We start from the raw sequence: 115,343 nt of genomic DNA, 5'->3' as shown, positions 1-115,343 counted from the left end.
TGAGATCGCTACCCTCGGCGGGGACGCTGGGCAGCAACCTGGTAAACGGGTTAGAAGTCAGCACGATGAAGAGCAGAAACCCGGTACTGATCCAGCCCATCACGGCCAATACGCGAGCATGCATGTCGCGCGGCAAGCGCCTCGAGAAAACGCTGACGGCGAATCCCCAGGTCGCCAAAATCAGCACCCACAAGAGTATCGAGCCCTCATGGCTACCCCAGACGGCACTGAGTTTGTAGTACCACGGCAAGTGCGAGTTAGAGTTTTGGACAACGTAGGCGACGCTGAAGTCATCCAGCAGAAAGCATGCCATCAGGGAGAAGAAGGCAATCGCCAGGAAAATGAACTGCCCCCAGGCCATGGGTTGAGCAAAAGCCATCCAAAGCGGGCGACGCCAGATAGCGCCAGCCAACGGGACGGTTGCCTGAACCAACGCCAGGGCTAACGCCATCACCATGGCGTAAAACCCCAGCTCGGGAATCATCATCGTCATGCAAACAACTCTTTACTCAGGGAATGCGTGATTCAGGAAGCGCGTTACTCAACCAGTTCCTTGCACAACCGGTTCTTTATACAACACGCCTTTTGCACACAGAACCCACCCACCTGTCGTTATAGGACAACAGTTTGCTAACTAGTATTCTCATGAATCGACGGCCCGACACTCAGTCGCCGTGGTCGAGCCGCATTGAAAATAGCCGTTTGCGGGCACTGCAACATGCTACTGCCAGGGTACGGCCCTATACTGCCAAGCTTATCGTCGGGCTATCGTAGTCCCATCGCCAACGAAGGCTCGACCGCTGCCGGATATAAGCGAGCAGCATGCCACAACGACGCTGATGACGGCAGGTCACTCCTGCATCTCAGGCGCACTACTCTTTCGATCATCCGGTAGTTTCTTGCGTACCCCGGCGACTTGATCGGCCGTCACCTCACCTCCGTGATTGTCCCAGCCACCACGCACGAAGGTAGCCAGTTGTGCGACTTCCTCGTCGGAAAGACGCCAGCCAAAGTCCGGCATCGCCAATGCCTCCGGCTTTTTCGGGGTCGATGGCAGACGCGCGCCGTCCAAGATTACATGGATCAACCCGGTGGGATCATCAGCATTAACCAGGGAGCTGCCGTTCAGCGATGGGAACACTTGCGGGGCCCCGCGGCCATCGGCGAAGTGGCAGGAATTGCAGTTGTCGAGGTAGAGCCGGGCGCCCGGATCCTCGTCAACATCTGCAGCGGTCAACATCTCCTCGGTGCGGGCCGATGACGTTTTTTCCGGCGTGTCCTGCTCATTCACTGTCTGGCGGGATAACGATTTCAGATAGGCTGCAATCGACCGCAGATCCTCATCTTTCATGTGGGACGTGCTGTTGGCGACCACCGATGTCATTTCACCGGCCACGGCGCTGTGCTCGTTACGGCCAGTCGCCAAGTAGTCCACGATGTCATCGGTACTCCACGCCTGGAGACCTTCGTCACCGTCGCCGCCGCCACGGAGATTAGGCGCCCACCAGTTATTCAGCGCTTCACCACTTAGATAGTCGTCGTCGCTATCGCTTAGAGCCTTCTCCTGAAACATCAGACCGCGTGGCGTATGACAGCTACCACAATGCCCGAGTCCCTGGACGAGATAAGCGCCACGCTCGATCGGCTCTGTCGGCTGGTCGGCCGGCTCGAATGCCTCAGCATCGGCGAAGAGCCAGTTCCACAGACTGATACCCCAGCGCTGGTTGAACGGAAAGCTGACATCGCTCTCAGGCGGCTTGTCGGCGACCGGTTCTACCTCCTGCATGAAATAGGCGTAAAGCGCATCGATATCCTCGTCGGAAATCTTCGCGTAAGAGGGATACGGCATCGCCGGGTAGAGGTTGGCGCCATCGGCGCGCTTGCCTTCCCGCAGCGCAGCGGCGAACTCATCACGCGTGTAATCGCCTATCCCGGCGTCCGGATCCGGGGTGATATTGCTCGAAACGATAGTGCCTAACGGGCTTTCAATTTCCAGCCCACCAGCAAATGGCTTATCGTCCGATGCCGTGTGACAGGCCACGCAATCGCCGGCACGCGCCAGGTATTCGCCACGCTGCACCAGGCTCTGCTCGGCAGCACCGCTCGTACTCGCAGCCCCTAGCAACCCAAGACAGGTGAGTGCAGACAGCCAAATTCGATGGGTCATAATGCTCTCCTTAGGCTTGCACGAGTGGTCCAGGATTGGGCAGATACTGCTCACGGATTGCCTTAGCCGCCCAATAGGTCAAGCCACCCACCAGACCCGTTGGGTTATACTGGAGGTTTTGCGGGAAGGCGCTCGCGCCCATCACGAAGACATTGTGCACGTCCCAGCTCTGCAGGTAGCGATTAAGCACGCTAGACTTCGGATCAGTCCCCATGATCGCGCCACCCACGTTATGCGTGGTCTGGTACGGACGCACATCGTACTGGGAATCGAAATCCTTGAACGATAGCTTGTAATCGTCTGGTCCCAACGCCTTGGAGAGCGCATCAATCTTTTGCTTCATGAACTGCGTCATGCGCACGTCGTTGTCCTTCCAGTTGAAGGTCATGCGCATCAGTGGGCGATCGTGGTCATCGGTATAGTTTGGATCGAGATCCAAATAGCAGTCACGGTAGGCCATGTTGCTGCCGTGGGAGCCAATAGTCATGGCATGACCATAGTTTTCATGGACGGCCTGCTTCCAGCCCGCCCCCCAGTTGGGAGACCCCGCTGGCAATGGCATATTGCGGATCGGTTGGCCGTTCGTCATGGCGGCGTTGAGATAAGCCCCACCAATGAAGCCTTCTCGGCCAAAGTCCAACTGCTCGACACCGTAGTCATTGACCACTTCGCCGTTGGCACCTGCTCCGATGAAGGGGTTGAATTCCTTATCTCTAAAGAAGAGCGATGCACCGCCAGTCATTTGGTAGGCGTAATTCTTACCAACCACCCCTGTACCACTTACGGGATCATAAGGCTGGCCAATACCGGACAGCAGCAATAGATGGACGTTGTGTAGCGCATAGGCCCCCATGATGACCAGATCGGCAGGCTGGATCACCTCCTCACCGTTCTCATCGATATAGGTGACGCCCGTCGCCGTTTTGCCGTCGCTGGCGAGATTGACCTTCATCACCTCGCAGTTAGCGCGATACGTAAAGTTATCGCGTTGCTTGAGCGCACCGAGTATGCATGTCTGGGGCGAGGCTTTAGAGTAATTGAGGCAACCGTAGCGTTCGCAAAAACCACAGTAGTTACATGGCGCCAGTTGCATGCCATACGGATTGGTATACGCCTCAGAGGCATTGGCGGCCGGAAGAGGAAAGGGATGGAGGCCCTGATCGGCGGCCATATCACGGAACATCGTGTCGTTAAGCGTGCGCTCCATTGGTGGTAATGGATACTCGTCGGAACGCCAACCCTCGAATGGATTACCTCCCGACTGGAGCTGGCCATTGATATTGCCCGCCTTCCCAGAAATACCGGCGATTTTCTCGAAGAAGTCAAAGTGCGGCTCGAGCTCTTCATAGGAAACGCCAAAGTCTTGGATCGTCATCCCCTCGGGGATAATATCTTTGCCGAAATTCTCCTCGACATAGCTCTTCAAACGCAGCTCCTGAGGCTGCGGTCGCCAGGTGTGACCATTCCAATGCGTTCCAGCACCACCGACGCCATTGCCAGGCAGGAATGAGCCGAGACTACGATAGGGAACGGCGGTATCACCCACGCCATGGCGCACTGTCAGCGTGCTCTTGGCGGGGCGCTGCATCAGCTGATAACGCACGCCATAAGTGAGTTCATCAGCTATCTTGGGATAGGCGAAGTCGGGAACAGTGTCCTGATCGGGGCCACGCTCCAGTGCGAGCACGTCTAACCCCTCTTCCGTCAGTTCCATCCCCATGATCGAGTTGGTCCAGCCCAAGCCGACCAGAACGACATCCACATTCGGATTAGTCTTAGCCATGCTTATCCCCTTTCGCCCGTTAGGCTGACCGGCCCAAGCGGGTAAGTCTTGTCATGTTGATCCACCCATTCACGATAGGAGGCACGCGCTCCCGGAAACCCGATAAATTTCCAGGCCGCCATGTGCTTGTTACCGCCGTGAATCGGATCGGCGAAGTAGCCCTCTTTGGTGTTCTGAAGTAGGAAGGTAAAGAACTGACTAGCAGAAACATCATCGAAAGTGATTTCCTCACTCTCGAGCTGAGTCAATACCTGATCCCGGGTCTGATCATCGAGCGCCGGAAAATCCTTACCGTGGGTCTGCTCGCAGTATCGGCGCGTCGCGGCGATTCCCTTACGATAGACTTCACGCGGCAGCAGCGGCGACTGATAGCCGAACAGGGGCGATACATCTTCATGAAACGGCCCCTTCATGTACCAGTCCGTCGCGTGGCCAAACTTGCCCTCCATCTGCCCATCGATAAAGACCGGGACATTGGTCTCGAGCGCTCCCGGCCCCTTCCCAGTACTCGGGATCAAGCGATCACAAGCAGCGATGATGAAGCGCCACTCATCGGCATCAAAGAAAGTCGGCTGGTACTCTCCAAGATCCGGTGGCGACGTATCAGCGGCAGCTGTCAGCGATACGCCACTCCCTAAGCTGACCGCCGGAATCATCGTCATAGCCCCTTTCATGAAACTTCGACGAGATTCGTTCTCAAGCGTTCCGCTCATGTATCTCCTCCTCCATAGCTCAACCAGTGACGGCATCCAGGCTTTCCTGGAAAACGCTTATTATTTTCAGATAACAGTGTCGAACCATTGGCCCATAGAGCACCACATGCCATAAGTAAAAACAGACTTACACTAATAAACGATAGACACATATAGCATACCCCCATGTTATTAGCAACCAGATATTTAGCGCACTAATATGGCGCATATAAGCTCTTGCATTCTAGTCAGCTTATGGGCATCACTATCAATCAGGATCATCTCGATTAGCACTGACAGTAGCCGGTCACGCCCAGCCAAGCAGTGCCCTCGGCGATGGGATGGCCCCACCCTATCACCTGCTTGACGGCTTCAATCTTGAGTTCTTCGGTGTATCGTTGAAGGCTCACAGAATCTCATGAGGGTCTTCAGTATAAGGACTGGAGGTGTCTAGGAAACTAGGGAAGTTACGGCTAGGCGTACTGCGAAGCGCGCCTCGGGAAAACGCCGATGCCGGCATCGACGACGCCTTTGATCGAGCGCTGCAGGAACTTGAGGCAACTGGCGTCCAACTCGTCGATATTGACTTGCCAGAAGCGGAAGCAGCCGATGCATTGTTTCGCTCGGGCGGGGTAGTGGCCGCAGAGCTAGAGATGTGTCTGTCATTGCGATTGTCGACCTGGTACAAGCGACTGATGCCGCCGCTCGATGGTGCCATGACGCGAGCGTGTGAGTTGTCCCATGACGACTATCGTCAACGCATAAACACATTTCTTCATTTATCAAGCCGAGCGGCAAGACGCCTCGATGAGACGCACATCGATGCATTGGTCTTGCCGACCACACCCTTATCGCCACCGCGTCGAGATACGCTCGCAACACCAGCCGCTTACACTGCGGCGGACGATCGTATACTACGCCACACGGCGTTTCTTAATTATCTTCAGTGGTGTGCCATGAGCCTTCCCGTTGGCCTGGATGCCGTTGGCATGCCGGTAGGGTTACAGTTGGCCATGCCTGGATTCGCCGAAAAACGGCTGTTGGGTGTAGCTGTGGCGATCGAACGCGGACTGGGGCCCCCCTGCCAACGGTTGGGCCTACCGCCCCATCCTTGATACGACGCACAACAATTACATGATGGAGACGCCTTATGTCCTTTGGCCTGTTTTCCCTTTTCCCTCCGCTGCTCGCGATCCTACTGGCGCTGGTGACCCGCAACGTGATTCCCGCGTTATTCTGTGGGGTCTGGCTGGGGGCGACAATGCTCAGTGGCGGCAATCCAGTGACCGGACTTTACGATAGCTTCGCAGATTTCATCATTCCCAGCGTGGGCGATGAGTGGAGTGCCACCGTTCTCATTTACTGCGGCCTGTTTGGAGTGCTAATTACCGTATTGCAGCGAACCGGTGGTGCTCACGCCATCGCCCGCGCCATCGCCTCCAAGGTGGCCTCGCCGCGTGGAGCCCAAGGCGCCACACTGGGATTCGGGGTGCTGATCTTCTTCGAGGACTATTTCAACGCATTGACGGTGGGAAGTGTCATGCGGCCGATCACCGACCGCATGCGCATCTCACGAGAAAAGCTCGCCTACATCGTCGATTCGACCTCGGCGCCAATGTGCCTGTTGGGGCCTGTATCCACCTGGGTGGTGTTCGTGATGGGGCTGATCGGCACCCAGCTTGGTGAGATGGATATGTCGGGGTCCGAGTATCTGATTTACCTTTCGTCGATCTCGCTCAATTTCTATGCCTGGCTGGCGCTGCTGTTGATTCTGGTGATCGTCGTCACGCAGTGGGACTTTGGTCCCATGGCCAAGGCCGAGCAGCGTGCACGGGTAAGTGGCAAGCTGCTGGCGGATGGCGCCCAGCCGCCGTCCGACCGCGAAGCAACCGAAATGATGGGCGTTGCCGAAGAGAGCTCACGCAAGCGCAACATGCTCGTGCCGATCTTGGTGCTGGTGGGGATGATTCCTCCCCTCTTCCTGTGGACCGGCAACTTCCCCGAGAACGATCTGATCACGGCGATGGGAGAAGCCGAGGGCGGCCTATCGATCCTGATCGCTACCTTCCTGGCGGTCAGCGTAGCGCTGGGCATGGGACTGCAACAGCGGCTGTTCGATTTCCGCGAAGCGATGGACCTGGTGGTTACCGGCATCAAGAGCATGACGCTGGTTTACATCATCCTCACCCTGGCCTGGTCAATTGGTAGCGTGACGTCAGAACTGGGCACGGCGGATTATCTTGTCACGCTGGCCCAGGCCGGCATTGCACCGAGCCTGATTCCGGTACTGCTGTTCTTGATCGGTTCGCTCGTCGCGTTCACCACCGGGACCTCTTATGGCACCTTCGCGATCATGATTCCCATCGCCATGCCGGTGGCTGCTGCAATGGACATGTCGTTATCGTTGGCCATTGCCGCCGTACTCAGCGGCGGTATCTTCGGCGATCATTGCTCGCCGATTTCGGACACTACCATCCTCTCCTCGGCCGGCTCTTCGTGTGACCACATCGACCACGTACGGACCCAATTACCCTATGCACTGAGCGCAGGAACATCCGGCATCATCGCCTTCTTCATCGCCGGGCTGACAAACTCAGCCTGGCTAGGGGGGCTCAGCGGGGTGGCCGCACTATTGACGGTAGTGCTTGTGCTGCGTTGGGTATGGGGCCCGAAGGCATCTGCACAGTACGACTCGGCTAGCTGACAATAACCCAGCAGGCGGGGGGATTCTCCCCCGCCTCGCAGGCCCTCGGACACTGGAGCGGCGGTATGGATCCGTATCAAGTTGGTTCCGGCCCACCATACTTGCGCACCATGAAAACGGCATCATCATCGCTCTGATATCGTTTTCATGGACTACATAGATCAATGTCGCCGTAACAAATCGGGCGTCAATTCCTCGACGCATGTCACGCCTAGCAGTGCCATGTTGCGCTCTATTTCAGCGCCAAGCAGTGAAATGGCTTTCTCTACACCGGCCTCACCACCGATGCTGGCCGCATAATTAAAGGGACGCCCTAGAAATACGAAGCTGGCCCCCAACGATAGTGCCTTGAGTACTTGGCTGCCGCGGCGGAAGCTGCCGTCAATCATTACCGGCACAGTGCCCTCAACCGCCTCCAGCACCTCGGACAGCATAGTCAGAGGCGCCACAGTAGCATCGAGCTGACGGCCGCCGTGATTGGAGACAATCAAACCATCTGCCCCAACACTCACAGCACGCCGTGCATCCTCAGGGTGCAGGATACCCTTTACCACCAAGGTCCCTTTCCAGTGCGCCCGAACCCGCTCTAGGATCGACCAGTCAAGATGTCGGCGGCCCGAGAAATCCCGACTGACGTTCTTCGCCAGCACCGGCAAGCCACGGGTCGCAGCGTTATTCTCGAAGTGCGGCACACCATGGCACCATAAAGTCTTCAGGAAAGTCCCGAACAACCACCTGGGTCGGACTAGGCCATCCCGGGCCAAGCGTAAGCTAGGACGCAGTGGCGACGAGAAGCCGGCACGTCGGTGATTCTCAGGATTCGGTGGTACAGCGTAATCCACGGTGATCACCAGCTTGGTAAACCCAGCCCGCTCGACGCGAACTAACAGAGCGTCGATCTCCTCCGGGGTTCCGGGCAGATAGGCCTGGAACCAGTCCGAGCCATCCGGCCCCGTCAGCTCTTCCATGGGAATCAGCGAGGTGCCGCTGACGATCATGGGAACCCCGGCGTCGGATGCCTTCCGTGCCAGCACCCGGTCGCCGCGATAGGCAGTCAGGGCGCTGATGCCCATGGGCGCGATGCCGAATGGGTAGGCATAGCGGCATCCGAAGAGTTCGGTCCCGGTAGACACCTCGGAGACGTTCACCAGCGCCCGCGGCAAAAACATATATTTATCGAAGGCTTCACGGCTGGCTCGGGCAGCATTGCCGTCCTCGGCCACGCTATCCACATAGCCAAATAGCGGTCTTGGCAAATGTCGTTGAGCTGCCTGTTCGAAGTCCTCGAGGCTCAAGATGCGCTCCAAGCGGCGGGCCATCATACCTCCTTGGCTTCAGCGGCGGCCCGTCTCCAGACATCCTCATTGACGGCGGTGCGTGGACCGCTGTTAGTCAATGATCCCATCAGGTTATCGACCGCCAGCTGTGCCATGGCTTCACGGGTTTCATGAGTCGCCGAGCCGATATGCGGTGTGGTTACAACATTGTCCATAGCCACCAATGGTGAATTGGCCGGCAGCGGCTCCTCAGCGAATACATCGAGCCCTGCCGCGCGAATTCTGCCGACGTGTAGAGCCTCAACCAGCGCCGGCTCGTCGACCACCTTTCCTCTTGCCACATTGACCAGCGCCGCCGTAGGCTTCATCCGCGCCAGAGCATCAGCGTCAATCAAGTAGTGGGTATCGTCGTTATAGGGCACGCTCAAACAAACGATATCGGCTTGTTCTAACAACGCCTCAAGACCATGCTGCTTTGCGCCTAGTTCCTGCTCAAGCGCCGGCTTCGGTGAAGCGGCCGTGTAGAGAATAGGCATGCCAAAACCCAGTGCCCCGCGCTTTGCAATGGCCGCACCGATGCGCCCAGCCCCCACGATACCCAGGGTCTTGCCGTGAACATCGACGCCGAAGTGCTCGCGGCCAATATGCTCTCGCCAGTCTCCCTCGCGTACCAGGTCGGCCAGCTCCACCAAGCGTCGCTGAGTGGCCATGATCAGTGCAAAGGCTGTATCGGCGGTGGTTTCGGTAAGTACGTCCGGCGTATTGCATAGCAGAATGCCGCGCCGATTCAGCGCTTCAAGCGGCAAATGGTCATAGCCTACCGAAATGGTGGATATCACCTGTAGTGCTGGGGCTTTGGCCAACATCGCCTCATCGAGATCCAGTTTGCCGCCGATCAGGCCATGGGCTCGCGATAGCGCAGACTGGAAGTCAGCACGGTTTGCCTCGTTTACATCCTCGAAATAGTCGACCTCAGCAACCGTAGAAAGCGCCGCTAGCTGGTCTTCACTGAGTCGTCGTACGGCAATAATACGCCACGGTTTCGTTTGCTCAGCCATGGCTCGCCCCATCCACGCCTTCCATCCGAAAGCCCATCGCTTTAAGCGAAGACACAAGCTCAACAGCGCGCTGGTCGTCCAGCTCTACCAAGGGCGGGCGCAAGCGCCGCCAATCTTCCATTCCCGAGAAATAAGCCGTCGCCGCCTTCATGGCAGGTATCAACTGATGCTCTTCGAACAGATCGCGTACGACATTGAGTCCTTGCTGGCACGCGTCGGCATCCTCCTCCTGCCAGCGCCTTGCCAATTCAACGATGGCCGCCGGATTGACATTAGCGGTGGCACTGATACAGCCAGCCCCACCTGCCCGCAGGGTATCCAGCAGAAAGCGTTCACTACCGGCATACACGGCGAAGTCCTCTCCGCCGAAGCGCTCGACTAAAGCTTGGGTATGAGCCCAGTTACCACCGCTGTCCTTGATGCCGGCGATCACTCCCGGGAAGGCGTTGCGCAGACGTTCGATCAACTCTAACGAGAGCGGCACCTGAGTGACGGGCGGAATATGGTAGAGATAAATTCGCAGACGCGAATCGCAGACGCGATCGATCACTTCGCTATAGTAACGGAACAAGCCCTCGTCACTAACGCCCTTGTAGTAGAACGGCGGTAGCATCAGCACACCGACACAGCCGGCTTCCACCGCCTCGCGGGTCAGCGACACACAGTCACCGATTGCACAGCCCCCAGTGCCGGGCATCACCCGCACGGGATCGACACCGCCCTCCACCAGGGCGCCCAACAGCCCCTGCTTTTCTACCACCGTCATTGAGTTGGCCTCAGAGTTGGTGCCGAACACGGCCAACCCGACCCCATTCGAAGCGAGCCACCGGCAATGCGATACAAAACGTTGCGTATCCGGCGCCAAGTCAGCACTAAAGGGGGTGATTACCGGTGACCAGACATCTCCACTCAATTGGGACATGACATTCTCCTTATTGTTAATGAGGTAATCATTGCCAAGGCTCGATGGCATAGCGCTCAAGCGCCGCCTGGTCGAAGCTGAAACCGAGTCCCGGCGCGGTGGGCAACAACAAATGACCGTCGGCGAACTCCAGCTGGGTATCTACCAGGCGTCGGAAGTTAAGCACCTGATCGTCGGCAAAGAACTCAACCATATTCACGTTGGGTGCCGAAGCCACCAAATGGATATGCAGGTCGTGAAACCAGTGCGGGTATATATCCACGCCGTAGCTGGCGGCGGTTGCCGCAATGCGCCGAAACTCGGTGATACCTCCACATACTGCGGCATCGGTCTGCAGGATCATGGCCGCTTCCTTGTCGAGCAGTTCCTTGAAGCGCCAGCGTCCAGCCTCGATCTCACCGGTGGCCACCGACACCGGGGTACGCTCTGCCAGACGACGATGGTTGTCGATGTCATCGGGACTGAACGGCTCCTCGATCCAAAACGGGTCATAAGGCTCAGCCATACGCATGAAGGCCAGCGCCGACGGCAGGTCCCGCCAGGCATTGTTGGCATCCAGCATCACCTGCACGTTGGGACCCACCGCCTCGCGCACTGCGGCCAGTCGCGCTTCCTCACCAGCCAGATCCTCGCGCCCTACCTTCATCTTGACCGCGGTGAACCCCTGGGACACGTAGTTGGCCATCTCTTCGCCTAGCATCTCGGGCGACTTGCCGTCCAGGTAGTAGCCCCCACTGGCGTAAGCCGGCACGCTATGCGTATCGCTGGCCCCCAGATACTTGTAGAGCGGCAGCTTCGCCGCCCGGGCATTACGATCCCACAGCGCGGTATCCAGGATACTGATCGCGCGCATGACCGAACCGCAGCGGCCGTGCAGCAGCGATTCCTGATACATCGCCTGCCAAAGCGCCTCGGTGGCATGGGCATCGCCCCCCACCAGCACCGGCCGCAGCAGCTCCCTCACCGCGTTCGCCACCAGCGAGCCGGCGTTGTTGCCGCCATAGCAGAAGCCGATGCCCACATGGCCGTCATCGCCAACCACTTCGACCAGCACATAATCGCGCTTGAGAACCTGACGATTGGAAAAGCTCGTGGGGTTATCCAGCGGCACATTGACCGTCCGTGTACGCACCTCGGTTATCGTCGTCATGATAAAATCCTTCGTGTGGGGTAGTGAATCACTCCGTCTTAGTACGGGCGCGCAGCACGCCCCGCAACCAGCGGAAGAACGGGGTCGCCTGCAGCACCGATAAAACGGCGATGCACAACAGCACCACCGCAATGGGGCTGGTCAAAAAGATGCCTAGGTTTTCCTGGCCGATCAGCATCGACTGCTGGTAACTAGTCTCCATGACCGGCCCGAGAATCAGTCCGATTACCATCGGGGCCGGCGATACACCCGCCTTGTTCATCCAGTAACCAAACAGCCCGAAGCCCAGCATCAACCCTACCTCGAACAGGCTGTTGTTGATGGCAAATGCACCTATCACACACAACGTGATAATCGAGCAGGCCACGAAACTGTCAGGCACTTTGGTCACGCTCACACATAGCCGAGTGAACAACAGCCCCATTAGCAATAATCCAACATTGGCGAAGATTACTGCCCAGATGAGGGTATAGGTAACATCGCCATAGTCCGTCAGCAGATTAGGGCCGGGCAGGATACCCTGCACCATCAGCGCGCCCAGCAGGATGGCGGTAGAGGAGCTACCAGGGATCCCCAAGGCAATGGTGGGGATCAAGGCCCCCCCTACCACCGCATTGTTAGCCGCTTCAGGTGCTGCCACCCCAGCGATATCGCCCTTGCCAAAGCGGCTCTTATCCTTGGCGAAGCGCTTGGCCTCGTTATAGGCAAACCAGCTGGCGGTATCACCTCCGGTACCCGGAATCAGGCCGGTGATGATGCCGATACCGCCGGAGCGAAAAATGTTGGGCAACAAGCGGCGAATTTCGCCGAGAGGCGGGACCAACCTGTCGGAGATCTTGCTGGCCACCTTCTGGGTGCCATGGGCATTCTCGATAAGTATCAGTGCCTGCGGGATAGAGAAAAGCCCGATCAGCGCTATGGTGAACTCAATGCCCGAGAACAGGTTAATAATGCCAAAGGTCATCCGCGGCGTGCCGGTGATCTGATCCATGCCTACTGTGCTCACCAGTAACCCCAGAGTCCCGGAAAGCAGACCGCTTACTACCGAGCCCTGTGAAAGCGAACCAATGATAGTGATACCCAATACGGCAATCGCAAACAGCTCGACAGGGCCGAACTTGAGCACCAGTACACCAAGCAACGGCGCCGCTGTAAGCAGCGCAATGCCGCTCATCAGGCCACCGATGAAGGATGAAAAGAGCGAGATCCCTAATGCCTTCCCCGCCTGGCCCTGTTGCGATAGTGGAAAGCCATCAAGAACTGTGGCAGCGGCCGACGGCGTGCCAGGTGTCCGCAATAGAATGGCGGCGATCGAGCCACCATAAGAAGCACCCACATAAAGCGCGGCCAACATGCTGAGTCCCGTGGCGGGATTCATGCCGAAGGTCAAGGGTAGCAATAGTGCCAGCGCCATGGTCGCAGAGAGCCCGGGCATGGCTCCCACGAACAGGCCCAGCAGAGTACCGCCCAGTATCAGAGAAATATTGGTGAACGTAATGACGTTGGTCAGGCCCACCAGAACAAGATTATCCATATGACTAGACTCCAGGAGCCAGCGTCAGGCACCCCCTCCCCGCCCCTACGACGCCTGTTCCAAGCAACGCGGGGCTGGAGATAAGTAATGCCAAAAGTGTCGTTAGGAAAGCAGTGGCGGCAGTAGCGGCATAGGCAGGCCCAGAAAACCGATGAAGACCGAGCACACCACTATGACCAGCAGCACGATGCCTATTGCTGCGAAGCGCCAAGAGACGTACCCGATCATCGCCAACGCCACGACCATGAAGCCTACAGTGGCGATGAGGTACCCCAGCATCGAAATGCTGTAGAGGTAAAGCGCGGCCAGCAGAAAGACCAGCATAGCCTTCCATGGCTTGCTTCGGCTGGCCTGCTCACTAGCGGGCGTCTCCTCTGACGCGGTGTCATCGTGCGTGGGCGGGGCCGCCTCACCGGCTGACGACTGGCGACGACGTATGGTGCTGAATACTTCCTGACCCACCATCGCCACCCCCAACAGGACCACGACAACCGAATAAATCAAGGGTATGTTTGCCGCCTTATCGGGATAGCCCAGCGCATTGACATAGAAGGTAGCTGCCAAGCCAATGGCGAAGATACCCAAGACCAGACGACTTACATTCATCTCACACCCCCTTCTCGGCCACCGTATGTCATTGCCAGCCAGCGTGTCGCCTTACTGGTTAACCTCATCTTTGACCTCTGCCCAGATATCTTCGAACTGCCCTTCCATGTCCTGCATCATCTGGCCGTAGTCGTCACCGGTCTGGATATCGAGATTCAGGGCACGCTCCTGAGCAGTTTTCTGGAACTCTTCGTTTTCCTTGAGGGACTCAAAGGCGGCGATCAGCTCCTTGCGAGCTTCATCAGGAATGCCCGCGGGCGCGCTGTAACCACGTGAAGAGCCAGCCACCACATCGATATCTTTTTCAACCAGAGTGGGTACATCAGGCAGGATATCCAGTCGCTCGCGGGCAAACACCGCCAGTGGCCGCAGGCTGCCCGACTGGATTTGGCCGTAGACGTTGCCAAGGTTGTTGAAGCTGGCATCGATCTTGCCGCCCATGGCCGCCGTGGCTGAAGGTCCATCGCCTTGGAAAGGCACCTTCTGGAAGGATAGGCCGGTCGCTTTTTCAAGCATTATGGTCGAGAAGAAATCATCCCCGCCGACGCCCGAGTTGCCCACTGTAATCTCACCGGGGTGTTCTTTGGCAGCGGTAAAGAAATCCTCCACGGTTTCGTAGGGGCTGTCTTTGGGCACCACGATGATGCCCGGATCAGTGACCACGTTGGCGATCGGAGTCAGCTCGTCGATCGAGTACTGGATGGAATCGTTCATGATGTAGTTCGTCATCAGCATCGGGGTATTGGTGATGCTGATGACGCTGCCATCGTCCGTCGACTCCTTGGCCAGACGGGTCCAGGCGATCCCCCCAGTAGCCCCGGGCAGATACTCATTGACGAATTCCACACCCAGCGACTCTCGCAAGAACGGCTGGGTCAACTGAGCCAAGGCATCGCTGCCTCCACCTGCCTTGAACCCTTGAAGCACCGTGATCTCATCGGCTGCCGAATATTCTGCCTGAGCGGTTCCAGAAAGCATCAGGGCGGATAGCAGAGTAGCGGCGTAAGCTCCACGAATATTCATCGTTATTACCTCAAGTGCTGTTTGTCGTTGTGCTGCACATTGGCGTACAAGTCTTGCTTGCACGAATCAACGTAGTTTGCCATCAATAAGATTGTCAATAATCTTGTCAATCAAATTTATACCGCCTAGTCTAGCCTGCAAGATCCGCATTAACGGACCATCTGATAAGCCGCAAACAAAATAGAGGAAACCGCGATGAGCCAGGACTACAGCAACGGCAACGAACGTCACCGGGAATCGGCTACCGAAAACGCCACCTTGGGCATGTCCAACCGCCTGACCAACTACGGCGACTCGGAGTTCTCGCTGTTCCTGCGCAAGGCTTTCATCAAGGGCATGGGCTATACTGACGATGCCCTCTCCCGCCCGGTCATCGGTATCGCCAACACCTACAGCGGCTACAATGCCTGTCACGGTAACGTCCCTGGACTTGTGGAGAGCGTGAAACGCGGCGTAATGCTCGCTGGCGGCCTACCGGTGGATTTCCCCACCATCACCCTGCACGAATCTTTCGCAAACCCCACCAGCATGTACCTTCGCAACCTCATGGCGCTGGATACTGAGGAGATGATCCGCGCCCAACCCATGGATGCCGTGGTGCTGATTGGCGGCTGCGACAAGACTGTTCCCGCTCAGTTGATGGCCGCCGCCAGCGCCGGGGTCCCGACAGTACAAGTAGTCACCGGCCCCATGCTCTCTGGTTCACACCGTGGTGTACGTGTCGGCGCCTGCACCGACTGCCGCCGTTACTGGGCTGCCTATCGTGGCAAGGACATCGACGAGGCTGAGATCAACGAGGTCAACGACAAGCTAGTCCCTACCGTGGGTACCTGCTCGGTGATGGGCACTGCCAGCACCATGGCCTGCCTGGCCGAAACTCTGGGCATAATGCTGCCTCATAGCGCCACCGCGCCGGCCGTCTATGCTGACCGTCAGCGCATCGCCGAGCAATCCGGTACCCAGGCCGTAGCACTCGCTCGCAGCGGCGTCACTCCAGCTCAGATTCTCACTCCTGAGGCTTTCGAGAATGCCCTGCGCGTGCTGCTATCCTTGGGCGGTTCCACCAACGCTCTGATTCACCTGACTGCCATCGCTGGACGCTTGGGTATCGACATCGACCTTGAAGCTTTCGATCGAATGAGCCAGGAAACCCCTGTGCTGATGGACCTCAAACCATCGGGGGAGGGGTACATGGAGGACCTGCACCGAGCTGGCGGCCTGCCCACTCTGCTCCGCGAGTTAAAACCGCTACTGCACCTGGATGCCATGACCATCAACGGCCACACCTTGGGCGAGAACATCGATGCCGCCGTACATCTCATCGACCAAAAGGTCGTACACCCCAAGGAAAACCCCGTCTACGCCCAAGGCGGTATTGCGGTATTGCATGGCAACCTGGCCCCGGCCGGCGCCATCATCAAGCAGTCGGCCGCCTCGGCCGAGCTGATGGCACATCACGGTCGCGCAGTGGTCTTCACCGGGCTGGAGGACCTCGCCAACCGCATCGACGACCCCGATCTGGACGTACAGGCCAACGATGTGCTGGTACTGCAGAACATCGGGCCCAAGGGCGCGCCTGGCATGCCCGAAGCGGGCTATATCCCGATACCTAAGAAGCTCGCCGCCCAGGGAGTCAAAGACATGGTACGCATCTCTGAAGGACGCATGAGTGGCACCGCCGCAGGTACCGTCGTGCTCCATGTTTCTCCGGAATCCGCCGAGGGCGGCCCGCTAGGACTGGTGCGTGATGGTGATATCATCTCGCTGGACGTCACCAATAACAGCTTGAGCCTAGAGGTGAACGACGCAGAGCTCGATGCTCGACGCCAGACCTTTCAGACCGAGGAGAGCGGCGTCCCGCTGCTTGGCTATCGACGCCTGTTCATGGAGCAGATCCTTCAAGCCGAGCAAGGCTGCGATTTCCGCGCCTGTCGACCGACCCCCACCTGCCGGGTACCGAGACAGCATGAAGCCTGAGGATACGCCTGATACAATTATCTTTCCCTCTGCCCCGCAATAACTGCTGAGGAAGCGACCATGAGCCGAACCGTCCAGCCGTTCATCTCAGGCGATGCCGAGACCCAAGCCTCTATCCCAGCAAACGGTGTCGACGACATCGTAGCCACCGTGGAAGAGGATATCGTGCTCGGCCGCCTGTATCCCCGTGAGCGACTGGTCGAGGAAGCCATGATGGAGCGCTTCGACTGCAAGCGACACGTCGTCCGTCAGGCTCTTTTCCAACTCGAGAGTATCGGCCTGACTGAGCGCATCAAAAACCGTGGCGCTTTTGTCAAAAGCTACCCACCGGAAGAGGTCGAGGAGATCTATGCAATGCGTGAGCTCCTCGAACTGGCTGCGGTGGAAGCGCTGCCCCTACCGGCTCCGCCGGAATGGCTTGCAGAGCTGGAAGAGGTACACCGGCGCCACAGCGAGGCCGTGGATTCCCACGACCTTCGACAGGTGTTTCATATGAACATCGCCTTCCATCGCACACTGTTCCGGGTCTGCGGAAACGCTTATCTCTACGCCACCATCAACGAGTTCGCCCAGAAGGCCCATGGCATCCGTTTTACCGCCATCACCAACCGCGACTCTCTGGCTCAAGCCCGCAGCGAGCATCAGGCCATGATTGATGCTATTCGTGATGAAGACCGCCAACGCCTGGCTGACCTATGTCGCCAGCACCTACTGCCTTCCAAAAACCGCTACTTGGAACTTTATCAACACACGTATTCGTAACCCTAAACCTTGCGACCCCTGGCCCGTTACAATGTATCGAAAAGGGCGTAATACCCACTTGCGACCAGAAGCGGAAGCCTACTGAGCAACGACTGTAGGTTGATGACCTTCAGGCCAAGAATCCCTGGGGAACTTCTTCAGATCACTGAAGTGTGAGTGACTGGTAGGCTAGCGATACGAAACAGCAAGATGTGATCAAATAGACTGGGATAGAGTACAGCGGTTGCCAGCTGCGCTCGGTCCTAAGCTATCAAACGCCAAGGGAGATCGCACTGGTATTTAAAATCCAAAATATCGAGTGAACATAATGCCTCGTGAAGATTCATGGTCCGTCGACGAGATCGAGGCCATCGTCGATACTTACCATCGAATGTTGATCGCGGAATTAAGCCATCAGCGCTACAACAAAGCAGCTCTCAATCGTCAGTTGGTGGAACAATTACCCAAGCGCTCACGTGCTTCCATCGAATTCAAGCACTGCAATATCAGCGCAGTGCTGCGCGATGCCGGCTGCCCATATGTAGCGGGATATAAACCACGAAGTAACTATCAGGCAATCTTGGCAGAATGCGTCGAAAAGCGCTTATTACGTAGTGAGATTGTTGATCGAGCGGCCCTATCGGCGGCAGAACGTCCCGTCATCGACAACACGCCCGAAACGCTCGAAGGCGTAGTCGTTGACCCACCCCAAACGACTCCTCAACTACAAGAAAGTCCGGGCAGTTATGTCGTGAAACGCGACTATCTCGCCCGCGAAGCCCGCAACCGTGAGCTAGGGCACGCAGGCGAATGCTTCGTGCTTGCCTACGAGCGCCAACGGCTGATAGCCGAGGGTGCGCAAAAGCTCGCCGAAGCTGTGGAGCATGTCGCAGCCACCCAGGGCGACGGCATGGGGTTCGATGTTCGTTCTTTCTCTTCTGATGGCAGCGAACGCATGATCGAGGTCAAGACCACCGCCTTCGCCAAGGAGTGCGCCTTCTTTCTCTCACTCAACGAGCTGGACTGTTCAGGTAAAAATGCCGCTCACTATCATCTTTACCGGCTTTTCAACTTCCGCGACCGGCCGAAGATGTTCTGCCTACAAGGCAATCTTCGGGATCATTTATGGCTCGAGCCCGACAGCTATCGGGCCGGAGTGCGTTGATTCCTGAAGATAGCAGCACGAAGATAGCCTGCCGACCTACATCAACCCCTTCCCCTTGTCTACTGTCATCTTGTAGACATTATCGTGACGTAAAGCCGTGGCCAAATTCGACCTCCGACGACAAAGCACGAGAAAGGGTTAAGCCATTCACACCTTCAGGAAGTCACCGGTTTGGGAAACGTGTCCTCCGCCGAGCCGGGTAAGACCCTTGGGGGCGGCGATGCGGAAGAAACATTCTACGACGTCGTATTGGGTGGGCGCGGTCCCCAGAGAGGCGGTGACGAACACCGGTAGGTTGAGCATCAGCCCCCAGAAGGGGGCGTGGATGCCTAACGGGTGCTTCCAAAGAGTAGTGAAGGCCACGGTCACCATGAAGCCAGCAACGATGTCCTCCAGCACGCCCAGCTTGGAGGCGCGCGGCCACAAGAACATGTCGATGAAGGCTAGCATCACCTAGGTGGCGAAGCCCAACCCGTCCAGCAGGATCATCGCTGCCCGGCTCGGCGACGCCAGCGGGCTGATCACCAGCGCCACCAGTGGCAGGATCATTCAGCGCGCCAGTCGCCCGGTGGTGCGTCGGAGAATCCCAGCAAAGGCTGCAGCACGTCCTTGCTCCAAGAGAATGCCACCGAGTGGATAAACGGCTCGCTGACGACCTGCTCGTAGCGCTCATCGAATACGTCCGAGCAGCGCTTCAGAAACAGCATGCCGAAGATATATTCCTTGAACTCGGAGGCATCCATCTTACCGCGCAGGATATCGGCGGCGCTGAAGAGATGGCGTTCGAGCTGGGGGAGGGTCAGTGGCATTCAATAAATCCTGAGAAATTACTTGTCATTCGACAAGCACAATAAGCAATACAAAAAGATGACGGAGCGTTATTCGTCCCGGTTCAAGAGCTCGATATAGGCGCTGTAGGCGAACACCCGGTTGCGTTTCTGGCCGGTCAGTTCCTGCACAATGCCGAGCTGTTTTTCCAACGCGTCCATTACCTTCCCAACGGTGGCTTGAGTCAGCCCGGTTTCTCGATGCAGCGTGGCGATGTTCACCACCGGGTGGCTAAACAGCGCCTCCAGCACTTGGGTCGCCGAGCCGGATAGACGGCCCAGAGCCGAGAGCCGAGCCTTGTCCTGGGTCAGCAACGCATTCAACGCTTGCGCCGTGGCAACGGCATGGTTGGCGGTATCGGCGATGGCATCAACGAAAAAGAGCAACCAGCTTTCCCAATCGCCGGTCAGACGCACGTTTTGGAGGTGCTCGTAGTAGACCTGCCGATGCCGTTTGAAGAAGACCGAGAGATAGAGCAGTGGCTCGGTGAGAATGCCAGCTTGGGTCAGAATCAACGGGATCAGCAGGCGCCCAAGCCGGCCGTTGCCATCCATGAACGGATGAATGGTTTCGAACTGGACATGCGCCAGCGCCGCCTTGATCACCGGTTCCGTCGCCGCCGGCTCGTCGTTGAGAAAGCGCTCGAATGCACTCCAGCAATCAGCGAGCTGGTTGGCCGGTGGTGGTACGAAGGTCGCCTCATCGGCTCGATGGCCGCCAATCCAGACCTGATTTTGACGAAACTCTCCCGGCCGGCGATGCGTGCCTCGCCCGTTAGTCATCAGCTCTTGGTGGAGCTCCAAAATCAAGCGAATGGTGATCGGATGCCCTTCGCGAATGCGCTGAATACCCAGATTGAGCGCACGCACGTAGCAGGAGACTTCCTGAACGTCGTCCATGGGAACGCCGGGAATGCCTTCCATCTCGAAGATCATGAGGTCGCTGAGCGAGGACTGCGTCCCTTCGATCTGCGATGACATCACCGCTTCTTTACGCACGTAGCTGTAAAGAAAAAGCTGCGCATCGGGCAGCAGCGTCGAAATGCCATCCAAACGCCCCAGAGCGACATGCGCCTGTGATAGACGATTCTGAAGCTTGTCATCCAGCGACAACGGCGGAGTGGGCGGCAACGGTGCCGGGACAAAGGCCTGGCAATTCACACCGCCCGCGATGCTGGGAACATGATGACCGGTCAAACCGCGACGCATGAGCGTCCCTCTAGGAAGTTAAAATAACCGATCCCACTATTTCATTTTTGGCTCTAATTTAAAATAGAAATACCTTTAATTTTAACATCCCCGTTGGCGCGATTGGCTGGGTGACGACCTCCAGCGCTTCCCGCTGGCCTAGCGACCGCCCCAAACAGCAAAACAACATAACCACCGACCACCTCCATACAGTCAAAACCACTACCGGCCCTAGACGATTGACGTAGAACCATCCTCATTTTGGCTGTAATCGGCTATCCTTGCGTCCTCGGCTTTGCCGCTGTGACGTAATATCTTTCGATTTCCAAGGATGGTCCTCTTGTCGACTTCCGCAATGCCCCGCCGTGGCGTTCTGACGCTCGTGGCGCTACTACTGGTAGCGCTCAATCTACGCCCGGCACTAACCAGCGTCGCGCCAGTGCTCAGCAGCATCGGTGAGACGCTGGCGCTATCCTCTAGCCTGCAGGGCATTCTGACCACGCTGCCGGTGCTATTTTTGGGGCTCGCAGCGCCGCTGGCGCCACGCATGGTGCGTCGTATCGGGTCGGAGCGCAGTGTGTTCGCCGCACTTCTGATATTGGCGGTGACACTGCTCGTGCGGCCCTATGTCGGCACAGCGGGGCTGTTTCTTGGTACGGCAATCGCTGGCGGCTGTATCGGGATCATCGGGGTGTTGCTGCCGGGCATCGTCAAACGGGACTTCCCTCGCCACGTTAGTATCATGACTGGCTTCTACACCGTGGCGCTCAATCTCGGCGCTTCTGCGGCTGCCGGCACCACGGAGCCGCTGCGTCAGCTATTGGACGGCGCTTGGCAAGGGGCTGCATACAATCCCTGGCAAGGAGCGCTGGCGTTCTGGTTGCTGCCGGCGGTGATCGCCGCCCTATTCTGGCTACCGCAGCTCAAGGGCACCAAGCCTACTCGCGTGCCCGCCCGTCGCGGCGCACGCTTACGTCACGACCCGCTGGCGTGGCAGGTATCGCTATTCATGGGACTGCAATCGTCGCTGGCCTATATCGTGTTCGGTTGGCTGCCGACGATTCTGCAAGATCGCGGGCTAGCGGCGGTTACCGCAGGACTGGCGCTGTCGGTGTCGATCTTGCTGCAGGTGATCACGGCGATTCTGGCACCGTGGATCGGCAGCCGTATGCGCGATCAGCGCGCGGTGCTGATCGGCGTGATGACACTTACCCTGACTGGGCTGCTGGGCTGCCTCTACGCACCTACCGATAGCATCTGGCTGTGGATCGTGGTGCTGGGCCTGGGCCAAGGCGGTACGTTCAGTATGGCGTTGACGCTGCTGGCGCTGCGCGCGCCCGATGCCACTACCGCAGCGAGTCTCTCGGCGATGGCTCAGGGTATCGGCTATACCCTCGCGGCACTGGGGCCGCTGCTGGTCGGCGTGTTGCACGACTGGAGCGGTAGCTGGAACGTGATCGGTTTTCTGGTGAGCGCGATTGCGCTGGGCGCGCTGGCCATGGCGCTAGGCGCCGGTCGCAATCGCCAGGTGGCGTCGACCCAGGGCACGCAGTGATGGAGCGACGCTCCGAGTACGCTGTCGCACTCCAAAGAGGAGGGTATCAAAATCCATAATGAGCATTTTGTTGCTCACGATTTAGCCATGACGCTTACATTAAAGATCTTTCATCAAAACTGATGGCACGATGCCGCCACTCTGTCGACTCCGCCCCCGAGAAAGGGCGACGAGGGCCGGCATCGCTGGGCTACGAGCAATTGATGGAATCGACTGCGATATTCTGCGCACCGAGCGAAGCTTTGTTTGCACAACGCACGACGCCCGGCGCCGTGCTTTAAAAGTTACGCCGCGAGGTCCTGGCCATGAACCAGACCGAGTATGAGGCACTAACTAGAATCAGCCGCCGCACGCTCTCGGATATCGAGACCGACAAAGGCAGCCAGTCGCTCGCGCTCCTGAATAGTGCCTTCAGACCGTTCGGGCTGAGTGTGGGATTACTGCCCAAGAGCCCTGCGCTGAGGCAAAGGCTCTTGAACCGCGATGGATACAGGTCCACGAATGGCCACCGCGTTTGTCACTCCACCCCATAAGCATCCACCCAATCGCCCACCACCACTTCCGTGCAAAGCGGCTGTTGATCGAGCCACTCGGCCAGCGCGAGACGGTCGCTATCAGTCACGTTAGCGTCTTTGCGCGGCAACACGAAAATGTCTAAACAATCCGCATCGATCCCGCCCCCCATGACCAGGCCGCACGCTTCGAGTTGTGCATCCAGAGCATCGAGAAACCACGACGCATCCCCGTGTGCCACGTCCTGCAGACGGCATGACACCGCAAACCCAAGTACCGCGAATTTACCTTTTTCCCGTACTACACCCCCATCTCCCATCCCCGACATAGCGCTTTCTCCACGACGTCCACTCTGGTGGTTTCACTGGCCCATTCCCTGCCGCATCACAAGAATACTTATCTTGCGATGCAGCGGGATGACACAGCTTCTCAATAATTATCGTAAAAAATAAGAAAAAACTTAAGTGTTGCCGAAAAATTAAGCTCATCGAGAAAGCCGTAATTCGAGGAGTGTGGCAACCGCAAGCGACGTACACACGCCACTCGCGGCTTGCCTTATGACGAGGTGGCGGGCTGCTGCAACGCTTCGCGCTTTTCCAGCCAGCGACCGGTGGCGAAGATCGCGATGCCCAACAAGGCGAGCGAGGCGCCCACCAGGCCGGTGGATGACCACGCCAGACCCGCCTTGATGGTCACGCCGGCCAACCAGGCGCCGAGCGCGTTGGCCATGTTGAAAGCGGCGTGATTGAGCGAGGCGGCCATGGTCTGGGCGTCTTCAGCGACGTCCATCAACCGCGTCTGCATGGCGGGGGCGACGGCCATGCTGGTCCCGACCAGCGCTACGAACAAGAAGCCTGTCCACACCGAGTTGGCGGCGAAGTAAAAGCCACCTTGTACGCATGCCACCCACAGCAGGATGATCGGAATGCCGCGCAGGAGGTTCCAGTCGGCGATACGCGCACCGGCGAAATTACCCAGGATGGTGCCCACCCCGAAAATCGCCAGCACCAACGGCCCCAGCGACTCAGCCATGCCGGCCTGCTCGGTAAGCGTGGGCATGACATAACTGAACACTGCGAACATACCGCCGCATCCGAAGCAGGCCACGCCCAGCGTGAACAGCACACGCGGCTTGATCATCGCGCTCAACTCGCGCTTGGGACTGGCCTTATGATCGGCGGGCTGATACGGCACCCATAGGCGCACCATCAGCGCCGTCAGCAGCGCGATGCCGCCCACACCGGCGAAAGCCGCCTGCCAGCCGATCATATTGCCCACCCAGGTAGCCAACGGTGCACCAACCAGAATCGCCACAGTCAGCCCGGTCATGACGCGCGCCACCGCTCGGGCGCGTTGATCGACGGGCACCGCTGCGGCCGCCACCAGCGCCGCGACGCCGAAGTACGCGCCGTGCGGCAGGCCGGCGATGAAGCGTAACCCGACGAAGATACCGAAATGCGGCGCCATGATGCTGGCAAAGTTGCCGAGAGCGAATAGCAGCATAAGCCCGATCAGCAATGCCCGCTTGGGCAGCCGTGCCGCCAGGGCCGAGATGATTGGCGCGCCGACGACGACGCCGAGCGCGTAACTGCTGATGGCATAGCCGACATCGGGAACCGCCACCTGAAGATCGTCAGCAACGCGGCTCATCAATCCCATGATGACGAATTCACCGGTACCGATACCGAAGCCGCCCAGCGCCAGGGCCAACTCCGCCAGGCGTGGGTGAGCGGCGCCAGAAGGCGTCGACGCGTCTGTGGATGCGCTCATGGGCAATTTCCTGTCTTTAAGGTACTGATCGTGAGGAACGTGGCGAGAAGAACGTGCCCCGAAGACAACGTGTCGCGCCCTAATTCGCAACCTGTAGGCCGAAGCGATCAATTATCTCAGATTTAGACTTAAGTCTAAAATACAGGCCCTCTTTTCTCCGTTTATCGACGACGATGCCACATTGCACGCGCTCCGCCGCGTTTGGCCTGATAGGATCGATATAGGATTTCCATGGAGCCATCGCCATGCCCGAGCTGATTCGCCGCCCCTTCGTCTTTCTGCGCCATGGCCAGAGCACCAGTAACCTGAGCCGTCGGATCGCCGGCCAGCGCGATGTCCCTCTCACTGCGCAAGGCGAACAGGAAGCGCGCCAGGCATCGGTGCTGCTCAGCGACGTCGCCTGGCCATTGATCGTCGCCAGCCCCCTGGAGCGTGCCCGACGCACGGCCGAACTCGCCACCGGGCGTGCCCCGCATTGTCTGATCGGTGGGCTCAAGGAACGCCATTGGGGCGAGCACGAAGAGCAGCTCATTCCCGAGACGATGCCTTACCTGCTCTCGCCCGAAGGCGGGGAAAGCTGGGCGGATTTCGTGACCCGCATCATCGCCACGCTCAATGCCCTGCTCGTCGAGCACGAGACGCCACTGATCGTCGGCCATTCCGGGCTGATCCGAGTAATCCGCTATCTCGACAGCGGCACGCCGGAAGGGCCGCGCACCGATAACGCCGTGCCGCAATGGGTGGCGCCATACGGAACACGCGGCTGGGAGATCCGCCCACTGCGTGAGCCAGACATGGCGCACTTGCCGCACCTGTCGACGACAACCTGATGCGCGTCACTCGCGTCCGGCATTGACCGACCACGCCAGCGTCTCGCCGGCTTTAAAGGGCATCAGCGTCTCCCCATGGCCGGCGGTACGCTCGGGCATCGTCCAGGGGCGACGTTCGAGTTCGATCTCCTCATCATTGAGCGGCAGGCCATAGAAGCGCGGCCCGTTCTCCGAGCAGAATGCCGCGAAATGCTCGAGCGCACCTTCCTCTTCGAACACTTCGGCATAGACGGACAGCGACGCCTGGGCGTTGAACACCCCGGCGCAACCGCAGGCCGTTTCCTTGGCGGCGACCACGTGCGGCGCCGAGTCGGTGCCCAGGAAGAATCGCGGATGACCGCTGGCCACCGCCGCGCGCAACGCCCGCTGGTGCTCGGCCCGCTTGAGGATCGGCAGGCAATACAGGTGCGGACGAATACCACCCACCAACATGTCGTTGCGGTTGTGCGCCAGATGCTGCGGCGTCAGCGTTGCGGCCAGGTTGGCATCGCCTTCCAAGACGTATTGCGCGGCGTCACCGGTGGTAATGTGTTCGAACACCACCTTGAGCGCCGGAAAGCGCTGGCGCAGCGGGATCATCACCTCGTCGATGAAATACTTCTCGCGATCGAAGATATCGATCTCGCCGCGCGTGACCTCACCATGTACCAGCAGCGGCATGCCGATCCGCTCCATCACCTCGAGCAGCGGGTAGATGTCCGCGACCTGCTTGACGCCGTGCTGTGAATTGGTGGTGGCATTGGCCGGGTAGAGCTTGGCCGCCGTCAGCAAGCCACTGGCATGACCCGCCTTGAGTGTCTCGGCGGAGACGCTCTCGTTGAGGTAGCAGGTCATCAGCGGCGTGAAATCATGACCCGCCGGCACTGCTTCGAGAATGCGCGCGCGATAGGCCTCGGCTGCCGCCAGCGTGGTGATCGGCGGCATCAGATTGGGCATCACGATGGCCCGTCCATAGACCCGACTGGTGGCGGGCAGTACCAGGCGCATCACGTCGTCGTCGCGCAAGTGAAGATGCCAGTCGTCGGGACGGCGGAGGCGAAGACGGGTGGGGGACTCGGACATGCTCAGGCTCCTGGACGCTGACGGAAAGAACGCTTAACGCACCGCCGTGGCGGCACGCTGACGCTGCAATGATACCAAAGCGATGCCCGCCAGCGCGGCGACACCGATGGCGAATCCCACCCCGGTGGCTTGAAGGCCGACGAGTCGCGCCACTAGACCGATGCCCACCACGGGAATCGAAATCGCCACATAGGCGATCACGAAGAAGGTCGAGGTCACCGCGCCACGCTGATTCAGCGGGCAGGCCGCCGCCACGGCGCCCAGCCCGGCGCGAAAGGCAATGCCCTGACCCAACCCGACGATCAGCGCTCCCAGCAGGAAGACCGCCAGCGTCACCAACGCCAATCCGGCCCCGACGGTCAATGCGCCGACGATCACCACGCCGCATCCCAGCGGCAAGCGATGCGCCTCGGGCAGACGCCCCTGCACGAGCTGTCCCAGGGTCGAGGCGAAGAACACACAGCCAGCCACCAGACCGATCGCCAGCAGGTTCGCATGCCCCAGCACCTGGCTCATGAAGGCTGGTGCGGTGGCGGTGAAAAATCCCAGCACCGCAAAGCCGGCGAACCCAGCGATCACCGCCGGCACGAACACGCCGCGCACCTCGGCGGGCACCTTCAGGCGCTGTATGCGCAGGCGAATCCGGGGCGGGGGCGTCACGGTTTCCGATGCCACGGCGACGCCCAGCACGGCGATCGCCAAAAGCCCCAGATGTACGGCATACGCCAGATGCAACGGCCACACGGCGTATTCACCCAAGGCGCCCGCGACGACCGGTCCCAAACCCAGGCCCCCCATGTTGGCGGCGGTCGCGACGAAGGTCGCCGCGCGCTTCCAAGCCTCGGGCGCCGACTCGACCACGGCCACTGTCGCCGTGCCGGTAAAGATACCAGCCGAGATCCCCGATAACACGCGCCCGGCCAGCAACGTGGAAAGCCCCTCGGACGCCAGGAAGATGACATCGCTAAGCGCCGCTGCCGCCAAACCCGCAAACAGTAGCGGACGGCGCCCCAACTGATCCGACCAGCGTCCGGTGATCAACAGCGCGGCGATGACGCCTACGGCATAGGCGGCGAAGATCACCGTGATGACGAGCTGCGAGAAACCGAAGGTCGCTTGATAGCCCGGATAGAGTGGCGTCGGCAACGTCGTGCCCAGCATGGTCACGAGAAACGCAAAGGCGACCCCGGCAAAACCCAGCCGCGTCGTCGATTCATTGGGTGACATACCCGTAGGGGACATGTAAAAGGTTCCTTGTCAGGTGGCGCGCGCCCTGCGCGATGTCGGCAGGACACAAAGTGTATGCGATAATGCTCGTTTCCCCAGAAGCGGCTCAATCGGACACGCCCCATGCCCACTCAGCTTCCGTCAAAAGGGACACTCTACATCGTCTCGGCGCCTTCCGGCGCGGGCAAGACCAGCCTGGTACGCGCCTTGCTCGAACGCATCGCGGGCATCCAGGTCAGCGTCTCGCACACCACGCGCGACATGCGCCCCGGCGAGCACAACGGCGTCAACTACCACTTCGTCGACGTCACGACCTTCGAGCGCCTGATCGAAAGCGGCGATTTCATCGAGTATGCGCGGGTCTTCGACAACTACTACGGCACCTCGCGGGCCGCCGTGCAGGCCCTGCTCGACGCCGGCCAGGACGTGGTTCTGGAAATCGACTGGCAAGGTGCCCGCCAAGTGCGCGAGGCCTTCGACGAGGCGGTCTCGGTGTTCATCCTGCCGCCTTCCCGGGAAGCACTCCACGCGCGACTTTCGGGGCGCGGCACCGATGACGAGGCAACCATCGCCCGACGCATGCGCGATGCGATCGACGAGATGTCACACTACGCCGAATACGAACACATCATCGTCAACGACACCTTCGCCCATGCGCTCGACGAACTGAGCTGCCTGGTGCATGCCGAGCGCACTCGCGTGACGCGGGCCCGGAAAGCTCACGCGCCACTGCTGGCGGCGCTCTTGTCACGCGTGGAAGACGTCGAGTAGACTCGAAGGTCCTTCCGCAGGTCCGGCTTACGCCGTTTTTATTTCTCGATCAGGGTTCACACTCATGGCACGCGTTACCGTAGAAGATTGCCTCGACAACGTCGATAACCGTTTTCAGTTGGTGATGATCGCCACGCAGCGGTCACGTCAGCTCGCTCGCGGCTCGCGCGATGCCCAACTGGCTTGGGAAAACGATAAACCCACGGTCATGGCACTGCGCGAAATCGCGGCCGGCCTGGTCGATGTCAACGTCCTCGACGAAGTCGTCGATCCGCCCGCTCCCAAGCCGCGTCCCGAGCGAGAGTACAACGACTAAGTTCTCTCAATTCTCGAAGGCGCGCGCTATGTTCACCATCGACGATCTCGCGGACCGTCTCGGCGGCTATCTACCCCCCGAGGAGATTCTGCACGTCAAGCGCGCCTTCTACTACGCCGAGCAGGCCCATGACGGCCAGCGGCGGCGCTCCGGCGAGCCTTACGTCACGCACCCGCTGGCGGTTGCCAATATCCTCGCCAACATGCACATGGACCATCAAAGCCTGATGGCCGCCATGCTGCATGACGTCATCGAAGATACCGGCGTGACCAAGGAAGCGTTGACCCAGCAATTCGGCGACCCCGTGGCCGAACTGGTCGATGGGGTCTCCAAGCTGACCCAGATCACCTTCGAAGACAAGGCAGTCGCCCAGGCGGAGAACTTCCAGAAAATGGTCATGGCGATGTCGCGCGATATTCGGGTGATTATCGTCAAGCTCGCCGACCGCCTGCACAACATGCGCACGCTGGGTGCCCTGCGCCCCGACAAGAAGCGCCGCATTGCTCGCGAGACGCTGGAAATCTACGCACGTATCGCCGGACGCCTGGGTATCAATACCATTCGCGTCGAACTCGAGGATCTTTCCTTCCAGGCGATCCACCCGATGCGCGCCGAGCGCATCAAGCGTGCGGTCACCAAGGCGCGCGGCAATCGCCGCTCGATGATGCGCCAGATTCAGGACAGTCTGCAGAAGTGCCTCGATGACGACGCGCTGGGCGGCAGCGTGGTGGGCCGCCAAAAGCATCTACTGTCGATCTATCGCAAGATGCGCGACCAGCGCAAACCCTTCGCCGAGATGATGGACGTATTCGGGTTTCGCATCATTACCGATGACGTCGACACCTGTTACCGCATTCTCGGCGCGGTGCACAATCTCTATAAGCCGGTGCCGGGGCGCTTTAAAGACTACATCGCCATCCCCAAAGCCAATGGCTATCAGAGCCTGCACACCACGCTGTTCGGCCCCCGAGGAATGCCCATCGAGGTGCAGGTTCGCACCCGCGAGATGGAAGCGATGGCCAACAACGGTATCGCCGCGCATTGGCTTTATAAAGCCGGCCAGACCGAGCGCCCGATCGGCGCCGGCAGCCATGCGCGCGCCCGCGAATGGGTCCGCGGGCTGCTCGAGATGCAGCGCCACGCTGGCAACTCCCTGGAGTTCATAGAACACGTCAAGAACGACCTGTTCCCCGACGATATCTACGTATTCACGCCCAAAGGCGACATCATGGAGCTCCCTGGCGGCGCCACGGCCGTGGACTTTGCCTACAGCGTGCACACTGATATCGGCAACAGCTGCATCGCCTGCCGCATAGACCGCCATCTGGCGCCGCTGTCATCAACCCTGGAAAGCGGCCAGACGCTGGAGATCATCACCGCGCCCGGTGCCCGCCCCAACCTGGCCTGGCTCAACTTCGTGGTCACCGCCAAGGCGCGCTCAGCGATCCGTCACGCCCTCAAGCATCAGCAGCGCACCGAGTCCGTGCAGTTGGGACGGCGCTTGCTCAACCGTGCACTGAGCGCCTTCGAGACCAGCCTCGAGGAGCTGCCCGAGCATCGCTTGACGGCGGTACTCGAAGAACTCGATTTCAGGCACGAGGACGATCTGCTCGAATCGATCGGGCTCGGCACGCGCATGGCCTACGTCATCGCGCGCCGCCTGCTGGAATGTAACGCCCCGGAAACCGCCGAGGAAGTCGCCACGGCGTCGCATTCCGGAATGCCGATCGTGATCAACGGTGCCGAGGGCATGATCATCAGCTTCGCGCGCTGCTGTTATCCGCTGCCCGGCGATCCCATTGTCGGTCATCTTTCGGTCGGCAAGGGAATCGTGGTACACCGCCACGATTGTGGTAACCTGCAGGAACTGCGCGGCGACCCCGACAAGCTGTTCGCTCTGGAGTGGTCGCAGCAGATCGATCAAGATTTCCCGGTGGCGCTGCGCCTGCATGTCGAGACGCGGCGCGGCCTGGTCGCCGAACTGGCCGGCCTGGTGACCGATGCCGGTGCCAATATCGAACGCATCGGCATTGAGGAACGCGATGCACGCCTGTCGATCGTCAACCTGACGTTGGCCGTCCACGACCGCGTGCATCTAGCAAGTATCATGAAACGACTGCGCAACCTGCCCCACGTCGGCAAGATCACTCGCGTTCGCAGTTGACACCATGGCGACCGACCTGCCGCCCACCAGAGCGGCGGGTCGGTCGTTTCGTTTTTACGATGCCCGGCGCGCCCGCCCATGCGGACGCGGCGGCGTCGTTATTTTTGTCCATCGCAATGCGCACACGCATAATGACAAGGAGCCATGCCATGAGTAACAAAGCCGTCATCAATACCGAACAGGCGCCGGCCGCCATCGGACCCTACTCGCAGGCCATCAAGGCCGGCAACACGGTATACATATCCGGGCAGATCCCGCTGGACCCCGGTAACATGGAGCTCGTCGCCGAGGATATCGACACCCAGGCGCGCCAGGTCTTCACCAATCTGCAGGCCGTCTGCCAGGAAGCTGCCGGCTCGCTACAGGACATCGTCAAGCTCAATATCTACCTGACCGATCTTAGCCACTTTGCCGTGGTCAACCAGATCATGGAAGAGTACTTCCAGGCCCCGTATCCGGCCCGCGCAGCAGTCGGCGTCAGGGAACTGCCCAAAGGCAGCCAGGTGGAAGCCGAAGCCGTCATGGTCCTCGGTGATTGAGAGGCGCACCACGCGGCGTGTGTTCTTCGCCGCCTGGCCCGACGCCGCCCTGCGCGAGCGTCTGGCGTCACTGGCGTCGCGCCTCCAACGCCATTGCGGGGGGCGCACGCCGGCTATCGACAACCTGCATCTAACGCTGGGGTTTCTAGGGAATGTGCCCACGGCGGAGATTGCGGCCCTGCAGATATTGACCGAGCGCCTGACGCTGCCTGCGGGCGAGTGGACGCTCGACCGCTACGGTTATTTCTATAAACCGCGCCTGGCATGGCTCGGCGGGCCGCCGACGCCCACATTGAACCTGTGGCGCGCACGTCTTGGCGAGGCCTTGCAAGCCAGTGGCCGGTCACTGCCAGCTTCACATGACTTCCGACCTCACATCACGCTACTGCGCCACACCAAGAAGGCGCCACCCGCAATGCTCGAGGCGCCCGAATGGAATTGGCCGTTGATGCGACTGACGCTAGTCGAGTCGATTCTCGACGGCACGCGGCCCGTCTATCGGGTGCTGGCCGAGAGTTCTGCGACGCCGGCAAACGAGTAGGTTCAAACGGACTCGGGCGCCTGCCGCTGTGCTTCGATCACCTCGGCGTAGCCCTCACGGAAAGTGGGATACTGAAAGCGATAGCCACTGTCGCGCACGCGTGAGTTGTCACAGCGCTTGCTGGCACGTCGCCGCAACGGTGATTGAATGGTCTCGGTGAGCTCGACCTTGAGCTTGCCAGCCATCCATGTCATCACTTCATGCAAAGGCGTCGGCTCGCAGTCACTGGCCAGATAAAGCGCCTCCACCGGCTTGTCATCGAGGCTCAAAGCGATCAAATGCGCCAGCACACCCGCGCAATCGTCGCGATGGATGCGGTTGGAATACATCGGCGGGTTCGCTGCCGCGACGCGCCCTTCCTTGACCTGGCGAATCAATCGATCGCGCCCCGGGCCGTAGATCCCCGAAAAGCGTACCACGGTGCCAGGCATGGAGTGATCGAGCAGCGCTTGTTCGGCCTCGCGCATCAGCAGCCCCGAGAATCCGGTGGGCGCAGTCTCGGAGGTTTCGTCGACCATTTCGCCCGCTTGCTGGGCATAGACGCTGGTCGAGGAGACGAAAAACACGCGCTTGGGCGACGTGGCTCGCGTCTCGAGTTCGCCGAGCACGGCCTTGAGCCCCTTGGGATACGCTTCGGCATAGGCGTTTTCGTCGAAGCGCGCAGCGCTTAGGATATAGACGACGGTATCTGCGTCAGGCAAGCGTGCCAGTGCCGTGGTGTCCGTAACGTCCAGTGCCAAGGCCTCGATGCCGGTTTCCGCGAGCGGCGCGACCTGGCGGCGCACGCCGATCACCCGTTGGCCAGCGTCGATCAGCCGCTTACCTAGCTGGATACCAATGTCGCCGCAACCAATAATCAGAGTCGTTTTCTTCACCTTTCCCTAGCCTCTTGGTAAAAGTCCTTGATAAAAAGTCCTTGGCAAAAAGTCCCTTGCATCGAATACCTTAGTGAATCCATCGCGTGCCCAGGAGGCCCGAAAAGGCCCAGACTATGACTCTAACAGAACTTCGTTATATCGTAACCTTGGCTCAAGAGCACCACTTCGGGCGCGCTGCCGAGCGCTGCTACGTTTCCCAGCCCACACTTTCGGTGGCCGTCAAGAAGTTAGAAGACGAGCTGGGCATCGCCTTGTTCGAGCGTTCCAAATCCACCGTACAGGTCACACCGCTAGGCGAGAAGATCGTCGCTCAGGCGCATCGGGTGCTGGAACAAGCCGGCCTCATCAAGGAAATGGCCACCGAAGGCAAGGACCAACTGGCGAGCCCACTGCGCATCGGGGCGATTTACACCATCGGACCTTACCTGTTTCCGCACCTGATTCCCGAGCTGTCGCATCATGCCCCGCAGATGCCACTGTACATCGAAGAGGGTCTGACGGGGGACTTGCGCCGCAAACTGCGCAGCGGTGAACTGGATGCCGTGATCGTCGCCCTGCCGTTCACCGAGCCGGATGTGCTGACCAAGGCGATTTACGAAGAGCCTTTCGAAGTACTGTTACCCGCCGGCCATCCATGGACACGCAAGACCGCTATCGCCAAGGAAGAGCTGCTCCAGGAAAAGCTGCTGCTGTTGGGCGAGGGACACTGTTTTCGTGACCAGATTCTCGAGGCCTGCCCCGCCATCAACAATCAACTCAACAATCCCGGTAACACCTTGATCGCCGAGGGCGGTTCGCTGGAAACCATTCGCCACATGGTGGCCTCGGGACTGGGCATCACGGTGCTCCCCAAATCGGCCATCGGCACCGGCCATTATGAATCGGGGCTTCTCGAAAGCCGGCCCTTCGCCAATAGCGTGCCCAGCCGTACGGTGGCCATCGCCTGGCGTGCCAGTTTCCCCAGGCCCAAGGCCATCGATGCCCTGACCCAGGCCATCGAGACGTGCCAACAACAGCGTATCCAGGCGGCATGAGCACTGACATGAAGGCTATGGATGCGCCGGTCAGCGAACTCACCGGCGTGGGCGAAGCGCTGGCCGCCAAGCTCGCCCGGCTGGGCATCGCCAGCATCGCCGATATGCTCTTTCACCTGCCATTGCGCTATCAGGACCGTACGCGTATCACGCCTATTGGCACGCTGCGCGCCGGCACCGAAGCCGTGGTCGAGGGCGATATCGCCGCTGCCGATATCGTCAAAGGACGGCGGCGTAGCCTGCTGGTGCGTCTCAAGGATGATTCGGGTATTCTCAGCCTGCGCTTCTTCCACTTCTCGCCCGCACAGCAACAGCAATTCACGCGTGGCCTGCGCGTGCGTGCCTTCGGCGAAGCCCGCGCCGGCGCTACGGGCCTCGAGATCTATCATCCCGAGTACCGTTTGCTGCATCAGGAAGATGCCCCGGTCGAGGAACACCTGACGCCGATCTACCCCACCACCGAGGGGATGACCCAACCACGCCTGCGCGGCCTGGTCCAGCAGGCACTCAAGCAACTCGACGCCGCGCCCGACGCATTGCCGGACTGGATTCCCGGTGCCCTGCGCCAACGCTTTCGCCTGCCGGGGCTGCTCGAGTCGCTGCGCTACCTCCACGAACCACCCCCCGAGGCGCCGGTGGAACGTCTCGCCGAAGGGCGCCATCCGGCCCAGCAACGTCTGGCGCTGGAAGAACTGCTCGCCCATCAGCTCAGCCTGCGACAGGTGCGCCTGCGCATCCAGACCGACAGCGCGCCCGCACTGGGCGGCGGGCGTAGCCTGCAGGCGCGTTTCCTGACCCAGCTGCCATTCTCACTGACCGGCGCGCAGCGCCGTGTCCTCGACGAGATCGGCCACGATCTGGAGCGCGCCACCCCCATGTTGCGCCTGGTCCAGGGCGACGTCGGCTCCGGCAAGACCGTGGTCGCCGCCATGGCAGCACTGGCGGCCATCGCCGGTGACTGTCAGGCGGCCATCATGGCACCTACCGAGATCCTCGCCGAGCAGCATTATCGTAACTTCCGCGATTGGTTCGCGCCGCTGGGCATCGAAGTCGGCTGGTTGTCGGGCAAGCTCAAGGGTAAGGCACGCCTAGATACCAAGGCGGCCATCGCCGATGGCCGTATCCAGGTCGCGGTGGGCACGCACGCGCTGTTTCAGGACGACGTGCACTTTCAGCGCCTGGGCTTGGCAGTCATCGACGAACAGCACCGCTTCGGCGTTCATCAGCGCCTGGCGCTGCGCCAGAAGGGCGAAGCCGGGGGCCTCACGCCGCATCAGTTGATCATGACCGCCACACCGATTCCGCGCACACTGGCGATGAGCGCTTACGCCGATCTCGACCTGTCGATGATCGACGAGTTACCGCCCGGACGCACGCCGGTCAAGACGGTGGCAGTCCCCGACGAGCGTCGCCCCGAGGTGGTCGAGCGCATTCGCCGCGCCTGCGCCGAGGGCCATCAGGCTTACTGGGTGTGCACGCTCATCGAGGAATCCGACGCCTTGACCTGCCAGGCCGCCGAGGCGACTCATGAGCACCTCGGTGAGGCGCTGTCCGACCTGGCCATCGGCCTGGTGCACGGGCGCATGAAAGCGGCGGAAAAAGCCGAGGTAATGGAGACATTCAAGGCAGGTGAGCTGGATCTCCTGATTGCCACCACGGTGATCGAGGTCGGCGTCGACGTGCCCAACGCCAGCTTGATGATCATCGAAAACCCCGAGCGCCTGGGACTCTCGCAGTTGCATCAGCTACGTGGCCGCGTGGGACGCGGCGCCACCGAGAGCTTCTGCGTGCTGCTGTATCATCCGCCGCTATCACAGCACTCGCGGGAACGCCTGGGCGTGATGCGCGATACTACTGATGGCTTTCGTATCGCCGAGAAAGACCTGGAGCTGCGCGGCCCCGGCGAGGTACTCGGCACTCGCCAGACGGGCCTGGCGCAGATGAAGATCGCCGATCTGGAGCGCGACCGTGACCTACTCGACACCATCAGCCCCCTGGCGCGCGCACTGCTCGACGAGGCGCCGGAGGCCGCCACGCCCTTGATCCGCCGTTGGCTAGGCGAAGACGCCGGGCATTACGGGCAGGTATGAGGCCCAGTCGGGCAACACAAGCGCCCCGATCATCATGACGACGCGGGGTCATCCTCGGTCTGACAGGCCTGACGTTCCCACTTGCCTGCCTTGGCCAGCGCCATGATGACCTCGCGGGCAATGGCGCGCTGACTCGGCGGCAAGCCGGCGAAAGCTTCCAGGGTCTCGCGCTCGCGATAACTCAGCGCTTCCCACAGATGATCGCTCTCGTGGACGCGGTGCTGCACCGGTGCACCGAAGCGCAAGGTTGCCGGTGGCACTTTCAGCCAATCGGCGAGAATCACGAGCTTTTCCTGAGTGGGCAGCGTCTCGCCACGCAACCACCGACGTACACCGTGCAGCGTCACTGGGCGCCCCGGATTGCGCAGATTGAACTCGCGCTCCAGCACGGCGGGCTTGGGCGCATAGCCAGCCTGTTGCATGGCCTCGCGCAGGCGTTGGGCAAATTGGGTCTTGGCATCTTCCATGCGTGCACAGTAAGACGTCTCGCCCCCAAGCGACGTAACCACCTCGTTGCTTTTTTGAAGATCGAACAACACTATCGGTCACGTTGCGTGACGTCGATTACCCCCAGATAGCAGTGACTTACCTGCGACGCCGTCATTCACGCGAGGCCTGGGTCGACAAACGCCCCGCCGTCTCGCTCAACGTGACGAGTTGGCGACTGATCAACGCCAGCTGGCTTTGCAGCAAGCGACGTTCATCACACGTTTCTTCTGCGGCGGACGCCTCCAGCAAGCCGGCATGCCGCGTCAGGATGTCCTGGTACGGTTCGACCGTTTCGCCCGCAGCGAGCTGGCGTGCCACGCGCGCCAATGTCTCGGCCACATCATCGGCCGCTGCCGTCACCGCCGTGTTGTCGTCGCCCGCAGCGCCGGCTGCCCCGCGATGGGCGCCCAGTGCCGAGAGATAGCTCAACAGGGTGTGCGAATGCACCAGAAAACGCAGCCCGATATCAGCGTCCTTGCGAAAATGTCCCGGCTCCAGCAGTACGTTGCCCAGCGTCGTGGAAAGCGCCGCATCGGCGTTATGGGCATTGCGCCGTGCCAACCGATAGGCTAGATCATCGCGCTTGCCACGCGCGTACTGGTCGAGGATCGCGCGCAGATAGGCCGCACTGGCTTCGAGTGTCGCTGCCGCCTGGCGGTGCAGCCCGCGCCCTTGCCAATCGGGCAGGATCACCAGCACCGCCAGACCCGCGATGGCGGCGCCCAGCAGGGTATCGAACAGACGCGGCCAGATCAGCACGAAGCCATCGCCGACCTGATTGAAGCAGCACAGCACCATCAGCGTGATGGCGGCCGTCGCGAGCGTGTAGTGATGCGCACGGGTGGCGAAAAAAGCAACGCCGGCGGCCACCGCGATCAATGCCTGGATAGGCTCGGTGGGAAACAGCGTGATCAGCGCCCAACCGGCGACCAGCCCCAGCACCGTGCCCTGGATACGCTGGCGCAGGAAACGCCGCGTGGCGCCGAAATTGGGCCGGCACACGAACACGCTGGTGAGCAGGATCCAGTACCCCTGGGTGGGATGAATCCAGTGCAGCAAGCCATAGCCCACCACCAGCGTCACACTCAAGCGTAGCGCATGGCGAAACACCGGTGACGCCAGGCTGACATGTGCCTGGAGACGTTCGGCGACGTCGCGCAGCCCGCGGGGCGAGCGGTCGAACAGACTGCTGTCCTCGTGATCGGCTCGCGCATCGGGATTGTCGGCACCAGCCAGCTTGTCTTCCAGCGTGGCGAGGTTATCGGCCAAGGCCGACAGCGAGCTCAGCAGGTCACGCCATTCGTCGCGTCCCTGGGCATGCAGGTTGTTCAGGGATGCGTTGAAATCTTCCAGCGCCTGGGCACTGGGACCGTGATCGAAGGGGCGGTCGAGAAGCAACGCACGACTCAAGGCCTTGCAGGCACGCCCTTGCTGATCGAGCAGACGCTGGGCGCGAAAGAGGATATCGTGATGGAAGAATGCCTCGGCCAGTTCCCCATACGGATAATGCGAGGAACTCGCCCGCTCGTGGATGTCCTGCGCGATAAAGTAAAGCCGCAGGTAGCGATTGAGTTTGCGCCCCCCTCGCTGGCCTTCGAGGCGTCGGAAGATCATTTCCTTGCTCTGGTTGAGCGCCGCCACCACGCGGCCATTCTGCTGGGCCAGCGCCAGGCGCTGCTGCTCGATATCCAGCCCTCTCAGCGGCTCGAAAAGCGCCGACTTGAGGCGTAAGTAAACGCCCAGCTCGCGAAAGACATGCGCCAGGCTCAACCTGAGTGGATGGCGCGAAAACAAGGCGCACCACACCACCGAGATCGCCCCGTACCAGGCCGCACCCGAGACCAGCAACAACGGCTCGCGCCACAGCTCGCCCAGCGCCACACCGCCATGCTGCTCGAGACTGATCATGGTGTAGATGGCGAGAATCAGGGTCGCGGTGGCGATGGTCGCATAGCGCTGTCCCACGGCACCAAGCATGGTCATGCCGAAACTCGACACCCCAAGGCCCACTGCAAAGATCGTGGGATGCGCAAACGTCAGCTCCACCGACACTGCGGCGACGGCGAAACACACCAAGGTCACCAACAACGCCTGCAGACGCCCCTGCCAGGTATCGTCGGTCTCCGCCAGGGCACTGGCGATGATGCCCAGGAACAGCGGGATCAACTTGCCCATGTCGTCGAGATACCAGCACAGCGCCATGACGCCGGCCAGAGCGATGAACACACGCAAGCTGTAAGCAAAGGACTCGAGAGTCCAGAGGCGTCTGAGCGGTTGAGTCAACGACGTCGGCAGCATATCTCTCGGTCGGACGATAACAAGCCAGGAAGTCGTACAATGCACGACACTACGACATTAGTATAACGAACCCGACCGAGCCAGGGCGACTTACATCGTGTGGCGGATACTAGCGCAAGTGCTTGAGCAATCCCTGTAGCCGATCCAGGTCGCGCGAATCACCGACCAGACGCAAACGACCGCTTTGCAAACCGTCGAAGAACGCACGCGCGGTGGGGCGCTTGAGAAACGCCACGCCGGCACGGGCATCGCGAAAGCGCAATTCCAGATCAAGATCGATCGGTAAGCTCGGCGCGTCCTCGATGGCCTCGGGGCGCATGCGGTAATGGCGCGCGAGGCTGAGATCCTCGGTGGCGACGCCCCAATCGAAGCGCTGCATGTCCGAGAGCCTTTGCTGAAAACGCGGATTGCGACGTCGAGCACGCTTGAGCATGACACCCAACAGCCACAGCATCAGACGCAGTTTCATGCACGCCTCGCCACTTGGAAAAAGAAGGGAAAGGAGAAGCAATTGCACGGAGCGCCGGTGGATAGATGGCCCGAACACTCCGTGCCATCACTCACTTCACGGCGTCCTTGAGCGCCTTACCGGGCTTGAACGCCACGGTCTTGCTCGCCGGAATGGTCAGCGGCTTGCCCGTCTGCGGATTCTTGCCGGTGCGCGCGGCACGCTCGCGGACGGTGAAGGCACCGAACCCGATCAGCGAGACATCCTGGCCCTTGGAAACGGTACCTGTGATCTCATCGAGAATGACATTAAGGACCTGACTGGCCTTGTCCTTGGAAAGATCAGCACGATCAGCGATCGCCGCAGCGAGTTCTGGCTTGCGCATAAAGCCCTCCTGGTTTGGCAACGAATACGACATCTCTTTGATATCGCTTGTTGTTTTTCAATGAGCGAAACGAGCACCACGCCATCGGCGCAGCGCTGACACTACCCACCTGATGCGCCATACCGGTATCCACCAGCATGACGACCCAAGCTAGGGTAGCAACGGCGGGGCGATCCGCGCCAGCTCGACTTTCCGACGTACGCAAGCCCCTGTCAATGCAAACCCCAGCAAATGGCCGTTTTCATCCTCGGCGAGCGCACTGAGATCGTCGCCCTCGCCCTCGATCCGCCAACGTGCCGGTGCTTGGCGCGGCGGTAGTGACACCACCGGGCACGACGGGGTCTTGACCAATACCGGCCAGGCGCCGTAAGCGACCGGCGTCGACGTCCCGGTCAGGGTCGCCGCCAGCGCCTTGGCGCTGGCCTGCAGCGGTTGCACGTACATGGCGTTGAGCCCCGCCACACAGGCGCAATCACCCAATGCATGGATGCCCGGCTGCGCGCTCGCCAGGTAACGATCCGTCTGGATACCGGACTCGGAAACGGCGAGCCCGGCGGTATCGGCCAGCGCGGTACGCGGCGAGAGGCCGGTGGCAATCAATACCAGATCGGCGGACAACACCTCGCCATCGTCGAGCACCAGCGAGACTGCCTCGTCATCACGATGGAGCTGTGCGAGGCTACGTCCCAGGCGCAGGTCGGCGCCCGCCTTGCCCAGAGCGGTCCCCAGCACCTGGCCCAGCGGCAGCGGCAGAAGACGCGTCAGCGGCGTTTGTTCAGGGGCGACCAGTGCCACGCGATGGCCCCCGGCAAGCAGATCGTCGGCGAACTCGCAGCCCACCAGTCCGGCGCCGACGATCGCCACGCGCGCAGTGCCGCCATGGCGCGACAAGACGGCATGAAAACGCCGATAGTCGTCGAGATCGTTGATGGTGAAGACGCGATCGCGCACGTCGTACGCCACCGTGAAGGGCACGCTGGGCGCTGCCCCGGTGGCCAAGACCAGTTCGCCGTAGGGCAGGCGTTCCGCACCGATGGCCAGCGTCTGCGCTCGCGGGTCGATGGTATCGACCCGCGTGTGCGTACGCATGGTCAGCTGAAGCGCATCGGCCACCTCGAGGGGGGAGCGCATCACCAAACGCTCAGGGTGCATTCCCTTGGCAAAGCCCGTGGACAAAAGCGGTTTCGAATAGTCAGAGCCGCTATCGGCAGTGATCAGAGTGATGGCGCGCCGGGCATCGCGAGCACGTACCTGCCGGGCCAGTCCCAGACCGGCCATGCCGCTGCCGACGATGATCAAAGGGTCGCTCATTGGCGCCTCTTGCTACGCATGAAGAAGGGTGACGACGCGGCGATACGACAGCGCGGACGCTGCAATAACGCATCGTACACGCATGATACACTAATGTACTTTGAGCCTGATCTTACGCATGACACACAACCGTTTCAGCGCTAGCCCACACTGGCTGCCGGCCGCCGCCCAGCGCCCCCGCATGAGCCCCGCTTGGTGGCGTTGGGTAGCTTCGCGCGACTCGCTGACCGCACGCCTGCGCGCTGCCAGCACACAGCCCTTCGGAGTACGGCTGCTCGCTCAGGGAATCAGCCGCCCCCGGCGCGACGAAGCCCGGGCGCTGGGGCTCGACCCCCGGGCCCGTATCTGGCGGCGCGAGGTCATGCTGATGCTGGGCGAAACACCGTGGGTCGCGGCACGTTCGGTGGCCCCGCTAACGTCGCTCCACGGCGTGCGGCTGCAGTCGCTGGGAACACGTTCGCTGGGCAGCTGGTTGTTTCGCCAACCCGGCCTGGAACGCGGCCCTATCGAGATCATTCGGTCGCCGGCTCCCACGCTCGTCACGGCACACGGTCGCGCCGCGCCCTGGGGACGGCGCTCCGTCCTGCGCTTGGGGCGTACATCGATTCTCGTCCAGGAGTTCTTTCTCGACGCCATGGACGCTGACCTCGCGTTGTCATCACGCTAAGCTGACCATTCACGTTTCCACAGGAGAGCCCGATGTCCGCCGATTCATCCGACGCCGCGCGCCCCACCGGCCTGGCCCGCGTGCCGGATTTCCTGCGCCTGACGCGTCTGGACCGCCCCATCGGCACCTGGCTTCTGATGTGGCCGACGCTGTGGGCGCTATGGCTGGCGGCCGAGGGCGTACCCGAGCGCGGCACGCTGCTGATCTTCGTTATCGGCGTGTACGTGATGCGTGCCGCCGGTTGCGTGGTCAACGATTACGCCGACCGACATTTCGATGGCCACGTCAAGCGTACGCGTGACCGGCCATTGGCCACCGGGCGCATCTCCGAGAAGGAAGCCAAGGCCACCTTCACGATACTGGTGGTGATTGCCTTCGGCCTGGTCTGCCTGACCAATCTGCCCACCGTGCTGCTGTCATTCGCGGCGCTGGCGCTGGCGGCCACCTATCCGTTCATGAAGCGCTATACGCATTTCCCGCAGGTAGTGCTGGGGGCGGCCTTCTCGTGGGGTATTCCCATGGCATTCATGGCCATTCAGCACCAGGTACCGCTCGAGGCGTGGTTACTGCTGGCCGCCAACATCGCCTGGACGGTGGCCTACGACACCGAATACGCCATCGTCGACCGCGACGATGACCTCAGGGTAGGGATCAAATCCACGGCGGTCCTGTTCGGCCGCGCCGACCGGTTGATCATCGGGTTGTTGCAGGCCCTGACCGTGGTGCTGCTCGCCTGGATCGGCCTGCGTCTGGCGCTTGGCGGGTTCTTCTGGCTGGGGCTGGCCGCCATGGTGGCGATTTTCGTCTACCAACACTATTTGATTCGTTATCGTGAGCGCGACCCTTGCTTCCGCGCCTTCCTCAACAATCATTGGGCCGGGCTGGTGACCTTCGCGGGCATCGCCCTGGCGTTATGGCCTATATGACGCTATGAACTATAGGTAAAGAACGCGATTGTCACGAAAATGTCACATTAGCGCGTTGTAATCGTCATGCCGATGTCATTCATGAGTGATTCGTTTCATCGCGATCCGCAAGAGGCCCACGCCCATGACCGCCAAGACAGTGCTCATCGTCGATGACGAGGCGTCCATCCGCGAAATGATCGCGGTGGCGCTGGAAATGGCCGACTACCGCGTGTTGGAAGCCGACAACGCCCAGGCGGCGCACGCCATGGTGGTCGACGATCAACCCGATCTGCTGCTGCTGGACTGGATGATGCCTGGCACCAGCGGCATCGAACTGGCGCGACGTCTCAAGCGCGATACCACCACCGCCGAGCTGCCGATCATCCTGCTCACCGCCAAGAGCGAGGAAGACAACAAGATTCAGGGATTGGAAGCCGGCGCCGATGATTACATCACCAAGCCGTTCTCGCCGCGGGAACTGGTGGCACGCCTCAAGGCCGTGCTGCGACGTACCACGCCCACCGGGGTCGAGGACACGGTGGAAATCGACGGCTTGCGTCTCGATCCCGTCAGCCACCGGGTCAGCGCCAACGGCGAGGCGCTGGACGTGGGCCCCATCGAGTATCGGCTCCTGCAGTTCTTCATGACGCATCAGGAACGCGCCTACACCCGCAGCCAGTTGCTCGACCAGGTCTGGGGTGGCAATGTCTACGTCGAAGAGCGCACCGTCGACGTGCATATTCGCCGCCTGCGCAAGGTGCTCGGCGATGACCACCAACACCTCATCCAGACGGTACGCGGCACCGGTTATCGCTTCTCCACCAAGGAGTAGCGCACGTGTACTATTGGACCAATGAACTGTGGCGTCTGGCGTACCTCGTCATCGGTCTCGGTGTCCTCGGGTGGCTCTTCGGCGAACCCGGCTGGGGGCTGGCCGCCGGTCTGGGCCTCTACGTCTACCTGCATCTTCGCCATTTGCGTGCCCTGTATGTCTGGCTGACCCAACATCCACATGACACGCCACCGGTTGGCGCCGGGGTCTGGGGCGACCTGTTCGATCGCCTCTACAAGTATCAGAAGATCCAGCGTCAATCGCAGGCTCGCCTGCGCGATATCATCCGCCGCGTACAAGACTCCTGCGAGGCAATGCGCGATGCCGTGGTCATGCTCGACCATCACGGCGACCTAGAGTGGTGGAACAGTGCCGCGGCCCAGATGCTCGGCTTTCAAACCCCCCATGATCGCGGCCAGCACATCACCAACTTCCTGCGCGACCCGCGCTTCGTGGCCTATTTCAATGCCCGCGATTACCGCGAACCGCTGACTTTGGCCTCGCCGATACGCGATGATGTGACGCTGCAATACCAGGTCACGCTGTTCGGCGACGACGAGCGCTTGGTCATGGCGCGTGACATCTCGCAACTGCATCGCCTCGAGCAAATGCGACGCGACTTCGTGGCCAATGTGTCGCATGAGCTGCGCACCCCGCTCACCGTGTTGACCGGTTATCTCGAGACTTATCTCGATCAGGCCGATCAACTACCATCGCGCTGGCAGCGCGGCCTCGGCCAGATGCAGGAACAGACCCAGCGTATGCAGAACCTGGTCGAGGACCTACTGCTGTTGTCGAAGCTGGAAACCGACGAGACCCGCGACGATCCGGCCCCGCTGGACATGGCCACGCTGCTGGAAAACATTCGCGATGACGCTGCCAACCTCTGCGCGGGCAGTCATGAGATAGCCCTGGACATCCACACCGACCATTGCCTGCTGGGTGACGAAGGCGAGATGCGCAGCGCCGTTTCCAACCTGGTCTTCAATGCCGTGCGTTACACACCGCCGGGAAGCACCGTCACGCTGCGCTGGAAGCCCTGGAAGGAGGGTGCTGCGGTAGAGGTCGAGGATGACGGCGACGGTATCGACCCGGTACACCTGCCACGCCTCACCGAACGCTTCTATCGCGTCGACAAGGGGCGCAGCGCCGCCAACGGCGGCACCGGCCTGGGGCTGGCCATCGTCAAGCATGTGTTGCTGCGCCACGACGCGCATCTCGACATCGACAGCCCCCCCGGCCAAGGCGCGCTTTTCCGCTGTGTCTTCCCCGCCACGCGCGTGCGCACCGCCCCCAAAGAACGGCGTGCCGTGGGTAGCGACTAACGTTGCCAGAAAAACACCTGCTCGACATATCAGCCGTTGGCCACGCGTCGTGGCGGTTGGGTTTCAGTCTTCTCGCGACATGCCAACGGGCAGTTGCCGCAGTAGCCGAGTCCGGGGAGAAGATAGCGAATGCAGCAGACACGCCGGATGGACTCGATGTCACCTTCACTGCTTTCATAATAGCGAATGGGGCGAAACAGCGGATTACGCTTGCCATCGGCCAATTCCCGCAGAGTCATCAGACGCCCGCCCGTATCGGCCCGCGCCTGGCCACCGGGCAAGGTATAGAGCTGGGAGATGAGGTAGTCATAGTAGTGGCCGAGATTGCCCCATAGTGCGCGGGGCGCGATACCGGTATGCTCGGCCATGCAGGCAATCGCCGGCCCCCAGGTGTCGCGTATCATGGGAAGAAAGCGCGTTTCGGCCTGAGTGGCGACGAGCGGTGTGCCGGTGTCTTCGACGACCAGTGCCTCGATGAGCATATCCTCGCCGAGTACCAAGCCCAGACGCGATAGCTCGAGCGGTAATTGTCGCTCCGCCAGCAGGTTGTGCGCCGCTCCCAGATAGGTAGTGAGCGCCAGGAAATACTTCGACCACAGCGAGATCACGGCGCGAGAATCGCCATGCTGATGCTCGGCGCCATAACGCTTGAGGATCTGTGTCATCCCGGGCTCGGAGAATACATCTCGCGCCGCCCAGGTCGTCGCTGGCGCCTGGTCCCAGGTGACCAGCTTGCGATCCATCCCTTTCAAGGGACCGGCATAAAACCGATCAAGCAGCACTGACATCGAAAGCTTTCCTGTGGCGAGGCCAAGTGGAAGGCGTGGGCCAGATACCCACGCCAAAAAGCGTAAATGAAAACCACTCGCGATTCAATCGTGCCAAGGTCTTGTCTGCAAAGTCGTCGAGCGATGGCTAGGCAGGGCCTAGAAGTCGTAGGTCAGGCTCGCACGTACATTCCGCTCCGCTCCAAAATAGCAGTGCTGAAGCGAATTGCATGAGGCCACGTACTCCTTGTCGAAGACGTTGCCCACATTGAGCTGCACCTGCATGCCCGGCATCCCCATCTGGCTCATGTCATAGCCCAGCATGGCATCGACCAGCGTGTAATCGGGAACTTGCTCGGTGTTGGCACGATTCGCTTGGATATCAGCGTAATAGCGCACCCCGAGGCCGGCATCCAGACCTGCGAGCGTATCGCCTTGGAAGGCATAATGGCCCCACAGGCTAGCCTGGTGACGCGGGGCGTAGATGGCGTGACTGCCTTCTTCGCTATCCACATCGCTCTTGGTGTAGGTAATGTCGGTGTAGCTATAGGCGGCCTGCAAACGCAGTCCCTCGGTCAATTGCGTGCGGGCTTCCAACTCCAGGCCTTGCGACTCGATCTCGCCGATGGAGCGATAAGGGTCGGTGGGTTGCTCCTTGGTGGCGACGTTTTCCTGCGTGATGCGGAACAGCGAGAGGCTATAGCGATCCTGAGTGCCCGGCGGCTGGAACTTGAGGCCGGTTTCCCACTGTTCACCTTCCATCGGCTCCAGTAGATCGCCTTGGGCATCGACAAAACTGGTCGGCGTGAAGGCCGTATTGTAGCTGACATAGGGCGCGACACCATTGTCGAATAGATAGAGTGCGCCGGCCCGGCCACTGAACTGGGTATCGTCTAGCTTGCTTTCGCTGTCGTTTAGATTATCGGTGTTCTTGATTTCGACCCAGTCGTAGCGGCCGCCTAGCGTGAGATGCCAGCGATCGAAGGCCATCTGGTCTTGCAGGTAAACCCCCGTCTGGGTCAACTCATGGCGCTCATCGTTGGTCGTGGTTATATCACCCACGACATCTGCACCATATTGCGGATCGAACGGATTTATATTGGGAAAAGCGCCCGACTTATAAACAACGTCATTCTCGCGATTCTGATAATCAAGCCCCATCAACACAGTATGGTCGATGAAGCCACTGTGGAGCTTGGCTTCTACCTGGTTATCAATGGTCCAGGCCTCGAGCGACTCTTCGGCACCAAAATAAGAGCGCTTGAGTTCATTGCTATTCCCGTCGACCCAGACATTCTGCCCTATCAAGTTGTTTGAACCGTCATAAAGGTATTCGGCTTGTTGGGCGACTTGATCCATATCGACATCGGCGTTCAGATAGCGCACCTTCTGGCGCGCGGTCCAGGCATCGTTGAAACGGTGCTCGAGGCTGTAACCGAACATACGCTGGGTCCGCTCGAACTTGTCGTAATCCTCCTCGCCATCGAAGAAGTTATTGCTGATCTTCTGGCCATTGTGGCTTTTCACCGCCCCCTCGTAAGGTACGCCGGAATGATAGCCGCCTTCCGGATCCTTTTGCAGATAGGCCATGAACGACAGGGTCGTATCGTCGGTGACATCCCAGGTCATCGAGGGTGCGATGGCGTAGCGCTCTTCCTCGACCGAGTCGAACTGGGTATCCGCACCACTTGCCAAGCCCACCACGCGATAGGCGGCACGTCGCTCATCATCCAGCGGCCCCGTGACATCGAACGCCACGCTGCGCTGGCTATTGTTGCCCACGCCAAAGCGCAGCTGCCGATGTGTCTCGAATTGCGGTTGCTTGCTGGTCAGCGCCACCAGGCCCCCGGGAGACGAGCGCCCGTAAAGCACCGAGGCCGGCCCCTTGACGATTTCAGCACTCTCCAGGAAGTAAGGATCGATCACCATCGAGCTGTAGCCATTGGTGTCCCCCATCACCTTCAGACCATCGAGGTAGGTATTGCTGAGACTTCCATCAGAGAAGCCCCGCATGACGAGATAATCGTAACGGTTCGATGCGCCCACTTGGTTGGAGTATACCCCTGGCGTATATTTCACGGCATCGCCAAGTGTGCGGGTGTCGCGTTCATCCATCTCCTCGCGATCGATGTTGGAAACGGACTGCGGCGTTTCGATGATCGGCGTCTGCGTCTTGGTGGCAGCCTCGCCCGACACTGTCACCGTGGACAGATCCACGGCATCGCCGTCATCGCTTTCGGATTGCGCCCACGTTGTCGTGGGCATGAACAATACGCCCGCCAGGCACGCGCAGAAAAACCAGTGGGGATGCAATGTGCGACTCATGAAAACGGCTCCTCGCTCTCGTCCTCGGGTCGCGGTCGACCCATTTCTTATGGAGAGTGAGAATTATTAACTTTTAAGAGTCGTTCTGCTTATGATCAATGCCGAAAAATCTATGCGCGACGCTGCAAGCGACCTCGCGGAGGAACTTCTGTCATCATTAAGGCGTAATCACGACCCCAGCCGGGGGTAGACGCTGGTGTAACGCACGCGGCGATAGACCGTAGCGCTGCTTGAAGGCAGTGGCAAAGTTGCTGGCATGCCGATACCCCACCCGTGTCGCCACGTACTGCACGCTATAGCCTTCCCGGAGCAGCGCATGGGCCATCTCGAGGCGACGTTGACGCAAACATTCGAAGACCGACTGGCCATACGCCTGGCGAAACTTGTCACGCAATGCGCTGGGGCTCATGCAGGCCAGCTGCGCCAAGGACTCGATGCTATGCGACGCCTCAGGGTGTTCGTGCAGGCATTCACGCACACGTGCCAAATGGTGGCGGTCACGCCTCCCCAGGCGGCGATCCTGCTGGGGAGAGGTTCCCCGGGCCGCCAAACCGTGAGCCATCAATTGCAGCGCCAGACCCTCACCGAGCAAGGCATGCTGCTGTGCTTCCTCCGGTGGTGCATTCAGCCAATCCTCGAGCGACAACCAGACGCCTTCGGGCAAGGACAAGCGCCACGCCCCACTGGTGGTGTTGTCGAGCAATTCGACCAGTAGCGCAGCCAAGTGCGTGTGCGACGTACGTACGGCATCCAGCAAGGTGAGATTGATCGCACGCAGGTGCTGCCCACCGGCATGACGCGCACTCAACGTCTGATGTCCGGCGTGCGTGAGCATTAGCGCTTCACGCGGTGCCAGAGCGAAATACTGCTCACCGTGCGACAGTTCCGCGCTGCCCTCGAGCATGACGATGATCGACACATGCGCAGGCGCGTCGGCCAAGGCATGCGTTTCGTAGGTATGGTGGATCGTGAGACGCGAACCGACGAGACTGACACCCACGGCAGGACGACATTCATCGACCCAGCCCTCGGCCACCGGAGTGAACGCGGCGTCGGTGCGGTTCAAGGAGGGGAAGCGGTGATACAAACGATAACGGCGCTCGAAAGCGCCGAAATCTGCCATGGTCAGGCATTGGGCCGGTACTGAGACATCGTTCGTCATGCCTGTTGCCGGGCCCATGACATACTCCCGATAGGCTTACGCAGTGGCTTCGGCGTAACGACGCGCCACTTCGTCCCAATCGACGACCTCGAAGAAGGCCTTGATGTACTCGGGACGCTTGTTCTGATACTTGAGGTAATAGGCGTGTTCCCACACGTCCAGCCCCAGAATCGGCGTATTGCCGTGCATCAGCGGGCTATCCTGATTGAGCGTGTTTTCCACGACCAGACGCCCGGCAGGCGTAACGGACAGCCAAGCCCAGCCACTGCCAAAGCGCTTGAGGGCAGCTTGCGTGAAGGCTTCACGAAACGCTTCGTCACCGCCCAGTTCACTTTCGATAGCCGAGGCCAAATCGCCCTTGGCCTTGCCTCCACCCTGTGCCGACATGACCGTCCAGAACAGCGAATGGTTGGCGTGCCCGCCACCATTGTTGATCACTGCCTGACGCTTGGCTTCCGGAACGCGCTCGATTTCACCCATCAGGGTTTCGACCGGCAGCGATTCGAGATCCGTGCCTTCCAGAGCGGCGTTCAGATTATTGACGTAGGTCTGATGGTGACGGCTGTGATGGATCTCCATGGTAAGCGCATCGATATGCGGTTCCAAGGCATCATAAGCATAGGGTAACGTCGGTAGTTGATGCGCCACGACATACCTCCTTGTCAATCTATCGTCGAATGTCGAGCCTTGATGCAACGTGGCACCAACGGCAGGTTGTGCCTAATCATAATAGTTTTCATTGCAGGTTTGTCAATTACTTAGCAGCTTAGACGAGAGGGTCAAAACACCTTGTCAAGCATGAACATCAGCATGAATCCACCCAGCACGCCGAAGGTCGCATCGCGTTCGTGTCCCTTGCGATGCGACTCGGGAATGATCTCGTGACTGATCACGAACAACATCGCGCCGGCGGCAAAGGCCAGGCCAAAGGGCAGCAAGACATCGACGACATGCACCGCAAAGGCCCCGATAACCCCGCCGATAGGCTCCACCAGACCGCTCAATAACGCCGCACCCAATGCCATCGGACGCGAGTAGCCGATGGCCAGCAGCCCCAGGGAGACGATCAGCCCCTCGGGTAGATTCTGGAGGCCGATGCCCAGCGTCAGCGCCACCCCGGCGGCCATGTCGCCACGCGCATAGCCCACGCCGACTGCCAGCCCTTCGGGGAAGTTGTGAATGGTGATGGCAAAGATGAACAGCCAGATACGCCGGATCTGCAAGGCATCCGCGCCACCCTGCTTGCCCAGCGCGAAATGCTCATGGGGCACGAAGCGGTCCATCCCCCAGACCAGAATACCGCCACACACGATCCCCCCGCAGACGATCATCAGGGCCCAGCCGATGGTGCCGGTGAGCGCCAGCGAGTCCTCGTAGGCCGGCATGGCCAGGGAATAGGCCGTGGCGGCCAACATCACGCCAGCACCGAAGCCCATCAGGGCATCCTCGAGACGCTGGCTAATGTGGCGAAGCACCATGATCGGTAACGCCCCCAGCGGCGTGAAAAGCCCCGCCACCAGACTCGCCAGCATGCCCGCCTGAAGCGTGCTCAATGTCCCCAGCCAATCGCGCATCTGAGCGCCCAGCCACCACACCAGAAACGCGCCCACGGCGGCCGCGAGTAGGATGCCCAGCGCCCAGCGGCGTCGAATGAAGCCGCCGGGCGCTACAGAAGGCGCTTGCGAGGGCGCTTGCGAGGGCGCTTGCGTATCTTGCATGCGGGGTCTCCTGTGTCGTCGAGAGCGTTCAGCGTGTCACAGCCGGTAGATGACGATAATACTGCTGCCAGAGTATCACCGCGCCCGCCACGCCGCCCGGTAACAACACCAGATTGAGCACTGGTATCCACGTCGCCAGCGACATGCCGACCCCAAAGGTCAGCGTCGGCCACCAACGCGTCCGCAAGCGTCGTCGCATGTCACCAAAGCTCACCTGGTTGTTATCCATCGGATAATCCAGGTATTGAATCGCCAGCATCCACGCCGAAAAGGCGGCCCACAAGAACGGCATGAATACGTTCACGCCGGGCACGAAACCAAGTACGAACAACAGCGCCATGCGCGGCAGCATGTACCCCAGCTTGACGAATTCGCGACCCAGCGCGTCGACCCCGGCGCGGAAAAGCCCCCGCGTATCGCTGGGCGGCGCCCCACTCAGGCGCCATTCCACCTTTTCGGCGAGAAAGCCATAAAACGGCGCAGCGATCAGGTTGGTCACCAGCGTGAAGGAAAAGAACACCACCAACAGTAGGCTCACTACCAGCAGCGGCCAGATCAACCATTCCAGCCACTCGAGCCAGGACGGCACCTTGAGCATCCAGTAGTCGAGCCAGCCGCCGAAATGCGTGAACAAATAACCTAGCGTGGCGGCGTAGATCAGCAGATTGATTGCCACCGGCGCAATGACGAAGCGGCGCATCCCCGGCGACAGAACCAACCGTGTGCCCTGACTGATGGCAGTAAACGCATGCAGCATCGAGGTTCATTCCTTGATAGACGTTAGCGCGGATCCTGAGCAGCAGCATGCCATGCGGCGGCCCCGGCGCCCATCTCCCGCGGTTGATGAGAAATTTAATACCAGTATGAGGTGCTCTCAGGCTTCGTGCTCAGTAAAACGCATGACCCGCTCGGCCTTTCGGCGCAACCCAGCGAATAGCGGCCAAGCGCGGCACGGCGGTATGCTAACGTAGCTAAACTGGGATGCCTGCACGGCAGCGTTAACGTGCCTCCCCGGCCTGTAAATGACGCAGCCCGGCATCGCGACAAGAGAACACCTCATGGCAAATGCCCCTGGGGCCGACGCCCCCGATCATGGTGATGAAGCGCGCCGCCTCGACGAACTCCAACGTCTTGGTCTGATGGATACACCGCCCGAGAAGCGTTTCGACGACATCACCCGGCTGACCGCGAAGGTCTTCGGCGTGCCCATTGTGCTGATCACGCTGATCGATCGCCACCGTCAGTGGTTCAAGTCACGCTTCGGCCTCGATGCCTGCGAAACCTCCCGCGACAACGCCTTTTGCGCGCACGCCCTGCTCGAGCGCCAAATGCTGGTAATCGAGGACACCGCCAACGATCCGCGCTTTCGCGATCATCCCCTGGTCACCGACACGCCCTACATCCGCTTTTACGCCGGCGCCGTCATTCGTATGGCCTCGGGCCTGCCGCTGGGCACGCTATGCGTTATCGACCGTCACCCAAGGCACTTCGACGCCCACCAGCGCGAGATATTGCTCGATTTGGCACGCCTGGTGGAAAACGAGATCGGCGACGACGTCATCACGCACCTCGAGCGCGCCCGCGCCGAAATCGGCACCCAGTTCGATCCGCAAACCCGGCTCGCCACGCAACAACGCTTTCAGCAACTCATTCAGGCACGCCTGGCGGCATTGCCGGACACCGCAAGGTTCTGTGGCGTCGCGGCCATCGATCTTTACGGCATGCGCGCGGTGCGTACACGCTTTTCGCTAGAGGCCAGCAACGAAGTGCTCATGCGCGGCATCGCGCGGGTCGAGAAAGCCCTCGACGGTTTTATCTTCGACTTGGCACGCATCGACGATCAACGCCTCGGGGTGCTGCTCTACCAGGGAGATCCCGCGCGCATGGCCGACACCATGGCAACACTGGCTGAGACCTTGCAGGCGCCCTATCTCGCCGCCGGCAAGACCGTCACCGCCGCCGCGCGCGTTATCTGGGCACAGGACGCCACCCGGCTTGGCCATGCCGATGACATCCTCTCCGCCCTGCAGCATACCTGCCGGCGCCTCCACAACGAGCGCGGCGACGCCCTCCTCCGCCTCGACACGCCAACGTCCCTGCCACGCCTGACGCGGCGCAACTTGCTGCGCCGCCGTACGGCTTCGGCACTGGCCGAAGACCGCTTCCGGCTACACTATCAGCCGCAAGTCGCCATACACGGCTATCGCCTGAAAGGATTCGAGGCCTTGCTGCGTTGGCATGACAGCGAACTGGGGCAAGTCAGCCCCCAGGATATCGTCGATATCAGTGAGGAAATCGATCTCGGCGATCAATTGGATACCTGGGTCCTGCACACCGTCACCCAGCAACTGGCCACGTGGCGCGACCGAGGCCACGCCCTGCTACCGGTATCCGTCAACGTTTCCCAGGAGCAGCTCGCATGGCCTGCCTTCGCCGACTTGATCGATTCACTGCTCACGCGCCACCGCCTCCCCGGGCGATTGCTCAACCTGGAAGTGCTGGAACGCTCGTTGATCGACGACCCCGAGGCCATCATCGATAGCATGCAGCGTCTCAAGCGCCGTGGCGTGGGGTTCGCCATCGATGATTTCGGCACCGGTTATTCGTCGCTTTCCTACCTCACGCGGATCCCGTTCGACACACTCAAGATCGACAAGAGCTTCATCGACCGCATCTGCGATGACCCACGAGTAGCCTCGCTGGTGCACTCGATCGTCTCGCTAGGGCGCGATGCCGACATGCAGGTCATTGCCGAAGGCGTGGAAAGCGTCGCCCAGGTCACACTACTGCGCGACTTTCACTGCCACAGTATTCAGGGCCATGTCTTCTCCATCGCCCTGACTCCGCCCCATGCCGAAGCGCTGTTGGCAGCCACTGCCAGAAAACGGCATCACTCCCCGAGCGACTCGTCCAGCTCACCGGGCTCGGTGTGACGCACGTCGAGCCCCTTGACCAGATAAATGACGTGTTCAGCCAAGTTGTCGGCATGATCGCCGACCCGCTCCAGGGCCCGCAGGATCGTCATCACGCTGAGAATGGAGGTAATGGCGCGCGGATCTTCCATCATGAAGGTCACCAGCGAGCGCGTGGCCGTGGTATATTCATTATCGACCGATTCATCCTCGTGAAGCACCTCCAGCGCCAGCCGCGTGTCGAAGCGCGCGAACGACGTCAGCGCGTCACGCAGCATCTTGCGCACGTGCTCGCTCAGGTGGCGAATCTCGACCATGCCCCGCGAGTGACGGTCCGACTCGATGAGCGTCAATGCATTGCGTGCGATCTTGTTGGCCTCGTCGCCGACCCGCTCTAGATCGGAGGTAGCGCGGATGACCGCCAGCACCAGGCGTAGATCGGAGGCCGCCGGCTGCCGGCGTGCCAGCACCCGAGTGCACTCCTCGTCTATCTGGATTTGCATGTCGTTGACGGCGTTATCGCTATCGCGCACGCGCTCGGCGGTTCGACTATCGCCCTCGAGCAACGCCTCGACGGCATCCTGCACCTGTTTCTCGACCAGTCCGCCCATGGCCATCAACTGGGTCTTGAGCTGCTCCAATTCCTGGTTGAACTGACGGGAAATGTGCTGGCTATGCGTCTCGTTGGTAATGTCCATGACACTGCTCCGCTTGTCGGAATCGCCGCGACTCAACCCACGCGGCCGGTGATGTAGTCTTCGGTGCGCCGTAAGCGCGGATTGGTGAACAACGTATCGGTCGGGGCGTACTCGACCAGCTCGCCAGCGTGCAGAAACGCGGTGTAGTCGGACACGCGCGCCGCCTGCTGCATGTTGTGGGTGACCAGAATCAGCGTCAGTTGCGACTTCAAGCCACGAATCAGCTCCTCGATCTTGAGTGTCGAGATCGGATCCAGCGCCGAGGCCGGCTCGTCGAGCAGCAATACGTCCGGGCGCACTGCCAGGGTACGGGCGATGACCAGACGCTGCTGCTGCCCGCCCGACAACGTCCACGCCGAGGCGTGCAGATCCGCCTTGACCTCCTCCCAGAGCGCCGCCGACTGCAACGCCCACTCGACGATTTCATCCAGTTCGCGCTTGCGTTTGACGCCCTGCAGACGCATCCCGTAGGCGACGTTTTCATAGATCGACATGGGAAACGGATTGGGCGTCTGAAACACCATCCCCACCCGGCGGCGCAGCTCGGCCACATCCACGTCGCGGGCATGAATGTCCTGGCCCTCGAGGCGAATGCGTCCATTCCGCGTGACCTGGTCGTTGAGGTCATGCAATCGATTGAGGCCGCGCAGTAACGTCGACTTGCCGCATCCCGAGGGCCCGATGAAGGCCGTCACGCGGTGACGCGGCACGCGCAGCGTCAAGTCGCGCAGCGCCGGCTTCCCCTCATAGGCGAGCGACAGGGCCTCGATGTCGAAACAGCTCGACGTCGAGGGAAAATCGACCACCAACGACGACAAGCGCTGGGTCTCGGCGGCGGAAAAAGACGCGGCAGACAAGAGTGACGAACCTCCTACGAATGCTCCAGTGCACGGTGACGTGCCCTGAGATGATGGCGCAAGATTATTGCAGTTAGGTTAAGCACCACGATGACGACGACCAACAACGTCGCTGTCGCGAATACCAGTGGCATCGCCGCCTCGGCATCGCGACTGGCGAAGCCAAGATCGAACAAGTGATAGCCCAGATGCATGAACTTGCTATCGAGATGCAGGTACGGAAACTCCCCATCCACGGGGACCTCCGGCGCCAACTTGGCCACACCCACCAGCATCAGCGGCGCCACCTCGCCGGCGGCACGAGCCACGGCCAGGATTACTCCGGTGAGCATCGACGGCAGCGCCATGGGCACCACCACCCGGCGCAGGGTTTCGAAACGCGTCGCGCCCAGCGCCAGTGACCCTTCACGCAACGCCACGGGAACTCGCGCCAGGCCCTCTTCGGTAGCCACGATCACCACCGGCAGCGTCAACAGCGCCAACGTCAGCGAGGCCCATAGCAGCCCACCGGTGCCAAAAGTCGGCGACGGCAGGCGCTCGGCGAAGAACCAGCTATCGATACGGCCGCCCAATCCGTAGACGAACACGCCCAGCCCGAACACGCCGTAGACGATCGACGGTACCCCGGCCAGATTACGCACCGCGATGCGTATCAGGCGCGTCAACGGCCCCTGGCGTGCCACCTCGTTGAGATACAACGCCGCCAGCACGCCGAACGGCGTGACCACCAGCGACATCAGCATCACCATCAACAGGGTGCCGAAGATCGCCGGCCATACGCCGCCCCCGGTATTGCCATCGCTCGGCGCCTCGCTGAGAAAGCGCCACACGCCGTGTCCCCAGGCCGCGAGCTTGTCGCCGATAGTCATGCGATTGGGCCAGGAAAGCGACGCCACCTGCGCGAAGGCCACCTCAGCCGCGCGCCCCTCGACGTTACGCAGATGTAGCGTCGTGACGTCGGTGTCTCCTGCCAGCGCTTGGCGCAGGCGGCGTTCGGCCTCGTCGCCTTGCAGGCGTTCACCGGCGGGCGTCTCCACCGCCGTCAGGCGTCCGATGAAGGGTCCCCAATCGCGACGCTCGGCGTACAGTAGTTCCGGCGGCGTCTCACGCGTCTCGATGGCCTGCGTCTCGATCCACCGCCATACCCGACCGTCGAGGTCACGATTGGCGGTGAAATAGCGTTGTTCGCCGGCCTCGCTGCCACGGGCGATGCCAGCGACCTGCTGTCCATTTTCGAGGGTCAGTTGCTCGATATCGGCAGGCCAGAAATGCGCCAGTCCGCGTGTCACGACCAACGTCAAAAGCGCCACCACGGCCAATAGCGACAGCGCCACGCAGGCCCCGCTCAGCCATCGCCAGACGCCGTCACTGCCCAACCGAAGTATCCTCATGCGTCACCCCCATAGCGTCGATACCGCCGCTTGAGCCGCCAGCGCACTATTTCCGCCAGCGTGTTGACGACGAAGGTGAACACGAACAGCAGCAACGCCCCGAGCAGCAGCAGACGATAATGGGTGCCACCCACCGCCGCCTCGGGCAATTCGATGGCCAGGTTGGCGGCCAGCGAGCGCAGGCCCTCGAAGAGGCTCGGTGACATCAGCGGCGTATTGCCGGTGACCATCAGCACGATCATGGTTTCCCCCACGGCGCGTCCCGCGCCGATCATGACCGCGGAGAGAATTCCCGGCGCGGCGGCGGGCAACTGGACTCGCCACAGCGTCTGCGCCCGTGTCGCGCCCAGTGCCAGAGAGCCTTCCGCCAAGGGGCGGGGCACACCGGAAAGCGCTTCCTCGGCCAGTGAATAGAGCGTGGGAATGATCGCCAGTCCCATGGCCATACCGACGATCAGCGCATTGCGTTGCGCGTAATCCCAGCCCCACTGCTGGTGCATCCAGGCACGCAGATCGCCGCCGAACCACCAGGCCTCGAGCCACGGCGAGAGACCCAGTGCCGCCCAGCACAGAAGCGCCAAGGGCACCATCAGCCCGACGCCGGCACCGATAGGGGGTAGACGCGATCCCCAGCGTCGAGACAACATCCGCCATAGCCAGCCGCACGCCACGCTGCCCAACGGCACGCACACGAAAAGCGCCAGGGTGCCGGCGAGGTGGCGCTCGACGAAGGGCGCCACGAGAAATCCTGCGACGAAGCCAATGACCACGCCGGGCAACGCCTCCATCAGCTCGATGGCGGGCTTGAGACGCGCACGCTGGCGCCGTGACATGTAACAAGCGCTATGCACCGCCGCTCCCAACGCCAGCGGCACGGCAAACACCATGGCCCAGGCCGCTGCCTTGAGTGTACCCCAGGCCAGCGGCACCAGGCTGTATTGCGGCTCTTCATCGCCAGTGACGGCTGCCGCCCAGCGCCACTGGGCAGCGCTGTGGCCTTCATAGGTCTGCGGCATCCACAGGGTCGCCGGGCTTACCGCAGCATGCGGCGCCTCGATCGCCAACCGCTGGGGCGTGCCCAACTCGCCCAGCCACATTACCTGCGTGCCTTGTGAATTAATCGATACGGCCGTCGGCGGCGTGGCCTCGGGTGCCTGACCCTGCCAGCGTTGGCCGCTCAGGGACTGATAGAGTCCCAAGCGGCCACTGTCGTCCAGCGCCAGCCACAGGCGCTGCTGGGGCAGGGCGATCAAGCGTCGAATGGCGGCATCGCCCAGAGCTGAGTATGACGTCTCGGGCACTTGCCAGCCCGTGGCGTCGGGGGAGAGTCGCCAACGACGCAGCCCGCCTTGGTCATCGCCGACGATAAGCGTGCGTCCGCCTTGCAGGAAGCTCAACGCCGTCACCGGCGCCTGGGTCTCGGTGCGCGCCGACACCATGCCGCCGCCATCGGGAGACAACTGCCACAGCGTCAATTGCGTGCCTTGAGTCATGGCCAGGCGGCCCGCGTGGCCTAGCGCGATATGTTCGGCCGTCTCCGGCACCGCGATACGCCGCGTAGCCTCATCGGTATGCCACAGGGCCGCCACCTTGCCTTGGGTATCTCGCCCCGCCAGAACCCAGCCCTGAGCCGCATGACGTAGCGTCAACGCCGCCACGCCGCGGGATTCGAACAAGCTCATGGTAGAGGCTTGGGTCCATCGCAACCGCCCTTGATCGTCGCGGGGCACCAGGCGTACCTCACCGTTGCCCAGCCCCAGGGCCAGCGGCTGCGTCTTGCCTGCCTCGGCCACTGCCGCGATCGTGGTGCTTGCTGATAGCGTTGTAATCTCGCCCTCGACGTCGCGCAGATGCCCGTCTCGGGTCAACCAACACGTGCCATCATCGGCCAACCAGACGGCATGCATCATACCTTCGTCGGCGGCCGAGGGAGCGCCGGTATCCACTTCAGCACCGTCGAAAAGCGGCAGTACGGCCAGCGTCAGATACACACCGATGGCCAGCACTGCCACGACCACGCCGATACCGCTGGCGGCAATCACCCCGGTCGCCAGACGGTCGAGACGCTGACGCAAGCGGCGATTCGGGCGAGGCGGGGCAGTGGAGGGATTAGTCATCGGCGAGCCCGGCGGCGAAGCATTGCCTTGCAATGAAGTGAGACCATCAGATTACGTCAGTTTGATGACGATTGCGTGACATCGGCAAGGGGTGGCAACCGCAATGCCCGCCTGGCGGCGGCCAAGCGCGGTTCAGGCAACGGCACGAAACCCTGCCGGGCCACCACGGCCTGCCCTTCGGGCGATAGCACTAGATCGAAGAAGGCGCGTTCCAGGGCCGGCAAGCGCTCGTCCGGGGCCAGATTGACGTATACATACAAAGGGCGAGTGAGCGGATAGCGCCCGCTGACGACGTTATCCAGCGTGGGCAGACGCGGCGTGCCCTGGTCATCGCGCAACGCCAGCACCTTGACCATCGCGGTGGGGTAACCCAGGCCGGCATAGCCGATCGCCTCGCGGGAACGTCCAACCGCCGCCACCACCGCCGAGGAGCCCGGCAGCTCGTTGACGTCGCGACGGAAATTGCCGCCGCACAAAGCCTCCCGCTTGAACAGTGCATGCGATCCGGAAGCGGTATTGCGGCCGAAGCGGGCCACAGGCCGTGAGGCCCAGTTGCCGTCGAGCCCCAGCGCGCCCCAGCGTCGGATAGCAGGCGTTTGACCGCAGAAGCGAGTGTCGGCGAACAGCGCCTCGACCTGGGCCAATGACAGCGAGGTCAGCGGGTTGTCGCGATGCACGAACAGCGTCAGCGCGTCCAACGCCACCGGCACTGCCACCGGTGGGTGGCCCTGGCGGGCGATGAAGTCGGCACGCTCGGCCTCCGTCATGGGTCGTGACATGGCGCCGATACGTGTCACTCCTTCGGCCAGCGCCGGCGGCGCAGTCCCCGAGCCCGAAGCTTGTACCTGCAAGCGTACCTCGGGATGCCGCGCACTGAGCCGTTCCCCCCATTGCGTCATCAAACCGCCCAGCGTATCCGAGCCGACCGATCCCAGTGTGCCGCTCAACGGCGCTGCCATCGCCATCATCGGCAACAGCAACGCCCCTAGCATCATCGCCACGCGACATCGCCAGTTCACTGAGCCGTACCGGTATGTTCGCTTTTTGCTTATCAATGCTCTCGTCCCCGTTGTCACGCTTGCCCCACCGCGATACACCTTGCCGGGCGACTGGTCGTCGAGGCGCGACGGCGTTTACTATGAAACGATTGCAACCGCGCTACGGTCGACAACAACAATGCTCGACAACCAAGATGCTTGATAACAACAATCGCCAGGACCCACGCCATGCATGAACTCGACGATATTCCCACCCCGCAGGGCGAACTCACGCTCAAGCTCGTCACCCAGCGCCAGGACACCAACCTTTATGGCGACATTCCCGGTGGCTGGCTCATCGCACAGATGGACCAGGCCGCCGAACTCGCCGCGGGGCGCCTGGCAAGCGGCCGGACCGCCACGGTCGCCACCGAGGGCATGGATTTCCTGTGCCCGGTACGGGTCGGCGCGATGGTCAATATCTTCACCCAATTCAGCGAGGTTGGGCGCAGCTCGATCAAGGTCGATGTCGAGGTGTGGATTCGCCCACCTCACGAGCGCAGTCCCGAGGAGCGCTACAAGGTCACCGAGGCACGCTTCGTGATGGTGGCACTGGACGACAACGGTCGCATACGCCCCGTCCCCGAGGCGTAAGACGCTCGTTGTCCACTGCAATGTCGCGCGACACGCGTCGAGTCATAACGGCGTCAGATTGGCGAACCCCAACACCAACCATTTGTCGCCTTCGTCCTCGAAACTGATGTGCACGCGGGCCCTGGCACCTTCGCCCTCGGCATTGATGATCACACCCTCGCCGAAAACCGGATGACTGACCCGCTGCCCCAGACTCAACGACGGCTGATCGTCATCGTTCGAGACGCTCTGCTGCTGAGAGAGTCCGCGGTTCGGCCGCGTGGAAACCGGCCGCGAGACCTGGCCACGCAAACGCACCTCCTCGAGCAACGACTCGGGCAACTCATGCAAAAAGCGCGACGGCCGCGAAAAGGTTTCCTTGCCATGCAGGCGACGGATCTCGGCATGCGTCAGATACAGCTTGCGCATGGCGCGCGTCACCCCGACATAGCACAGACGCCGTTCTTCCTCGAGACGTCCCGGCTCCTCCAGCGACATCTTGTGCGGAAACAAGCCTTCCTCGACACCGGCGACGAACACCACCGGAAATTCCAGCCCCTTGGCCGAGTGCAGCGTCATCAGTTGCACGCTGTCCTCGAAGTCGTCCGCCTCGTGATCGCCGGCATTGAGGGCGGCCTCGGCCAGGAACGGCTCCAGCGCGGCCGCTCCCTCGCCGACTTCCTGCAACGAGAAGGGATCGCCCTGAGCAAAGTTGCGCGCCGCGTTGATCAGTTCCTCGAGGTTCTCGACACGCGCCTGACCTTTCTCGCCCTTTTCATTGCGGTGATGCTCGAGCAAGCCGGTGGTATGCAGGACATGTTCGATCAGTTCATGCAACTCCATGCCGGCAGTATCGTTGTCGAGCCGTTCGATCAGCTCCGAAAATGCCGAAAGCGCACTTGCCGCACGCCCCTTGAGTGCACCCTCGCTGAGGCTATCGTGCAACGCCTGCCATAACGACACCCCTTGGATGCGGGCCCGCTCGCGCAGCACTTCCACGGTACGCGTACCGATGCCGCGTGCCGGCACGTTGATCACGCGCTCCAGCGAGGCATCATCGTCACGCGTGAGCATCAATCTGAGATAGGCCAGGGCATTCTTGATCTCGAGGCGCTCGTAGAAGCGCTGGCCGCCATATATGCGATAGGGCACACCACTGCGGATCAACGCCTCCTCGAGCACCCGCGACTGCGCGTTGGAGCGATAGAGAATCGCGATGTCCTGTCGCGTGCTGCCCTTGTTCACTTCCTCATTGAGGGTGTCAACGATGAAGCGGGCCTCGTCGAGGTCGTTGAAGCCGGCGTAGACCGAAATCGGTTCACCGTGAACACCGTCGGTCCACAGTTCCTTGCCCATGCGCCCGGCGTTATGGCTGATCAGCGTGTTCGCGGCCTCGAGAATGGCGCTCGTCGAGCGATAGTTCTGCTCCAGACGCACCGTGGTGGTCGCGGGGAATTCCTCGGCGAAGCGGCGGATGTTCTCGACCTTGGCGCCGCGCCAGCCGTAGATCGACTGATCGTCGTCGCCGACCACGGTCATGCCCGCGCGATCGCCGGCAAGCAGCTTGAGCCAGGCATACTGCAGGGTATTGGTATCCTGGAATTCGTCGACCAGCAGATGACCGAAACGCTCGCGGTAATGCGCCAGCAACTCGGGGTTGTCGCGCAGAAGCTCCAGGCCACGCAGTAGCAACTCCCCGAAATCGACCAGACCGGCGCGTTCGCAAGCCAGCTGATAGCGTTCGTAGAGCTCGACCATCTGGCCCATATAGGCATCGCCATGGGTCTGGACCTGGTGGGCCCGCAGCCCCTCTTCCTTGCAGCCGCCGATGAAGTATTGCACCTGCTTGGGCGGGAAGCGCTCGGCGTCGATGCGATGATCCTTGAGCAAGCGCTTGACCAGGCGCAGTTGATCGTCACCGTCGATGATCTGGAAATGCTGGGGCAGGCGCGCATCGTGCCAGTGGGTACGCAGCAGGCGATGTGCGATGGAGTGGAACGTGCCCACCCACATATTGCGCAACGACAGGCCCAATAGCGCTTCGAGGCGCGTGCGCATCTCGCGCGCCGCCTTGTTGGTGAAGGTCACGGCGAGAATCGCATAGGGCGACAACCCCTCGACCTGCAACAACCAGGCGATACGATGCACCAGCACGCGCGTCTTGCCCGAGCCAGCGCCAGCCAGTACCAGCAAATTGCCCTGCGGGTGGCTCACGGCCTCGCGCTGAGCCGTATTCAGCGAGTCGAGTAGCGGCGAAACGTCGCCCGGCGAAACGTCGTCCATGGATCACGTATCTTGGCATTGCGAAATGAGCGCCCAGCTTAGCACAAGCGGTCTCGGCTTCGGTCGCTCGCGATCTGCCGAGTGGCTAGGTGTCGTCGTCGGTATCGGGATAACGCAGCGGCACCAGGCTTTTCTTAACCGATTGGAGTTGCTCGGCCAGCTTGGGCCCGCGTGTCTTGGCCACGCCCACGGCGAGCACGTCGACGATCACCAGGTGCGCCACGCGCGAGCTCATCGGGGTGTAGATTTCGGTATCCTCGTGCACATCGATATAAAGCGGCAGGGTGACCTCGCTGGCCAGCGGCGAGTCACTGGGACACAAGCCAATCACCGTGGCACCGGTCTCGCGAGCCAGACGCACGCTGGCTACCAGCGCCCGGGTGCGTCCGGTCTGGGAGATGGCGACCACCACGTCACGCGGTGTCAGCGTCACCGCCGACATATTTTGCATGTGCGGGTCGGAATAGGCCGCAGTGGATATCTGCAGACGGAAGAACTTGTGCTGGGCATCGAAGGCCACCGCGCCGGAAGCGCCGAAACCGTAGAACTCCACGCGATTGGCCATGGCCAGGGCGTTGACCGCCTTGCCCAATGCGGCATGATCGAGCCGATCACGTACCGAGAGCAACGTGCCCACGGTGGAGTCGAAAATGCTGTGGGCAAATTCGGCGACGCTGTCACTATCGTTCATCGAGAATTGCGCGAACTGACTGCCCGTGGCCAGCATCTGCGCGAGCCTGAGCTTGAAGTCCTGGAAACCGTTGCACCCTAGCGCACGGCAGAAACGCACCACAGTAGGCTCGCTGACCTTGGCTTCGGTGGCCAGATCGACGATGCGCATGTGGATAACATCCTCGGGATGGCGCAACACGAAACGCGCCACCTTCTGCTCGGAGCGCCGAAAATACTCCATGCGGCGTCTCATCTCATCGAACAGGGCACTGCTCATGATGGCGCGACTCCTTGGCTGACCAGCAGCGACGTGAAAACAGATTCGATTCTAGTATGCCGCAGGCGTTGAAGGGAGAAAAACGCCCGTTTCATCCTTGACGTCATAATTCTGTCAAGTGCGTTATAGTAATGATGCCAAGCAGAATTCGGTTATGGCACCAAGCCGATTATAAGGACGATCGGGAGATTCGATATGCGCGATGCCGAACATCTTCAATCCTTGAAAAGCGAGCTTCTCGACATTCATATGAGCCTGGAAATGCTCGAGCATGAGCAGCGCAAGAAGAGTGCCGCGACACGCTATCTGCGGGCGCGGCGCGGCATTGAGCTGCATCAGGAATTCAAGCGCCTGGAGCGCGATATCGTCGATTACGACGACTGGCAGTAAACAGGCACTCGATGAGCGGAGAGAGTTCCCCGTTCATCGAGTGCCTGGAAGGGCGTTCCAAGCCCGGCGCGGGCAATATTCGCCCGCGCCGGATGACTGAATGACGCTCAGAGGCTGCTGATGAAGACGATCACCACGCCGATGGGCGCGATGAAACGTACCGCCACGCGCCACAGGGCGAAGGCACCATCGCTCATATTGAGCTGTGAGCGCAGTTCGTCACGCCCCATGAACCAGCCCACGAACAGCACGGTGGCCAAGCCGGTCAGCGGCAGCAGCAGCTTGCTGGTGACGTAATCGAGCAAGTCGAAGAGGGTCATGCCGGCGAACTTGTCGAACATGTCCAGCGGCGCGAAATCACCCCAGACGTTGAACGACAGCACCGTGGCCAGCCCCAAAGCCCAGGTCGCCAGTCCCGCGACGATGGTCGAGCCCACGCGCGACAGCGGCGAGCGCTCCTCGATCCATTCCACCAGCGGCTCGAGTAGTGAGATCGCGGAGGTCCACGCCGCGAACACCAGAAGCACGAAGAACAGCAACCCGAACAGCCAACCACCGGCCATGTTGCCGAACGCTAACGGTAGGGTCTGGAAGATCAGGCCTGGACCCGCAGCCGCATCCAACCCATTGGCGAATACGATGGGGAAAATAGCCAGTCCAGCAAGCAGGGCGATGACCGTATCCATGACCACGACGATGAGCGCCGAGCGACCGATGTTGACGTCATCGGAGAGATACGAGCCATACGCCATCATGATGCCCATACCCAGACTCAGGGTGAAGAAGGCATGCCCCAGTGCGGCGAGAATGCCGTCACGGGTGATCTTGGAGAAGTCCGGCGTAAACAGGTAAGCCGCCCCTTCGGCGAACGCGCCGGTGGTTGCGGCGTAACCCACGAGCAACACCAGCAGCACCGCCAGCGCCGGCATCAGGGTCTTCGCCGCACGCTCCAGGCCACCGGCAACGCCACCCACCACGACACCGATCGTCATGATCATGAACAGGCTATGCCAGAGCAGCAATTCCACGGGACTTGCCAGCAAATTGCCGAACAAGGTGCCAACACTATCGTTATTCAGCTCGCTGAAAGTATCGACCACCGCCATTTGAATGTACGCCAGCGCCCAGCCACCGATCACGCTATAGAACGAGAGAATCAAGTAGGCGCCGAGAATCCCGGCCACGCCAATCAACACCCAGGCCCGGCTACGCTTGAGACGCCGTGTGATGTCGCCCATCGTCGAGATGGGATTCTTCTGGCCCAGGCGTCCGAGCAACCATTCGGACATCAACATCGGCAAGCCGACCAGGAAGATGCAGATCAGATAAACCAGCACGAAAGCGCCGCCACCGCTTTCGCCGGTCATGTAGGGGAATTTCCAGATATTGCCCAGACCGACCGACGAGCCGACGGCGGCCAGCACAAAGGCCATACGAGAGGACCACTGCGCGTGCGAATGAGACTTGTAAGACATTGCTTCACCTGAATTGCGTGGCGCCATCGATCAATAAAATGATGACGTTGTATTGTTGTTGCCACGTCCCCGGGCATGGATCGCACACCGCGACATGGAGCATGACAGGTCCTTGCGAGCGGCTGGGATCTGACCACCGATCAACAAGGAAACCGCACCGCTCGCAGCGATGTCAGTCACCGTAAGGGTGTCGATAAACACCGATTGAAGAGACGACTGTCCTCGACGTCGCCCACAGAGAGGCGCCATTTTAGCGGCAAGTTTTAGCCAAGACCATTCGCGTTATAGCATCAAGCCATCGACGACACGTCATACCCCGCCATGGCGTTATCACCGCGGTTAGAAAAGCGCGCTCTGCCGCTCGCCGGGAAAGGCCTCGAGAGGCGGTAATTCGACGCGTTCGGCCAGGCGTGCATAGAAGCGTCGCGCCAATTGTGGCGCTTGCCGGTTATCCGGCGTATGCACAAACAAGAAAGGGGTTTTCCCCTGTTTTATCCACAACACCAGGCGTTCACACCAAGGAGTGAAAAGTCGCTCGTTGATGGCCATATCAGAATGCCCGATGAAACGCACGATAGGCATATTTGCCGTGGAAATCACGTGTAACGGGCGTTTCGGCTTTTCACCCTGCGCCTTTATCAAGCGCGTATCGGTGCCTGCGGGCGTGGCGAAAAGCGGCCTCACATCGAGCATGACCCGATCCATCCCCAAAGTTATCAACAAGCGGTTCAATTGCTGCTCTGCCGCCCCTTTGTGGAAAAAATCACTATGACGCACTTCCACGGCACAAGGGCTTGCCGACGGCCAGTCTCTCAACAATGTCTCCAACGCTGGCAGTTCCCGAGCCCCGAAATCACGCGGCAATTGCACCATCGTCGGTCCTAGCCGGTCATGTAACGGCGCTAGCGCTGCAAAGAACGTCTCGAGCTCCTCCGCGACGCCCACCAGGCGCTTTTCATGCGTGAGCCGCGCCGGCAGCTTGAAGCAAAAACGAAAATCCGCCGGTGCCTGACGCGCCCATTGGGCGATGGTCGCCGCCTTGGGCGGCCCGCTGTAGAAGGTCGTATTGCCTTCCACGCTAGTGAACACGGCACCGTAATCGTGCAGCATGCCCTCCTGTGGCGTGTGTTGCGCGTAAAGACTGCCGCACCATTCGCCGTTGGCCCACATCGGCAAACCCAGGAACAAACGTGGCCGATCCTCCGTCATGACGCGCCTCGCAATTGTATCGCCTGCATCTCGCCGCCATGATGCGCTGCATGAAGCAGCCTCATCGGGCCCGTTTCCTGTGTCATGTCATGCCTCCATCTGCGACGTCGCAAGGGTAAAGGGTACCCCAACGTCCCGACATAGTTCGCTCTCGCGTCTGCATGTGTTCCACGTGAAAGGTTGAAACAAGATGCCACTGGCACGACTCGCCTCGGCAAGGCATCATCGCTGGCGACACTCATTCCGGGAGTCGACCGCCAAGGTGCCTTGCTTGTTCATGCCATTGTCGCGACCGATCATCGATGCCGCTCACACCCTGCGCCTACTGGCACGCACGGCGTGGTTGTTGCCGCTGTTGGTACTGGGAGCGTGCAGCTCTCAGCCGCCCGCACCGAGCACGCCATCGCCGGTAGCGTCCGAGCGCATGCGACCCATGGAATGGCAGGCACTGCCCGGCTGGCGTGACGATCACGTCATCGCCGCCTGGAGCGCGTTTCTCGCCAGTTGTCCGCAGCTTGCCAAGAAACCTCGCTGGACATCGGTCTGCGATGATGCCCAGCAGGTCGATCCGCTCGATGAGCGCGATATCACGCGCTTTTTCGAGATGCGCTTTCAGCCTTACCGCCTCACTAACGACGATGGTTCCACCACGGGCACGATCACCGGCTATTACGAGCCCATTCTGCATGGCGCGCGTGAGCGCCACGGACCTTATCAGACGCCGCTCTATCGCTTCCCCAACGCCTGGCAAGCGGCGCCGCAGCGTGTACGTGCCACGCAGCGCACGTTGCTGGAAAGCGGTGCCCTAAGCGGTCAGGAACTGGTCTGGGTCGACGATCCCGTCGAGGCCGCCTTCCTACAGATCCAGGGGTCGGGACGTGTCCGGCTGGACGACGGCGGCACCATGCGTGTGGCCTTCGCGGGATCCAACAATCAGCCCTTCCGCTCGTTCAATCGCGCCTTGATCGAACGCGGGGAAATCGACGCTTCCCAAGCGACCTTGCCCGGTGTAAAGGCCTGGGCCAAGCGGCATCCCGAACGCGTGGAAGAAATGCTGACCGTCAACCCGCGCATGGTGTTCTTCCGAGAGCTGGATAGCGACCATCCCCACACTGAGGGGCCCATCGGCGCCCTCGGCGTGCCCCTGACCGCGGAACGCAGTCTAGCCGTGGATCCCTCACGCATTCCGCTGGGCGCACCAATCTTCCTGTCGACCACACAGCCGCTCTCGAAAGAACCCTTGCAACGTCTGATGGTCGCCCAAGATACCGGCAGTGCCATCAAAGGCTCGGTACGCGCGGATTTCTATTGGGGACACGGCGAAGCGGCCGGTGAACGCGCCGCACGCATGAAGCAGGAGGGTCGCCTGTGGGTACTGATGCCGAAATGAGCCAATCATCGGGCCAAGAGAGGAAAACGCATGAGTGAAGATCGCCACACCACGACCCCGTTGGCCGTGGTCACCGGCGCTACCGCCGGGCTAGGACTCGAGACCGCCAAGGGCCTGGCCGCGCAGGGCTATCGCGTGATCGTCACCGCACGCAACGTGGAAAGAGGCGAGCTGGCCTGCCACGCCATTCGCGTCCATGCGCCGCATGCCGAGGTGCACGCTGAGCCGCTCGACCTCGACAGCCTCGAATCGGTACGCGACTTCGCCCGGCGCTTGACGCAGACCGAGTCTTCGCTGGAACGACTGATCAACAACGCCGGCATCATGGCCCTGCCGCGCCTCGAGCGCACACGGGACGGCTTCGAACGCCAGTGGGGGATCAATTATCTGGGCCATTTCCTGCTCACCAGCGAGTTGCTGCCACTGCTTACCGCCACGACGGCGCCCCGCGTGGTACAACTCTCGAGCCTCGCCCATCGTGGCGGCCGTATCGCCTTCGATGACTTGAACGGCGAGACGCACTACGACCCCTGGCGCGCCTACCGGCAATCCAAGCTCGCCATGCTGTTGTTCGCCCAGGCACTGCAGAAACACAGCGATGCCCAAGGCTGGGGACTCAAGAGCCTGGCTGCCCATCCCGGATTGTCGCGTACCGCGCTGTTCGACCACGGCGTAAAAAGCCGTCCTTTCATCGGTAGTGTCTTCAAGCTTGGTCTGCCGCTGATCAGCCAATCCGCCGCCGAGGGCGCCCGCCCCACGCTGCATGCCGCGCTCAGCGATCGCGTCGGCCCCGGCGATTACATCGGGCCCGACGGTATCGGCGAGACCCGTGGCGCACCCAAAGTGGCGCACCGCGCCCGCAACACACGCGATTCAGCGGTCGAGAAACGCCTTTGGGACGTCTCATGCGAGCTCACCGGCGCACGCTGGGACACCACGGCCCCCGCGTAACGCCTTACAGCCCTTCTTCCAGCAACTGGGGGGCGAAGTAGGTCATGATCAGGTCGGCACCGGCGCGACGCATCGAACCCAGCGTCTCACGGATCACCGCCGCCTCATCGATCACGCCCTGTTGCGCCGCCAGGCGAATCATCGCGTACTCGCCGCTGACCTGATACGCCACCAACGGCAACAAACTGTTGCGGCGGATGTCCGCCATGATGTCGAGATACGCCAGCGCCGGCTTGACCATCAGGAAATCGGCGCCCTCGGCCTCGTCCGCCAGCGACTCACGCAGCGCCTCGCGACGATTCATGGGGTCCATCTGATAGGTCTTGCGATCCCCCTGGAGTTCGGTGCCCGCCGCTTCGCGGAAAGGCCCGTACAGCGCCGAGGCCAGCTTGGTGGAATACGCCATGATGGGGATATCCTCGAAACAAGCCTCGTCCAGCGCCGCGCGAATCGTTGCCACCTGGCCGTCCTGTGCCGCCGAGGGCGCAATGATGTCGGCCCCCGCCCGGGCAGCCGCGACCGCCTGAACGCCGAGATTACGGATCGTCAGGTCATTGTCGACCGTGTCACCCTTGAGGATGCCGCAGTGGCCGTGCGTGGTGTATTCGCAGAAGCAGACATCCGGAATCACCACCATCTCGGGATCGGCCGCCTTGATGATGCGCACCATGCGCGACACCAGGCCATTGTCGTCCATCGCATCGCTGCCACTGGCGTCCTTGTGATGCGAAATCCCAAACGGCACGATGCCCTTGAGACCCAGCGCACTGAGGCGTTTCACTTCCTCCGCCAACTGGTTTTCCGGAATGCGGTACTGCCCCGGCATTCCCTCGATGGGCACGAAGTCGTCCGCACCTTCCTCCACGAAGATCGGATAGATCAAATTCTCCGGGCGAAGAGAGGTTTCGCGTACCAGATCGCGTAGCGACGACGTACGCCGCAGGCGCCGCAGACGGGCCTGAGGAAACTGAGCAGGCATGTAAGACTCCTTGATCGCCGCCGAACGCGGCGGCGCCCGGCGTTAAGAACCGGGATGTATTTTATAGCACGCTAACAAAATAGCCCAGCCGACAAAATGTCGCATCATTCCACCGTCACCGACTTCGCCAGGTTGCGCGGCTGATCGACGTCGGTGCCCTTGAGCACGGCGACATGATAAGCCAGCAATTGCAGCGGAATCGTGTAGACGAGGGGTGCCAACGCCTCGCTGACCGCCGGCACACGCAGTACATGCAGATGCTCGGATGTTTCGAGGCGAATGCCCTCATCGGCGAACACGAACAACTCGCCACCGCGCGCGCGAACTTCCTGCAAGTTGGATTTCAGCTTCTCGAGCAATTCGTCGTTGGGCGCCACGGCGATCACCGGCATCTCGCTATCGACCAGCGCCAGGGGACCGTGTTTCAGTTCGCCCGCTGGATAGGCCTCGGCATGAATATAGGAGATTTCCTTGAGCTTTAGCGCCCCTTCCAGGGCGATCGGGAAATGCGCGCCGCGTCCTAGGAACAGCGCATGGTGCTTTTCGGCGAACGCCATCGACAACTGCTCGATCTCGCCATCCAGGGCCAGCACCTGGTTGATCACTCCAGGTAGCTCGCGAAGTCCCTGGACCAGCGGTGCATGCTCGCCATTGGCGCCCCGCACACGGCCCAGCGCCAGGGCCAACAGCATCAGCGCCACCAGTTGGGTGGTGAAGGCCTTGGTCGAGGCGACGCCGATCTCGGGGCCTGCCTGCGTCATCAGAGTAAGATCCGACTCCCGCACCAGCGAACTGCCCGGCACGTTACAGATCGCCAGACTGCCGAGATAGTCACGCTGCTTGGCGAAGCGCAGCGCCGCCAGAGTATCAGCGGTCTCGCCGGACTGGGACAGCGTCACGAACAGCGTGCCTTCGGGCACTACGACCTCGCGGTAGCGATACTCCGAGGCCACTTCGACCTGAGTGGGCACGCCGGCCAGTTTCTCGATCCAGTAGCGCGCCACCATGCCCGCATGGTAGCTGGTGCCGCAGGCGATGATATGCACCTGGCGCACGCCCTCGAACAGCGACGCGGCTTCCGCCCCGAAACTGTTGACCAGCACCTGATGATCGCCGAGACGTCCTTCCAGCGTGGCCGCGATCACCTGGGACTGCTCGTGGATTTCCTTGAGCATGAAGTGACGATAGCCGCCCTTGCTGGTCACGCTGTCGCCATGCTCGAAGATGGTCACCGGACGCTCGGCTCGATCGCCGCTCGCCTCGAAGAGCTCGATCTCACCGCCCCGAGCCAGGCGCACCACATCGCCTTCCATCATGTAGATGAAACGGTCGGTGACCTGCAATAACGCTAGCGGGTCGGAAGCCAGGAACGCCTCGCCGATGCCCACGCCTACCACGAGAGGGCTGCCCTTGCGTGCACCGACGATTGCATCGGGCTCGGCACGGTGCACCACCGCCAGGGCGTAGGCGCCTTCCAGCAGTGCCACGCTGCGTTGCACGGCCTGCAGCAAGTCCTGAGAAAGGGTGAACTCACGCGACAACAGGTGCGCGATCACTTCGGTGTCGGTCTCGGAGGTGAAGACGTAACCCTGGGCTTCGAGCTCGGCTTTAAGCGCCTCATGGTTCTCGATGATGCCGTTATGCACTACTGCCAGGCTATCGCCGGATTGATGCGGATGCGCGTTCTGCTCGCTGGGACGACCGTGCGTGGCCCAGCGCGTGTGGGCGACACCTAGGGTCCCCTTGAGCGCCGTGTCGGCGAGTTTCTCTTCCAGGGCCGCTACCTTGCCCACCGCACGCTGACGATTGAGGCGCGCATCGTCGGAAAGCACGGACATGCCCGCCGAGTCGTAGCCGCGATACTCGAGACGACGCAAACCTTCAAGCAGGATTTCCTGCACATGACGCTCGGCGACGGCCCCTACGATTCCACACATATTGAACTCCTTGTCTTCATTCGTTGACCGCGGCGCGGATGACGGCGATGCCCTGTGCCTCGATGTGTCGACAGGCATCCGCATCGAGTCCCTCGTCGGTGATCAGGGTATGAATCCGTTCCCACGGTAGTTCCAGATTGGGGATGCGCCGACCGATCTTGTCGGATTCGACGAGCACCACGACTTCGCGCGCGACTTCGGCCATCACCCGCGATAGCCCCAGCAATTCGTTGTAGGTGGTGGTTCCGCGCCCCAGGTCGATACCATCGGCACCGATGAACAATTGATCGAAATCGTAGAAACGCAACACCTGCTCGGCGACCTGACCCTGGAAGGATTCGGAGTGCGGGTCCCAGGTACCGCCGGTCATCAGGATCGCCGGCTCGGGCTCCACCTCGCGCAGGGCATTGGCGACCGACAGCGCATTGGTCATCACGACCAGCCCCTCGCGTCCGCCCAGTTCGGGGATCATCGCTGAGGTGGTGGTACCGCTGTCGATGATGATGCGATTGTGAGCACGGATACGCGCACTCGCCGCCCGCGCGATCGCTATCTTTCGAGGCGAAAGCGGAGAATTGGCCTCGGTCAATATCTCGCTGGGCAGGGGTACGGCACCACCGAAGCGGCGCAATAGCAGGCCACTCTTCTCCAGAGTAGCGAGATCCTTACGCACGGTGACTTCGGAGGTTATGAAGTGACGGGCGAGCGTGTCGACGCTAGTTTCACCCTGCTCATTCACGTAGGCCAGCATGGCATGGCGACGCTGGGCAGTATCGCGTTTGGGCATATCATCCTTATTCACGAAAGATATATCTTCCGAAACGAAACAATACGCTTATAAAACGCGATTCAATATCTTCGGTCAAGCGCCGCCCGGCGGCGAGGAGAAAAATCCTCCACCCGCGATGAACAACGTCATGCCAAGGGCGACGCTCCCTGGGACGCGAGCGCCGCCGTTCGATACTCAGGAAGGCTTACGAGGCCGCTGCCAGCCCGCACGCGTAGTCTGACGCGGGCGTGCTACCGCCAGGGCCCCGGCATCGACATTCTTGTTGATGGTCGAGCCGGCCCCGACCGTGGCGCCATCGCCCAGCGATACCGGTGCCACCAGGGCGGTATTGGAGCCCACGAAGACATCGTCGCCGATCTCGGTGCGGTGCTTGTTGGCGCCGTCGTAATTGCAGGTGATGGTGCCCGCACCGACATTGACGCCACGCCCCAGCCGAGCATCGCCGACATAGCTCAAATGATTGATCTTGCTACCTTCACCAACGTCAGCGTTCTTGGTCTCGACGAAGTTGCCCACCTTGCTGTCGCAGGCCAGGCGCGTGCCGGGACGCAAGCGCGCGAAGGGCCCGATGTGGGCGCGTGATGCCACCTCGGCGCCGTCGATGATGCTATGCGCCTCGATGACCGTCTCCGCCGCAATATGGCTGTCGCGGATCAGCGTATAGGGGCCCACGCTGACGCCATCGCCGAGCGTTACCTCACCCTCGAACACGCAGCCCACGTCGATGAAGACATCATGTCCGCAATCGAGGCGGCCACGCACATCGAAACGCGCGGGGTCGGCCAGCGCCACGCCTTCGGTCAGAAGACGCTCGGCCCGATCACGCTGATAGGCGCGCTCCAGGGCCGCCATCTGCACACGGTTGTTGACGCCTTCGACTTCCAGCGCCGAAGCAGGCGCGGCCGTGGCAGTCTCGATTCCTTCGGCCGCTGCCATGGCGAAGATGTCGGTCAGGTAATACTCTCCCTGAACGTTCTCGGCGGAGAGCCGAGGCAACCAGCGCTTGAGCTGCGCTCCGGTGGCGGCGACGATGCCGGTGTTGCATTCGGTGATAGCGCGCTGGGCCTCGCTGGCCTCCTTGTGTTCGACGATGCCCGTAACACGACCTTCTTCATCGCGCACGATCCGCCCATAACCGCTGGGATCGGCCAATTCAACAGTCAGAAGGCCGAGGCGGGTCTCATCCACCTCGGCAAGCAACGCCGTCAAGGTCTCGGCCCGGATCAGCGGGACATCACCGTAGAGGATCAGCACCTTGCCGTCGCCCATGTTCTCTAGGGCCTGGGCCACGGCATGACCGGTGCCCTTCTGTTCGGCCTGCAGGGCGAAACGCACCTCGCGGCCGCCGAGCTCGGTCTCGACCTGCTCGGCACCGTGGCCGATCACCACGTGCGTACGCGTCGCACCCAATTGCTCAGCGGTATCCAGCACATGCGTCACCATCGGCTTACCCGCCAACGGATGCAGGACCTTGGGCTTGGCCGAACGCATCCGCGTTCCCTGGCCGGCGGCAAGTATCACCACGTCTAACGTCATCGCTGTCGTCCCTATGCATCTCTTGAAGAAGATAGGCGTATTCTACGGCGGGCGGAAGGCGCTACCAAGCGACATGCGTCATGTCTCGGTGCCGCCCACGAAAAAGGCGACCCTTGGGTCGCCTTCATGATTGCGGCATCTCGTGCGACGCCTAGCCTCGACCGCCCTTCTCACGCAGCTGCTGGATGGTCCGCAACTGTGCCACGGCTTCCGCCAACTCGGCGGCCGCCCGGGTGTAGTCAAGATCGGACTGCTTGTCGCCCATGGCCCTCAAGGCCTCCTGACGAGCCTCTTCGGCGGCAGCCTCATTGAGATCGTGCGCCCGCGTGGCCGTATCGGCCAGTACCGACACCACCTCCGGTTGAACCTCCAGGAAACCGCCGGTGACGAAGTACACTTCTTCCTCGCCATCTTCGCGCGTCACGCGTATCGGCCCCGGCTTGAGCTCGGTAAGCAGCGGTGCGTGACCATGCAGAATACCCAGATCGCCCGACACGCCGGCCGCCACTAACTGCTCGGCGTTGCCGGAGAAGATGGCCTTCTCGGCGCTGACGATGTCGCATTGGAAGCTAGCCATCGCTATCTCCTCGTTCATGGAAGCATCGGGCACGGCGCGCAATGACGCCGTCCCTACCACTCCCGAATGGGCATGGCCTTACTTCATGTTTTTGGCTTTCTCGACAGCTTCGTCGATGGTGCCAACCATGTAGAAGGCTTGTTCAGGCAGTTCGTCGTACTCACCGTCGAGGATACCCTGGAAGCCGCGGATAGTCTCCTTGAGAGAGACGTACTTGCCGGGTGCCCCGGTAAACACCTCGGCGACGAAGAACGGCTGCGACAAGAAGCGCTGGATCTTGCGCGCCCGTGCCACGGTCAGCTTATCTTCATCGGCCAACTCGTCCATCCCCAGGATGGCGATGATATCCTTGAGCTCCTTGTAACGCTGCAACACGCCCTGCACACCGCGCGCGGTGTTGTAGTGCTGTTCGCCCACGGTCAGCGGATCGAGCTGGCGCGAGGTGGAATCCAGCGGATCGATCGCCGGGTAGATACCCAACTCGGCGATGGAACGCGCCAATACCACGGTGGCATCCAGATGCGAGAAGGTGGTCGCCGGTGACGGATCGGTCAAATCATCCGCCGGTACGTAAACCGCCTGCACGGAGGTGATGGAGCCTGACTTGGTCGAGGTGATGCGTTCCTGAAGGACGCCCATTTCCTCGGCCAGCGTCGGCTGATAGCCCACCGCGGACGGCATGCGGCCCAGCAGCGCCGACACCTCGGTGCCTGCCAGGGTATAACGATAGATGTTGTCGACGAACAACAACACGTCACGCCCGTCATCACGGAACTTCTCGGCGATGGTCAAGCCGGTCAGGGCCACACGCAGACGGTTCCCGGGCGGCTCGTTCATCTGGCCATAGACCAGCGAGACCTTGTCGAGAACGTTGGATTCCTGCATCTCGTGGTAGAAGTCGTTACCCTCGCGAGTACGCTCCCCCACCCCGGTGAAGACGGAATAGCCACTGTGCTCGGTGGCGATGTTGCGGATCAGCTCCATCATATTGACAGTCTTGCCGACGCCGGCACCACCGAACAGGCCGACCTTGCCACCCTTGGCGAACGGGCACACCAGATCAATGACCTTGATACCGGTTTCCAGCAGCTCTTCGGAAGCTGTCTGATCAGCATAGCCCGGCGCCTTGCGGTGGATCGGCATGCGTTCGTCTTCACCGATTTCACCGGCTTCGTCGATAGGCTCGCCAAGCACGTTCATGATGCGTCCCAGCGTGGCCGTGCCTACCGGTACCGAAATCGCCGCCTGCGTATTGGCGACGTCGAGGCCACGCTTGAGGCCTTCGGTGGTGCCCATGGCAATGGCACGCACGACGCCGTCACCCAGCTGCTGCTGTACTTCCATGATGGTCTCGGTGTCGGAGACCTTCAGCGCGTCGTAGACCTTGGGCACATCGTCCCGCGGAAACTCTACGTCAATCACCGCGCCGATGATTTGTACGATACGTCCGCTCATGTTGGTTCCTCTAATACCTGCAAATGAAACCTGCTTCGCCTGGGCCCCGAGGCAACCCGCGTGGGCAGCCTCGGTGGGACCTGCGTCGTCATACGGCGGCGGCGCCGCCGACGATCTCTGAAATCTCCTGGGTGATCGCGGCCTGACGGGCCTTGTTATAGACCAACTCCAGATCATCAATCAGATTGCCGGCATTGTCGGTCGCGTTCTTCATCGCGATCATCCGCGCCGCCTGCTCGCAGGCCACGTTCTCGACCACGGCCTGGTACACCTGTGATTCCACATAGCGCACCAGCAAATGATCGAGCAGGGTCTTGGCGTCCGGCTCATACAGGTAGTCCCAGCTGCCGCTGGCACGTGTCTCTTCTTCATCGTCGTCCGCTGGCGCCTGCAGAGGGAGCAACTGACGTACGACCGGCTTCTGGGTCATGGTGTTGACGAATTCGTTGTGCACCACATAAAGCCGATCCAGTTGTCCCTCATCGAAGGCCTTCAGCATGACGCTAACGCTCCCGATCAGATCATCGACGGCCGGGGCTTCACCCAGACCGCTCTTGCCCGCCACCAGATTGCCGCCATGGTTACGAAAGAACACATTGGCTTTAGAACCAAGGGCCGCATAATCGACCTCGATGCCCTTTTCGTGCCAATACTTGGCTTCACGCGTCACGGCCTTGAACACGCTGACGTTCAGGCCACCCGCCAGACCACGGTCACTGGAGACCACAATATACCCTACGCGCTTGACCTCGCGCTCGATCATGTACTCATGACGATACTCGGGATTGGTCTTGGCAATATGGCTTACCACGCGCCGAATCAACTGGGCGTATGGCTGGCTGGCCGTCATGCGTTCCTGCGCCTTGCGCATCTTCGACGCAGCCACCATCTCCATGGCACTGGTAATTTTCTGCGTGTTCTTGATGCTTCCGATCTGGGAGCGAATTTCTTTTGCAGCTGCCATCTCGATATCACCCTCTTGCGAGCCGCTCAGCTAGGATTGCCGACCCGGTCTTTCACCGGATCTGGTATCACCAGGTCTGAGTGGACTTGAACGTCTCGAGGCCGGACTTGAGGCCCTGTTGGATATCGTCGTCGTACTTGCCGCTCTGATTGATCTTGTCCATCAGTTCGGCATGCTCGGATTTCATGTACGCCTGCAGCGCTTTCTCGAAATCCAGCACTTTGTTGACCTCGACATCTTCCAGGAAGCCTTCGTTAGCGGCATACAACGTCACCGCCATTTCGGCCACCGACATCGGCGAATACTGATTCTGCTTCATCAGCTCGGTGACGCGTTGGCCGTGTTCAAGCTGCTTGCGGGTTGCTGCATCGAGATCCGAGGCGAACTGCGAGAAGGCCGCCAGTTCTCGGTACTGCGCCAAGGCTAGACGCACGGTGCCACCAAGCTTCTTGATGATCTTGGTCTGCGCCGAGCCGCCCACACGCGATACCGAAAGCCCCGCATTGATGGCCGGACGCACCCCGGAGTTGAACAGGTTGGTCTCGAGGAAGATCTGACCATCGGTGATCGAGATCACGTTGGTCGGCACGAAGGCCGAGACGTCGCCGCCCTGGGTCTCGATAATCGGCAATGCGGTCAATGAACCGGTCTTGCCTTTAACCTCACCGTTGGTGAGTTTCTCGACATGATCGGCATTGACGCGTGCTGCACGTTCGAGCAGGCGAGAGTGAAGATAGAAAACATCCCCCGGATAAGCTTCGCGGCCCGGTGGACGGCGCAGCAGCAGCGACACCTGGCGATACGCCACGGCCTGCTTGGAGAGATCATCATAGGTGATGAGAGCGTCTTCGCCACGGTCGCGGAAATACTCGCCCATGGTACAGCCGGAGTAGGCCGCCAGGAACTGCATCGGCGCTGGATCGGCGGCGCCGGCAGCAACGATGATGGTATGCTCCATGGCATCGTGCTCTTCGAGCTTGCGCACCATGTTGGCAATGGTCGACTGCTTCTGGCCGATGGCGACGTAGACGCAGGTAACGCCCTTGCCTTTCTGGTTGATGATGGTGTCGATGGCGATCGCCGATTTACCGATCTGGCGGTCACCGATGATCAGCTCGCGCTGGCCACGACCGATCGGCACCATGGCGTCGATGGACTTGAGACCGGTCTGGATCGGCTCATCGACGGACTGACGAGTGATGACGCCCGGCGCGACCTTTTCCACCGCGTCGGTCATCTTGGTGCCGAGTTCACCCTTGCCATCGATGGGATTACCCAGCGCATCGACCACACGGCCGATCAGTTCCGGGCCCACCGGCACCTCGAGGATACGACCGGTACACTGCGCGGTCATGCCCTCTTCGAGCTGCAGATAGTCACCGAGCACCACGGCGCCTACGCTGTCACGCTCGAGGTTGAGCACCATGCCGAAGATGCTGCCGGGAAACTCGATCATTTCGCCGAACATCGCGTCGGCGAGACCATGGATCTTCACGATACCGTCGGAAACGCTAACCACGGTACCTTCGTTGCGGGCTTCGGATGCGACATCCAGCTTTTCGATACGCTGTTTGATGATGTCGCTGATCTCGGAAGGATTCAGTTGCTGCATGCCATGTCCCTCGAACTCAAGCGGAAAGTGCGTTGCGTAGACGGTTCAATCGACCGCGTACCGAACCGTCGATGACGGTATCGCCGGCACGCAGGATCACGCCGCCCATCAGCGCACGGTCCACCTGAGTGGTAATGGAGATTTCGCGGTTGAGACGCTTCTTAAGCGCAGTCGCGAGCTTGTCCTGCTGTGCGGCATCCAGATCGAAGGCGGAGACGATGGTCACATCCACCCGCTTCTCTTCTCGAGCGCGCAACGCCTCGAACTGCTCGGCGATCGCCGGGAGGGCGGCGAACCGTCCTCGCGAGCCAACGGTACGGAGAAAGTTGCGAAGAGACTCATCGAGTTCTCCACAAACCTCGAGCAACAACTCGGTCTTCTGTCCTCGGGACAGTTTCGGGTTGCCCACCACCTTGGCGTTGAAAGCGGTGTCAGCCACCGCTTGCGCCGCCGACGCCAGGTGTCCGGACCAGGCTTCAAGCGCCTTTTGATCACGCGCATATTCGAACGCCGCCTTGGCGTACGGACGAGCTACGGTAGACGTTTCAGCCATGCCTCACCTCCTCAGAGCTCAGCCGCGAGCTTGTCGACCAACTCACGATGCTTAGCTTCGTCAATGGAGGAGTCGAGGATACGCTCGGCCCCTTGAATGGCGAGTGTCGCCACCTGGGTCCGCAACTCTTCTTTAGCACGCTGCGTCTCCTGCTCGATCTCGCCGCGAGCGCTTTCAATCATGCGCTCCCCTTCAAGACGAGCGTTGTCACGCGCTTCCTCGATCATCTGGTTTGACCGCTTATGGGCTTGCTCGATGATCTGGGCCGCCTGCTCCTTACTCTCCTTCAACTGCTCAGCTGCTTGCTCCTGAGCCAGTTCAAGGTCGCGAGTCGCACGGCTGGCCGCATCCAGGCCATCGGCGATCTTCTTTTGCCGCTCCTGCAGCGCCTGCATGACCGGTGGCCATACAAACTTCATGCAGAACCAGACGAAGACCGCAAAGGCTATGGCCTGACCGATCAGGGTTAGGTTCAGATTCACGCCAGCACCTCTCGCATCACAAGTTTGGGGTTAATGTCACCGTGGCCCATGGGCCAGACGGCAAAGTTAACCGACAAACGGATTGGCGAAGGTGAAGAACAGCGCGATCCCCACACCGATCATGGTCACAGCGTCGAGCAGACCGGCGACGATGAACATCTTCACCTGCAGTTGCGGAATCATTTCCGGTTGGCGTGCCGCACCTTCGAGGAACTTGCCGCCGAGGATGCCGAAACCGATGGCGGTGCCCAATGCACCCAGGCCGATCAGCAGGGAGACGGCGATAGCGGTCATGCCCAGAACTTGTGCTTCCATGATTGACTCCAGTCTATTTTAAAGTTTAAGGGGTTGGGGTTGAGAAAACCGGTTAATGCTTTTCCGTCGCCATGCTCAGATAGACGATCGTCAGCATCATGAAGATAAACGCTTGCAGAGTGATGATCAGAAGGTGGAAGGTCGCCCACGCGAAATGCAGAGGCAACTGCCACAAGCCGATCATGGCGATCAGGATGAAGATCAGCTCGCCTGCATAGAGGTTGCCGAACAGCCGTAGTGCCAGCGACACGGGCTTGGCCAGCAGTGTCACCGCTTCCAGCAGGAAGTTGGCGGGAATCAGCAAGGCCTGGACGAACGGATTGGAGGCGTTGAACGGGTGCAGTGTCAGCTCAGCCACGAAGCCGGATAAGCCCTTTTCACGGATGCTGTAGAAGATGATCAGGGCGAATACCGCCAGCGACATGCCCAGCGTGGCATTAACGTCGGTGGTCGGTACGACCTTGAAATAGACATGCGCGGGATCGGCCCCGAACCAGGCACCGATTTTTTGCGCCAGCATCGGCAGGAAGTCCACCGGCACCAGATCCATGAGGTTCATCAGAAAAATCCAGCAGAAGATCGTCAGCGACAGCGGCGCGATCAACTTGCTCTTGCCGTGAAACGTCTCGCGGACCGAGTTATCGACGAACTCGACCATCATCTCGACGAAGTTCTGCAGGCCACTCGGCACACCGGTGGTCGCGGTCTTGGCGACCATGCGGAATACCCACAGGAATAAGATCCCCAGGCCGATCGACCAGGCCATGGTATCCAGGTGAATGGCCCAGAACCCCATTTCCTGGGCTTCCTGCGCGGAATGTGCCAGTCCCAACCCATGCTCCGGATGCAACCCGAAGGTCATGTTCTGCAGGTGGTGCTGGATATACTCCGAAGACGTCGGATTGTTGCCTGCCATTGAGTAAGCCTCGAGTTCAAGTGCGCGACGGTCGATGCAACAGCCAGGGTCCCAGCCAGTGCACCAACTGCGTCACCACGTAAGCGCCAAAGAAGAAAGCGGGGTTTGAGGGAGGCACGGCTACGAATACCGCGATGAACAATGCCGCCGTCAAACCGAACTTACCAGCCTCGGCTCGGTAGAAACTGTTTACGATGTTGCGCGCTTGCGATGCTCCCTGATGACGAAAGGTCAGCCAGGCAAAAAAGACGTTGGGCAACCAGGCAACCAGACCGCCCGACAATGTCGATAACGCCGCTTCAGGCGTATGCCAGATCAACGTGGGTGCCGACATTCCCAGTGCCATGCACAACTGCAACATCAGCAAGGGAAACAGTCGTGGGCCCTTGAGCCTGGCCGGTGCCGTTTTATGCATGGCGTCGGTCTTACCGTCCTCTTGTTGCTGGTGTCGTCACCCTGACAAATCTTGGCGGATTATAGGGGAGGGCCTAGTGGCCTTCAACAGAATATGGGCCGATTTAGCGCGATCTGACAGTTCGTTACCACTAAAGGGGCACGAAAAGACGATAAATAACGTTAACGCGCTAAACGTTGACTGCGGCATTTTGTCACACTAGCCGCGTATCCCGCGGCGGTATCCCGTCATTGGATATGGCCCAGGATGCCGTCCAGTTCATCTAGACTCGTGTAGCGAATGGTGACACGCCCCTTGCCGGAGGCCCCATGCTGGATCTTGACCGGTGCACCGAGCAGTTCGGCGAGACGCGTTTCGAGCCGCGCCACATCGGTATTGCCCGACGCGCTCGGCGTGGACTTGGCGGCCTCCTTGCCGCTGGCGTTCTGCTTGGCCAGCGTTTCGGTCTGGCGCACGGTCAGATCGCGCTCGACGACCTCACGCGCAATGCTGCGCTGGCGCGCGGCGGGCAGGGTCAACAGAGCACGCGCATGCCCCATGTCCAGATCGCCACGTTCGAGCAATGTCTGCACTTCCTCGTCGAGGCTCAACAAGCGCAGCAGGTTCGCCACTTGCGCGCGCGATTTGCTTACCGCATCGGCTACCTGCTGCTGCGTGAGTTCGAAGTCGTCGAGCAGACGCTTCAGCGCCATGGCTTCTTCCACCGGGTTGAGGTTTTCGCGCTGGATGTTCTCGATCAGCGCCAAGGCGAGGGCGGCTTCGTCGCTGACCTCGCGCACCACGGCAGGGATGACATCGAGCTCTGCGAGCTGCGCCGCCCGCCAGCGTCGTTCGCCGGCAATGATCTCATAGCGAGACTCGCCCATCGGTCGAACCACGATGGGCTGCATAACGCCCTGGGCACGAATCGAATCGGCCAGTTCCTCGAGCGACTCGGGCTGAATATCGCGCCGTGGCTGATACTTGCCCCGGCTCAATTGTCCCAGCGGCAAGCGCCTCAGTTGCTCTTGTTCCTCGCTGGCAGCCGAGGCCTGAGCGGGTTCCAGCACGACGTCACCATCGACGTCGCCATCGATGGCGTCATCGCCAAGTGCATCGCGTTGACGCGCGCCTGCACCGATCAAGGCATCCAGGCCGCGTCCCAGTGCGCGTTTGCGCGTCATAAGTATTTCCTCGATTCGTCTCCCACTCGCCAGGGACGCATCATAGCGCCAGGCGGCGGATCAGTTCCTTGGCCAACACCCGATGGGCCTGGCTCCCCCGCGAAAGGCGCGCATACTTGGTTACCGGCAGGCCGTGACTAGGTGCCTCGGCAACGCGTACGTTACGCGGAATGCATGCCTTGAGCAGGGTGTCGCCGAAATATTGGCTCAACTGCTTGCTGACATCGCGCGTCAGGCTGTTGCGCGCGTCGTACATGGTTCGCACGATGCCAAAAATGCTCAGATCGGGATTCACGTTCGTTTGAATCTGCTCGACAGTATCCAGCAGTGCCGAGAGCCCTTCCAGTGCATAAAACTCACATTGCAGAGGAATTAGCACTCCGTCTGCGGCAGTCAGGGCGTTAACGGTCAGCATGTTGAGCGAAGGTGGGCAATCGATGATCACCACATCGTAACTATCGGCCACGCTTCCCAGGGCATTGCCCAGGCAGCGCTCACGTCCGTCACGCTCGAGGAGATCGACTTCGGCAGCGGTCAAGTCGCCATTGCCGGGCAGCAGGGCATAGCCGGCGTCGGGGCAATCGAGAATCACTTCGCTAGCGCGGCGCCCATCGAGAAGCACCTCAAGCACGCTCCCCTCGAGCTCATGTTTGTCGACACCACTGCCCATGGTGGTATGTCCCTGGGGATCGAGGTCGACCAATAGGACTCGCCGGTCCAGCGCGGCGAGACAGGCCGCGAGATTGACTGCGGTGGTGGTCTTGCCAACGCCACCCTTCTGGTTGGTCAAGGCGATTATCTTGGTCACGATCGACTCCCATTATCGACAACGCCCGAAAACGGCAGCGCTGGTGGCATTCAACTATGTCGCAGGCGCACGAGCACACGTTGCGCCTCATCGCCCGGCACCGCCAGCAGGCGGTTTTCGACGAGTGTCACCTCGCTCGGCAAGGCGGCAAGCTCCACCTCCATATCACGGCCCTTCATCGCCAACCACTCGCCATCCTCGGCCAACAAGGGGCGCGTCAGCGTGAGGAAGGTCGCCAGATCGGCGAAGGCCCGCGACACGATCTGATCGAAACCGCCATGCTCGAAGTTTTCGACCCGCGCTTGCACCGGCGTGACGTTATTTAGCCCCAACTCTAGAACGGCCTGGCGCTGAAAGCGTACTTTTTTGCCATTGCCGTCGAGCATGGTCACCGCCAGGCGTGGATCGAGTATCGCCAATACCAGGCCAGGCAACCCGGCGCCCGCACCAACATCAAGCAACGAAGGACCGCGCACGGTCGCCGCTATGCTGGCGCTATCGAGCAGATGGCGGGTGACCATCTGCTCAGGATCGCGTACCGCGGTGAGGTTATAGGCACGGTTCCACTTGTGCAACAACGCGAGCAACGCCAACAGGCGCTTACGGGCCATCGCATCGATTTCGACCCCGAGCGCGGCGAGGCCGGTATCAAGACGCGTTTCACAAGCTGGGGTCATGCATTGGCCGCCTGGAGGGACTGTTCATCGATCAGGCGACGCTTCTTGAGATGAATCAGCAAGAGTGACACGGCCGCCGGGGTGACCCCAGAGATACGTCCTGCTTGTGCCAGCGTCTCAGGCCGCGCAGCTTCGAGCTTCTGACGGATCTCGTTGGATAGGCCATCGATGCGTGCGTAGTCCAGATCCTCAGGCAGACGCAGTGTCTCATGGCGACGCAGACGCTCGATCTCGTCTTGCTGGCGCGCAATGTATCCCTGGTACTTGGCTTGGATCTGAACCTGGTCGGCGACGCTGGGATCGAGCGTGGGGGCGTCGTCGTCGAGGTCGGCATGCGTCAGTTCGGGCCGCTTGATTAGATCCGCCAGTCGGTATTCACGTGCCAAGGGCTTGTCGAGCTTGCTAGCGAGACGCTTGGCAAGTTCGCTTTGGGGCTGCACCCAAGTGTCCCGTAAACGTTCGGATTCTCGGGCGATGGCCTCGCGCTTGGTGGAAAAACGCTGCCAGCGCTCGTCATCGACGAGTCCCAGGTCCCGCCCGATCTCGGTGAGACGCAAATCGGCGTTGTCCTCGCGCAGCAACAGGCGATGTTCGGCCCGCGACGTGAACATGCGGTACGGTTCCTGAGTGCCCATGGTGATCAGGTCATCGACCAGTACCCCGAGATATGCCTCGTCGCGACGCGGCGTCCAGGCATCCTGTCCTTGGGCGCGTCGTGCAGCGTTGAGTCCCGCCAGCAAGCCTTGGGCAGCCGCTTCCTCGTAGCCGGTGGTGCCATTGATCTGACCGGCGAAGAACAGGTTGTGGATAAATTTGGTTTCCAGCGAATGACGCAGGTCGCGTGGATCGAAGAAATCATACTCGATGGCATAACCCGGACGGGTGATGTGTGCGTTCTCGAACCCCTTGATCGAACGGACCACCTGGAACTGCACGTCGAAGGGCAGCGAGGTCGAAATCCCGTTGGGATAGAGCTCGTGGGTATCGAGGCCTTCGGGCTCGACGAAGATCTGGTGACTCGACTTGTCCGCAAAGCGGTTCACCTTGTCTTCGATGGACGGGCAATAGCGCGGTCCGACCCCCCCGATGTCGCCGGAATACATCGGCGAGCGTTCGAGATTGGCATGAATGATCTCGTGGGTGTGGGCATTGGTATGCGCGATATGGCAGTTCATCTGGCGCGGATGCTGCTCGCGATTGCCGAGATACGACATCACCGGCGTCGGCGTATCGCCAGGCTGGGTATCGAGTACCGAGAAATCCACGCTTTTGGCGTCCAGACGTGGTGGCGTACCGGTCTTGAGCCGATCGACGTTGAACGGCAGGGCACGCAGGCGTTGTGACAAAGCGTTGGAAGACGGATCCCCGGCACGCCCGCCGGAGTGATTATCCAACCCGATGTGGATAACACCGCCGAGGAAGGTACCGGTGCATAGCACCACGCTTTCGCCGAAGACGCGAATCCCCGTCTGAGTGACGACGCCGCGGACCGTGTCGCCATCGACGATCAGGTCATCGGCGGCCTGTTGGAAGAGTGTCAGATGCGACTGGTTTTCCAGTTGGCTGCGAATCGCAGCCTTGTAACGGACGCGATCGGCTTGGGCCCGAGTCGCACGCACGGCGGGACCCTTGCGGGAATTGAGTACGCGAAACTGAATGCCGCCGAGATCGGTGGCATGCGCCATGGCGCCGCCCAAGGCATCGATTTCCTTGACCAGATGGCTTTTGCCGATCCCGCCGATGGCGGGATTGCAGGACATCTGGCCGAGCGTCTCGATGTTATGCGTCAGCAATAGCGTCTGACAGCCCATGCGAGCGGCAGCCAATGCGGCTTCGGTCCCCGCATGGCCCCCGCCGATGACAATGACATCAAAGCGGTCTGGGTAATCCACGTTACACCTCGAATCGCAGCGTATGACTGCGGTCGTGCATGTCGGCAAGTCTCATCGTCAGGCGATGAAGCTTGGCAAATAGTCGGACAGTATAAACCCCTTGTGAGTAACCGTCAGGGTTTTCCACACATGGATTGCCAGTGGATTGACTCGTCATCGGGTCTCTTATTAATAACAATATAGAATTTAAAAGAAGTTCTGTTGTTGTTGTTATTACTGGTCTCGGCGAAATCTGGGGATAAGTGAAAAAAATCGAGTCTTGATAGCTTGTTACGCTGTTCATCCCTGGTCGGAAAAAACACAAATAGCTTGCGCGGGAGCGGGGGATGGCCTGTGGATGGAAGTGGGGCTTATCCACACGTCAGATCGTGCACCACTTGTCCCCAGGCGCATACCGGATTCCTGCTCATAGTGGTCAACATTTAGCGGTATTGTCTCTTAATCCCAGCATGACGGGGCCGGTGACAAAAATGAGGGGGTTGTGACATCGAAGTTATGCACAGGAAAAAAATTGCCCTGTGAAGACAGAATGAAGCGCGGCGACCCTTGGAGGTCGCCGCATGATCGTGAGGTGGGAGCGCTATCTGAACAAAAAGCTAATGCTTGAGAACGCGAGAGAGAAAAGCTTGAGTGCGTTCGTGTTGGGGGCGATCGAAGACTTCCTGTGGCATGCCTTGTTCGACGATACGGCCGCCGTGCACGAAGATGGCGCGGTCAGCGACCTCGCGTGCGAAGCCCATTTCGTGGGTCACGATCACCATCGTCATGCCCTCGTTGGCCAGTTCACGCATGGCATCGAGTACTTCGCCGATCATTTCCGGGTCGAGAGCCGAGGTGGGCTCATCGAACAGCATCAGACGCGGTTCCATGGCCAATGCGCGAGCCAAGGCGACACGTTGTTGCTGCCCTCCGGAAAGCTGCCCGGGATACTTGTCGGCTTGATCGCTGATACCCACGCGTTCGAGCAGTCGATCGGCGATTTCCCAGGCCTTGGTGTTGTCGAGCCCGCGTACTTTCTCCGGGGCCAGTGTCACGTTGGCATGCACCGACAAGTGGGGAAACAGGTTGAATTGCTGGAAGACCATGCCGACTTCGGTGCGGATGGTCTGCAACGATTTCCCGCCCTTGCCGTGCGGTGTGAGTTCGTTGCCATCGACGACGATGCGCCCTGACTGGAACTCCTCGAGGCCGTTGATGCAGCGGATGAGTGTCGATTTGCCGGAGCCGCTGGCACCGACGATGACAACCACCTCGCCGGCGGTGATCTCGAGATCGATATCCTGCATTACGTGCAGGCTGCCGAAATACTTGTTGACCTTCTCCATCGTGACGATCGGAGCGGTGGCATCTTGCTGACTGTCATTCATGATAGGCGCCTCATTGTCCAACCAGGCCCTTGCGCTCGAGCAGGCGCAAGGCGAAAGAGAGACTCAGGGTGATCGCCAGATAGAGCAAGGCGACCATCAAATAGACCTCGAGCGCGGTGAAGGTGGTCGCGATATAGACCTGGCCCTGACGCACCAACTCGCCCACGCCGATGACCGAGAACAATGAGGTGTCCTTGATGCTGACGATGCCCTGATTGCCGAGCGCCGGGATCATGCGGCGTAGCGCCTGGGGCCAGATGATGTAGCGGAAGGTATCGGTTCGCGACAGGCCCAGCGACAAGCCGGCTTCGCGCTGGCCCTTTTCGATGGATTGCACGCCGCCACGCACGATTTCCGAAATATAGGCACCCGCGTTGAGGGCGATGGCAGCGATACCGGCAACCACGGCGTTGATCGGGCCGCCGAGGAGTTGCGGCAAGCCATAGAAGATGAACAGCACTTGCACGAGTACCGGCGTGCCGCGGAAGATCTCAATGTAGACCGTGGCTGGCCAACGTAGCAAGCGCAGCGGACTGATGCGTAGAAGGCCAAAGATGATGCCGATCAGAAAGCCGATGGCGAGGCCGCCGAACGAGATCAGCAAGGTCCAGGGAATACCAGTGAGAAGATGCGGGAGGGAGGCGATGGCCGCCTGCCAGTCGAACTGGAAAGTGACGTCCACGAAGGTGTCTCCAGGGCCGTGCCTCGACGTACGTGCGCGCTGAGGCGACGACGCTTACGGTGGATGATGAGCCATGAAAAGGGGCCGGGTGCATGGATCACCCGGCCCCTGAAGGATCGTCGTATTTATTCGGCGTCAGGCGCCTTGCCGAACCACTTTTCGTAGATATCGTCGTAGGTGCCGTCTTCACGCATCTCGCTGAGGGCTTCGTTAGCGGGTTCTACCCATTCGCTGCCCTTGGCGAACGCGATGCCGTATTGCTGGCCTTCATAGAGTGGCCCGACCACCTTGGCCTTGCCTTTGCCCTTGGTCTCGGCGAAGTAGCCGACGTTGGGCGCATCGTAGAATACGGCGTCGACACTGCCGCCCATGAGGGCCATGTACATGTCGGAACTGCCGGGATACGGGGTGATTTCGGCGTCGTCACCAAGTTCTTCCTGAAGGTAGTCGTAGCTCGTGGAGCCGATCTTGGTGCCGATACGCATGCCTTCGAGGTCGTCGAGTTCCTCGACGTCGTCGTTGCCGCTGGGGACCAGGATGCGCAGACCGCTGTCGTAGTACGGATCGGAGAAATCAACGATCTCACCGCGCTCGTCGGTAATGGTGATACCCGCGATGGCGATATCGACGTTACCGGTCTGCACGGCGGGGATGATGCCGTTGAAGTCCATGGTGTTGAGATCGATGTCGAAGCCGGCACGATCGGCGATGGTGTTGATGATGTCGATGTCGAAACCGACCATTTCGCCGCTATCTTCGTCCATCATCTCGAAGGGCACGAAGCTGGGATCGGTCGCCACGGCGAGCGTAGGCGTATCCTGGGCGAGGGCGGCACCGCTGGTACCGAGTGCCAGAACCAGGGCGGAAAGACGTAGTGGTAGATATAGTGGCAAGTGTTTCATAGCGTTCCCCGTTTGCTGTTGTTGATGGGACCGACCCTACATTGACGAGTCCCAGTGGGGGCGTCAAGTGAAGGAAGGGGAACGCGAAAGGGAGCAAAGAGGGGGCATCCGCGTGGCGGACGCCCGAGGCGCTGCAGGACTGCTCAGACGGCGAATGAGGCACCGCAGCCGCAGGTGGACGTGGCGTTGGGATTCTTGATGATGAAGCGCGCTCCGGCGAGGCTTTCCTCGAAATCTACCGTTGAGCCGACCAGGTATTGATACGAGAGTGCATCAATGATCATCGACGCGCCGCCATGTTCGATGACGGTATCCTCGTCGCCGACATTCTCGGCGAAATCGAAGCCGTACTGGAAGCCCGAGCAGCCTCCACCGGTGACATAGACACGCAGTTTGAGACCCGGCTTGCCCTCTTCCTCGACCAATACGCCCAGACGTTGGGCAGCGGTATCGGTCAAGTACATGGGTACCGGGACGAACGATTCAGCCCCGCTCATGGGTGACCTCCTTAAATCCATCGTGTGGCATATGGCTTCCCATTATCGTGAAAACCAAGCAAAACGGTCAACTTTATATTGCGCTGGAGTGCTGCCTACCGTCCTTCGCTAAGGTGTATGATAGGAAATACGCCATGTCAGGTTGCCATGGCGATGCCGGGGTGTGGCCATGCCGCGTGCCACGACCTCGGTGAAATTATCCGTTCATGGGAGATACGGTGTGCCTTCGCGTCGGTTTCGACCACCGTTCAAGTGGCCCAGTATGGAAGCTTTTCGTCGCCGCTTGGCAAGTGTTGATGCGTTGCCACAGTTATGTGTGTTGGGTGTTCTCTCGGGGCTTCTGACCGGCGGCCTGATGGTCGTCTTTCGGGGAGCACTGGAGTTTGGGGCGTTGGCCTTCATGCCTGATGGCGACCCCGAGGCCTTCGAGCGACTCGCAGTACCGCTTCGCGTGGTGTTGCCGTTGATCGCCGTGGCGCTGATCGGCCTGTGGCTGTGGCGCATGCCGACGAGCGCCGGCAAGATCGGCATCGGTCATGTCATCGAACGGTTGACCTATCATCAGGGCAAGATGCCGCTACGCAACTGGATCACCCAGTGGTGGGTAGGACTCGTGGCCCTGCTGGGTGGTCTGTCCGCAGGGCGCGAGGGGCCCGCCATTCATCTCGGTGCGGCGGCGTCGAGCTGGATCGGCCAGATCATGCGGCTGCCCCACAACAGCCTGCGTGTATTGGTGGGGTGCGGCACCGCGGCGGGCATTGCCGCATCGTTCAATACGCCGATTGCCGGCGTCATCTTCGCCATGGAAGTGGTGATGATGGAGTATACCATCACCGGTTTCATGCCCGTTATTCTGGCCTCGACCACCGGTGCCGTCGTTTCGCAGTTGGTCTACGGTTCCCAACCCGCTTTCTCGGTGCCTAGCGTGCAACTGGCCTCGTTGTTCGACTTGCCCTGGATTGCCGTTACAGCCTTGTTGATCGGGCTGGTGGCCGGCGGCTTCGTGCGTCTTGCCAGGCCTGCGGCGTGGAAAGTACGCCTACCCATGTGGGGGCGCTTCCTGGCAGTGGGTGTGGCCGTAGCGGCACTGGCTTATTGGTATCCCCAAGTTCAGGGGATGGGCTACGACTCGCTGGAGCGCATGCTCGTCGGCCAGCCGGCGCTGGATGTGCTGATCGCCGTGGCGCTCGGCAAGCTGGCGCTGACGGCACTGGCCATCGCCTTCGGGATCCCCGTGAGTATCATTGGGCCGATTCTGGTGGCGGGGGCGGCTCTGGGCACGTTGTGCGGGCTGTTGTGGGCCACGCTGATGCCGGAGCTGGCCTCGTCACCAGCGGTGTTCTCGCTGCTGGGCATGGCCGCCATGATGGGCGCCATTCTGCAGGCGCCCCTGGCAGCGTTGATGGCGCTTCTGGAGTTGACGCACAATTCGAGCATCTTGCTGCCGGGCATGCTGGCGGTGGTCATTGCGGTGCTGGTGGCGCGTCAGGGGTATCACTGCTCGGGTTTTTTCATCTCCACGCTCGATAGTCAGGGTCTGCATCCCTTGCAGCGCCCGTTGATGCAAGCCTTGTCAAGGATCGCGGTGCCCGCCGTCATGGAACGTAGCGTGGCGCGGGCACCGCGCGTGTTGTCGCGGGCCCAGGCTCAGGAACTGCTGGCCGGCAAACCTACTTGGCTGGTGGTCTCGCGCGAGAACGACAAACCCCCGGTGGGGCTCAAGGCCGCCGGGCTGGCGAGGCTCATGCTCGACGAAAAATGGCAGGATGAACTCCGCTTCGACCTGCTGGAAATCCCTGGTCAGCGTGTCGATCTGGCGCCCATTTCCTTGCAGGCAACGCTCTCGGAGGCCTTCGAGCAACTCAATAAATATGGCGTCGATGCGCTCTACGTCGAACATACCACGGCGCCGCTGATCCGCAAGATTTCGGGTATCATCACCCGCGACGCCATCGAGAACTACTACCGTAATAAATGACCCCTGCATTGCTCCGGGGCATTGTCAGCAAGAATATCGGACTCGCATTAAGGAATCGCCATGTATCATTGGATCTTATCGCTGCATCTGGTTGCCGTCATGACCTGGTTCGCGGCGCTTTTCTTTCTCCCCCGACTGTTCGTCTATCACGCCCAGGCGCGCGACCATGGCGATGAACAGGCAATAGGCTATTTTCTGACCATGGAGCAGCGTCTCTACAAGGGCATCATGCTGCCAGCGATGATCGCGGTGATCGTTCTGGGCGGGCTGCTGATCTATCTGGTGCCGAGCGTCATGAGTAATGGCTCGTTTCATGTCAAGCTTCTGCTGGTGGCATGTTTGATCGGCTACCATCATGTGTGTCTGGCCTACCTCAAGCGATTCGCGGCCTCGCGCTGTCATAAGAGCGCGTCATTCTTCAAGGCTTTCAATGGCATTCCCATTGTGCTGCTGCTGGCTATCGTCCTGCTCGTCGTGTTCCAGCCGTTTTGATGGCGACGCCAAGATTGCCGGCGGTGCTGGTGCTTGCGGGGCATGATCCCACCGGTGGGGCGGGGCTTACCGCCGATGCCGAAGCTATTCGCGCCTGCGGAGGCTGGCCGTTGACCGTACCCACCGCGCTGACGGTGCAGACCACGCGTGACGTACAGCGCGTCATGCCATGTTCGCGCGAGAGTATCGAAAGCGCCTGCGAGGCCTTGTTCGCGGATATCGAGATCAGCGCCATCAAGGTGGGGCTGATTGCCGATAGTGCATCCCTCGAGGCGGTCATCGCCGTGGTGAGCGCGCATCCCCATTTACCATTGGTCGTCGACCCGGTGATGCGTGCCGGTGGCGGCAGCTCACTGGCACCCGATGACACTGTATCGATGTTCTGCGAACGCCTGCTCCCGCTGGTGGATATCTTGACGCCCAATCGTCAGGAACTGGCGCGTTTGAGTACGGCTTCCGGCAGCGAAGTCGATCGAGTGGTGGAGTTGATGTCGCTGGGCGCGCAGGCGGTTCTGGTCACTGGTGCTGATGCTTGGGAAGATGAGACGTTCGTGCGCGATGAGGTTGTCCACACCCTGTATACCCCCGACAATAGTCGCCAATGGCGCTGGCCGCGGCTAGCGGGTGACTATCATGGGTCGGGATGTACCCTGGCGGCTTCGCTTGCTACGCGCCTGGCGTGTGGCGACTCCTTGATCGAGGCTTGCAGCCAGGCCCAGCGAGTGGCGTGGGATAGCCTGGTGCATGCGCAACGTCCCGGGCATGGCCAAGCGTTACCCGATCGCTTGTGGCGATTGCCGCCCTTCGAGAGCGAGGCGACATGACGGCGGACTGGACGCGCGGCATTTACGCCATTACCGATGCGACGCTTTTGCCAGACGATGAGCGCTTGTTTGCGGCGTGCGAGCGCGCCTTGAGCGCAGAGCCGGCGCTTCTGCAATACCGTGACAAGTCGGTGGATGCCGACAAGCGCTGGCGCCAGGCCGCGACCCTGGCGGGATATTGCCACGATGCCGGGGTCCCACTGATCGTCAATGATGATATTGCCCTGGCGGTGAGACTGGGCGCGCGTTTCGGCACCACTATCGGGGTGCATCTGGGGCAGCAGGATGGCGCGTTGGATGCTGCGCGCGAGGCCCTGGGACCTACAGCGATCATCGGCGCGACCTGCCACGCACGCTTGGATCTGGCCGAGCGCGCGGCGGCCGAAGGCGCCAGTTATCTGGCTTTCGGGCGTTTCTTCGTCTCGCGCACCAAGCCCGAGGCGCCACCAGCGCCCTTGACGCTGCTCGGCGACGCAGCGCGTTTCGGCCTGCCGCGTGTGGCGATCGGCGGGCTCGACGTCCACACTATGCGTCTAGCCCGGGAGGCCGGCGCGGAGTTGCTGGCCACGGTGCATGCGGTCTTCGGCGCCGACGATCCTTCCATCGCCATCAAGGGATTGCAGGCGAGTCTCGGCGATGCGGCACACCGATAAATTATCCACAGGCTCGAGCGGAGAGTTGTTCGACCTGTCCAGAGAGTTATCCACATTTCTAGCCAGACACAGCCAGAGGAAGTCATGACCACGTCCGCACAACTCTTCGAGCAGGCTTGCCGTCACATCCCCGGCGGTGTGAATTCACCCGTGCGTGCCTTCAAGGGTATGGAGCGCGCACCGGTATTCGTGGAGCGCGCCCAGGGCGCTTATCTCTACGATGTCGAAGGCCAGCGCTACATTGATTATGTCGGTTCCTGGGGGCCGTTGATTACCGGTCACGCCGATCCCGACGTGCTGGGCGCGGTACGCGCGCGACTCGACGATGGGGTGTCCTTCGGCACTCCGACTGCCATCGAAACACGCATGGCGGAGCTGATCTGCGAGATCATGCCGTCCATCGACATGGTGCGCATGGTCAATTCGGGCACTGAGGCCACCATGTCGGCGATTCGCCTGGCGCGTGGATATACCGGGCGCGACAAGATCGTCAAGTTCGAAGGCAATTACCACGGGCATACCGACTCGCTGCTGGTCAAGGCCGGTTCCGGTGCGCTGACGCATGGCGAACCCAGTTCGCCCGGCGTGCCGGCCTCTCTCGCCGAACATACCGTGACGTTGCCCTATAACGATCTCGAGGCGGTGCGCGACTGCTTCGCGCGTCTGGGTGATGAAATCGCCGGTATCATCGTCGAGCCGGTGGCGGGGAACATGAACTGCATCCCGCCGCAGCCCGATTTCCTAAAGGGCCTGCGCGAGGTGTGCGATGCCCATGGCAGCGTACTGATCTTCGATGAGGTGATGACCGGTTTTCGCGTCGCACTGGGCGGTGCTCAGGCACATTTCGGCGTGACCCCGGACCTGACGTGCCTGGGCAAGATAGTCGGTGGTGGCATGCCGGTCGGTGCCTTCGGCGGGGCGCGCGAGCTGATGGAGCAAGTCTCGCCTTTAGGGCCGATCTATCAGGCGGGTACGCTGGCCGGCAATCCACTGGCCATGGCGGCGGGGATTGCGCTGCTCGAGAAGATTCGTGAACCGAGCTTCCATGATGCGCTCGGCGAACGCGTGGCGACGCTGTGCGATGGTCTGGAAGCCCGTGCGGAGGCGGCCGGCGTGGATTTGATCACCCAGCGCGCGGGCGGCATGTTCGGGGTCTTCTTCACGGCCCAGCGGCGCGTCGATAATTTCTCCCAGGCCACTGCCTGCGATGCCGATACCTTCCGGCACTTCTTCCTGGGCATGCTCGAGGAGGGTGTGTATCTGGCACCTTCGCCATTCGAGGCAGGCTTCATGTCGAGTGCGCATACGGCGGCCGATATCCAGACCACCTTGGACGCTGCCGAACGGGTATTGGCGACCCTCGGTCAGGCCTGACACGGCAAGTGAACGATGCGATGCAACGACAGGATGCGGGAGAACGCTCAGTGAGCCAGGTATTGATCGAAGCATTGCGTCAAGGCCAGGAATTTGGACGCTCGATCGGCGAGGTCGAGGTGTTCGAGACCCATATTTCCTGGGTCATTCTTACCGGTGACTATGCGTACAAGATCAAGAAGCCGCTGGATTTCGGCAGTTTTCTGGACTTTTCCACCCTCGAAAAGCGGCGCCGGCTCTGCGAACAGGAAGTGCGCCTCAATCGGCGGCTCGCCCCGGCGTTGTATCTGGAGACGGTGCCTATCAGTGGTAGGCCCGAGACACCACGGTTGGATGGTAGTGGCACGCCGTTCGAATATGCCGTCAAGATGCGCCAGTTCAGCAACCGTCATCTGTTCAGCACCCTGCAGGCCAGTGGCGAGCTTTCGGTAGAACTGCTCGACGATCTCGTCGATCAGTTGGTGGCATTTCACGAAGACGCGCCGCGTATCAGCGGCGATAGTCCGCTGGGCTCGCCGGATACCGTGCGCCGTACGCTGGACCGCGAGTTTCGCTTGATCGAGACGCGGCTCGACGATACCCAGGCACGCGAACGCCTCTCGCGACTCGAGACCTGGAGCCTGGACAGCTTCGCGCGGCTCGAGCATGAATTCGAGCGGCGCTGGCGCGAAGGCTACGTGCGCGAGCTTCACGGTGACATTCATCTTGGCAATGCAGTGCATTTCGAGGGGCGCGCGCTGCTGTTCGACGGCCTGGAGTTCAACGCCGAACTGCGCTGGAACGATGTCGGCTGCGAGCTGGCGTTCTTGTTGATGGATCTCGAGGCGCGCGGCGAACAGGCCTTCGCCAACCACGTGCTCAATCGCTATCTGGAACTCTCCGGCGATTACGAGTTGGTGCGCCTGCTTGCCTATTACAAGCTTTATCGGGCGCTGGTGCGAGCCAAGGTGGCGATGCTGCATTACCACCAACCACAATTGACGTCTGACGAACGTCAGGAAGTATATGCTGAGTACCAGCACTACATTGCTCTGGCTGAGCGTTACAGCGAGTTTCGCTTCCCGTATCTGATCGTGGGCGTGGGGGTCTCGGGCAGTGGCAAGAGCCGTTTCACCGGCGAGATGGTGCAGCGGCTGGGCGGTGTGCGGGTGCGTTCCGACATCGAACGCAAGCGACTGTACGGCTTCGAGGCCCAAGCTAGCACCGCCGATGGCGCCGATATCTATACGTCCCAGGCCACTGAGCGTACCTATGAGCGTCTCGCCGAACTGGCAGGGGTCTTGCTGGAGTCAGGGCTGCCGGCTTGTGTCGATGCTACCTGCCTGACGCGCGCCCAGCGTACGTTACTGTGCTTCGAAGCCGAACGTCGTGGGCTGCCGGTGTTGCTGGTGAGTTTCGAAGCGGATGACGCGACTCTGCGCGCGCGCATCGAGAGGCGTGCCCAGCGCGGTGGAGATCCCTCCGAGGCGGGGCTTGAGGTGCTCGAGCGCCAGTTGGAACGCTTCGAACCCTTCGCCGACGATGAATTGAGCCACCTGGTCCATCTCGATACCACGGCACCGGATGCCAATCGTACCCTGGTGTCGATGATTCAGGAGCGTATCCAGCTCAATTGAGACGCCGTTAACTTTCTGTCGTGGCTGCGTCATGGGCTTGTCATGTACTCCCTTTATGCTCAAGGGGTGGTTAGGGTCGTCACGTTGCCGCATGGCGTGTGGGTGATGTGCGTCTCGTGATATTGCGCCGCTCTCTGGAGCGGCGCTTTTTTCGGTACTGCTGGAGGTCAAGACGTACGCGCCTTGCGGGTGCTGCGCAGCGAGACCATGGGCGGCGCACCGAGGTTCTGGCGCGCCCAGTTCATGGCCTGAATGCGGTTGTGAACCTTGATCTTGCGGAAGATATTGTAGAGATGCGACTTGACGGTATGCTCGCTGACGAAAAGCTGATCGGCGATTTCGGTGTTGGATGCGCCGGTGCCCAGCAAGCCGATGATCTCCAGCTCACGGTGGGTCAATCCACATACCGGACGATACGCATTGAGCTGTTGGCGGCGATAGAAGTCGATCAGGCGTGTCATGAGGTTGCGCGACATCCATAGATCGCCATCGAGCAGCTTAGCGATGCCTTTGCAGATCAACAGCAGATTGTCCTGGCGGTAAAAGACGCCCTGTAGATGCAGACTGATCAGTAACTCCGCCGCATGCTCGTCGTCACGCAGATTGAAAGCTGCCAGGATCATTTCCGGACTTTCGCTGGCGCGGCTGTTCCATAGATGCATGCAGTTTTCGTCGACATGGTCGGCATCCAGCAATACCACGACCTTGCAGTCCGTGGGCGGCTCGAAGCTTTCCTGAGTGCTCAATGCCGAGACCTGGCAATCGAGCTGCTGGCGAATGTAATCGATGAACAGCTGCGACTGCGGATTGCAGTCGGTGACCATCAGAACCCTTGTATTTTCCATGCTCATGCGTTTCATCCCGGTGTTGTGTGAGACATTATCAGTGGCATCTCCCGACTTTCTCATGGCCGATTTCATGCCGAATTGCCTTCAAGCCTTATCCGAGATACGCCCTTTGTAAATAGATAGTAATCTCGGCATCTTAAACCTTAAAAGAATATGGTCCTTTATTTTTTATAACCTTTTATAATTCTAGAGTCTCATCAAGTGGTTGGGCGAGGCTCGCAGATCTTTCGATGAGCGCGGCACGGATGGGGGAAGAGAAATTTCAGTCATGCCGCTAATTTATATTAGACAAAGAGCAGCTCAAAAGTATGAGAAATATCATTTGCGTCATTAACATATTGTTTTCAAACATATATGAATTAATGGTCAGAGTGGTTTCCTGACCGTAGAGCGGCCCGTAGAATGAGTGGCCGAGCGACAAGGAGTATGCATGATGGCGGATCGAAAGACCCTGGTACTGGCCAGTGGCAATGCTGGCAAGTTGCGTGAATTCCAGCACTTGCTGGGCCCCTTGGGGCTGGAAATACGCCTCCAACACGACTTCGCCGTGACCGAGGTCGAGGAAACCGGCCTGACGTTCGTCGAGAACGCCCTGCTCAAGGCCCGCGAAGCCTCGCGGGTAAGCGGATGTCCCGCTCTCGCCGACGATTCGGGACTGGAGGTCGACGCCTTGCATGGGGCGCCGGGGATTTACTCGGCGCGTTTCGCGGGCGAACCCAAGGATGATGTCGCCAACAATCGCAAGCTCCTGGATGTCCTCGACGCGGTACCGGAAGGACAGCGCACCGCGCGGTTCTGGTGCGTACTGATATACTTGCGTCACGCCGAGGACCCGGTGCCGCATATCGTGCAGTGCGCCTGGGAAGGAGAAATCCTGGCGCATCCGCGGGGTGAGGGCGGATTCGGTTACGATTCGCTCTTCTGGGTGCCGGAACGCGGCATGAGTGCTGCGGAGATGCCCGCCGAGGACAAGAACCGACTCAGCCATCGAGGCCGTGCCATGACCGCGCTGCTCGCTCAATTGTCTGCCGACTCATGACGACCCTGCCTCCCTTGTCGCTCTACGTGCATGTGCCCTGGTGCGTGCGCAAATGCCCATATTGCGATTTCAACTCGCATGGCGTGGGCTATGATCGAACGCTTCCCGAACGCGCTTATGTCGATGCCCTGATCGCCGATCTGGATGCGGAGTTGGCGCTGGCCTGCGGCCGCGAGCTGGTGAGCATCTTCATCGGTGGTGGCACGCCCAGCCTGCTGAGCGGTGCGGCGTATCGGCGTCTGTTGCAGGCGATAGAATCACGCTTACCGTTCGCCTCGGATATCGAGATCACCCTCGAAGCCAATCCCGGCACCGTGGAACACGACCGCTTTGCGGCGTATCGCGAGGCGGGCATCAATCGCCTGTCACTGGGGGTTCAGAGTTTCCAGTCTCGCCAGCTCGAGCGCCTGGGGCGCATTCATGGCGGTGATGAAGCCGCTCAGGCGCTGCGCAACGCGCGTGCGGCGGGGTTCGATAACATCAATCTCGATCTGATGCACGGTCTTCCCGAGCAGGGTCTGGAAGATGCTCTAGCAGATATCGATCAGGCGTTGGCATTGGCGCCCGAGCATATCTCCTGGTATCAGCTCACGCTCGAGCCCAACACCGAATTCTATTCACAGCCTCCGCGCTTGCCCGATGAAGACGTTCTGTGCGATATCCAGGAAGCTGGGCATGCGCGGCTCGAGGCCGCGGGTTATCAACGCTACGAGATTTCCGCCTACACGTGTCCCGATCGCCAGGCGCGCCACAACCTCAACTACTGGACGTTCGGCGACTATCTCGGCATCGGGGCCGGGGCGCATGGCAAGCTGAGCGCTTGGCAGCCCGATGGCAGCTTGGCCATCGAGAGACGCTGGAAGGTGCGTCAACCGGAAGCCTATCTGCGCCGTACACAGGATCCGCGCGGTTTCGTCGCTGGGCGACGTGCTCTCGAAACGCAGGATCTGCCGCTGGAGTTTTTGATGAATGCCCTGCGTCTTACCGAGGGCGTTCCGCGACATTATTGGCGCGAGCGAAGCGGTTTGCCTGATACACTTCTCGACGCTCGACTTGAAGAAGCCCAGGCCAAAGGGTTGCTGCGCGACTCGGCGCAGCGCCTACAGGCATCGCCTCACGGGCTGTTATTCTTGAACGATCTGCTCGCGCTGTGCGATGAGCAGTGATAAAACGCTGCGATAGCAGGAACGCTACAACGTTTTTCGAACGCATTTATAGTTAAGGAGAAAGGACGCATGCAACGCTCGATATGGATGGCGATTCCGCTGGCTCTGGTGATGGGTGTCACGGGTTGTGCGAGCAATAATGCGCAAACTGGCGGCCAACAGAGTGATCATGGCAAGACATTCGGTGGTGCGGGCATCGGCGCTGCTGTGGGGGCGATTGCCGGGGCGCTGACCGGGGACGGCGGCAGCAGCACCCGTGACCGTGCGTTGATTGGGGCTACTGCCGGGGCAGCCATCGGCGGTGGTGTGGGTGCCTACATGGATGCCCAGGAAGAAAAGCTGCGCAAGGATCTCGACGGAACCGGTATCGGGGTCGATCGTCAAGGCGACAACATTGTCCTCAACATGCCCAGCAGCGTGACCTTCGATGTCGACTCCAGCGACCTTAAAACGCCCGCACGGCAGGCACTCAACGATGCCACCGCCGTCATGCGCGAGTATCCCAAGACACGGATCAATGTGGCAGGCTACACCGACAGCACCGGTAGCGCCGACTACAACCAGCGCCTGTCGGAGCGTCGCGCGCAGTCCGTGGCCGATTATCTCGGCCAGGGAGGCATCGCCGGCAATCGTATCGCCACGGTCGGCCACGGAGAAAGCCAACCCGTCGCCAGCAACGATACCGAAAGTGGCCGCGCCCAGAATCGGCGTGTCGAAATCACGCTGACGCCTGTTACTCAGCAGAGCTAAGCGACCACGGCATCGCGCCAGGCCGGTTCGTGCCGGCCTGGCTTGCCAGGTTCATCAGTGCCCCTGACGTGGGCTTCCCCGCGCTTCACGTCGTTTCGGACCCTTTCATGCTCGCCTATCAGCACGCCTACCACGCCGGCAATTTCGCCGACGTTCACAAACATCTCGCCGTGTTTGCCGTTCTCCGCCATCTATTGCGTAAACCTTCGCCCGTTACGTATGTCGATACGCATGCCGGACGCGGGATGTATTCCCTCGATGCCGAGGAGACGCAGCGCCTCAAGGAGTATCGCCACGGCGTGGCGAGCCTCTGGGCGGCACGCGATCACCTTGCCGACGACTCATTGCTGGGCCCATGGTGCGAGTGTCTCGGCGCGGTGCAAGCGTCGTCTCGGCTCAGCCACTATCCGGGCTCGCCCTGGTGGCTGTCCCAGGCATGTCGGGCGCAGGATCGGCTCGATCTATACGAGCTTCACCCAGGCGAGGTAAGCCATCTCGAGGCCCAAGCGTTGCCTGACCAGTCACGACGCCTCCACGCGGACGGGCTGGCAGGCCTGCGTACCTTTTTGCCGCCTGCGACGCCGCGCCTTTGTGTGCTCATCGACCCCAGCTATGAACTCAAGCAAGAATACGCTGATGTTGCCGCGACGTTGCAGGCCGTAGCCGCCAAGGTGCGCCATGCTATCGTCTTGATCTGGTATCCGCTATTGCCCAGCGGACGCCATCATGAGTTGCTGGATGCCGTCCGCCGCAGCGGCGTACGCAAGATCTGGCGCAGCGAGCTGTTGATGCATCCGCCCGCTGATGCCACGCATGGCATGTATGGTAGTGGCATGCTGATCTTGAATCCGCCCTGGGGTGTGGACACGCAGCTCGATGACAGCCTGGCGCGCGTCGTACGCTGCCTGGGAGGCGAAGCGACGCATGCATCGCAGTGGTGGGTACCGGAGTGAGTGCTGATGATCATTAGCCTGCGGAAAAAATCACTTGCCGATGCAGAAGCTGCCGAAGATCTCGCCGAGCAGGTCGTCGGCAGTGAATTCGCCGGTGATTTCGGCGAGCGCATTCTGGGCTTCACGGAGGTCCTCGGCGAGGAGTTCGCCAGCCCCGTGCCCCTGTAGCTGGGCGATGCCGTTGTCGAGTGCCTGACCGGCGCGGTCGAGGGCGTCGAGATGGCGTCGCCGAGCCGAGAAGCGTCCTTCGGTGGTGGCATCGAAGCCCATCACCGTCTTGAGATGATCCTTCAGGTTATCCACACCCATTCCGGTAATGGCGGACATGCGCACCAGTGGTGGGGTTGTGGATAAATCACTCGCAGCATCCTCGCCGCTTTCATCGATCTTGTTGCGCACCAGCGTCAAGCGCTCGGGGTGGGGGAGGCGTGCGACGAATTCCGGCCAGAGCTGCATGGGGTCGGTCTGGGTCGTGGTCGCCGCATCGACCAAGAGCAGTACGCGGTCGGCTTTCTCGATTTCTTCCCAGGCGCGGGCGACCCCGATTTTTTCAATGGCATCCGGCGTGTCGCGCAACCCGGCGGTATCGATGACGTGCAGTGGCATCCCATCCAGATGAATGTATTCGCGCAGTACGTCGCGGGTAGTGCCTTCGATGTCGGTGACGATGGCGCTATCACGCTCGGTCAGCGCGTTGAGCAGGCTCGACTTGCCGGCATTGGGGCGTCCGGCAATGACCACGTTCATTCCTTCGCGCATCAGTGCCCCCTGACCGGCGGCGGCGCGCACCTCGCCGAGTGTCCGGTGCACTTCGTCGAGCATCGCTGCCACCTTGCCGTCGGCGAGGAAGTCGATCTCCTCCTCGGGAAAGTCGATGGCGGCTTCGACGAACATGCGCAACTCGATCAGCTTGTCGACGAGCGCTGCGACGCGCGTCGAAAATTCACCCTGCAGCGAGCGCAGGGCGTTTTCGGCGGCGGCGCGGGAACTGGCATCGATCAGGTCGGCGATGGCCTCGGCCTGGGCCAGATCGAGCTTGTCGTTGAGGAAGGCGCGTTCGGAAAACTCACCAGGGCGTGCCAGGCGGGCGCCCAGCGTGACACAGCGCTCGAGGAGTAGGTCCATGATCACCGGCCCGCCGTGCCCTTGCAGCTCGAGAACATCCTCGCCGGTGAAGGAATGAGGCCCGGGGAAGAAGAGCGCGATCCCTTCGTCGATGACATCGCCATTGGCATTGCCAAAGGGGCCGTAATATGCGTGACGCGGGGTCGGGCAATGGCCGAGGAAACCCTCGGCCAGCTTACGGCTGGCGGGACCCGAGATGCGTACGATGCCGACCCCGCCACGTCCGGGGGGCGTGGCGATGGCGGCGATGGTGTCCTGGCGATAGAGCGGCGTGGCGGTCATGTCGTTCTCCGACTGGTTGCCGGTATTGTCCCGATGGTAGACCCAAAACGCCAGACCCCCGCCGAAGCGGGGGTCTGATCGGGTGGTAAACGGAAAGGGCCGTCAGCTCTTGGCTTTACTGGCTTTTCCCGTTTCGCCGTCACTTTCGATCTTGCGCGTGATGATCCACTGCTGAAGGATCGAAATGACGTTGTTGCAGATCCAGTAGATCACCAGGCCGGCCGGGAACCACAGGAAGAAGAACGTGAAGACCACGGGCAACATCTTCATGATCTTGGCCTGCATGGGATCCGGCGGTGTCGGATTCAGCAACTGCTGAACGAACATCGAGGCGCCCATGATGATCGGCAGGATGAAGTAGGGATCCTGGGCTGAAAGGTCATTTATCCACAGCATGAAGGGTGCATGACGCAATTCCACGGATTCCAGCAACATCCAGTACAAGGCGATGAAGACTGGCATCTGCACGACGATGGGCAGGCAGCCCCCCAGAGGATTGATCTTCTCCTTCTGGTAGAACTTCATCATCTCCTGCGACATCTTCTGTCGATCGTCGCCGTACTGCTCCTTGATGCGCTTCATCTCCGGGCCCATCTTGCGCATCTTCGCCATCGACTTGTAGGCCTTGGCGGAGAGCGGGAAGAGCACGATCTTCACGACGACCGTGAGCAGTACGATCGACCAGCCCCAGTTACCGATCAGGCCATGGATCTTCGCCAGCAGCCAGAACAGCGGATTGGCGATGAACCATAACCAACCGAAATCGACGGTCAGTTCCAGGTGCGGCGCGATGGATTCCAGGCGGTCCTGAATCTTGGGACCCATGTAGAGCGTCGCGGCCAGAGTGGTTTCATTGCCGGGCTGGAGCTGCTGAGAGGGGCCGGCAAATGCGGCGACATTGCGATCACGGGAATCGATATTGGCGTAATAAAGATTCTCTTGGCTCTGCACCGGAACCCACGCCGAGGTAAAGTAGTGCTGAATCATGGCGACCCAGCCACCCTCGGACTCGACATTCTTGAAGTTGCCTTCACGAATGTCATCGAAGTCGATCTTCTCGTAATTGCTTTCTTGCGTGGAGAAGGTCGCGCCGAGGAACGACTTCATGCTCATAGGGCCGCCGCCCTGGCTGGGGTCGGCGCTATTGTCGCGAGCAAGCTGGCCGACGAAACGCGCGGTGATAGGCGTTTCGCTCTGATTATCGAGCAGGTACTCGACATTGACCGCGTAACTATCGCGATCGAAGGTATAACGCTTGATGATGTCCGCGCCATTGACCTCGGCTGTGAGGTCGACGCTCAGGCTGTCTTGATCGTCGCCGAGCGAATATTGCATTTGCTCGGAAGAGAAATCGATGCGCCCATCATGCCCCTCCAATTGGAGCCCCGACTTGGCAACGTAGCTACGCACGTTGTTGTCGCTGAGGAGCACGAAGGGTTGCTCGCTATTCAAGGACTCATGGTGCTTGGGTAGCGCAGCATAGACGACATCACCGCCACTAGGATCGATGCGAATATCCAGTGTATCGGTGCGTACCTTGATTAAGCTGTCCGAGTTGGTTTGCCCGTCCGCGCCAGGCATGTCGGCGGCCTCTTGCGATGAGGCACTGTTACCGCCGCTGTTGGACGTGGGAACCGAGAGGCTGTCGCTGTCGGCGTTACTCTCGGACGTATCCTGGGTAACGCTTTCAGGTGCGCGTTGCTCGACGCTGTTTTGCCCATAATCTCCGTTCCACTGAATGACCAGTAGATACGCGAGTACCGCGAGCGGGATGACGAGTAGGAGTCGTTTTACGTCCATAAGGATTCTGCCCGGTGATACATTCTGACGTCACGTCCCGACCGGCACTGCGGCCACGGTGAAACGTGGCGGAGAAATGCCGATCAAGGGGATGGCGTGGACGAGACCGACTGCTTGCGTACGTCTTTTTCCAGGCGTCGCCACATGCCGTGCAGTTGGCGATGCAAGGTATCGTTATCCAGCTCATGAGCCCCACGCCGAGCGAGAACGATGATATCTACGGCGGGGAGATGGTGCTGCTGGAGACGAAAGGATTCACGGACGAGGCGTTTCAGACGGTTACGGTCGACAGCACGACGTACGTTCTTCTTGCTGAATACGAGCCCCACTCGCGGTTCACCGAGAGCATTGGGACGCGCAAGCATCAAAAGGCCCTTGCCGTGCACCTTGAAGGACGCATGAGCGAAGACGTGCTGATAGTCCCCGGCGGTTAGCAGTCGCCGCCGCCGGGGAAAGCCCTGATCGGACATTCGTTGTCCAGTCAGGCGCTCAGACGCTTGCGACCTTTGGCGCGACGACGTGCCAGCACCTGGCGGCCGCTCTGGGTGGCCATGCGAGCACGGAAGCCGTGCATGCGCTTGCGCTTTAGGACGCTCGGTTGAAAAGTGCGCTTCATAGCTGCGAATTCTCACGTGGTTGTTTGGAAACGATTTGAAACTGAAGAGCCCGGTACGCTTGCACCAGGCGGTATTCGGCTCAAGACCGGCAATTCTAGTGAATCCCAGGGGCAGGTGCAATTTTTCCGGCGCTTTTATCCACACCTGTTTTGTTACGGCGGCGGGGCCTCGGCATGTGCTGAGGTAGTCGGTCCGAGCGGATGTTTGTTTGACGCTCGTCACTTGTCGGCCTGCCCTTGGACAAACGATATAGCTATCATAATTGTTAAGATCTTACTAACTGATGTTGTTATGAATAGTAGGGCTTGTTTGTGGATAACTATATTTGTACATTTATTAACAATAACATGAGATGTTCTTGAATCTGTGGGGAAAAGGCGGAGAAGCTGTCGGTAGCATTGTGGGTAAGTGATGGTTTCTCCACACCCTGCGATATCTCCATGTTTCACAGGCACGTTGTGCGCTGAGTTAGGGATAGGGTTTTCCACAGGAAAAGAGACTCGGCATCCATGTGGATAACCCGGGCGTCGAACGATACAATAGTCGGCCATTCATCAACGCTAGGTGAGGTCGTGTGTCGGTCGCTCTCTGGCAGCAATGCCTCAACTTTCTTCAGGATGAGTTGAGCTCTCAGCAGTTCAACACCTGGATTCGCCCTTTGCAGGCGGAGGACGGTGACGCCAACGAGCTGTGTCTGCTGGCGCCCAACCGCTTCGTGCGTGACTGGGTCAATGATAAATACCTGAAGCGTATCAATGAGTTGCTGAGGGAGCTTGCCTCCAGCAAGCCGCCCAAGGTGCAGCTGACGGTCGGCAGCCGCCGCAACGTGGCGATGTCATCGCCGCGTGATCTGGGGGCACCGGTATCGGCGGCGTCCATGAATACCTCGCGTCCCCCAGAGACGCCGCCCGCCGTGCATGCACCGAGAGCCCAGGGCGATTATGCGGATGAACAGGAAATCGATCGCATGCGTGAGCGCGAGGATTCCTCGCGCCGGGATGGTGGCGAACGTCAGGTGCAGGTGGAAGGGAGCCTCAAGCACCAGAGTGGGCTCAATCCTAATTTTACCTTTGAAACCTTCGTCGAGGGTAAATCGAACCAGCTCGCGCGTGCTGCTTCGCGCCAGGTGTCCGAAAATCCCGGTGGTGCCTACAATCCGTTGTTCCTGTACGGTGGTGTTGGCTTGGGTAAGACGCACCTCATGCATGCGGTAGGCAATCATCTGGCCGGCCAGCGGGACAAAGCCAAGGTGGTTTACCTTCACTCAGAGCGTTTCGTGGCTGATATGGTCAAGGCGCTGCAGCTCAACGCCATCAACGATTTCAAGCGTTTCTATCGCAGCGTGGACGCACTGCTGATCGACGACATCCAATTTTTCGCCGGCAAGGAGCGCTCGCAGGAAGAATTCTTCCATACGTTCAATGCGTTGCTTGAGGGCGGTCAGCAAATGATCCTTACCTCGGATCGCTACCCCAAGGAAATCAGCGGGGTAGAAGAACGCCTCAAGTCGCGCTTCGGCTGGGGACTGACGGTGGCCATTGAGCCGCCTGAGCTGGAAACTCGCGTGGCTATCCTGATGAAAAAGGCCGACCAGGCCAAGGTCGACTTGCCGCACGATGCAGCGTTCTTCATCGCACAGAAGATCCGCTCCAACGTGCGTGAACTGGAAGGGGCGTTGAAGAAGGTCATCGCCGACTCGCACTTCATGGGCAAGCCGATCACCCAAGATTTCATTCGTGAGTCGCTCAAGGACCTGCTGGCCCTGCAGGACAAACAGGTCGGCGTCGACAACATTCAGCGCACGGTGGCGGAGTATTATAAGATCAAGCTGGCCGATCTTCTCTCCAAGCGTCGTTCGCGTTCAGTGGCGCGTCCGCGCCAGGTCGCCATGGCCTTGGCCAAGGAATTGACCAACCACAGCTTGCCCGAGATCGGCGATGCTTTCGGGGGGCGCGATCACACTACGGTGCTGCATGCCTGCCGAAAGGTGGAAACACTCAAGGAAGAAAGCGCGGATATCCGCGAGGATTACAAGAACCTGTTGCGGCTGCTGACCAGTTGAGCATGGCGGCCAGAATATTCCCTTGGACCCCAGGACGAGAGTGGAGCCCATGAGATTTACCATCACCCGCGAAGACCTTTTGCGTCCACTGTCGCTGGTCGCCGGCGTCGTTGAGCGTCGTCAGACCCTGCCGGTGCTGTCCAATGTGCTGCTCGAGGTACGCGACACGCAACTGGCACTGACCGGGACGGACCTCGAAGTCGAACTGATCGGCCGTACGGCCCCGCATCACGTTGACGAACCGGGGTCGGCGACAGTGCCGGCGCGCAAACTAATGGATATCTGCAAGTCACTGCCCGAGCGGACCGATATCACCTTCACGCTCGAAGAGGGGCGTGCGGTGCTACGTGCAGGGCGTTCACGCTTCACCTTGTCGACGTTGCCGGTGGCGGAATTCCCGAATATCGAGGGAAGTCAAAGCGATACGACCTTGACCTTGACGCGTGGCACACTCAAGCACTTGATCGATGCGACCTCGTTCGCCATGGCGCAGCAGGATGTGCGTTACTACCTGAACGGCATGCTGCTCGAGTTCGGTCATCATTTGGTGCGTACGGTGGCGACCGATGGCCACCGTTTGGCGGTGTGTGCACGTAGCGCCGAGGTCGACGTCGAGCCGTCGCAGAAGCTCATCGTGCCGCGCAAGGGCATTCTCGAATTGGCGCGTTTGCTGGATGGCAGCGATGAACCGGTGGAACTCACCATCGGTGGCACTCATCTGCGTGCGCAGACCGGGGATTTCACCTTTACCTCCAAGCTGGTTGACGGCAAGTTCCCCGATTACGAGCGAGTGGTCCCGCGGGGTGGTGATAAGGTCGTTATCGCCGAGCGTGGCGAGTTGCGTCAGGTGTTGTCGCGTACCGCGATTCTCTCCAACGAGAAATATCGTGGGGTCCGGCTCAATCTTGAAGAGCACAATCTGCGTGTGACGGCCAACAACCCCGAGCAGGAAGAAGCCGAGGAAAATGTGGCCATCGAATACGAGGGCGACACCTTGGAAGTAGGTTTCAATGTCGGCTATCTCGTGGATGTGCTCGGCGTGCTCGATGCCGATCGCGTACAAATGACGCTTTCCGATCCCAACAGCAGTGCGCTGCTGGAAGAACCGGGCGGTGGCGATGCCATGTATGTGGTCATGCCGATGCGCCTCTGATCGCCTGCGCTGCTCTTTCACTCAAGTACGTCTCGGGCGCGGTCGGTTCACGCCGGCATTGCTAACCGCGTCCGAGATGGCATGCTGCCTCCGATCCCCTTATGCCCCTCGAACGCCTCAATTTCCTAGGTTTGCGTAACCTGGCAGCACTCGATATGCGCCCCGCGCCGGGGATCAATCTGGTGACCGGTGCCAATGGCAGTGGCAAGACCAGTTTGTTGGAAGGCGTACATATGCTGGGGATGGCGCGCTCGTTCCGCACCCAGAAGCTCAAGCACGCGATCACCCACGACGCCGATGCCGTCACCTTGCATGGTCGCCTGGCGGGTGATCCGCCGGTGTCGTTGGGCGTTCGTCGAGCACGCGATGCCGCCGAGTTGGAAATTCGTCTCGATGGCGAGCGCGGTATTCGCGTGGCGCGCTTGGCGGAAACGCTTCCCCTGCAACTGATCAACCCCGATGCATTTCGCCTGTTGGAGGGTGCGCCTGCGGCTCGGCGTGAGTTTCTGGATTGGGGTGTGTTTCACGTGAAACATGAGTTCTTCGAAGCATGGCGGCGGGTAAGACGCGCCCTGAAACATCGGAATGCCCTGCTCAGACATGATAGAATCGACTTACGATCGATGCGTGTCTGGGAGCAAGAGTTGGCGCATTGGAGTGAACAACTCGACCTCTTGCGCAGCGACTACATGGCGCAATTCGCCAAGACATTCGAAGCGACATTGCATGAGTTGTTGCCGCTTTCCGGTTTATCTCTTCGCTATTACCGCGGATGGGATAAACAACGTGGGTTGCTGGACGTGCTCGAAAACGGTCGGGATACCGATCGACAAATGGGCTTTACCCAGCAGGGGCCACAACGTGCCGACTTGCGTTTGCGTATTGGCAAGCGCGCTGCAGTGGAAGAACTATCGCGCGGGCAGCAAAAGTTGGTAGTGAGTGCGCTGAAATTAGCCCAAGGGCGCTTGCTGGAGGAACTGACGGGGCGTACCTGCGTTTACCTGATCGATGACCTGGCTGCCGAGCTTGATGTTTCGCATCGGCAGATCTTTTGTCATTGGCTGGCGCGCTTGCACTGCCAGGTCTTTATTACCGGAGTCGAGCGCAGTGCGCTCGAGAATGCATGGCAGTCGGAAACGGATGTCGCGATGTTTCACGTGGAACACGGGCGACTGCTCACGGAATGACTTCACGACGGAGTAGGCAATGAGCGAACAAGCTTACGACTCATCGAGCATCAAGGTTCTCAAAGGCCTGGATGCAGTACGCAAGCGCCCCGGCATGTACATCGGCGATACCGATGATGGCACGGGCCTGCATCATATGGTCTTCGAGCTGGTGGATAACTCAATCGACGAAGCGCTCGCGGGACACTGCAGCGAGATTCGCGTGGTGATCCACCCCGATGAGTCTGTCACCGTCAGTGATAATGGGCGTGGCATTCCGACTGATATGCATTCGGAGGAGAATGTCTCGGCGGCGGAGGTCATCATGACGGTGCTGCATGCCGGCGGCAAGTTCGATGACAACTCTTATAAAGTCTCGGGTGGTCTGCACGGCGTTGGCATTTCCGTCGTCAACGCGCTTTCCGAAGAGCTCAAGCTCACGGTGTGGCGCGCCGGTCAGGTTTATGAACAGATCTATCATCATGGTGTGCCCGAGTCACCCCTGGACGTAGTGGGAAAGACCGAGAAGAGCGGGACCCAGGTCAACTTCAAGCCGTCGACCGAAACCTTCGCCAATATCGAGTTTCACTACGATATCCTGGCCAAGCGCTTGCGTGAACTATCGTTCCTCAACTCTGGTGTGGCGATTCGGCTGACCGATGAGCGCTCAGGCGCGGAAGAGTTGTTCCACTATGAAGGGGGGCTGCGGGCCTTCGTCGATCACCTGAATACCAACAAGGCGACGTTGAACCCCGTTTTCCACTTCGAAACGCAGCGCGAAGATGGCATTGGCGTTGAAATGGCTCTGCAGTGGAATGATACCTTCTCCGAGAATATTTTCTGCTACACCAACAACATTCCGCAGAGCGATGGTGGCACGCATCTGGCCGGTTTCCGTGCCGCCCTGACACGTACGCTCAATCACTACATCGAAACCGAAGGGCTGCTGAAAAAAGCCAAGGTCAACACGGCCGGTGACGATGCGCGGGAAGGGTTGACGGCGATCGTGTCAGTCAAGGTGCCTGATCCCAAGTTCTCGTCGCAGACCAAGGAAAAGCTGGTGTCATCCGAGGTCAAGACGGCGGTAGAGCAGGAGATGGGGCGTCAGCTGAGCGCTTATCTGGTGGAGCGGCCCAACGAGGCCAAGGCCATCGTCAACAAGATGCTCGACGCCGCACGTGCTCGCGAGGCTGCACGTAAGGCGCGCGATATGACACGCCGCAAGGGCGCATTGGATATCGCCGGGCTACCGGGCAAACTGGCTGATTGCCAGGAGAAAGATCCAAGCTTGTCGGAGCTTTATCTGGTCGAGGGCGACTCGGCCGGTGGCAGCGCCAAGCAAGGGCGCGACCGACGCACCCAGGCGATCCTGCCGCTCAAGGGCAAAATCCTGAACGTCGAGAAAGCGCGCTTCGACAAGATGCTGTCGTCTGCGGAGGTAGGCACGCTGATCACGGCATTGGGGTGTGGCATTGGGCGCGAGGAGTTCAATCCCGACAAGTTGCGCTACTATTCGATCATCATCATGACGGATGCCGATGTCGACGGTTCGCATATTCGCACGCTGCTGTTGACTTTCTTCTTCCGGCAGATGCCGGAACTGATCGAACGTGGCCATGTGTTCATCGCCCAGCCGCCGCTTTATAAGATCAAGCGTGGCAAGCAGGAAACCTATCTCAAGGATGAACAGGCGCTGACGGATTATTTGACCACGACAGCGCTGGATGGAGCGCGCCTTTACGTCAATGCCGACGCGCCAGGTATCGCCAACGAGCAGCTCGAGGCCCTGGTCAGTGAATATCGCGATGTCATGCGACGTATCGACCGCCTCTCGCGGGTTTACCCCAACTTCGTGCTGCGTAAGATCGTGCATACCGCAAGGCTTGAGAGCGATAGCCTCAAGGACCGCGAGACCATGCAGCACTGGATCGATCATCTGCAACGCGAAATGGACAATCTCATCGCCTATGAGGGCGGCCCGCGTTACACCTTCCATCTTCAGGAAGACGGCGAGCGCGGTGTTTATCTACCCTGCGTATCACTGACGGCGCATGGGGTTACGACCGACTACGTGTGGGGCGTCGATTTCTTCCGCAGCGCCGATTACCGCGCCATGACCGCTTTGGGCGAAACGCTGGATGGATTGCTCGACGACGGGGCTTACGTCGCACGTGGTGAGCGTCAGCGTTCGGTAGAAACCTTCTACGAAGCGCTCGAATGGCTGATGAGCGAGGCCCAGCGTGGCTTGAGCGTTCAGCGCTACAAGGGGTTGGGCGAGATGAATCCCGAGCAGCTGTGGGAAACCACTATGGATCCCAATTCTCGCCGGATGCTGCGCGTTTCCATCGAGGATGCCGTGGCGTCTGACATGATGTTCAACACCTTGATGGGCGATGAAGTTGAGCCACGTCGTGACTTTATCGAGCGCAATGCGCTGGTCGCCAATTTGGATATTTAACGGAAATACCGGGTAGGCGATGTTTCACGTGGAACATTCATGATGAAGCGTCCTTGCACTCGATGAGCAGGTGTACGAGAGGCTGGCAACGTCAAGCGACGTTGCCAGCTTTTTTGTGGGGCGGCGGGCATTTATGCCGACGCGCTCAGGGTAAGCGGCAAGAAGCCGATTTTTTCTCAGCAGAGAAGCCAGTCGGTGAAGGCGGCAAGATCATCGAAAACACGTGCATGATCGAGCCCTTCACCCTTCTGCTCGGTGTGTGCTCCCTTCCCCGTGCGTACCAGCGAGCTTTGGCATCCCGCAGCATCGCCGGCCTGTAGATCGCGTAGGCTATCGCCCACCATCCAGGCACCCTCAAGTGTTTCCAACTTCAGTACGTCGCGGATGCCGTTTAGAAGTCCTGGCAGGGGCTTGCGGCAAGAGCAGCCGTCATCGGGCCCATGCGGGCAATAGGCGATGTGATCGATTTTCCCGCCTGCGGCGTTCACCAGCTCTTGCATCTTGGCATGCATCGCCTCGAGGGTGGCTACATCGAAATAACCACGTGCGATACCCGATTGATTGGTGGCTACCGCCACTGTCCAGCCGGCTTGCGACAGACGTGCAATGGCCTCGATGGCTTGAGGGTAGGGGAGGAACTCGTCGAGCGACTTCACGTAGTCGTCGGAGTCCTGATTGATTACGCCATCGCGATCGAGGATGACGAGCGTCACGGCGGGCGTCATGGCGCGCTCCGGTATAGGTCGGGAGCGGTAGTGTTTCATGTGGAACATCCGTTGCCAAGCAGGGGAGGCATGATGCGAACGAGGCCGGACGTTAGATCCGGCCCCGTGTTTCACGTGGAACATGTCGTCGATTCGCCATGCCCGGCGGGCGAGGAGCCCGGCGAGGCGTCAGGGAATCACCCGCCGCTCGCGCAGCCGATCCAGGGCATGCAGCAGCCGCTCCCGGGAGTCGCAGCGCGGCGTGAAGCCGTAGCGATAGATCTTGTTGACGTCGGAGATGACGTCGGTTTCGGTGCGGAAAATGAAGTCACCGAAGCCCCAGCCCACCAGCCGGTCGAGACGATCCTCCACCAGGCCGTGGCGGTGGGCGATGCGCTCCCACACCGCCTGCTTGTCGGCCATGTGCTGGGCCATAGGGATTGGCACCGGCGAGGCGCTGTCGAGGCCCAGGTGGGCGGCGGCCTCCGGCCACAGACGTTCCCAACGGAAGACGTCGCCGTTGGTGATGTTGAAGGCTTCGCCGGCGATGCCCTCGGTAGTCGCCGCCCAGGCGCTGACATCGCCAAGCAGGTCGGCGTCGGTGAACTGCATCAACACGCGATAGGCGGCCTCGGTGCCGGGATAGCGCATCGGCACACCCAGCTCGCGAGACAGGGCGGCGAAGACGCCGATGACCACCGCGATGTTCATGGGGTTGCCGTGCACGTTGCCGTCGATCATCAGGTCCGGGCGCAGGACGACGTGATCCCAGTCGGCCTTCCGGGCACGTTCGGTGAGGATGGCCTCCTGCGCCTGATAGAGGTTGGGCGGCAGGTGACTGGGATCGTCCTCCCGGGCGGGTGTCGGCACCTTGGCGCCCAGGTGGATGCCGTAGATTTTGAAGCCTTGGTAGATGACCACGCGGGTCAGCGGCGCGCCGGCGGCCTCGAGGGCGTCCAGCAAATTCTCGAGCATCGCCGCGTTGCGCTCGGCCTCCACGGCGAGGTCGTCGTCCGGAGACAGGGCCGCGTAGAACAGATGCGTCGTGTCGGCGGCCTGTTCGGCCACTACCCGGCGCGTGGTCTCGGGATCGGTCAGGTCGACGCACAGCGTCTCCATACCTTCGATCGGATGGCGTGCCAGGCTCCGGACCGTGTTGTCCGAGGCGTCGAGGGCGCGGTGCACGCCGTGGCCGATGATGCCGCTGGCACCGGCGATCAGGGCCTTGATGGGCTGGCTCATGGAGCCTCCATGTCATGTAGCAGAATGGCGATCAGTGGGTTGTGTGCCATGGGGCGGGTCAGGTATCGCTCAGGGCGATGCGGCGGCCGCCGCCCACGATGAGAGGGTCTGATTGGCGAAGTGTTGCATCTGTTTGCCTCCTTTGACGATGAGTCTACGCTCATCTTCGCCGGTGGCGGCTGTTCAATATACACTCGCATGACGAAATCACTCTTCGAAATAGGCGAAGAATGGACGAACTGCTTACCTTCCGGCTCTTCATCGCCACCGTTGAGTCCGGCAGCCTGTCGGCGGCTGCCCATCAGCAGGGCATGGCCCTGTCGTCGGCCAGCCACCGGCTCAAGCGGCTCGAGCAGCGCCTCGGGGTGACTCTGCTCAACCGCACCACCCGGGTGCTGTCGCTGACCGAAGAAGGCGCGGCCTTCCTGCAGGGCTGCCGCGAGGCCGTCGCGGCGATGGAGCAGGCCGAGGATCGCATGCATCGCCGCCAGGCGGCGCTGTCGGGCGAGATCGTGGTGACGGCGCCCCACGATCTCGGCGAGCGTCGCATCGGGCCGGCGCTTCTGGCCTTCCAGCGCCGACATCCGCGAGTGTCGCTCGAACTGCATCTTAGCGACGGCCTGTCGCGAGGGGTGGGGCGGGGCATCGACTTGGCGATCCGGGTCGGCCCGCTACCTGATAGCGCCCTGATCGGCGTGCCGCTCGGCGATGATGAGCGACGAGTGGTCGCCTCCCCGGACTACTGGGGGCGCCGCGGACGCCCGGCGCACCCCCGGGACCTGCTTGAACACGACTGCCTGGTGCTGACGCGGGACGGCGAGCCGCAGCTCCCCTGGCGGTTTCAGGAAGGCGGCCGAGCCCTGAGCGTGCCGGTGAGCGGCTCGCTGCGTTCCAACTCCGGCGCGCTGCTGAGACGCTGGGCGATGGAGGGGGCGGGGGTGATCCTCAAGTCGTCTGGCGATATCCGCGAGGCGCTGGCGGAGGGCACGCTGGAAAGCGTGCTGGATGACTTCATGCCGCTGTCCTCGGGGATGCATGCGCTGATGGCACGGGACCGCTATCGTCCCCAGCGGCTGGAGGCCCTGGTGGCTTGGCTCAAGCAGTGGTTCCGTGAGGCCGACGGGGAAGGCAGGCGAGGATAGGCAGAGAGCACGGAACGACTGCAACCGGCGCGATGTTCCTGTGAGATTGTTTCACGTGGAACAATCGTCGAGCTACGAGCTACGAGCTACGAGCTACGAGCTACGAGCGGAAGAGAGAAGAGAGAAGAGAGAAGAGAGAAGAGAGAAGAGAGAAGAGAGAAGAGAGAAGAGAGAAGAGAGAAGAGGCATATTCTCGGCGCTAAATCTGGAGCGCCATGTTTCACGTGAAACAAATCCAATTGTTGCCCAAGGGGAGTCGATCCGGCGAGGAAGATAAAATGCCGGTAGGCACGATGTTGGCGGTCTCAATGACCAAGTGCAACACGTAACCCATCAGGTACCGTGTTGCCATGAACTACTGCTATCGCCACCTTACTGCTGAAGACCGAGCTGCCATCATGATGATGCG

At 60.6% G+C, this 115,343-nt stretch carries 106 protein-coding genes (1 of these 106 running past the window's edge); 38 read left to right on the top strand and 68 right to left on the bottom strand.

The genetic code is table 11. The features are described 5' to 3' along the window. The 5 genes from OP496_RS05445 to OP496_RS05425 form a co-directional block, all read right to left on the bottom strand. On the bottom strand, positions 1-493 hold the 5' portion of the coding sequence (locus OP496_RS05445; RefSeq protein WP_280562491.1) for a heme lyase CcmF/NrfE family subunit. 1,553 nt of this gene lie to the left of the window's left edge; 493 of the gene's 2,046 nt are visible here — the first part of the coding sequence; the start codon lies at positions 491-493; its stop codon lies beyond the left edge, outside the window. Positions 494-850: 357 nt separating this feature from the next. Further along, a complete protein-coding gene (locus tag OP496_RS05440; protein ID WP_280562490.1) occupies positions 851-2,167 on the bottom strand; it encodes a cytochrome c in 1,317 nt (438 codons plus the stop codon). A gap of 10 nt (positions 2,168-2,177) precedes the next feature. After that, positions 2,178-3,950, bottom strand: coding sequence for a GMC family oxidoreductase (locus tag OP496_RS05435; protein WP_280562488.1), 1,773 nt, complete (start codon positions 3,948-3,950; stop codon positions 2,178-2,180). A 2-nt stretch (positions 3,951-3,952) separates the two neighbouring features. Continuing rightward, positions 3,953-4,663, bottom strand: coding sequence for a gluconate 2-dehydrogenase subunit 3 family protein (locus tag OP496_RS05430; protein ID WP_280562487.1), 711 nt, complete (start codon positions 4,661-4,663; stop codon positions 3,953-3,955). Between the two features lie 266 nt (positions 4,664-4,929). Beyond that, positions 4,930-5,052, bottom strand: coding sequence for a hypothetical protein (locus tag OP496_RS05425; RefSeq protein WP_280562486.1), 123 nt, complete (start codon positions 5,050-5,052; stop codon positions 4,930-4,932). A 36-nt stretch (positions 5,053-5,088) separates the two neighbouring features. On the opposite strand from OP496_RS05425, the gene OP496_RS05420 reads away from it, so the two are divergent. After that, positions 5,089-5,757: an amidase family protein gene (locus tag OP496_RS05420; protein WP_280562485.1), complete on the top strand. Its 669-nt coding sequence runs from the start codon at positions 5,089-5,091 to the stop codon at positions 5,755-5,757. Positions 5,758-5,792: 35 nt separating this feature from the next. Next, positions 5,793-7,346, top strand: coding sequence for a Na+/H+ antiporter NhaC family protein (locus tag OP496_RS05415; protein ID WP_280562484.1), 1,554 nt, complete (start codon positions 5,793-5,795; stop codon positions 7,344-7,346). A gap of 161 nt (positions 7,347-7,507) precedes the next feature. Here OP496_RS05415 and OP496_RS05410 read toward each other — a convergent pair whose 3' ends face one another. From OP496_RS05410 to OP496_RS05380, 7 genes are all read right to left on the bottom strand, one after another. Next, positions 7,508-8,665, bottom strand: a complete 1,158-nt coding sequence (locus tag OP496_RS05410) for an alpha-hydroxy acid oxidase (RefSeq protein WP_280562483.1) — start codon at positions 8,663-8,665, stop codon at positions 7,508-7,510. Then, positions 8,665-9,681 (bottom strand): D-glycerate dehydrogenase, encoded by a 1,017-nt coding sequence (locus tag OP496_RS05405; protein WP_280562482.1) that lies wholly within the window; start codon positions 9,679-9,681, stop codon positions 8,665-8,667. The genes OP496_RS05410 and OP496_RS05405 overlap by 1 nt, the downstream gene beginning before the upstream one ends. Further along, the gene (locus OP496_RS05400; protein ID WP_280562481.1) at positions 9,674-10,603 is read right to left on the bottom strand and encodes a dihydrodipicolinate synthase family protein; all 930 of its coding nucleotides are present in this window, start codon (positions 10,601-10,603) and stop codon (positions 9,674-9,676) included. The genes OP496_RS05405 and OP496_RS05400 overlap by 8 nt, the downstream gene beginning before the upstream one ends. 28 nt (positions 10,604-10,631) lie before the next feature. Next, positions 10,632-11,753: a mandelate racemase/muconate lactonizing enzyme family protein gene (locus OP496_RS05395; RefSeq protein WP_280562480.1), complete on the bottom strand. Its 1,122-nt coding sequence runs from the start codon at positions 11,751-11,753 to the stop codon at positions 10,632-10,634. A gap of 28 nt (positions 11,754-11,781) precedes the next feature. Continuing rightward, on the bottom strand, positions 11,782-13,287 hold the full coding sequence (locus OP496_RS05390) for a tripartite tricarboxylate transporter permease (protein WP_280562479.1): 1,506 nt from the start codon (positions 13,285-13,287) through the stop codon (positions 11,782-11,784). A 102-nt stretch (positions 13,288-13,389) separates the two neighbouring features. Further along, positions 13,390-13,893, bottom strand: coding sequence for a tripartite tricarboxylate transporter TctB family protein (locus tag OP496_RS05385; RefSeq protein WP_280562478.1), 504 nt, complete (start codon positions 13,891-13,893; stop codon positions 13,390-13,392). A gap of 51 nt (positions 13,894-13,944) precedes the next feature. After that, the gene (locus tag OP496_RS05380; RefSeq protein ID WP_280562477.1) at positions 13,945-14,979 is read right to left on the bottom strand and encodes a tripartite tricarboxylate transporter substrate binding protein; all 1,035 of its coding nucleotides are present in this window, start codon (positions 14,977-14,979) and stop codon (positions 13,945-13,947) included. A gap of 132 nt (positions 14,980-15,111) precedes the next feature. On the opposite strand from OP496_RS05380, the gene OP496_RS05375 reads away from it, so the two are divergent. The 3 genes from OP496_RS05375 (at position 15,112) to OP496_RS05365 (ending at position 18,799) form a co-directional block, all read left to right on the top strand. Then, complete coding sequence (locus OP496_RS05375) at positions 15,112-16,893, top strand: IlvD/Edd family dehydratase (RefSeq protein WP_280562476.1); 1,782 nt, start codon at positions 15,112-15,114, stop codon at positions 16,891-16,893. Between the two features lie 60 nt (positions 16,894-16,953). After that, complete coding sequence (locus OP496_RS05370) at positions 16,954-17,655, top strand: GntR family transcriptional regulator (protein WP_280562475.1); 702 nt, start codon at positions 16,954-16,956, stop codon at positions 17,653-17,655. Between the two features lie 307 nt (positions 17,656-17,962). Further along, complete coding sequence (locus tag OP496_RS05365) at positions 17,963-18,799, top strand: DUF3883 domain-containing protein (protein ID WP_280562474.1); 837 nt, start codon at positions 17,963-17,965, stop codon at positions 18,797-18,799. A 147-nt stretch (positions 18,800-18,946) separates the two neighbouring features. Here the strand turns inward: OP496_RS05365 and OP496_RS18365 are convergent, their stop codons facing one another. From OP496_RS18365 to OP496_RS05350, 3 genes are all read right to left on the bottom strand, one after another. Next, positions 18,947-19,249, bottom strand: a complete 303-nt coding sequence (locus tag OP496_RS18365) for a hypothetical protein (protein ID WP_348522000.1) — start codon at positions 19,247-19,249, stop codon at positions 18,947-18,949. 95 nt (positions 19,250-19,344) lie between these two features. Further along, complete coding sequence (locus OP496_RS18360; RefSeq protein ID WP_348521999.1) at positions 19,345-19,608, bottom strand: type I restriction-modification system subunit M N-terminal domain-containing protein; 264 nt, start codon at positions 19,606-19,608, stop codon at positions 19,345-19,347. Positions 19,609-19,677: 69 nt separating this feature from the next. Beyond that, positions 19,678-20,835 (bottom strand): Fic family protein, encoded by a 1,158-nt coding sequence (locus tag OP496_RS05350; RefSeq protein ID WP_280562473.1) that lies wholly within the window; start codon positions 20,833-20,835, stop codon positions 19,678-19,680. Between the two features lie 310 nt (positions 20,836-21,145). Between OP496_RS05350 and OP496_RS05345 the strand changes: the two genes are divergently transcribed. Next, the gene (locus tag OP496_RS05345; RefSeq protein ID WP_280562472.1) at positions 21,146-22,369 is read left to right on the top strand and encodes an MFS transporter; all 1,224 of its coding nucleotides are present in this window, start codon (positions 21,146-21,148) and stop codon (positions 22,367-22,369) included. Positions 22,370-22,886: 517 nt separating this feature from the next. On the opposite strand, the gene OP496_RS05340 is transcribed toward OP496_RS05345, so the two are convergent. Both OP496_RS05340 and OP496_RS05335 read right to left on the bottom strand, forming a co-directional pair. Further along, complete coding sequence (locus tag OP496_RS05340; protein ID WP_280562471.1) at positions 22,887-23,210, bottom strand: 50S ribosome-binding protein YggL; 324 nt, start codon at positions 23,208-23,210, stop codon at positions 22,887-22,889. 227 nt (positions 23,211-23,437) lie between these two features. Further along, on the bottom strand, positions 23,438-24,652 hold the full coding sequence (locus tag OP496_RS05335; protein ID WP_280562470.1) for an MFS transporter: 1,215 nt from the start codon (positions 24,650-24,652) through the stop codon (positions 23,438-23,440). 245 nt (positions 24,653-24,897) lie between these two features. On the opposite strand from OP496_RS05335, the gene OP496_RS05330 reads away from it, so the two are divergent. Then, positions 24,898-25,482 (top strand): histidine phosphatase family protein, encoded by a 585-nt coding sequence (locus tag OP496_RS05330; protein WP_280562469.1) that lies wholly within the window; start codon positions 24,898-24,900, stop codon positions 25,480-25,482. A 6-nt stretch (positions 25,483-25,488) separates the two neighbouring features. Here the strand turns inward: OP496_RS05330 and pyrC are convergent, their stop codons facing one another. Next, positions 25,489-26,544, bottom strand: coding sequence for a dihydroorotase (gene pyrC, locus OP496_RS05325; RefSeq protein ID WP_280562468.1), 1,056 nt, complete (start codon positions 26,542-26,544; stop codon positions 25,489-25,491). A gap of 33 nt (positions 26,545-26,577) precedes the next feature. Continuing rightward, positions 26,578-27,786 (bottom strand): MFS transporter, encoded by a 1,209-nt coding sequence (locus OP496_RS05320; protein ID WP_280562467.1) that lies wholly within the window; start codon positions 27,784-27,786, stop codon positions 26,578-26,580. A gap of 108 nt (positions 27,787-27,894) precedes the next feature. Between OP496_RS05320 and gmk the strand changes: the two genes are divergently transcribed. The 5 genes from gmk to thpR all read left to right on the top strand — a co-directional run bounded on the left by gmk (position 27,895) and on the right by thpR (position 32,102). Continuing rightward, the gene (gene gmk / locus OP496_RS05315; RefSeq protein ID WP_280562466.1) at positions 27,895-28,542 is read left to right on the top strand and encodes a guanylate kinase; all 648 of its coding nucleotides are present in this window, start codon (positions 27,895-27,897) and stop codon (positions 28,540-28,542) included. A gap of 64 nt (positions 28,543-28,606) precedes the next feature. Further along, entirely contained in the window at positions 28,607-28,858 is a 252-nt protein-coding gene (gene rpoZ / locus OP496_RS05310; protein ID WP_040240363.1) for a DNA-directed RNA polymerase subunit omega, read from the top strand. A 28-nt stretch (positions 28,859-28,886) separates the two neighbouring features. Next, on the top strand, positions 28,887-31,022 hold the full coding sequence (spoT, locus tag OP496_RS05305) for a bifunctional GTP diphosphokinase/guanosine-3',5'-bis pyrophosphate 3'-pyrophosphohydrolase (protein ID WP_280562465.1): 2,136 nt from the start codon (positions 28,887-28,889) through the stop codon (positions 31,020-31,022). A gap of 149 nt (positions 31,023-31,171) precedes the next feature. After that, on the top strand, positions 31,172-31,561 hold the full coding sequence (locus tag OP496_RS05300; protein ID WP_280562464.1) for a RidA family protein: 390 nt from the start codon (positions 31,172-31,174) through the stop codon (positions 31,559-31,561). Beyond that, on the top strand, positions 31,554-32,102 hold the full coding sequence (gene thpR / locus OP496_RS05295) for an RNA 2',3'-cyclic phosphodiesterase (RefSeq protein WP_280562463.1): 549 nt from the start codon (positions 31,554-31,556) through the stop codon (positions 32,100-32,102). Before OP496_RS05300 ends, thpR begins: the two co-directional genes overlap by 8 nt. A gap of 2 nt (positions 32,103-32,104) precedes the next feature. Here the strand turns inward: thpR and OP496_RS05290 are convergent, their stop codons facing one another. After that, entirely contained in the window at positions 32,105-32,977 is an 873-nt protein-coding gene (locus OP496_RS05290) for an SDR family oxidoreductase (RefSeq protein WP_280562462.1), read from the bottom strand. Between the two features lie 116 nt (positions 32,978-33,093). On the opposite strand from OP496_RS05290, the gene OP496_RS05285 reads away from it, so the two are divergent. Beyond that, complete coding sequence (locus OP496_RS05285; protein ID WP_280562461.1) at positions 33,094-34,014, top strand: hydrogen peroxide-inducible genes activator; 921 nt, start codon at positions 33,094-33,096, stop codon at positions 34,012-34,014. An 8-nt stretch (positions 34,015-34,022) separates the two neighbouring features. After that, complete coding sequence (recG, locus tag OP496_RS05280) at positions 34,023-36,104, top strand: ATP-dependent DNA helicase RecG (protein WP_280562460.1); 2,082 nt, start codon at positions 34,023-34,025, stop codon at positions 36,102-36,104. A 32-nt stretch (positions 36,105-36,136) separates the two neighbouring features. Here the strand turns inward: recG and OP496_RS05275 are convergent, their stop codons facing one another. The 5 genes from OP496_RS05275 to OP496_RS05255 form a co-directional block, all read right to left on the bottom strand. Next, entirely contained in the window at positions 36,137-36,571 is a 435-nt protein-coding gene (locus OP496_RS05275; protein ID WP_280562459.1) for an XRE family transcriptional regulator, read from the bottom strand. A 133-nt stretch (positions 36,572-36,704) separates the two neighbouring features. After that, on the bottom strand, positions 36,705-38,891 hold the full coding sequence (gene yccS / locus OP496_RS05270; protein WP_280562458.1) for a YccS family putative transporter: 2,187 nt from the start codon (positions 38,889-38,891) through the stop codon (positions 36,705-36,707). A gap of 109 nt (positions 38,892-39,000) precedes the next feature. Next, positions 39,001-39,360 (bottom strand): hypothetical protein, encoded by a 360-nt coding sequence (locus OP496_RS05265; RefSeq protein WP_280562457.1) that lies wholly within the window; start codon positions 39,358-39,360, stop codon positions 39,001-39,003. Positions 39,361-39,451: 91 nt separating this feature from the next. Further along, complete coding sequence (locus OP496_RS05260) at positions 39,452-39,724, bottom strand: HU family DNA-binding protein (RefSeq protein ID WP_040240342.1); 273 nt, start codon at positions 39,722-39,724, stop codon at positions 39,452-39,454. Between the two features lie 150 nt (positions 39,725-39,874). Further along, entirely contained in the window at positions 39,875-41,035 is a 1,161-nt protein-coding gene (locus tag OP496_RS05255; protein ID WP_280562456.1) for an FAD-dependent oxidoreductase, read from the bottom strand. Between the two features lie 118 nt (positions 41,036-41,153). Between OP496_RS05255 and OP496_RS05250 the strand changes: the two genes are divergently transcribed. From OP496_RS05250 to phoR, 4 genes are all read left to right on the top strand, one after another. Then, on the top strand, positions 41,154-41,702 hold the full coding sequence (locus tag OP496_RS05250) for a chorismate lyase (RefSeq protein WP_280562455.1): 549 nt from the start codon (positions 41,154-41,156) through the stop codon (positions 41,700-41,702). Positions 41,703-41,734: 32 nt separating this feature from the next. Continuing rightward, complete coding sequence (ubiA, locus tag OP496_RS05245; protein ID WP_280562454.1) at positions 41,735-42,628, top strand: 4-hydroxybenzoate octaprenyltransferase; 894 nt, start codon at positions 41,735-41,737, stop codon at positions 42,626-42,628. Positions 42,629-42,752: 124 nt separating this feature from the next. Then, on the top strand, positions 42,753-43,442 hold the full coding sequence (phoB, locus tag OP496_RS05240; RefSeq protein WP_280562453.1) for a phosphate regulon transcriptional regulator PhoB: 690 nt from the start codon (positions 42,753-42,755) through the stop codon (positions 43,440-43,442). Positions 43,443-43,447: 5 nt separating this feature from the next. After that, positions 43,448-44,767: a phosphate regulon sensor histidine kinase PhoR gene (gene phoR / locus OP496_RS05235; protein WP_280562452.1), complete on the top strand. Its 1,320-nt coding sequence runs from the start codon at positions 43,448-43,450 to the stop codon at positions 44,765-44,767. A 29-nt stretch (positions 44,768-44,796) separates the two neighbouring features. Here phoR and fhuF read toward each other — a convergent pair whose 3' ends face one another. The 6 genes from fhuF to cysZ form a co-directional block, all read right to left on the bottom strand. Beyond that, complete coding sequence (gene fhuF, locus OP496_RS05230; RefSeq protein ID WP_280562451.1) at positions 44,797-45,555, bottom strand: siderophore-iron reductase FhuF; 759 nt, start codon at positions 45,553-45,555, stop codon at positions 44,797-44,799. Positions 45,556-45,693: 138 nt separating this feature from the next. Next, on the bottom strand, positions 45,694-47,799 hold the full coding sequence (locus tag OP496_RS05225) for a TonB-dependent siderophore receptor (protein WP_280562651.1): 2,106 nt from the start codon (positions 47,797-47,799) through the stop codon (positions 45,694-45,696). 217 nt (positions 47,800-48,016) lie between these two features. Beyond that, the gene (locus OP496_RS05220; protein ID WP_280562450.1) at positions 48,017-49,039 is read right to left on the bottom strand and encodes an AraC family transcriptional regulator; all 1,023 of its coding nucleotides are present in this window, start codon (positions 49,037-49,039) and stop codon (positions 48,017-48,019) included. Between the two features lie 18 nt (positions 49,040-49,057). Continuing rightward, complete coding sequence (locus OP496_RS05215) at positions 49,058-49,669, bottom strand: superoxide dismutase (RefSeq protein ID WP_280562449.1); 612 nt, start codon at positions 49,667-49,669, stop codon at positions 49,058-49,060. A 131-nt stretch (positions 49,670-49,800) separates the two neighbouring features. Further along, on the bottom strand, positions 49,801-50,739 hold the full coding sequence (locus OP496_RS05210) for a ZIP family metal transporter (protein ID WP_280562448.1): 939 nt from the start codon (positions 50,737-50,739) through the stop codon (positions 49,801-49,803). Between the two features lie 28 nt (positions 50,740-50,767). Then, positions 50,768-51,496, bottom strand: coding sequence for a sulfate transporter CysZ (gene cysZ, locus OP496_RS05205; RefSeq protein ID WP_280562447.1), 729 nt, complete (start codon positions 51,494-51,496; stop codon positions 50,768-50,770). 301 nt (positions 51,497-51,797) lie between these two features. Here cysZ and OP496_RS05200 point away from each other — a divergent pair, with 301 nt between their 5' ends. Beyond that, positions 51,798-53,672, top strand: coding sequence for an EAL domain-containing protein (locus OP496_RS05200; RefSeq protein ID WP_280562446.1), 1,875 nt, complete (start codon positions 51,798-51,800; stop codon positions 53,670-53,672). Here the strand turns inward: OP496_RS05200 and phoU are convergent. The 5 genes from phoU to OP496_RS05175 all read right to left on the bottom strand — a co-directional run bounded on the left by phoU (position 53,630) and on the right by OP496_RS05175 (position 59,709). Next, positions 53,630-54,349: a phosphate signaling complex protein PhoU gene (gene phoU / locus OP496_RS05195; RefSeq protein ID WP_280562445.1), complete on the bottom strand. Its 720-nt coding sequence runs from the start codon at positions 54,347-54,349 to the stop codon at positions 53,630-53,632. The genes OP496_RS05200 and phoU overlap by 43 nt on opposite strands. Positions 54,350-54,381: 32 nt before the next feature. Next, positions 54,382-55,155 (bottom strand): phosphate ABC transporter ATP-binding protein PstB, encoded by a 774-nt coding sequence (gene pstB / locus OP496_RS05190; protein ID WP_280562650.1) that lies wholly within the window; start codon positions 55,153-55,155, stop codon positions 54,382-54,384. 65 nt (positions 55,156-55,220) lie between these two features. Then, entirely contained in the window at positions 55,221-56,597 is a 1,377-nt protein-coding gene (gene pstA / locus OP496_RS05185) for a phosphate ABC transporter permease PstA (RefSeq protein WP_280562444.1), read from the bottom strand. Continuing rightward, entirely contained in the window at positions 56,594-58,714 is a 2,121-nt protein-coding gene (locus OP496_RS05180) for an ABC transporter permease subunit (protein WP_280562443.1), read from the bottom strand. The genes pstA and OP496_RS05180 overlap by 4 nt, the downstream gene beginning before the upstream one ends. A 56-nt stretch (positions 58,715-58,770) precedes the next feature. Continuing rightward, positions 58,771-59,709 carry a phosphate ABC transporter substrate-binding protein gene (locus tag OP496_RS05175; protein ID WP_280562649.1) on the bottom strand — a complete coding sequence of 313 codons (939 nt, stop codon included), beginning with the start codon at positions 59,707-59,709 and terminating at the stop codon, positions 58,771-58,773. A gap of 231 nt (positions 59,710-59,940) precedes the next feature. On the opposite strand from OP496_RS05175, the gene OP496_RS05170 reads away from it, so the two are divergent. Next, complete coding sequence (locus OP496_RS05170; protein ID WP_280562442.1) at positions 59,941-60,345, top strand: acyl-CoA thioesterase; 405 nt, start codon at positions 59,941-59,943, stop codon at positions 60,343-60,345. A 42-nt stretch (positions 60,346-60,387) separates the two neighbouring features. On the opposite strand, the gene uvrD is transcribed toward OP496_RS05170, so the two are convergent. Together uvrD and hexR are read right to left on the bottom strand one after the other, a co-directional pair. Beyond that, on the bottom strand, positions 60,388-62,607 hold the full coding sequence (uvrD, locus tag OP496_RS05165) for a DNA helicase II (protein ID WP_280562441.1): 2,220 nt from the start codon (positions 62,605-62,607) through the stop codon (positions 60,388-60,390). A gap of 85 nt (positions 62,608-62,692) precedes the next feature. Beyond that, positions 62,693-63,556, bottom strand: coding sequence for a transcriptional regulator HexR (gene hexR / locus OP496_RS05160; RefSeq protein ID WP_280562440.1), 864 nt, complete (start codon positions 63,554-63,556; stop codon positions 62,693-62,695). Between the two features lie 195 nt (positions 63,557-63,751). Between hexR and OP496_RS05155 the strand changes: the two genes are divergently transcribed. Beyond that, the gene (locus OP496_RS05155) at positions 63,752-63,946 is read left to right on the top strand and encodes a hypothetical protein (RefSeq protein ID WP_280562439.1); all 195 of its coding nucleotides are present in this window, start codon (positions 63,752-63,754) and stop codon (positions 63,944-63,946) included. A 107-nt stretch (positions 63,947-64,053) separates the two neighbouring features. Here OP496_RS05155 and OP496_RS05150 read toward each other — a convergent pair whose 3' ends face one another. Continuing rightward, the gene (locus OP496_RS05150) at positions 64,054-65,421 is read right to left on the bottom strand and encodes a sodium-dependent transporter (RefSeq protein ID WP_280562438.1); all 1,368 of its coding nucleotides are present in this window, start codon (positions 65,419-65,421) and stop codon (positions 64,054-64,056) included. Between the two features lie 339 nt (positions 65,422-65,760). After that, positions 65,761-66,630, bottom strand: coding sequence for a DUF72 domain-containing protein (locus tag OP496_RS05145; protein WP_280562436.1), 870 nt, complete (start codon positions 66,628-66,630; stop codon positions 65,761-65,763). A gap of 277 nt (positions 66,631-66,907) precedes the next feature. Here OP496_RS05145 and OP496_RS05140 point away from each other — a divergent pair, with 277 nt between their 5' ends. Beyond that, positions 66,908-68,020, top strand: a complete 1,113-nt coding sequence (locus OP496_RS05140; protein ID WP_280562435.1) for an MltA domain-containing protein — start codon at positions 66,908-66,910, stop codon at positions 68,018-68,020. Between the two features lie 30 nt (positions 68,021-68,050). Then, entirely contained in the window at positions 68,051-68,971 is a 921-nt protein-coding gene (locus tag OP496_RS05135) for an oxidoreductase (protein WP_280562434.1), read from the top strand. Between the two features lie 4 nt (positions 68,972-68,975). Here the strand turns inward: OP496_RS05135 and hemB are convergent, their stop codons facing one another. From hemB to erpA, 21 genes are all read right to left on the bottom strand, one after another. Continuing rightward, positions 68,976-69,950 (bottom strand): porphobilinogen synthase, encoded by a 975-nt coding sequence (gene hemB, locus OP496_RS05130; RefSeq protein WP_280562433.1) that lies wholly within the window; start codon positions 69,948-69,950, stop codon positions 68,976-68,978. Between the two features lie 104 nt (positions 69,951-70,054). Then, a complete protein-coding gene (gene glmS, locus OP496_RS05125; protein WP_280562432.1) occupies positions 70,055-71,887 on the bottom strand; it encodes a glutamine--fructose-6-phosphate transaminase (isomerizing) in 1,833 nt (610 codons plus the stop codon). A 16-nt stretch (positions 71,888-71,903) separates the two neighbouring features. Then, entirely contained in the window at positions 71,904-72,689 is a 786-nt protein-coding gene (locus OP496_RS05120; protein ID WP_280562431.1) for a DeoR family transcriptional regulator, read from the bottom strand. A gap of 162 nt (positions 72,690-72,851) precedes the next feature. Then, positions 72,852-74,213, bottom strand: coding sequence for a bifunctional UDP-N-acetylglucosamine diphosphorylase/glucosamine-1-phosphate N-acetyltransferase GlmU (gene glmU, locus OP496_RS05115; protein ID WP_280562430.1), 1,362 nt, complete (start codon positions 74,211-74,213; stop codon positions 72,852-72,854). 151 nt (positions 74,214-74,364) lie between these two features. After that, the gene (locus tag OP496_RS05110; protein ID WP_280562429.1) at positions 74,365-74,790 is read right to left on the bottom strand and encodes a F0F1 ATP synthase subunit epsilon; all 426 of its coding nucleotides are present in this window, start codon (positions 74,788-74,790) and stop codon (positions 74,365-74,367) included. A gap of 78 nt (positions 74,791-74,868) precedes the next feature. After that, a complete protein-coding gene (atpD, locus tag OP496_RS05105; protein ID WP_280562428.1) occupies positions 74,869-76,245 on the bottom strand; it encodes a F0F1 ATP synthase subunit beta in 1,377 nt (458 codons plus the stop codon). An 88-nt stretch (positions 76,246-76,333) separates the two neighbouring features. Beyond that, entirely contained in the window at positions 76,334-77,209 is an 876-nt protein-coding gene (atpG, locus tag OP496_RS05100) for a F0F1 ATP synthase subunit gamma (RefSeq protein ID WP_280562427.1), read from the bottom strand. Positions 77,210-77,276: 67 nt separating this feature from the next. Then, on the bottom strand, positions 77,277-78,821 hold the full coding sequence (atpA, locus tag OP496_RS05095) for a F0F1 ATP synthase subunit alpha (RefSeq protein ID WP_280562426.1): 1,545 nt from the start codon (positions 78,819-78,821) through the stop codon (positions 77,277-77,279). Between the two features lie 16 nt (positions 78,822-78,837). Then, a complete protein-coding gene (locus OP496_RS05090; protein WP_280562425.1) occupies positions 78,838-79,374 on the bottom strand; it encodes a F0F1 ATP synthase subunit delta in 537 nt (178 codons plus the stop codon). A gap of 11 nt (positions 79,375-79,385) precedes the next feature. Beyond that, entirely contained in the window at positions 79,386-79,856 is a 471-nt protein-coding gene (locus OP496_RS05085) for a F0F1 ATP synthase subunit B (protein ID WP_280562424.1), read from the bottom strand. Between the two features lie 66 nt (positions 79,857-79,922). Continuing rightward, the gene (gene atpE, locus OP496_RS05080; protein WP_011508579.1) at positions 79,923-80,171 is read right to left on the bottom strand and encodes a F0F1 ATP synthase subunit C; all 249 of its coding nucleotides are present in this window, start codon (positions 80,169-80,171) and stop codon (positions 79,923-79,925) included. A 52-nt stretch (positions 80,172-80,223) separates the two neighbouring features. Further along, on the bottom strand, positions 80,224-81,087 hold the full coding sequence (gene atpB, locus OP496_RS05075) for a F0F1 ATP synthase subunit A (RefSeq protein WP_280562423.1): 864 nt from the start codon (positions 81,085-81,087) through the stop codon (positions 80,224-80,226). 16 nt (positions 81,088-81,103) lie between these two features. Then, positions 81,104-81,502, bottom strand: coding sequence for an ATP synthase subunit I (locus tag OP496_RS05070; RefSeq protein ID WP_280562422.1), 399 nt, complete (start codon positions 81,500-81,502; stop codon positions 81,104-81,106). A gap of 227 nt (positions 81,503-81,729) precedes the next feature. Further along, the gene (locus tag OP496_RS05065; protein WP_280562421.1) at positions 81,730-82,665 is read right to left on the bottom strand and encodes a ParB/RepB/Spo0J family partition protein; all 936 of its coding nucleotides are present in this window, start codon (positions 82,663-82,665) and stop codon (positions 81,730-81,732) included. Positions 82,666-82,705: 40 nt separating this feature from the next. Continuing rightward, positions 82,706-83,473 (bottom strand): ParA family protein, encoded by a 768-nt coding sequence (locus tag OP496_RS05060; RefSeq protein ID WP_280562420.1) that lies wholly within the window; start codon positions 83,471-83,473, stop codon positions 82,706-82,708. A 50-nt stretch (positions 83,474-83,523) separates the two neighbouring features. Continuing rightward, a complete protein-coding gene (gene rsmG, locus OP496_RS05055) occupies positions 83,524-84,150 on the bottom strand; it encodes a 16S rRNA (guanine(527)-N(7))-methyltransferase RsmG (protein ID WP_280562419.1) in 627 nt (208 codons plus the stop codon). Continuing rightward, on the bottom strand, positions 84,147-86,042 hold the full coding sequence (gene mnmG, locus OP496_RS05050) for a tRNA uridine-5-carboxymethylaminomethyl(34) synthesis enzyme MnmG (RefSeq protein WP_280562418.1): 1,896 nt from the start codon (positions 86,040-86,042) through the stop codon (positions 84,147-84,149). Before mnmG ends, rsmG begins: the two co-directional genes overlap by 4 nt. A 596-nt stretch (positions 86,043-86,638) precedes the next feature. Then, positions 86,639-87,409: an amino acid ABC transporter ATP-binding protein gene (locus tag OP496_RS05045; RefSeq protein ID WP_280562417.1), complete on the bottom strand. Its 771-nt coding sequence runs from the start codon at positions 87,407-87,409 to the stop codon at positions 86,639-86,641. A 10-nt stretch (positions 87,410-87,419) separates the two neighbouring features. After that, positions 87,420-88,091, bottom strand: a complete 672-nt coding sequence (locus OP496_RS05040; RefSeq protein ID WP_280562416.1) for an amino acid ABC transporter permease — start codon at positions 88,089-88,091, stop codon at positions 87,420-87,422. A 125-nt stretch (positions 88,092-88,216) separates the two neighbouring features. Continuing rightward, complete coding sequence (locus OP496_RS05035; protein ID WP_280562415.1) at positions 88,217-88,993, bottom strand: transporter substrate-binding domain-containing protein; 777 nt, start codon at positions 88,991-88,993, stop codon at positions 88,217-88,219. A gap of 143 nt (positions 88,994-89,136) precedes the next feature. Beyond that, entirely contained in the window at positions 89,137-89,490 is a 354-nt protein-coding gene (gene erpA, locus OP496_RS05030) for an iron-sulfur cluster insertion protein ErpA (protein WP_280562414.1), read from the bottom strand. Between the two features lie 262 nt (positions 89,491-89,752). On the opposite strand from erpA, the gene OP496_RS05025 reads away from it, so the two are divergent. The 6 genes from OP496_RS05025 to OP496_RS05000 all read left to right on the top strand — a co-directional run bounded on the left by OP496_RS05025 (position 89,753) and on the right by OP496_RS05000 (position 96,427). Further along, positions 89,753-91,468, top strand: a complete 1,716-nt coding sequence (locus tag OP496_RS05025) for a chloride channel protein (RefSeq protein WP_280562413.1) — start codon at positions 89,753-89,755, stop codon at positions 91,466-91,468. A 60-nt stretch (positions 91,469-91,528) separates the two neighbouring features. Then, on the top strand, positions 91,529-91,960 hold the full coding sequence (locus OP496_RS05020; RefSeq protein ID WP_280562412.1) for a CopD family protein: 432 nt from the start codon (positions 91,529-91,531) through the stop codon (positions 91,958-91,960). Beyond that, positions 91,960-92,784, top strand: coding sequence for a hydroxymethylpyrimidine/phosphomethylpyrimidine kinase (locus tag OP496_RS05015; RefSeq protein ID WP_280562411.1), 825 nt, complete (start codon positions 91,960-91,962; stop codon positions 92,782-92,784). Before OP496_RS05020 ends, OP496_RS05015 begins: the two co-directional genes overlap by 1 nt. Beyond that, positions 92,781-93,437 carry a thiamine phosphate synthase gene (gene thiE, locus OP496_RS05010; protein WP_280562410.1) on the top strand — a complete coding sequence of 219 codons (657 nt, stop codon included), beginning with the start codon at positions 92,781-92,783 and terminating at the stop codon, positions 93,435-93,437. The genes OP496_RS05015 and thiE overlap by 4 nt, the downstream gene beginning before the upstream one ends. Positions 93,438-93,521: 84 nt before the next feature. Further along, positions 93,522-94,811 carry a glutamate-1-semialdehyde 2,1-aminomutase gene (gene hemL / locus OP496_RS05005; RefSeq protein ID WP_280562409.1) on the top strand — a complete coding sequence of 430 codons (1,290 nt, stop codon included), beginning with the start codon at positions 93,522-93,524 and terminating at the stop codon, positions 94,809-94,811. A gap of 50 nt (positions 94,812-94,861) precedes the next feature. Continuing rightward, positions 94,862-96,427, top strand: a complete 1,566-nt coding sequence (locus tag OP496_RS05000; RefSeq protein ID WP_280562408.1) for a bifunctional aminoglycoside phosphotransferase/ATP-binding protein — start codon at positions 94,862-94,864, stop codon at positions 96,425-96,427. Positions 96,428-96,594: 167 nt separating this feature from the next. Here OP496_RS05000 and OP496_RS04995 read toward each other — a convergent pair whose 3' ends face one another. After that, positions 96,595-97,278 (bottom strand): LuxR C-terminal-related transcriptional regulator, encoded by a 684-nt coding sequence (locus OP496_RS04995; protein WP_280562407.1) that lies wholly within the window; start codon positions 97,276-97,278, stop codon positions 96,595-96,597. Positions 97,279-97,708: 430 nt separating this feature from the next. Here OP496_RS04995 and rdgB point away from each other — a divergent pair, with 430 nt between their 5' ends. The 4 genes from rdgB to rlmJ all read left to right on the top strand — a co-directional run bounded on the left by rdgB (position 97,709) and on the right by rlmJ (position 101,183). Beyond that, a complete protein-coding gene (rdgB, locus tag OP496_RS04990) occupies positions 97,709-98,314 on the top strand; it encodes an RdgB/HAM1 family non-canonical purine NTP pyrophosphatase (RefSeq protein ID WP_280562648.1) in 606 nt (201 codons plus the stop codon). Beyond that, the gene (hemW, locus tag OP496_RS04985; protein WP_280562406.1) at positions 98,311-99,480 is read left to right on the top strand and encodes a radical SAM family heme chaperone HemW; all 1,170 of its coding nucleotides are present in this window, start codon (positions 98,311-98,313) and stop codon (positions 99,478-99,480) included. The genes rdgB and hemW overlap by 4 nt, the downstream gene beginning before the upstream one ends. Positions 99,481-99,549: 69 nt before the next feature. Further along, positions 99,550-100,230: an OmpA family protein gene (locus OP496_RS04980; protein WP_280562405.1), complete on the top strand. Its 681-nt coding sequence runs from the start codon at positions 99,550-99,552 to the stop codon at positions 100,228-100,230. Between the two features lie 107 nt (positions 100,231-100,337). Continuing rightward, positions 100,338-101,183, top strand: coding sequence for a 23S rRNA (adenine(2030)-N(6))-methyltransferase RlmJ (gene rlmJ / locus OP496_RS04975; protein ID WP_280562404.1), 846 nt, complete (start codon positions 100,338-100,340; stop codon positions 101,181-101,183). A 30-nt stretch (positions 101,184-101,213) separates the two neighbouring features. On the opposite strand, the gene mnmE is transcribed toward rlmJ, so the two are convergent. The 4 genes from mnmE to rpmH form a co-directional block, all read right to left on the bottom strand. Further along, positions 101,214-102,590, bottom strand: a complete 1,377-nt coding sequence (gene mnmE / locus OP496_RS04970) for a tRNA uridine-5-carboxymethylaminomethyl(34) synthesis GTPase MnmE (protein WP_280562403.1) — start codon at positions 102,588-102,590, stop codon at positions 101,214-101,216. Between the two features lie 102 nt (positions 102,591-102,692). Next, positions 102,693-104,390 carry a membrane protein insertase YidC gene (gene yidC, locus OP496_RS04965; protein WP_280562401.1) on the bottom strand — a complete coding sequence of 566 codons (1,698 nt, stop codon included), beginning with the start codon at positions 104,388-104,390 and terminating at the stop codon, positions 102,693-102,695. A gap of 83 nt (positions 104,391-104,473) precedes the next feature. After that, on the bottom strand, positions 104,474-104,860 hold the full coding sequence (gene rnpA, locus OP496_RS04960; protein ID WP_280562400.1) for a ribonuclease P protein component: 387 nt from the start codon (positions 104,858-104,860) through the stop codon (positions 104,474-104,476). 11 nt (positions 104,861-104,871) lie between these two features. Then, positions 104,872-105,006 carry a 50S ribosomal protein L34 gene (rpmH, locus tag OP496_RS04955; RefSeq protein ID WP_280562399.1) on the bottom strand — a complete coding sequence of 45 codons (135 nt, stop codon included), beginning with the start codon at positions 105,004-105,006 and terminating at the stop codon, positions 104,872-104,874. A 575-nt stretch (positions 105,007-105,581) separates the two neighbouring features. On the opposite strand from rpmH, the gene dnaA reads away from it, so the two are divergent. The 4 genes from dnaA (at position 105,582) to gyrB (ending at position 111,846) form a co-directional block, all read left to right on the top strand. After that, positions 105,582-107,069: a chromosomal replication initiator protein DnaA gene (gene dnaA, locus OP496_RS04950; protein WP_280562398.1), complete on the top strand. Its 1,488-nt coding sequence runs from the start codon at positions 105,582-105,584 to the stop codon at positions 107,067-107,069. A gap of 49 nt (positions 107,070-107,118) precedes the next feature. Next, entirely contained in the window at positions 107,119-108,222 is a 1,104-nt protein-coding gene (gene dnaN, locus OP496_RS04945) for a DNA polymerase III subunit beta (RefSeq protein WP_247620941.1), read from the top strand. A gap of 101 nt (positions 108,223-108,323) precedes the next feature. Then, positions 108,324-109,409 carry a DNA replication/repair protein RecF gene (gene recF, locus OP496_RS04940; protein WP_280562396.1) on the top strand — a complete coding sequence of 362 codons (1,086 nt, stop codon included), beginning with the start codon at positions 108,324-108,326 and terminating at the stop codon, positions 109,407-109,409. Positions 109,410-109,428: 19 nt separating this feature from the next. Further along, entirely contained in the window at positions 109,429-111,846 is a 2,418-nt protein-coding gene (gyrB, locus tag OP496_RS04935) for a DNA topoisomerase (ATP-hydrolyzing) subunit B (protein WP_280562395.1), read from the top strand. Positions 111,847-112,022: 176 nt separating this feature from the next. Here the strand turns inward: gyrB and gmhB are convergent, their stop codons facing one another. After that, entirely contained in the window at positions 112,023-112,571 is a 549-nt protein-coding gene (gmhB, locus tag OP496_RS04930) for a D-glycero-beta-D-manno-heptose 1,7-bisphosphate 7-phosphatase (protein WP_348521998.1), read from the bottom strand. A gap of 168 nt (positions 112,572-112,739) precedes the next feature. Then, positions 112,740-113,792 carry an SDR family oxidoreductase gene (locus OP496_RS04925; RefSeq protein ID WP_280562393.1) on the bottom strand — a complete coding sequence of 351 codons (1,053 nt, stop codon included), beginning with the start codon at positions 113,790-113,792 and terminating at the stop codon, positions 112,740-112,742. A 230-nt stretch (positions 113,793-114,022) separates the two neighbouring features. On the opposite strand from OP496_RS04925, the gene OP496_RS04920 reads away from it, so the two are divergent. Further along, positions 114,023-114,934, top strand: a complete 912-nt coding sequence (locus OP496_RS04920; protein ID WP_280562392.1) for a LysR family transcriptional regulator — start codon at positions 114,023-114,025, stop codon at positions 114,932-114,934. Positions 114,935-115,343: the final 409 nt, after the last annotated feature.

Source organism: Chromohalobacter sp. 48-RD10 (assembly GCF_029889785.1).
Classification (GTDB): domain Bacteria; phylum Pseudomonadota; class Gammaproteobacteria; order Pseudomonadales; family Halomonadaceae; genus Chromohalobacter.
Note: the sequence above shows the minus strand (reverse complement) of the source record. Positions and strands in the feature narration are given on the sequence as shown.

Coding starts and splice junctions, on each gene's coding strand:
- atpG (WP_280562427.1), bottom strand. CDS start 77,209: ATGGCAGCTGCAAAAGAAATTCGCTCCCAGATCGGAAGCATCAAGAAC.
- OP496_RS05045 (WP_280562417.1), bottom strand. CDS start 87,409: ATGAATGACAGTCAGCAAGATGCCACCGCTCCGATCGTCACGATGGAG.
- erpA (WP_280562414.1), bottom strand. CDS start 89,490: ATGAGCGGGGCTGAATCGTTCGTCCCGGTACCCATGTACTTGACCGAT.
- thiE (WP_280562410.1), top strand. CDS start 92,781: ATGACGGCGGACTGGACGCGCGGCATTTACGCCATTACCGATGCGACG.
- OP496_RS05200 (WP_280562446.1), top strand. CDS start 51,798: ATGGCAAATGCCCCTGGGGCCGACGCCCCCGATCATGGTGATGAAGCG.
- OP496_RS05145 (WP_280562436.1), bottom strand. CDS start 66,630: ATGACGGAGGATCGGCCACGTTTGTTCCTGGGTTTGCCGATGTGGGCC.
- atpB (WP_280562423.1), bottom strand. CDS start 81,087: ATGGCAGGCAACAATCCGACGTCTTCGGAGTATATCCAGCACCACCTG.
- hemW (WP_280562406.1), top strand. CDS start 98,311: ATGACGACCCTGCCTCCCTTGTCGCTCTACGTGCATGTGCCCTGGTGC.
- OP496_RS05395 (WP_280562480.1), bottom strand. CDS start 11,753: ATGACGACGATAACCGAGGTGCGTACACGGACGGTCAATGTGCCGCTG.
- ubiA (WP_280562454.1), top strand. CDS start 41,735: ATGTCCGCCGATTCATCCGACGCCGCGCGCCCCACCGGCCTGGCCCGC.
- rnpA (WP_280562400.1), bottom strand. CDS start 104,860: ATGTCCGATCAGGGCTTTCCCCGGCGGCGGCGACTGCTAACCGCCGGG.
- OP496_RS05140 (WP_280562435.1), top strand. CDS start 66,908: ATGCCATTGTCGCGACCGATCATCGATGCCGCTCACACCCTGCGCCTA.
- OP496_RS05255 (WP_280562456.1), bottom strand. CDS start 41,035: ATGAGCGACCCTTTGATCATCGTCGGCAGCGGCATGGCCGGTCTGGGA.
- OP496_RS05350 (WP_280562473.1), bottom strand. CDS start 20,835: ATGCGTCGCGGTTTGACCGGTCATCATGTTCCCAGCATCGCGGGCGGT.
- atpD (WP_280562428.1), bottom strand. CDS start 76,245: ATGAGCGGACGTATCGTACAAATCATCGGCGCGGTGATTGACGTAGAG.
- rpmH (WP_280562399.1), bottom strand. CDS start 105,006: ATGAAGCGCACTTTTCAACCGAGCGTCCTAAAGCGCAAGCGCATGCAC.
- hexR (WP_280562440.1), bottom strand. CDS start 63,556: ATGAGCAGTGCCCTGTTCGATGAGATGAGACGCCGCATGGAGTATTTT.
- pyrC (WP_280562468.1), bottom strand. CDS start 26,544: ATGTCCGAGTCCCCCACCCGTCTTCGCCTCCGCCGTCCCGACGACTGG.
- OP496_RS05180 (WP_280562443.1), bottom strand. CDS start 58,714: ATGACTAATCCCTCCACTGCCCCGCCTCGCCCGAATCGCCGCTTGCGT.
- OP496_RS05435 (WP_280562488.1), bottom strand. CDS start 3,950: ATGGCTAAGACTAATCCGAATGTGGATGTCGTTCTGGTCGGCTTGGGC.
- OP496_RS04980 (WP_280562405.1), top strand. CDS start 99,550: ATGCAACGCTCGATATGGATGGCGATTCCGCTGGCTCTGGTGATGGGT.
- hemB (WP_280562433.1), bottom strand. CDS start 69,950: ATGCCTGCTCAGTTTCCTCAGGCCCGTCTGCGGCGCCTGCGGCGTACG.
- OP496_RS05390 (WP_280562479.1), bottom strand. CDS start 13,287: ATGGATAATCTTGTTCTGGTGGGCCTGACCAACGTCATTACGTTCACC.
- OP496_RS05150 (WP_280562438.1), bottom strand. CDS start 65,421: ATGTCTTACAAGTCTCATTCGCACGCGCAGTGGTCCTCTCGTATGGCC.
- OP496_RS05410 (WP_280562483.1), bottom strand. CDS start 8,665: ATGGCCCGCCGCTTGGAGCGCATCTTGAGCCTCGAGGACTTCGAACAG.
- fhuF (WP_280562451.1), bottom strand. CDS start 45,555: ATGTCAGTGCTGCTTGATCGGTTTTATGCCGGTCCCTTGAAAGGGATG.
- OP496_RS05070 (WP_280562422.1), bottom strand. CDS start 81,502: ATGCATAAAACGGCACCGGCCAGGCTCAAGGGCCCACGACTGTTTCCC.
- dnaN (WP_247620941.1), top strand. CDS start 107,119: ATGAGATTTACCATCACCCGCGAAGACCTTTTGCGTCCACTGTCGCTG.
- OP496_RS05110 (WP_280562429.1), bottom strand. CDS start 74,790: ATGGCTAGCTTCCAATGCGACATCGTCAGCGCCGAGAAGGCCATCTTC.
- OP496_RS05275 (WP_280562459.1), bottom strand. CDS start 36,571: ATGGAAGATGCCAAGACCCAATTTGCCCAACGCCTGCGCGAGGCCATG.
- OP496_RS04995 (WP_280562407.1), bottom strand. CDS start 97,278: ATGAGCATGGAAAATACAAGGGTTCTGATGGTCACCGACTGCAATCCG.
- OP496_RS05385 (WP_280562478.1), bottom strand. CDS start 13,893: ATGAATGTAAGTCGTCTGGTCTTGGGTATCTTCGCCATTGGCTTGGCA.
- OP496_RS05405 (WP_280562482.1), bottom strand. CDS start 9,681: ATGGCTGAGCAAACGAAACCGTGGCGTATTATTGCCGTACGACGACTC.
- gmk (WP_280562466.1), top strand. CDS start 27,895: ATGCCCACTCAGCTTCCGTCAAAAGGGACACTCTACATCGTCTCGGCG.
- OP496_RS05175 (WP_280562649.1), bottom strand. CDS start 59,709: ATGATGCTAGGGGCGTTGCTGTTGCCGATGATGGCGATGGCAGCGCCG.
- OP496_RS05065 (WP_280562421.1), bottom strand. CDS start 82,665: ATGACGCGCAAACGCGCACTGGGACGCGGCCTGGATGCCTTGATCGGT.
- OP496_RS05015 (WP_280562411.1), top strand. CDS start 91,960: ATGGCGACGCCAAGATTGCCGGCGGTGCTGGTGCTTGCGGGGCATGAT.
- OP496_RS05170 (WP_280562442.1), top strand. CDS start 59,941: ATGCATGAACTCGACGATATTCCCACCCCGCAGGGCGAACTCACGCTC.
- gyrB (WP_280562395.1), top strand. CDS start 109,429: ATGAGCGAACAAGCTTACGACTCATCGAGCATCAAGGTTCTCAAAGGC.
- OP496_RS05250 (WP_280562455.1), top strand. CDS start 41,154: ATGACACACAACCGTTTCAGCGCTAGCCCACACTGGCTGCCGGCCGCC.
- pstA (WP_280562444.1), bottom strand. CDS start 56,597: ATGAGGATACTTCGGTTGGGCAGTGACGGCGTCTGGCGATGGCTGAGC.
- OP496_RS05330 (WP_280562469.1), top strand. CDS start 24,898: ATGCCCGAGCTGATTCGCCGCCCCTTCGTCTTTCTGCGCCATGGCCAG.
- yidC (WP_280562401.1), bottom strand. CDS start 104,390: ATGGACGTAAAACGACTCCTACTCGTCATCCCGCTCGCGGTACTCGCG.
- OP496_RS05265 (WP_280562457.1), bottom strand. CDS start 39,360: ATGAAACTGCGTCTGATGCTGTGGCTGTTGGGTGTCATGCTCAAGCGT.
- atpE (WP_011508579.1), bottom strand. CDS start 80,171: ATGGAAGCACAAGTTCTGGGCATGACCGCTATCGCCGTCTCCCTGCTG.
- OP496_RS05400 (WP_280562481.1), bottom strand. CDS start 10,603: ATGTCCCAATTGAGTGGAGATGTCTGGTCACCGGTAATCACCCCCTTT.
- OP496_RS05035 (WP_280562415.1), bottom strand. CDS start 88,993: ATGAAACACTTGCCACTATATCTACCACTACGTCTTTCCGCCCTGGTT.
- OP496_RS05285 (WP_280562461.1), top strand. CDS start 33,094: ATGACTCTAACAGAACTTCGTTATATCGTAACCTTGGCTCAAGAGCAC.
- OP496_RS05155 (WP_280562439.1), top strand. CDS start 63,752: ATGCGCGATGCCGAACATCTTCAATCCTTGAAAAGCGAGCTTCTCGAC.
- rsmG (WP_280562419.1), bottom strand. CDS start 84,150: ATGACCCCAGCTTGTGAAACGCGTCTTGATACCGGCCTCGCCGCGCTC.
- OP496_RS05020 (WP_280562412.1), top strand. CDS start 91,529: ATGTATCATTGGATCTTATCGCTGCATCTGGTTGCCGTCATGACCTGG.
- OP496_RS18360 (WP_348521999.1), bottom strand. CDS start 19,608: ATGCCACTGACCCTCCCCCAGCTCGAACGCCATCTCTTCAGCGCCGCC.
- OP496_RS05415 (WP_280562484.1), top strand. CDS start 5,793: ATGTCCTTTGGCCTGTTTTCCCTTTTCCCTCCGCTGCTCGCGATCCTA.
- gmhB (WP_348521998.1), bottom strand. CDS start 112,571: ATGACGCCCGCCGTGACGCTCGTCATCCTCGATCGCGATGGCGTAATC.
- rlmJ (WP_280562404.1), top strand. CDS start 100,338: ATGCTCGCCTATCAGCACGCCTACCACGCCGGCAATTTCGCCGACGTT.
- OP496_RS05090 (WP_280562425.1), bottom strand. CDS start 79,374: ATGGCTGAAACGTCTACCGTAGCTCGTCCGTACGCCAAGGCGGCGTTC.
- uvrD (WP_280562441.1), bottom strand. CDS start 62,607: ATGGACGACGTTTCGCCGGGCGACGTTTCGCCGCTACTCGACTCGCTG.
- glmU (WP_280562430.1), bottom strand. CDS start 74,213: ATGACGTTAGACGTGGTGATACTTGCCGCCGGCCAGGGAACGCGGATG.
- glmS (WP_280562432.1), bottom strand. CDS start 71,887: ATGTGTGGAATCGTAGGGGCCGTCGCCGAGCGTCATGTGCAGGAAATC.
- atpA (WP_280562426.1), bottom strand. CDS start 78,821: ATGCAGCAACTGAATCCTTCCGAGATCAGCGACATCATCAAACAGCGT.
- recF (WP_280562396.1), top strand. CDS start 108,324: ATGCCCCTCGAACGCCTCAATTTCCTAGGTTTGCGTAACCTGGCAGCA.
- OP496_RS05220 (WP_280562450.1), bottom strand. CDS start 49,039: ATGGGCCCGGCAACAGGCATGACGAACGATGTCTCAGTACCGGCCCAA.
- OP496_RS05260 (WP_040240342.1), bottom strand. CDS start 39,724: ATGCGCAAGCCAGAACTCGCTGCGGCGATCGCTGATCGTGCTGATCTT.
- yccS (WP_280562458.1), bottom strand. CDS start 38,891: ATGCTGCCGACGTCGTTGACTCAACCGCTCAGACGCCTCTGGACTCTC.
- spoT (WP_280562465.1), top strand. CDS start 28,887: ATGTTCACCATCGACGATCTCGCGGACCGTCTCGGCGGCTATCTACCC.
- rdgB (WP_280562648.1), top strand. CDS start 97,709: ATGGCGGATCGAAAGACCCTGGTACTGGCCAGTGGCAATGCTGGCAAG.
- recG (WP_280562460.1), top strand. CDS start 34,023: ATGAAGGCTATGGATGCGCCGGTCAGCGAACTCACCGGCGTGGGCGAA.
- OP496_RS05345 (WP_280562472.1), top strand. CDS start 21,146: ATGGTCCTCTTGTCGACTTCCGCAATGCCCCGCCGTGGCGTTCTGACG.
- OP496_RS05370 (WP_280562475.1), top strand. CDS start 16,954: ATGAGCCGAACCGTCCAGCCGTTCATCTCAGGCGATGCCGAGACCCAA.
- hemL (WP_280562409.1), top strand. CDS start 93,522: ATGACCACGTCCGCACAACTCTTCGAGCAGGCTTGCCGTCACATCCCC.
- OP496_RS05340 (WP_280562471.1), bottom strand. CDS start 23,210: ATGTCGGGGATGGGAGATGGGGGTGTAGTACGGGAAAAAGGTAAATTC.
- OP496_RS04925 (WP_280562393.1), bottom strand. CDS start 113,792: ATGAGCCAGCCCATCAAGGCCCTGATCGCCGGTGCCAGCGGCATCATC.
- phoU (WP_280562445.1), bottom strand. CDS start 54,349: ATGGACATTACCAACGAGACGCATAGCCAGCACATTTCCCGTCAGTTC.
- OP496_RS05135 (WP_280562434.1), top strand. CDS start 68,051: ATGAGTGAAGATCGCCACACCACGACCCCGTTGGCCGTGGTCACCGGC.
- phoB (WP_280562453.1), top strand. CDS start 42,753: ATGACCGCCAAGACAGTGCTCATCGTCGATGACGAGGCGTCCATCCGC.
- OP496_RS05210 (WP_280562448.1), bottom strand. CDS start 50,739: ATGCAAGATACGCAAGCGCCCTCGCAAGCGCCCTCGCAAGCGCCTTCT.
- OP496_RS04920 (WP_280562392.1), top strand. CDS start 114,023: ATGGACGAACTGCTTACCTTCCGGCTCTTCATCGCCACCGTTGAGTCC.
- OP496_RS05225 (WP_280562651.1), bottom strand. CDS start 47,799: ATGCCCACGACAACGTGGGCGCAATCCGAAAGCGATGACGGCGATGCC.
- OP496_RS05025 (WP_280562413.1), top strand. CDS start 89,753: ATGGAAGCTTTTCGTCGCCGCTTGGCAAGTGTTGATGCGTTGCCACAG.
- mnmE (WP_280562403.1), bottom strand. CDS start 102,590: ATGACCGCCACGCCGCTCTATCGCCAGGACACCATCGCCGCCATCGCC.
- OP496_RS18365 (WP_348522000.1), bottom strand. CDS start 19,249: ATGCTAGCCTTCATCGACATGTTCTTGTGGCCGCGCGCCTCCAAGCTG.
- OP496_RS05430 (WP_280562487.1), bottom strand. CDS start 4,663: ATGAGCGGAACGCTTGAGAACGAATCTCGTCGAAGTTTCATGAAAGGG.
- OP496_RS05375 (WP_280562476.1), top strand. CDS start 15,112: ATGAGCCAGGACTACAGCAACGGCAACGAACGTCACCGGGAATCGGCT.
- OP496_RS05335 (WP_280562470.1), bottom strand. CDS start 24,652: ATGAGCGCATCCACAGACGCGTCGACGCCTTCTGGCGCCGCTCACCCA.
- OP496_RS05320 (WP_280562467.1), bottom strand. CDS start 27,786: ATGTCCCCTACGGGTATGTCACCCAATGAATCGACGACGCGGCTGGGT.
- rpoZ (WP_040240363.1), top strand. CDS start 28,607: ATGGCACGCGTTACCGTAGAAGATTGCCTCGACAACGTCGATAACCGT.
- OP496_RS05365 (WP_280562474.1), top strand. CDS start 17,963: ATGCCTCGTGAAGATTCATGGTCCGTCGACGAGATCGAGGCCATCGTC.
- OP496_RS05300 (WP_280562464.1), top strand. CDS start 31,172: ATGAGTAACAAAGCCGTCATCAATACCGAACAGGCGCCGGCCGCCATC.
- OP496_RS05440 (WP_280562490.1), bottom strand. CDS start 2,167: ATGACCCATCGAATTTGGCTGTCTGCACTCACCTGTCTTGGGTTGCTA.
- cysZ (WP_280562447.1), bottom strand. CDS start 51,496: ATGCTGCATGCGTTTACTGCCATCAGTCAGGGCACACGGTTGGTTCTG.